The following is a 115,343-nucleotide window of genomic DNA, read 5'->3' as shown; positions in this document are numbered from 1 at the left end:
ACGCAACAGTCGACCCCAATGAGCCACTGTCAGCTGAGGGTAACGTAGGGCCCGCGACGCGATGGGGAATTTTCAACGATGCCAGCCTTCGCCTGGGCTTCCTGGGCGTACCCGACGCAATCGTGTCGGCAGAGCTCAACATCTTCGATTCCCAGATCACCAACCCCTTCCTTGGCTCCAAAGAACGTATCAACCGGCGGGGCGAAGCGGAACTGGGCTTTAGGCGCGATGTGACAGCCTGGGCATTAAGTTATGGCTTTGACTACCGATACCCTTTCCATGGGGGTGAGTACGATATTGACGTCACCACGATTACGCGCAATGATAATCAACCCTCTCTGGATATGTTTGTGTCCAGAGTGTTTTTTGATGACGTCACTGTTCGACTGGAATCGGACAATACCCTGGGGCAGTCCAGATGTCGCTCCCGCTACCGATACGAGCCGTCAACAATTGATGGTGAGTTGAGCAGAATCGAAGACTCATGCAGCAGCAGGTATCGCCGCTTGATCTTGAGTGTCAGTTCTACATTCTAGGAGCCAGATTTGAGATGATGTCCGCAGCTAACGGATTGCGGCTGTTTGTTCTGGACGATGATGAAAGCGTCAACTTCACTATATGTGCAATAGCCAGAACGGCCGGTTTTGAAACCTTATCTGCGACTGATGCCCGATCATTTTTTGCGAGGCTGGACGATTTTCAGCCAACACATCTTGTAATTGACTTGCAGATACCTGAAGTCGACGGTATCGAAACACTCAAGCAGCTTGCCGGGCTGTCCTGCGAATGTAACCTCATTATCAGCAGCGGTCTCGAAGGTCGTGTTCTGGATGCGGCCGCGCGAATAGCCCGGGAAAAAGGCTTGCGACTGTCCGGCATATTGCCAAAGCCGTTTTCTGCCAATGAACTCAAAAAAATGCTGCTGCAGTCGCGCGCGGAAACAAGTCCGGAGGCGTTACAGTCTGAACAGCAACAGCGCTCAACGGCATACACCGAATTAAGTCGCGCCATCAATCAGAATGAAATCACCCCGCATTTTCAGCCCAAAATCGCCTGCGGCAGTGGCGAACTGGTCGGTTTTGAATGTCTGGCCCGTTGGCAGCATCCCAGTCAGGGAATGATTTATCCGGACGCCTTCATACCGCTTGCCGAACGGTCTGGTTTGATTGGCCCATTGAGCCGAGTTGTATTCAGCCAGGCCATGTGCTGGCTGAGTGAAAATTTTGCCAGCCCGGATGTCAAACTTGCTCTGAATATGTCTGCTCGACTGCTGGCAGAAGCTGACACACCGTTATGGTTGGTCAGCCAATGTCACCATTACAGCATTGATCCGCGCCAGATTATCCTCGAAGTGACGGAGACCAGCAGTCTTGAGAATCCGGAGCTGGTCCTGGAATATCTGACACAGTTGCGGATAAAGGGCTTCAGCCTGTCGATTGACGACTTTGGAGTGGGTTACTCCTCTCTGACGCAATTGGCGCGACTGCCGTTTTCTGAAATGAAGGTGGATAAGTCTTTTGTAATGACTGCACCGCAGTCGCAGGAGTCACGCAAGATTGTTGAGGCTATAGTTGGTCTCGCTCACACACTGGGTCTGACCGTGACTGCGGAAGGCGTAGAAGATGCCTGGACACTGGGCATGCTGGGCGACATCGGTTGCGATGCAGCCCAGGGCTTTTACATTACCCGCCCAATGTCAGGAAGCGCGGCTCTGCAGTGGGCGCGTACACGCCCACAGCGAGGCAAGCAGTCCGGTCATTCTGCAGGGAGCGCGTAGACCACAAGCGCAGCCCCCTGACTCTGCAATTGTCCCATTGGGCCCTCAGGTCCACCAGTCATTGCCATCACGGCGCCCATGAATGTGCCCGCGTGAATGGTAGGCTGGCCAATAACCACTGCAATATGCTGGCGTCCATCAGCCATGTAAGTGACCGGGAATGAAGCAGGTATGTCGCCAGTATTGGCCTCCCACAGCAAGGAACCGTCCTGCTGACTCAGAGCCTTGAATCGGTGATCAAGTGTGCCGCTAAATATAACGCCGCCGGCGGTCGCCACTATAGCAGTGGTGGGTGGTGCCAGCTCCCTGAAGTCCCACAGCAGTTCACGTGTTTTCACATTCATGGCCTGCAGGCGGCCAAACTGACCCTCCTGGCCAGGAACTGGCGTCGGGTTCAGCGCGGCACCCGTCGACAGAATACTCTGGCCGCCAACCGGGCCGCCGTTCATACACATTTGTGTGATTGGCAAAAACAGAATGTCGGTGTCCGGGTTGATCGAGCTGACCTGCCAGTTGCGTCCGCCGGCAGCGAACGGGCATACCAGTTGTGTTGTTTCTGCATTGGGTCTGGCATTGATAGCCATGGTTTTGGCACCCGTTTCCGGGTCGATTGCCGTGATCAGATTCTGGAGACCCAGATCTACGGAATACAGATATTCTCCGGTCGCTGCGTCCAGCGCATCGTACAGAGCCATTTTGCCGGCGGTAATCACGGCCTTGCGCATCTGACCATTGACTGGCACGTTAACCACCTGACGTTCATAAACCCAGTCGAGATCCCACTGATCATTAGCGTTGTGCTGGTAATGCCAGGCCAACTCCCCAGAGCTTACATTGATGGCCAGCGTCGAGTTCGTATAAAGCGCATCTGCTGTCACTTCGCCGTCGTTTTTTGGATGCAGAAGCGGCGCTGTGTCATATGTTGGTGCGGTACCGAAGTAGACCAGATCCAGTTCCGGATCATAGGTTGGCGGCATCCACACCGAGCCGCCGCTGCGGGCGCTCAGCTCCAGTCCATTCCAGGTGTTGTCGCCGTGTTCACCGGGTCGCGGAATGGTATAGAAACGCCATGACTCTTCGCCGGTTTCCAGGTCAAGAGCAACGATGAACCCACCCTCCGGAACCATGGTGGCATTGACGCCCTGGATAATTTTGCCATTGGCTATGATCGGCGTCGCTCTTAGCGTATGGCCACGTCGGCCTACCAGAGAGTCAGCGATGCTGTGTTGCCAGATTATCTCGCCACTGCGCATATCCAGCGCGACCATCTGCATGTCGTTGGTCGGCATGATGACCTTGTTGCCGTGAAGTGCTACGCCGAACTTGGAGCTGGGGACTGCGCCCTCACGAGTAGGGTGCTGATATTGCCAGAGTGTATCGCCGGTAGCTGCATCGAGCGCGTACAGACGATCATCGCCGTTGGCCAGGAACATCACTCCATCGTGAACGATGGGCGTCGGCGTATTTGAACTGGCTGGCAGTGGCACCCGATAGGCTTCCTGCAACTGGCCAACATTGCTGGTGTTGATCTGATCGAGTGGGCTGAATCCGTATGCATCCCAGGTGCGGCGCCACATCAGCCAGTCTCCGGCTGGCGGATCTGCGAGCATGGCGTCACTCACCGGGCTGAGCTGATCAAGTAGTGGCTTCGACTCTGCGGCCGTAACGGCAGGCAGGTACCAGCATAATGTGGTAAGAGTCACGCAGGCGAGTGGTTTGACAAATCTGTGGATCATTCCGGGCACCTTATTATCAAGAGCATTATTGTTATTTTGGAACCGTTGACTGCCTGACTGGTCCAGACTCCGGTTATAACGAATAATTGCGCCCTAGAATAGTGCCATTGAGGTAAATATTAGTACCCGGTCTGATTCTCCAGAGGTTTGGTGCGGAACCAGCCAGTCACAGCGAAACGAGGTGTTTTGGCGAAGGGCGCGACAAATGTGACTGAGTGCACATGGGCAACATCGAACAGGACCAGCGAGTTAAACTGCGGCGCCCAGGCGTCACGAGGCGTGCCGTCATCCTGAAAAAACTGCAGCATGCCACCCCAGTCGGGGTGCCACTGAGGTGAAAAATTCATGACATAGGCGACCCGTCTGCCTTCGCTGGGGTGAAAGTCATTGTGTCGCGTCAGGAAATTGCCTGGCAGATAACGTGTTGCCTGAGCTGAGGCTGCCAGTATGTCAGCATGACCACTGATCTGTCTGATCTGTTCCAGAAAAGGCTCGGCATTGATGAGTTCTGCAAATTGCGTGAGCGCAGCAGGGGTGTCCACTGCGCTCCGGCCAGTAATATCGTGGCGGCCGTACAGAAAACCTGAACCCCGGCTGGCATTTTCGTGGATTTTCTGCTGCAGACTTTGTATCTGGTCATTGGAAAGCTGACGCATCTCGGTATCGCTCAATACACCGTTGTCGCCATCAATATTGAAGGCGCTGCTGAACGGTGTTTCCCGAGCCAGTGTCTGCAACAGCTGGCTTGCATCATCCGCTTTCAGGAAATTCGCGACACGGACACGTCTGTCCAAAACGTATTGCTGATGGACGAGCTCGGGGCTGAACGCAGTATTGATGTCGATGCTCACTTAACGAACGACCTCTGTTGTACAGTAGGTGCTTTCGTCAAGGCGCCGCGTGTAATTATTAAGGATGCGTGAGCCTTCGGCTGCTTTGATGATGCCAGCGTTGATCTGTTTGCGGATAAGCTCGGTCATGCGACGGTCAAGGTCATTTGGGAAATACTGCACCTGGCTGAGCATGTCCTTGATACTGATACCCTTCAGTGTTTCCTCTATCCAGAAATTGCCTGATTCGTCATCGCGGGCGTAAACATGCACTTCATCGACCCGACCCAGCAGGTTGTGGGCATCTCCCAGAATTTCCTGGTAGGCGCCGACCAGGAAGATGCCAAGGTGGTATGCTTCGCCATGCCTGTGCGTGTGCAAAGGCAGCCAGCTGGTGTTGGTGTTGCCACAGACGTACTGGTCGATTTTACCGTCCGAGTCGCAGGTCAGGTCGACAACCTGGGCGCGCCGCTCCGGCCGCTCGTTGAGTCGGTGCAGCGGCATCACCGGAAACACCTGCTGTATCGCCCAGTGGTCGATAATGGAATGAAAGACTGAAAAGTCACACAGGTACAGGTCGGTCAGCTGTTCTTCCAGTTCAAGTTGCTCAGTCGGCGGTGTGGCAAGCTCAGCTTCTGCCAGCTTGTGCAACACCTCGCGGCAGGTGCTCCAGTAAAGGCTGTCAGTGTGTGCCAGCTGGTCCAGTGTCAGGTAGCCAAGGCGCATCAACTGATCGGCCTCCTCGCGAATCTCGCGAGCATCGTGATAGCACTCCAGCAGAATGCCGGTGACATCTGTCTCGCTGGCCTCCTGAAACGCAGTCTCCATGCGGGTGACAACGGCCGGGGAATCTGCAGGCGGCTCATCGTTCATTGGCGGACTGTCCGGGCGGTGGACGCCCAGCACCGGAATGATCAGCATTGAATGATGTGCTGTCAGCGCCCGGCCGCTCTCTGAAAGCAGGGTCGGAACCGGGACCCCACGCTCGTCACAGATCTCTTTGACGGCGTAGACAATGACATTGGCATATTCCCTGAGCCCATAGTTGATCGAAGACTCTGGATTATCATAGTCGCCACCGTAGTTGACGCCCAGGCCACCACCAACATCCAGGAACTGGACTTTGACGCCGCGCAGTACCAGATCAGCATAGATCTGGGTAATTTCCTTGACGGCGCTGCGCAGTACCTGGATATCTGATATCTGGCTGCCGAGGTGAAAATGCAGAAGTTCCAGACACTGGCCCTGGTTGCGCTTTTCAAGCGTTTTGACCAGGCGCAGCAGCTCAGGCACCGTCAGGCCGAATTTCGATCGTGCGCCACCGGACTCATACCAGCGTCCCGCACCCCGGGTGTTCAGTTTGACCCGCACACCCAGCCTTGGCGACATCTGTCGCTGGTCGGCCAGAATCATCAACTGTTCAAATTCAGAATACTTCTCAATGATGGGAACCACCTGCTGCCCGAGCTGTTGAGCGTTAAGCATCAGGGTCAGCATCACATGGTCCTTCACGCCGTTGCACAGCAGCAGCGTTTCCGAGCCGATCAGCGGCAGCGCGGCCATCAATTCGGCCTTGGAGCCGCATTCGATACCATTATTGAACTCGCGCCCGGCCTCCATGACCTCGGCGACAACCTCCTGCAGCTGGTTTACCTTGATCGGAAAGATGCTGCGATAGCTGCCGTCGTACCCGGCTGCCTCGATTGCTTCGCGAAATTTGCGGTTCAGGCGCCTGACGCGGGAGCTGATGATGTCCTGAAAACGCACCAGCAGAGGCAACGTCGAGCCGCTCTCCAGTGCCTCGGCCACCACATCATTGATATCAATGCGCAGCTCAGGGTTATCCTCGATTGGGCGCACACTGACATTGCCCTGATCATTGATGCTGAAAAAGCCGTCGCCCCAGACATCGACTGAGTACAGCTCGCGGGCATCGTCCAGAGTCCACGGCGATGAAGAGGTTTCTGTCATGAATTGAGTCCTTGTCGTTATTTGTTATCTGCGGCTTTGCAGTCAGCGTAAAGTGCCAGCAGTTCGATGGCGATCTGCGCACCTGCCAGCGCAGTCATCTCCGCATGATCGTAGGCTGGGGCAACTTCAACAACATCCATCCCCACCAGGTTGATGCCCTGCAGCTGACGAATGATGCTAAGTGCCTGCAGCGACGACAGTCCACCGGGGACGGGGGTGCCGGTGCCGGGAGCAAAAGCCGGGTCAAGGCAGTCGATATCGAAGGTAATGTACGCTGGGTGATTGCCCACGCGGTCCTTGATGCGCTGCGCGATTGCAGCGGCTGTCATGTCCTGAACCTGAGGCGCGTAAACGATGTCGTAGCCCAGCGTGTCGTCGTTGGTAGTCCGGATGCCAATCTGAATGGAATGTTCCGGCAGCACGATGCCTTCTTTGGCAGCCTTGTAAAACATGGTGCCATGATTGACACCCTCGCCAGATGAGGGCCAGGTATCGGTGTGTGCGTCGAAGTGGATCAGCGCGATCGGACCGTGTTTCTTGTGGTGCGCAACAAGACTTGGATAGGAGATGAAATGATCACCACCAAGCAGCAGCGTGGCCGTCCCCTGATCCAGGATCTCACTGATGCACGACTGCATATGCTTGATGCTGGCCAGACCGCCGCCCTGACGATTTTCGCAATCACCATAATCGACAACGCGCAGTGCTGCCAGGGGATCGGTTTTCCATGGCCAGGGGCGTTCCCATGCCAGCGACAGAGAGGCGTTACGGATGGCTCGCGGGCCAAGCCTGGCGCCGGAACGATTCGTGGTTGCCACATCAAAGGGCACGCCCATGACGGCCACATCAATGCCGGTCAGATCCCGGCCAAATGGCGTACGGAAGAAACTGACGGCGCCACCAAAGCTGTGCGAATTGACGGCTCCGGTGCCCGGCTGACCCGTGATTGCGTTGTCCCAACTATTACCCATACTGATGTTTGTCCTCAGGAATCGTTTGATGTCTGTCATCGAACGTCTTTCGAATGCGTGTTAAAGGTAAACTACCTACCTGCCAAATCCAAGTGGGCGATAGGCGCAGTGAGTGACCTGCTCACCTGAAAGATGGGTATTTTGCGCGTTTTAGTTCAAAAAGAGATATGTAATCGATCTAGGCGGAAAATAGGACAAAAAACGGACTTAATGTCCTTAAGTGTCAAGAGTTGTAACACTTTTTCCACGAATTCTCCCTTTATCGCGACAGACGGCATGGGATACTCCTGTTAATTCTTTAAGATTGATCCATAACCGATCATCGTCGCGTATTCAGGACTATCATGACGCATCTAAGCACGATCCACAGACTGACCCGAACATGCCTGCTGGTATCCGGCTTGAGTCTGCTTGTAGCCTGTGGCTCGGAGCAGGAACAGGCGGCAGATAACCGGCCCGGACGTCCAGGCGGATTCGGTCCGGGTGGCGCGCAGGTCATCCCGGCGGTTGAAGTTGTTGTAGCGCGTCGCGGTGCACTGCCGCTGGAAGAGCGGTTGACGGGCAGGGTCAGTGCCCGCAGTCAGACCGAGATCTATCCCGAAGTTGCGGGCCCGATCACCGAAATCTACATCGACAATGGCGACTTCGTGAACGAAGGCGACCCACTGGTGCAGCTGCGTGACGACGAGTATGTCGAACGTTATCAGCAGGCGCAGGCAGGCCTGGACATCGCGCGAGCGCAAACCCGTCAGGCAGAAGCCAATCTGCAGGTGCTGGAAAGCCAGATGCGTCGCGTGCAGGAATTAACCACACGGCAGCTGGAGACTGCTTCAGCGTTGGAGAGCATCCAGGTTGAAGTAGAAGTGGCCAGGGCCAACGTCGACCTGAGAGAAGCCCAGGAAAGCCAGGCACAATCCATTCTTGAAGAGCGCCGGCTGCAGCTTCTGAATACCACGGTCAGAGCGCCGATCAGCGGCACCGTAGGCCAGCGTAATGCCGAGCGAGGCCAGATCGTGAATACCGGTTCACGCCTGTTTCTGATCGGTGATATGGATGAGGTCCGAATTGAGGTTCTGATCACTGAGCGGCAGCTTAATTTCATTCGTGAAGGGATGACAGTCAATCTTTATTCCGAAAACTGGCCTGATGTCGTCCTCGAATCAGAAATCTCCAGAATCTCTCCTTTCCTTGATACCAGCACGCTGCGCACTCAGGCCTATATCGACATGGCCAACCCGGATGGTCTGATGAGACCGGGCATGTTCCTTAACGTGGATGTACTCTACGGCGAATCTGCCGAAGCTGTGCTGATCCCGAACAGTGCGCTGTATAGAAATCCGCGAACCGGCGAGGAGGGCGTCTATGTCATGTCGCCGCCTGGTGAAGAGTTTCGGCCTGTGGTTGAAGTCGACGGCGCCCCTGCGGTTTCTCCTCCGGCTGCGGTGCGATTCGTGCCTGTCACCGTGATCGCCAGTGGTCGCATGGCGTCCGGCGTACGTGGCGTGCAGGAAGGTGACTGGGTTGTAACGGTTGGTCAGAACATGCTGACGGGTAATGTGCCCGAGGCGCGCGCCCGGGTCATGGAATGGAACCATATGATGTCGTTACAGCGCATGCAGAGCCGGGATATTTTCGACATCATCGATGCGGCTCGGGACGATCGTAACAACGCTGCCGAAAGCTGAGCAAGGGTAAACATCCATGGCACTTACGGCTAATTCCATCAAACGTCCCATCGCCACCACGATGGTATTCCTGATCATTATCACCCTGGGTACCCTGGGATTTCGATACCTTCCCGTTGACCTGTTACCACCCATCGAACTGCCAGAATTATCAGTTCAGGTTGGTTATCCGAATGTCGGGCCCGAAGACATCGAGTTGCTGGTCACCGAACCACTGGAAAATGCGCTGGCGGTTGTGCCAGACATCGAACAGATGACCTCAACGTCCCGTGAGGGCCAGGGCTCTGTGACTCTGCGCTTCGCGCAGGGGACCGACATCAATGTGATCACCAATGACGTCCGCGAAGCACTGGACCGGGCGCGGCGCAGTCTGCCTGAAGACGCCGATCCACCCCGCATCAATCGCTTCAACCCTGACGATTCGCCCATCATGATTCTGGGTGTGCAATCAGACATGGATCTGATGGACCTGACCACCATCATGGAGCGTGATCTCAGTCGCCGCTTTGAGCAGATTGGTGGCGTAGGTGCCGTAGATGTCTGGGGTGGTATCGATCGTGAGATCCGGGTGGAAGTACGGCGTGACAGGCTGCTTGCCAGTGGTCTGACCATGAACGACATTTCCTCTGCGATTGCCGCCGAAGGCAACAATGCCCCGGGCGGTAACGTGCAGCGCGGTTTGTCCGATCTGTACGTCCGATCCATTGGCGAGTTCACCGACGTCGAGCAGATCCGTGATGTGGTAATCCGTAATGTGGAAGGCGTCCCGGTGCGTGTCGAGGACGTAGCCGATGTTCAGTACGCACGTGCCGACATTGGCCGCTACATCGAGATCGACGACATTCCGATGATACGTATGGGCATACGCAAACAAAGCGGTGCCAACACGGTAGCTATTGCTGAGGATATTCGCCGGGAGGTAGAACGCGTCAATCTGGAACGCAATGATCTGAGCATGATTGTGGTGACCGATCAGAGTGAATTTATCCAGGAGTCAATCGACAGTGTTCGCAACTCCGCAGTCTGGGGTGGCATTCTGGCGGTTATTGTACTGATGGCGTTTTTCCGCAACGGTTCAATTACCGGCATCATTTCTGTCTCCATTCCTATCGCCATCATCGCCACATTCGCGCTGCTGTACTTTGGCGGATTGACACTGAATCAGATGAGTTTCGGGGGACTGGCGCTGGGTGTCGGTCTCATCGTCGATAACGCGATTGTTGTCATTGAGAATATTGTTCGACATCGACAAGGCGGCGCCCGGCTCAAACGCGCGGCACAGCGCGGTACGCGCCAGGTTACCGGTGCAGTGATTGCCTCTACTGTCACGACATCTGTGATCTTCCTGCCCGTGGTATTCATGCAGACACTGACCGGCACCATGTTCCAGGAAATGGCGCTGGTGGTTGTCTTTGCTCTGGTCTGTTCGTTGCTGGTCGCGCTGACGCTGGTCCCGATGCTGGCCAGCCGCTTTCTGACCATCAAACCCGACAGTGAACGAACCGAGCTCAGCAGCAATGAGCGCGTCCTGCAGTCATTGGAGAACCGTTACGAAAGTGTCATTTCCTGGGCGCTGCGTCACAAACTGATTGTTGTGGGTCTGGCAGCGGTACTTGTGGTCGGTTCAGTTTTCAGCCTGCGCTTCATATCCTATGAACTGACCCCGCAGACGGAGGCAGATACCATCAGTATCGGTATGCGCATGGACGAGGGCACCAATATCGCGATATTGCACTCCTATATGATGGAAATGGACACCATCATCCGCAATATCGTGCCCTGGGAAAATGTCGTTAACTACACGCGAGACGTGCGCAACAGTAATGCCGAGCTGGAATTGACGCTCGTTGACCTGGGTCAGCGAACGATGGACTCAGGAGATCTGGCCGACTATATCCGTGCGCGAATCGAATCGGCCATCCCGGGCATGCGCGTGTGGGTGCGCGCCCAGTCTGGCATGTGGATCATGCGTAGAATTTTTGGTTCGGGTGGCGATGACGCCATACAGATACAATTGCGCGGGTATGATCTGGACCAGGCAGAGCAGATAGCACAGGGGATTCAACGTCGTGTTGAAGTACTGCCGGGTATTGCTGACGTCAATCTCAGCCGGCTAGAAGGTCGGCCCGAGCAAAGTGTGATTTTTGACAGGGAGCGAATGGCGTCTCTCGGTATTGGCGCTGCTGATATCAGTCGTGCCATCCAGGCCAGCATAGGTGGCTCTCGAGCCGGCGTGTTCCGCGATCGGGGCGATGAGATAGATATCAATGTCCGCTTGCGGCCTGAAGACCGTCTGAACGTGCAGGACATCGATAATATCTCGGTCCGGGCGGCGGATGGCACAGTCGTGCCAGTGTCATCGCTGGTGACTACCAGCTATGGTCGGGGCCCAACGGATGTCAGGCGCATCGATGGCCAGCGCGTTACCTACATAAATGCCAACCTGGAAAATGGTGTGGCACTGGGAGACGCCGTCGCGCTGATTCGTGCTGACTTGGCCCAGATGGCGCTTCCCGAGGGTTTCTCGATTGTATACGGTGGCGAATACGAGGAGCAGATGAAGGCTCAGGCAGACTTCATGATGGCCATCGCCATGGCGCTGATCCTCATCTACATGGTAATGGCGGCCCAGTTCGAGAGGTTTATCGACCCTCTGATTGTGATGGCCTCTGTGCCGCTTGCGATCGTCGGCGTAGTACCCACCCTGATTCTCACCGGCACGACCCTGAACATGCAAAGTTTCATGGGCATGGTTATGCTCATCGGTATTGTGGTCAACAACGCCATTCTGCTGGTGGACTACATTAATATCATGAGACGTGAAGAAAAGATGGACCTGGTGCCCGCTGTCGTCAAGGCTGGCCATCTGCGTCTGCGTCCCATCCTGATGACAACCGCGACAACGGTGCTGGGGCTGATGCCGCTGGCGCTTGGTGTCGGGGCGGGAGCAGAAATGCAGGCCTCACTGGCGCGGGTTGTGGTCGGCGGCCTGCTGGCTTCGACCTTGATTACGCTGGTCTTGATTCCGGTTGTTTACGTGGCAGTGCACTCGGCCAAAGAGCGTTTGGCCAGGCGTCTGCCACGTGGTGACGCATCTTCCAGGCAGGGCTACAGCAGCGCTGGCTGAATATCCTCGGAAGCCTCAATGATGGTGCTGATAGTGTCCTGGTCATGCACTTTTTTCAGTGCACCGGAGTAAATGTCATAGTGCCAGCCAGTCAGACGCAGCTTGCCGTCCTTGACGCGGCTGGCGATCCACGGAAATGTCATCAGGTTGCACAGTGAATACCCCACCGCCGCCTGCTCACATCTTGCGTAAGTTGCGGGGTCTTCCAGTTTCTGACGATCAGCCAGTTTCGAGACCGGTCCGATGATCGACATCCAGCGCCCGATGAATGATGATTGATCCAGCTTGTCGCCCTGCTGGACCAGCGTGCGAATACCGCCGCAACGGGAGTGGCCCAGGACAATGATTTCCGGTACTTCCAGCACAGTGATGGCGAACTGCAGTGCCGCACTGGTTCCGTGGTAGGAGCCCTGTTCTTCATAGGGCGGAACCAGATTGGCGACGTTGCGGATCACAAACAGATCACCTGGTTCGGTGTCAAAAATACGTGACGGCTCCAGTCGGGCATCACAGCAGGTGATCAGAACGTAAGAGGGCGTCTGCGTTTGCGCTGCCTCCCTGATTTTGTCTTTATTTTCAGCGTAGTAACCGGCCTTGAAGCGCTTGTACCCGTCCAGTAGTTTGTCTGTCATAATCGTGCTCGCTTGTTATATTCCCTGTGTGCAGATCGCAGTATTGTATCCGACTGGGACGTTTGATTCAGTACTCGACTGCGACAAAATGCCACAGCGCCAGCGCTGTAATCCACAGGACGTTCAGGTAGAATTCAGAAACCGGCCCGTAAGATCAGAGGCCAGACCTAATGATTGATGAGGATGTATCATGAAACTGATGATGATTCGTAGCATGGCTGTCGCGTTGTTACTGTCTGGCCTGATCGGACAGGCATTCGCGCACGGGACTCTGATTGCCTCGATGCCGGGGAATGGCAGTGAGGTGAGCAGCCCGGAAGCACTGACGCTGACATTCAATGAGCCTGTCCGACTGTTGCGATTGACTCTGGTTCATGGTGCCGCTCACGAGATGGATATAGGCTTTGAAGCGGTCACGACTGCCTCAGCTGAATTCAGCTTCGAACTACCTGCTTTGATGTCAGGCGCACACACGGTCAATTGGACAATTATCGGACCGGATGGCCATACCGTCAGCGACAGCTTTGGATTTACTGTGAACCCAAATGCCAGCGGAGCACAAATGCAACAACATTCGCATGGCGCAGAGCACCACCACCACTGATTTGACCTAGTATGACAGCGTGGCTGCTGGCCAGCCTGGTGACCAAGTCTCTGGTTTATATGGCCATGCTGGCCGCCGGTGGTGGCCTGTTCATTTCCCTCCTTTATCCGCTTAAGGCGATCACCGTCCGCTACCTGCTGCCTGCTACTGTTATGGGTCTGCTGGCGGTGTGTCTGTTTTTTCTTGTTCAGATCGGGCAGGTCAATCAGCAAAGCTTTTCCGGCATGTTCGACATGCAACTGGGCGTCATCCTGGCGGAGACTACGCTAGGTGAAGGGCTGCGCTGGCGCCTGACAGGGTTTGCGCTGGTTCTGATAGCGGCGGCCACCATCTGGCTTGCTGACACCCATTCACGATTTCATGGCTGGATAGCAGCGGCTTTCATCACTGGTCTCCTTGGCTGCACCGCTCTGGCGGTGTCAGTCGCCGTGCTTGGCCATGTCAACATACTGGACATGGCAACGCGTGTTGCAGCGGTGCTGCACCTGCTGGCAGTGTCTGTCTGGATCGGCTCATTGCTGCCGCTTTTGTGGGTGTGTCAGCAGGCATTTCAAGGTGATCGTTATCCTGGCAGGTTGATATTGTTGCTGCGCCAGTTTGGTCAGTTTGGCTGGCTGTTTCTGGGCCTGATGGTCGTCAGTGGAGTCTGGATGGCCTGGCAACTGCTGGGGAGTTTCAGCGCCTTGTTGACTACAACTCATGGACGTTTCCTGTTGCTTAAGCTGACGCTGGTGGCACTCCTGATGGCGCTGGGAGCCACTAATAAGTTCTTCTGGGTTGCTCGTCTGGTTGAGCCACAGAGCAGGCATGGAGCCGTCAAGGGACTGCGTTTGACTATTATGATGGAGATTGTGCTGGCTGTTGCTGTTGTTGTGGTAACGGCACTGATGACAACGGTGGAGGGTCCGGTCCGCTAATCTGTTGTTTTTAGCGCTATTGTAAAAAAATTGTCACAAAACAAATTGTAATATCCGGCGGCTTTTACTAGACTGCGCCCCAAATGAACTACTTCGATATTACATATACCGCGCTGGGTGGACTGGCAATCTTCTTCCTCGGGTTGAAGTACCTGTCGGAGTCACTGCAATCGAGCGGGCAGGAAGCCATCAAGCGCATCCTGGCGTCGCTAACCCGTAATCGGGTGATGGCGGTGCTTGCCGGCCTGGGTATCACTGTCTTCGTTCAGTCCAGCTCGATCTCGACGGTGATGACTGTCAGTCTGGTTAACGCCGGCTTGATGGAGCTTAAGCAGGCCATTGGTGTCATCCTCGGCGCCAACATTGGTACGACCGTCACGGGCTGGATCATCTCAATCAAAGTAGGCAAGTACGGCCTGTTTCTGATAGCGCTGGGCATGTATCCCATGTTTGCGGCACAGCGGCAGTGGCTGGCGACGCTGGGCAAGACGTCTGTTGCACTCGGCCTGGTGTTTACTGGCCTGGAGTTCATGAGTGGCGCATTCGTGCCGCTGCGCACAGACGAAGCTTTCATCTCCTATCTCTACCTGTTCGATGCGGATTCACTGTTCAGTCTGCTGGCCTGCGTGGTCCTGGCGTGCCTGCTGACAGTTATCGTACAGAGCAGCTCAGCCATGCTGGGTATTACCATTACTCTGGCCACGACGGGAGTTATCGATTTCAATACGGCGGTCGCTCTGATTATTGGCGAAAATATTGGTACCACCATTACGGCCCAACTGGCCGCCATTGGTGCCAACACGTCAGCGATCCGGGCGGCGCGCGCCCACGCCATCTTTAATATCCTGGGCGCGATAGTACTGGTGGCCGTGTTCCCCTGGTACGTGCAGTTTGTTGATCTGATTGTTGGTGGCGCGGCTGATGAGCTGGATGCAGAAGGCATGCGTCCCTACATCGGTTTCCACATTGCTGTAGCTCATACCATGTTCAATGTGATCAACGTGCTGATCTGGGTACCTTTCATCGGTTTCCTGACCAAAACTGTTATCTGGCTGGTACCGCAGAAAACCGAGAAGGAAAAGCACAAACTCAAGTATCTGGGCAACCGCACTACCATGGCGCCCGAGGTTGCATTGCAGCAGGCCGACCTGGAAATGGACAACATGGTCGAGATTACGCGCGAGATGTTCACCACAACGCGTGAGTACGTGCTCGGCAATGGTCACGACAAGAAGATGTTTGAACGCATCAATCATCTGGAAGACATCACCGACAACATCGAAGAAGAGATGATCAAGTTCATCACTATTGTGATGACCGGTAATCTCAGCCAGGAGCAGTCGGCACGCTCCTATGGTCTGATGCGGATGGCGGATGAAATCGAAAGTATTGCTGATGCTCTGCAGGCCTTCAGTATCTATCGGAGCCGATTGTTCAAGCGCAATGAAGATATCGGCGAAGAGGCCTGGCAGGACATCATGGTTTTCTTCAACGATGTTGAGGCTTACTTCAAGGCAATTCTCAAGGCCCGCCACGAGGACGCTGATGTTGACTCAGTCCGAGCGCTGATCAAGGACTCACGTCCGATCAAGAAACTGGGCAAGCAGATGCGTGACCGACACCTGGATCGACTGCGCGCAGGTCAGTATCCGGCTGTTACGGCGCAGACGTTCAGTGACATGTTCATGTCTCTGCAGCACATCAAGAATCACTCGGTAAATTACATCGAAGCCTACGCCGGCCTCTGACACGTCGACTCCGGAGCATCTGGTGCCTTATCGCTTCCGGCGCCGGAACCAGGGTGGCAGTCCTCGTCAGGTTTTCCTCGCTCCTTGCCACCCTGTCCCCGACGCCTCGATTGAACCAAGGTGCCGCATCTTGCGGCAACTTTGGCCTCAGTTTGTTTAAAGGCAGCGGTCCGGAAGAAGGGTGTCACATCTCGCCCGGATCGCATCCTTTCACCTGGCGCCCGGCGGTGCGGGCCTCGACCTCGCACGCTACGCGGGCTCGGGACTCGAACAGTCCTACCCGCTGATCGGTCGCCAGGCAAAAGGATAAAGCGCGCCCTGATTGGGCGAGCTGCTGACACCCTCCTTCCTCCCCTTGTGCCATCGTCAATCGCAACAAAGCTGCAACAGGCGCCGACTCTGTCTGGACACGGCGCAGAAGCCCGAACGAAGAGGTCTGTGGCCGAATTGCCATCCCAACTACAGAGTACATTGTGTATCCCTTTTGGCTCGCGCTTACCAATCGTGAATTCTGATTGAGCCTTTGATGATAGACAGTGTCGAAACTGGCACAAGGGCAGGGTAGTGGGTGGCAGAATCATGCCCAATCAGGCAGGTTTTTGCTCCTGCAAAACCTGCATTCCCGCCATCCATGGCGGTTGGCGCGTCTATCATTGTGCCGGACACCCGATCAGCGGGCGGGACTGTCTGAGTCCTGAGCGACGCAGTCGCGAAGTCGAGTTCCCCCCCGCCGGGTGTCCGGTGCAAGGATGCGATCCGGGCATGATCTGCCACCCGCTACCCGGACCGCTCTCAAATTGTGCGCAAATTACGGACTGCAAGCGATCAGCGAGAGGTGTGCCGTTGAGCGATGTAGAAGCTGACCAGCGACAGGGTTGCCGCGGTGAGCATCAGCAGCAGCATCGGATAGACCGTGCCGTTGAACATCAGCGCAACCAGCTGCGCCGCCACCGCGGAGAAACCCATCTGCAGAAAACCCGTCAGCCCCGACGCACTGCCAGCCATATCCGGGAACTCATTGATCGCCGCCGCCTGCGCATTGGGTAGCGATATCCCATTCCCGAACGTGGTCAGCGCAATCGGCATGAACAGTGCGAGCGGGTGCAGCAGACCGCTTAGATGCAGGATCAGTGCGACTGAAATGCCTGTGATACTGAGCCACGATCCGCTAGTGATCATGCGTTTGACACCAAATCTGGTTGAGAGCCAGCGGGCCACGTAGTTTCCGGCCATAAAGGCAGAAGGGATCAGCACGAAGTAGTAGCCGTATTCGTTGGGTGGCCGGTTCAGCACCGATACCATGACTTCTGGTGCGGCGGCGATGAAACTGAAGAACATCACAGAGACGAAGGCGACATTCATGGCGTAGGCGCTGAAGATGCGCGAGCGCAGCAAAGTCACGAAACCCTTCAGCATGCTGCCGACACCCGTAAATGGTGTCTGTTTTTTGAGTGTTTCCGGCAAGGCCCGCTGCATGGCAAACAGCATCGTTAGGCTGATGGCAGCAACCAGGTAAAAAATGCTGTGCCAGTCAAACCGGATCATCAGTTCACCACCCACCAGGGGGGACAGCATCGGCATGACCACCATCACCATGACGAGGGTCGCAATGACACTTGCCGCGCGATCGGCGGGGTAGGTGTCGCGCACAATGGCGCGAGCCAGAACCAGCCCCACGGCGCCGCCGGCTGCCTGCACAATGCGCCCAAAAATCAGCCAGCCGATGCTGTCAGCAGCCATACAGAGAATGGAGCCGATGACGGTGATTGATATGCCAGCCAGCATCACTGGACGTCGCCCGTAGCGATCCGACAATGGTCCATAGATCAGTGTTGCTATGGCGATGGATAGCATCGACAGGCTAAGGGTGAGCTGCGCGGTGCCCGTTGATACTTCAAATGTCTCGCGCACGATCGGAATGGCAGGCAGCATGATCTGCATGGCAACAGGGCCAAGTGCTGATGCTGCCGCCAAAAGCACGATCATGCCGCGTGAGAATTCTCGCGGGGAGTCAGACATGTAAGATTATTTCCGTAAGGTCAGGGCCCCAGCACTGCTTCGCGTTGTTGTTGCAGGTTGGAGTTATCCCGGGAACTGATGATGACGCTGGTCCCAAGCAGGGCCAGACGCTGAGAGCGGCTGATATTATAACCCAGCGCGAAGGTCTGGTGTTGGAACTGGCGCATCAGCACTGCGATCTCATCCAACTCCTCATCGTCTTCCTGAAGGGCTGGTCTGTCTTCAGGCCAGTCTCCGGCCTGCACACAGGATAATGAATCGCCCTGCCGGTCGCGCAGACAGAGCGTGGGCTCAGCGTCACCGTCCTGCTGAATGGACACAGCTAAGCCCTGATTGTGCAGCATGAAACGGGGTGAGCGCTGCAGATAGTCACTGAGGTCTGAGCTGAAAGGCGTGTTGCCTGTTGTCAGCGTGACGGGCAGGGCAATATCCAGGCGCCGGAACAGACTGGGATCATGACGCAACGCGTAGGTAAAGTGACCGATGGCCTCTTCATGGCGGTCGTCGCGCCATAGCGCATTGGCCAGGCGGGCACTGACGCGGGCGCGCAACATGACTTCCTGCCCTGGCAGTAAGCGCAGCGCCTGCTCGGCGGATGTCAGCAGACTCTGACGTCGACCCTGACGGGCATGAATCTCACTCTGGTAGGCGAAGTAGTAACCTTCATTCAATGTAAAGGCTCCCTCAGCGGCTGCGGCATCCAGCAGCTCTGCCATGACGCCGGCACCGATCAGGTCAATTAACTCATGTTCCATCCACTCCGGGATATGCACATCCAGTGGGGCGTAAGGCCGCAGTCGACTGACAAGCGTCTGCTCATCGGCGAACAGTGAGGCGGCGAGCCGCCCTGTGCGCCAGGCCTGGAAACGGGCTGCCTGAGCTTCAATCCACAGACGCGCGTTACTGAACCAGGGTCGGGTTGCCATGCGCTCCCTTATCTGTTGATAGCGCATCTGGTGAGCCATGCTGTTAACCAGAGCAGAATAGGAATCTTTCTGGGCCTCATCCGCTGTGTAAGACCCGGTGCGATCCGGCTGGTTCAATGCCGCCTGTGTCAACCGGGCAGCATCGTCGGCATAGCCTGACAGCAGCAGAAATGCGGCACTGACCATAAAATGATCAGCGCGATTCATCACACCAACCAGCGGCGTCTGGTTTTCGCGCCAGACCAGCATGCGATCCAGCGCCTGACGCGCCTCGTCAAACCGGGACTGGTTCATGTACAGGTAAAGTTTGTAGACCCAGGGGTTGCCAACGCTGTCCGGGTCCATACGACGTGAGGCACGATCAAGAAAGTCCTCTGCCTCAGCAAACTGCAGCAGATTTAGAGAGACTTCCGCAGAGTTGAGCAGATGCACAGTATCCAGGTCTTCAAAGCCCTGCGCTGCGGCAATCCCGGTGTCTTCGTTCATGGCGTTCTGACAGGCGGCCAGCGATTCATTGGGTCGCAGGTCTGCCAGTTCCACAGCGCACAGGGTATTCCAGGCGCGACTTCGCTCGCCGGGGCTGTTGCTGGTGCTGAGAACTTTCTCGGCACTTTCACGAGCCTCGTCGTAGCGTTTCATCTTGATCAGTGGCCAGCCACGAAACGACTCGGTGTCCTGCCCGTAAATCTGGCTGATCTTGTCCAGATAAACCAGCGACTCCTCCTGATTGCCGATCAGCTGATGAGCATAGGAGAGCTGGCTGAGCGTCAGGTAGTGCCAGACCAGGTTGCCAGACTCCAGCGCACGTCCCAGTGATGTGTAATTTGTCAGCGATTCGGCAATATTAAGGTGATAAAGCGCTCTGGGCAGGTTGCCTTCAACCCGGAACAGAACTTCGGCAAGTGCGTACTGTGCGCCTGGAGAATCGGGCGCCTCGGCTACCCATTGCTGTGCCAGTTCCCGGGCGCGAACATTCTGGTCGAGTGCCAGCGCATCACATACGGCCAGAGCCTGAGGCTCGGTGATATCGGTCATGCCAAAACACAGACGCGAGGCGCTACGGATTGGGAAGTTGCTCAGATCCTGACCCTGTTCACTGTCCTGTGCCGAAACAAAGGATGGCATGACAAATACTGCGCTTGCCGCAACAGCGCAAAAAAGCTGTCTGCCTGCTTTGCCAAAGCCTGTTGGGGTCAAGTGTCTCATGCAGTGGTCACGCTTGCCTTCTTTAATGTGCTGCGGGCCAGTTGTTCCATCGGCTCGCGCATACAGTCTCGGAGCACTTTGTTGAAATCGGCAATGCCGGGCGCCAGTTCGACACGATGGGCCAGTACATGCGGCAGCAGTGTTTCAAGATCTTCGGCACTGACGTAAGCGCGCCCGCGCAGTGTGGCCAGTACCTGTAGAGCGGGCAGGATCAGCACCAGGCTGCGCGTAGAGTTGCCCTGCAGCACGCGTTCGTCGTCCCGAAGTCTGCGCGATATATCGACCAGGGCAGTTTTTATGGCCTGGGCAATATGTACCTGTTCATCGATGGTGCGTCGCGCGGCAAGAATATCACTGCGGCTGACTTTGACAGCTTCCTGGCTGTGATCGCGCCGTTGCTGCCAGGTGTCCAGAACCTGCAGTTCGGCATCGCGATCGATATGTGCCATGGTGATCTTGAACAGAAAACGGTCAAGCTGTGGCGTCGGCAGAGGGTAAGTGCCCACCAGATCCAGCGGGTTCTGGGTGGCGATGACAAAGAACAGCGAATCGAGTTTATAGGTGACGTTGTCAACGGTTACCTGCTTTTCACCCATGGCCTCAAGCATCGCCGACTGTACTTTGGGCGAGGTGCGATTGATTTCATCAGCCAGGACAACATGCGCAAACAGCGGGCCATAACGAAAGTGGAAGGTGTTGGCGTCAGCATCAAACACGGAGCTGCCTGTGACATCAGAAGGCAGCAGGTCTGGAGTAAACTGGATTCGTCTGAAGGGCACTATTGGTGGTTGTTCCGCAAGTGCTGCCGGCCCTTTGCCATCATCAATGATGGCTTCACCAAGTGCCTTGGCCAGCGTTGTTTTGCCAGATCCGGGGAAATCTTCCAGCAGCACGTGACCATCTGCCATAAGGGCAATCAGCGTCAGGTCTATCACCTCGTCACGTCCAATCACCTGAGCTTTGACAGCCTGCTTCAATTGCTGAAGAACAGTCTGTGCGGCTGACAGCGGCGCAGAAGTTTCCAGTTCAGATCCCTGTGTGTCCATGCCCATCCTCGCTATATGCAAATTGCCATTATCTGTATTTGTAGTTTGCCCGACGGGGTCAGGCTTTAGTGTGTGTAGTACCAGGGTGCCGGGTGCATAGTTCCCAGCAGTCGACGCCAGCGGGGTACTGACTGCGATATTTCAGCAGCGAGTTGTTTACGCAGCCCGTTCCAGTCAGCATTTGCCATGGCATGTCCCGAAACAGATTTCCCTGCCAACGCCAGCGAACCCTGCGGTGACCAGGCGTAGCCTGGTGCCTGCTGAAGATGCCATTGTGTCAGCTGATGCAGCGTCGGGAACTGGGCAGCGTAGCGTCGCGCAAATGCTTCGCGGCTCTCACCGCGACGCCGTCTGACACCGACACTCGCCAGTGTGTCCAGAGCAGCGCGGAACTGGACTCGATAGTGGTCGGAGGTCGGGGTCCAGGCAGGACATTGAGCACGCCATAGACGTACCAGCCATGCCAGGATGATCAGTGTTGCGGCGGCAATGAGAAGGGCTGTCAGCAGTTGTCTGAATGATGGCAGTTCGCTGGTCTGGGACTGTTGCTCCAGGAATCCCTGGAAACTGGCGTCATCACGCAGCATGTCAGCCAGCATCTGCTGCAGCGAATCCTGCGGCTCTGAGGACATATCTACCAGCGTTCGCGACGGGGTTGGGTCGACGATTACCCAGCCCAGGCCATCCAGGTAAATTTCCGGCCATGCGTGACCATGAATAGCCTGGATAAGCAGTGCAGAGCCACCAGCACGGTTGTCCGCCGGTACCGAATAGCCGATGCCCACCCGCGCAGGAATACCCAGGCTGCGATACATGTAGGTCGCTGCGTAGGCAAAGTGGACGCAGTAACCGGTCACATCGCCAAACAGGAAGGAAGCTGCCGGGTCGGTCGCGTAGGCGTGCTGGTTCTCCAGGCTGTAAATACCGTTGTCATCCAGCCAGGCCTTGACGGCGAGCGCCTTGGCATAGGGGTCATCCTCAAAACCCTCGCGCATATTGCTGACCAGATGCTCAGCAAACTCACCGTAGCGGGGGTCGTCCGGCATTGCCAGATACTGTTCCCACTGGGCGACTGTCCAATCGGGTGACCCGGCACGTCTGCCAATGAGGTCCGGGAACTCAAACTGCGGCACCAGTGATTCAACGGTATAGGTCTGGGTAAAGCGCAGACTGTTGGGGTTGGGCGCTGGTTCAAAGCGCACGGGTGCCTCCAGCCCAAACGGGCTGCGGTGTGGTGTCAGCAGGCCGATAGTTGTTGTGACACTGCGGCGCATGTCCTGCGCGGGAATGTGTTCGGATACTGATACTTCACTGGCGGGAAACTGTTCAACCAGGTCCAAGTCCAGGTCGTCCCGCTCTGCTGTCCACAGCAGCGTGCCATTAAACTCTGAGTAGGCAGACTCTCGGAAATAGTAGGCGCCGTTTTCCGGCTCATAATCATCGCGGAACAGCACGATGGCGACGGGCGCTTCCCGGTCATTGGCGTCGTTGTCACCATCCCGGAATGGGTTTTCGGACTGTGAGCCACCGCCAGCGCCCTGACCCGTCAGCCCGAGGTCATCTGTCATCTGTGGAGTGGGCATACCAAAAGTCTGTACATACAGCAGCAGGGAAAGGCAGACCAGGGCGAGTACCGAGAAATGATAGGGCAGCCTGCGTTGGTTACCTTCGAGCATCAACAGGACTGTCAGCGTCAGCACTGCGGCGACACCAACTCCCATCAGAATGTTGGATGGATCCATGCCTCGAATCAGTGCAAAGTCACCGATGAAGTAAGGGCGGTCGATCATGCCGCGCTGGTGCGCGGCGAGCGTGATGACAAATGCACAGGTCACAAACAGCAATTCTGGCACGCTGCCCCAGCTATGGCGTCGTGCGTATAACCGCAGCAGCAGGCCGACACTTGCGGCCAGCACCAGCCAGAAAAGCAGCTGGCCCAGCTGAAAGGCGGGCATGGCACCCAGCCACTGTGCAAGAAATGACTGTCGGGTCAGCAGGTTGGCAACAGCGGTAACCAGCGCCGTGAGAACCATGAGTCCGGCCAGTAGCGCCAGTGACCTGATTTTGAGTACGGCTGTGCCTGATCGGCTGTCGATCCACAGACAGGCCAGCAGGCAGCCCAGAAAGGCCGCTGCAGAGCCGGCCACCGTCGTCAGAGGTGTGCTTAACACCCAGCAGGCGCCTGCCAGCACAAAAGCACGCAGCAACCGGTGAGCGTTGGATACGCGCCTGGCTGAATTATTGCCTGTCGGGGATGCAGCGGAGTGAGACATCATAAGTCCTCGACATTAAACCCTTTTCAGACCCTGGTCAAAAGTCTGACCAGATTGACGATCCACTATCAGTACCCGGGCACCAGCTCCCGTCAACTTCGCCGCCAGAGACTGCAGTTCAGTGAGGCCACTGCCATATTGCTGATAATCGGGCTCATACAGCAGGCGCTGCCACCAGGGAGCTGAGGTCTGTTGGCTGAGGTCGTCTGTCGCCAGCACAACCGTGAAAGGACCACTGAATTTTCGCATCGTTGTTGTTAAAGACTGGACCCAGGCACCCGTCAATGCGGGCGCGAAGACGATACAGGCCGCCTGATTGCCCGCCTGACTGAGTAGAAAGTGGTCGAGTGATCCATTGTTTCCTGACTTGTCATCGCGCTCTGCTGTCTGCCATGAGCCGCATATAAGCGGCAGCGCTGCATTGGCTGTCCTGGCGACCTCGAGGCTGCCGTCAGCTCCGAAAATCCAGGTGTCACCCAGTGCGCCATTGGTCACAGCAAAACGCGCCACGCCAGCAGCAGCTTCATCGCTTTCACCAGACAACAGGTAAGCCAGCGTTCGGTCGGCCTGAAACATGCTTTTTTCCGGAAGGCGAACATTCAGGTGCCTGTTGCGTGCGTAGACGCGCCACATGATGTCGCGGACAGAGTCACCAGGCGCGTAACGTCGAATATCCATACGGTCACCCTCCGGCTTACCACGCATGTCCGGTATACCGTCCTCAGAATCCATCGAGCGCAGCAATGGCAAGTGGCGCAGATTGCCGGTGCGGGGCAGCACCATCAGCGACATCGGCTGTGTCATCCGCCACGAAAAGCGGCACAGACCAAGGACATCGCGTATCGTAAACAGGCGTGTGACCTGCGTGCCCAGACAGCGATGCCCCGGCACGATGATCTCTTCCAGTTGTCCAGAATCGGGGTCGAACTCGACGCGTGTTGTCATGCGACTGGGAGCAACAACCTGCCATTCAAGCGACATCATGGGCAACCAGCTGTGACCGGATAGCTGCAAAGCGGTTTCGTTGGCATAACCGGCCTCCGCCTGCAGCGCCGGCAATGGCGTATTCATGGTGGCTGCCAGCCGCCTGCGCAGCAACAGGCCAGTAACGGTCACCATCACCGCGCTGACCAGCACAATGCTGAGGGCGCATACGGTCAGTGCAAACACAACCAGGTCCATGCGCTGATAGCCAAAGCCGCGCAACGCGGCCAGTGATGCGATCAGAATCAGAACACCGGTGGTGGTAATCGGTATGTGTGGCTGCAGGCGTCGGGTTCGCTGCTGCAACCGGCGCCAGTTGCTGAAAATGCCAGGATAGCGCGATGCGAGGTCGATATGGCTCATGGCGCAGGCTCCTGTTGAGGTGCCTGGTGTGCGCGCTGCACCTGCTCGAGACATTGCGCCATGATGCGATTATTGCAGCTGTGCACGAGATGTCTGGCGTTAAGTAACTGCGGTATTTCAATGACGACCACTACCATCAGCACCATCAGGCCAAAGGCTGATGTCTGCGAGGCATAGACCAGATACAGCCCCCCCAGCGTCAGGCTCAGTGTGATAAGCCCCCGCAGCCAGCGGCGCAGGTAGAAATGATGGATGCCAGTGGGAAATACCCAGTTCAGTGCCCGGTAGGTAGACGGACGCTTGAGGTGCCGCTGTTCCAGCAACTGGTATTGGTGTTTTAGAGGCGGTGGAAGGGCGCGCGCCGTCTCACGCAGCTCATGCTCTTCCAGGTTCAATGCTTTTTCCGAAAACATGCATCGCCTCTTGCCTTGGCATGGCTACTACGTCTGCAGCGGGATCACTGCTGCGCGACAGAACTGAGTTTATCCTGATTTCGCTGCCAGATTACCACGGCTGCCAGAAGTGCCGCTCCAATAATATGATGATAAACGGTAAGTGGAGCCCACAACAGCAGCACAGCCGCCACAGCCAGCATCAGAGCCGTTAACGCATTTAGAGGCCGGTCCAGACGCCACTGAAGTAAACCGGCGGCAGCATACAGCCCTAAACACGACCAGAAGAAAGTATAAAAACGTTCAGGCCAGGTGCCGGAAATCAACGGCGAGTAGGCAAACAGCAGCGGCACCAGGTAGAGTCCCTTGGCGACTTTCCAGGAGGTAATGCCGGTGGCCATGGGTTTGGTACCGGCAATACCTGCTGCGGCAAATGCTGCCAGACAGACAGGCGGTGTGACGTTGCTGTCCTGGGACAGCCAGAAAATGATCAGGTGAGCGCTGAGCAGCATACCGGTCAGCAGCTCGGGGCTGAGTAGTTCCGCGCGTAGCAACTGACGCATCTCCAGTGGCATTTCCCGCAGAGCCACCATGGCATCGCCACCAAACAGGTTTAGCGTCGCAACCACATTGGAGGGCAGGTCGGGGGCACTGAGTGCTTCCATCATCGCATCGCGGGCAATCAGGTCAAACAGGATGGGGGCTGACAGCGTTGCCAGAACGATATACGACGCGGTCACCGGCAGGCCCATGCCCAGTACCAGTGAGGCTATGGCGACCAGCACCAGGCTGATCAGCAGGCTGCCATCTGCCCATTCCACGATCATCAAAGAAAATGCATTGCCGACACCGGTGGTGGTAACCACATTGATGATCAGCCCAACGGCCACCAGCAGCAGGGCGGTGGAGACCATGGTACGGACACCATCGACGGTCGCATCGAAAATGCCCTGCCATTTCATTGGGGTTGGTGACAGCCAGGATGCCACGATCACGGCCAGGATGGCCACGGCAGCTGCCCTGATCGGTGTATATCCTGCAATCAGCAGCCCCACCAGGACGCCAAGCGGAATGATGAAGTGCCAGCCGGTACGCAGGACCGTCCATACGCTGTCGTGGTCACCGATCTTGTCGGCAAACAGACCCAGGCGCTTGGCCTCAATACGCACAAAAAACATGACAGTCAGGTAGTACAGCATGGCTGGCAGCACTGACATGGCGATGATGTGCAGGTAGGGAATCTGTGTGTAACTGGCCATCACAAATGCGCCTGCGCCCATGATGGGGGGCATCAGTGCGCCACCTGTGGAAGAGGCTGCCACCACGCCTGCCGAGAACTGTGGATCGAAACCCGATCGCTTCATCATCGGAATGGTAATGACCCCTGTGGACACAGTATTGGCGACCGCTGATCCGGAAACTGAACCCATCAGACCCGAGCCGATGACGGCGACAAAACCGGCGCCACCGGTAAACCGGCCGGCCAGACAGCGCGCGAAGCTGACAATGAAGTCTCCGGCGCCGGATTTGAGCAGGAAAGAGCCAAACAGGATAAACATGAAGACATAGGTCGCAGAGATGTTGGCCGTTGTGCCAAACATGCCTTCTTCGCTGAAATAACTGCGGTACAGAACGGTTTCCAGGCTGAGTCCTGGAAAGGCGAATACGCCAGTGATATAGCGGCCCATGAACAGGATGTAGCTCAAAGAGATCATGATCAGCACCGGCATGAACCAGCCGGTGGTGCGCCGCGTGAACTCGATGGCAAGCAGCACGGCAGTGGCGGTCACCACGTAGTCGCTCAGTATGAACTCGGCTTCGCGGGCATACAGCGCATCTTCAAAGAAAATCATGTAGCAGGTGACCAGCACTGCCAGAGCAGCCAACACGACATTGACGGCTCTCAGCCAGAGTGGAGGGGCAGCGTGATCGACCGTTGCTTCATTGCCAGACAGGGCGCAAAGAGCGACGAATCCACCAAAGTGAATGGCCGAGAACCACAGTTCCGGGATGGTGGCAAAAACGTTAACGTAGACATGGAACAGGGCAAACAGGAAAGCCGCCCATTGCAGCAAGGGTGATTTCATAGGTCATCGATGCCCGCGGGGCGATCTTCTCCTGGCATGATCAGGCGCTCTGGAATTTCCAGCCCCCGCTCACGATAGTAGCGAATGGCACCGGGATGCAGCGGAGCACCCAGTCCGCGAACGGCGCGCTGCAACTGCATATCCTTGGTGGCGGCGTGTATCTCCTGCAGGGCGCTGAGGTTCTCCCAGATGGTCTTGGTGATCTGGTAAACCACCTCTTCAGGCACATCGGAGCGCGCGGCAAGCACATTGGGGCTGGCGATGGAACGAACCGGCTCGCTCTGATTAGGATAGGTATCTGCGGGAAACTCGTACCAGTCCCACAGGTCATAACGCCGATTGATATCGATAAGGTCCTGCTCAGTGAAATTGAGAAGTGTCAGCTCATCGCCCATCTGCGCGAACGCCTGGGTGATAGCGCTGACAGGCGCACCCGCCGGGACATTCATACCGACCACATTGCCATCCTGGATGGCATTGGCTGCACCACCGTAACCCATCCAGGCCAGTGACATTTTCTCTTCGTAATTGATGCCCAGCGACTCAAGAATGTAACGACCTGTCTGCTCGGCACCGGAATTGCGCGCACCCAGCACAAAGCGTTGACCTGACAGGTTGTCCAGGTCGCGGATAGTGCCGGTTTCGACCAGATCGTTGGTGATGACAAAATGTTCGACGTTTAGCCAGACGGCAGCCACTGATCGCAGGCCTGTCTGTGGACGGCTGATGGGGCCTTCGCCATTCCAGCCCCAAGCTGCGAAAGGACCCTGCAACAGGGCAAACTGGGCCTGGTTGTCACGCAGGAGTTTGATATTTTCCAGAGACCCTGCTGAGCTGATCGCGGACAGTGCGATACCTTCCGGTCCCAGCTGGGATTTGGTGATGGTGGCGATAGCAACTCCAATGGGGTAGTAGGCCCCGCCGGTGGTTGCCGTCGTCAGGATGTATGGACGATTGCCCGCCAGTTCGTCAGAACACGAAGCCAGCGTGAGCAGCCCTGTCAGTATGATTATCAGCCGCATCTTCATGGGCGCTGATATAAGCATATTTCCTGAAAAAGCTCAATCAGCGCCGCAATACAAGGAGCAGATCAGCGTCTGGGTCGCAGCAGATTCCGCATGTCACGGGTATAGGGGACGGCGTAATCGTAGGAGGCGACGATGACATTGTCAGTGGTACGAATCAGCTTGGCGGTGACGAATACGTTTTCATCGGCCGGTGCATAAGTGCCAACCAGCACAATTGGTGCGTTGTGCTGATCGCTGATGTCGTTGACTGTCCGTGATAACAGAAACTCACCTTCATTGCTGTCGATGTAGATATTGTCACGCATCAGGATTTCAACGAAGGAAAAGCCCTCAATAACAAACTGGGAAACCAGTTGCTGCGAGGCCATCCTGCCGAAAGTCGATGAGGTGCTCAACTCATTCACATCGGCAAAGCTGGCGGCAATCATGCGACCATTGGCAGGAAGCTGATCACCCGCCATCATGATCAGATAGCGCGCTGCATCATGGTGAGACGAAATAACACGGTTGTTTGAAGTCTTGATGCCACCGCAGGCAGTGAGTGCCAGCAGCGCGCCAACCAGAATCAGGCTTGAAAAGCGACGAGTCATTGCTTATTCACCTCCCTGATTGCTGACGACCTGAAACTGACGACCCTGACCCTGGTAGTTGTGCTGGTCCTGCGCGCTGAAGTAGTAGATGCGTGAATCAGCGGCCACAATCCGACTGCCGTCATGCAGGCGTGAGTTGACGATGACCTCGGTGATCGCGCCTTCAGTGTCGCGCCACAGGGCATTGAGGATGTCCAGCCCCAGACCAACGGGAATCAGTGCAAGCTCCTGTTCAGTCCAATTGCGGATGTTGGCTGCGAACACTCCAATAGCGAACGTGGCGGATGCTGTGCCGGGTCGGGGTCGCAGTGAGCGTCGATCTTCATGCGTCACGACCTGAATATCATAGTCCACATGGTGTGAAGCTGATTCGCTGGTCAGTGCAACCTGGACATCATTGGAGACCAGCTGGGAAATCAGCAGATTGCGATAGGCTTGCTCGAAAGGACTGCTGGCCGGGCCGGTGTCACGAATGGCGACCAGATGGTTGCTGTCCAGCGCCTGACCAATCATTGTGGCCTCATTGGCCGCCAGCATGTCCCAGTGTGCCGCTGAACGCATGTAGTTCTGGTCAGTGGCAGGGAAAAGTGTTGCACGTGGCTGCGGCGTGTAGCCACTTTGGCAGGCAGTCAGCGCTACCAGCAGTGTAGCCAGTGCTATCAGTCGAGATGATCCCATGACAGTATCCTTGATGTTAGAAATGGCGTCTATGCAGTCAACTACTGCAGATTATAGCGATATCGCCGTCATCCGCGAGCATTCTGTGACTATTTGTACCCTGTATGTACCCTTGTCCATTATCGGCCAAAGCGAGAAATCCCTGAGGGTCGGCATATATGGATATGCTGCGGCGCCTACATTCTGCGATTCTGCTATGATGCTTGCTTGAATGTCAGGCCTGTAAGTTGAACCATTGAGGGTCCAGTTTTGACGTTAGACATTGCTCTCGTCCTGGGAATACTGCTGGTTGCGGTGCTGTTGTTCGCGACGGAAAAGCTGCGCATGGATGTCGTGGCTCTGGCAGTTTTATGCGCGCTAGCGGTACTTGGGCTGGTGTCACCCGAACAGGCAATAGCCGGTTTCAGCCATCCAGCCGTAGTAACCATCTGGGCGATGTTCATCCTGAGTGATGGTCTGACGCGCACCGGTATCGCCGAAGCTCTTGGTCAACGTGTTATTCGCGTTGCGGGAGACAGCGAAATGAAGCTGGTCGCCACCTTCATGTTGCTGGCCGGATTGCTGTCCGGCTTCATGAATAACATAGGTGTGACCGCGCTATTGCTCCCGGTTGTGGTAAGTGTTGCCAGACAGGTTGGAGCTACCCCCTCACGTCTGTTGATGCCGATGGCTTTCGGCTGTCTGCTGGGCGGTGCATTGACACTGATAGGCACGCCCCCGAATCTTCTGGTAAGTACCGCGCTGGAAGATGCCGGTTTTGAAGGTTTCCACTTTTTCGATTTCACCCCCATTGCCGTCCCCATGCTGCTGATCGCAACTGCCTTCGTCGCCCTCGTTGGGCGTCACTGGTTGCCATCAAGAGACCCGGTTGCAGAGACTGGAAGCAGCCGAGACCTGCGCGAGCTGTACAGCCTTCAGGAACGGATTTTTGCTGTTCAGGTTGCCGAGGACTCATTACTGGTGGGCAAACGTCTAGGTGAAACCGGGATGACAGCAGCGGCTGGTTTGATGGTGATTGCACTCAGCCGTGGTGGTCAGACCCAGGCCTTACCGTCGTCAGTCACGCGGCTACAGGCCGGCGATATCCTGCTTGCGCAGGGCCGTCTGGACCGCTTCAAGCTGCTGCGCCAATGGAGTGAGTTGTCTATCGAACGAGAAGCCCCGGTGCTGCATGACCGGCTTCTCGAAGATGCTGCGCTGTATGAGACGACAATTTCTGAGGAACATGGGCTGGTGGGCAGGTCGATCAGGCCCGCTGAGTTTCACGAGCAGACTGGCGGCTGGTTACTTGCTGTGCTGCGTGGCGAAACAGTCCGGCGCACGCATCTGGGTGATTATCAGTTAAAAGCCGGCGACAAAGTGCTGTTTCAGGCACCGGAAAAAGCCCGCAAGTCGATTGAGTCGCGTTATGAGTTTGCTGAGTTGAAGTCTGTCGACAAGGAACAGGTGCAGCATCACTACCAGTTGGATGAGCGCCTTTTGGTGTTGCGCGTACCTCGTGACGGTGCCCTGACGGGTAAGAGCATTGAGGAGATGCGTCTGGGCAAGGCCTTCGACCTGCGCTTGATGGCATTGTTTCGCGCCGGTGACTTCATCCGTCCTATCCCCGCTGAAGCTGAACTGATGGGCGGTGATTTGCTGCTGGTGCAGGGTCGTATTGAAGATTTTGATTTGCTGCGAGGCTTGCAGCAGCTAAAGGTTCTGGATGACGCCACACCCTATCTGAAAGTTTTTGAGCAGGGCAAGCTCGCCATGGTGGAGGCCATCATTCACCCTCACAAGTGGCTCAACAACAAAAAAGTTGCCGACCTGAAGCTGCGAGAGGCCTGGCAGGTCGAAGTCGCAGCGCTATGGCGGGGCGGGCGACCGTATCGTTCCGGCCTCAAGGATATGGAACTGCAACGCGGTGATGCCCTGTTGCTGGTCGCACCACTAAAGCAACTGGCGGCCTTGAATAAAAACAAGGACCTGATCATCCTGGACCCGGTATCCGCGCCAGAGGTCGACAAGTCCCGCGCACCCATAGCGCTAGGCAGTATGCTCGCTGTAGTCGCGATCGCATTGAGCGGGTGGCTGCCGATCTATATTGCTGCTTTGTTGGGTGCTACTGCAATGGTTCTGGGGCGCTGCCTGAGCATGGAACAGGCCTACAAGGCTATCCACTGGCGTTCCATTGTTGTGCTGGTGGGCATGATGCCGTTGGGAGCCGCCATGCAGGGCAGCGGTGCCGCCAACTTCCTGTCCGATCAGCTATTGATGTGGACGGGCAGCCATAATCCCTGGTGGACTATAGCGGGACTGTATTTCCTTTCGGTGATTGGGACATTGATCATCCCGGTGGTGGTCCTTGTCGTGCTGATGGCACCGATAGCGCTGTCCGTCAGTGTTGGACTGGATATCCAGCCGCATGCTGCGATGATGGCCGTCGCACTGGCAGCATCGGCAAGCGTGGCCAGCCCGGTGTCCCATCCTACCAATGTGCTTGTGATGGGCCCGGGCGGCTATCGATTCGTTGATTTCCTGAAGCTCGGCCTGCCACTGACTCTGCTTGTATTCCTGGTAGGCGCGGTGCTTATGCCGATCGTTTGGCCGCTGTAGGCCTCACTTCATCTGTGAGAAATCCGTCGCGGTCATGTATTCACGCTGTACGTTGTCGAGGATGGCACCATCGCGATTGGAGGCCTCATTGACTGCTGCCCACTCCGGGTCTGAGGCGAATGCACGCCAGGAGGCAGATGCGGCTTCCATACTGTCGTGCTTTAGCAGATAAATAAGCGTATTGCCCGACCTGGCTTCGTCAAGGGGAATCCAGTAGCCAATATTGGTCATGCCGTGCTTTTCAAACAGGCCCATGGTGTGGTCGCGAAACCGGGCCAGCAGTTTGTCCAGATTGCCTGGCGTCGACGTGTAGGTTCGCAATTCGAACACCGGCCCTTCCTGGGCGGCAGCGCCGACAGCTGACAGCAGGCTGCCAACGAGCAGAGTTGCGGCGACAAGCGTTTTTATTGATATTTTCACAATCACTTCCTCGCAGTTGAATGGTCCGCGAGAGCGTATCAGATAGATTGCGTTTTCTCTATGGCAATCCGATACCCTGCATGAGTATTGAGGCCATGTGTTGCCGCGACCCTAAGCTTCGTGTCACATTAGCTGTAACTAAAATACCGGAGTCGCCTGCGACATGACACAGGATCAAATCGCCATCCTTGCCATACTGGTCCTGAGCATGGCCATGTTCATCTGGGGACGATGGCGCCATGACATGGTTGCCGGTGCTGCGTTGCTGGCCTGTATTTTGGTGGGTCTGGTTTCTGCGGAGGATGCCTTTGTTGGATTTGGCCATCCGGCAGTAATCACCGTTGCCTGTGTGCTGGTTCTCAGCCATGGGCTGCAGGTGACGGGTGTGGTGGACGCTCTGACGCAACGAGTTCTGCCGTCAAGTGCAGGTCCAACAATCAGCATTTTTGCGTTGACGGCACTGGCTGCTGCACTGTCAGGATTTATGAACAATGTGGGCGCGCTGGCGCTGTTGATGCCTGTCGCGATTCAGGTCGCATCCCGACAACAGATCCCCACCGGTCGTGTTTTGATGCCACTTGCATTTGGCTCCATTCTCGGCGGCACCATGACGCTGATAGGAACGCCGCCTAACCTGATCGTATCCGGTTATCGAGCGGAGGCAGGCCTGGGGTCCTACAGCATGTTCGATTTTTCACCGGTTGGTGTATCGATCACGCTGGTGGGTATTTTATTTGTGGGCCTGCTGGGGTGGCGTATTGTTCCTGCCCGCAAACGCGCTGACACAGCAAGTTTCGAAACTGGCACGTATCTGACAGAAGTGCGGATTGTTGCCGACAGCAAAGCGATAGGCAAAACCATCCGAGAGGTGGAAGTCGCCCTCGAAAAAGAAGACGCCCAGATAGTGGGTATGGTGCGCGGAGATTTCCGGGTCATTGCGCCTTATTCGCGTCGGATTCTTCGTGAACACGATATTCTGGTAATTGAGGCTGAGCCTGAGTCACTCGGTGCGGCACTGGCCAGCCTTGGCCTTAAACTAGAAGAAGAAGTGATCAGCAGCAAGGACAGCGAGGAGGACGACGCCGCCGAATCCGAAAAATCTGTCGGCAAAGGCGAGAATACCAAAAAGGCTGACACTGGCAAGTCTGATAAGCGCGATGCCAAACGAAGCACTTCAGAATCTGAAGATAAGAGTGAAGTAAAAGCCCCCAAGAAGTCAGATGAGCTGATTATTCAGGAGCTGGTAGTCATGCCTGGCTCGCCGATCTCTGGCCGCTCAGCCTCGGATATCGAACTTCGCACGCGTTACGGAATCAATTTGCTGGCCGTGTCGCGCCAGGGGCGTCGATCGATAAAACGGCTGCGATCCACCAGTATTCGTGCCGGCGATGTGCTGTTGATGCAGGGTGTGCCAGAGTCTGTGTCTGGCTTCGCCTCCGACTTTAGCTGTGTGCCACTGGCTGAGCGGGATATTCGCGTGCCAGTCAAAGGACAGGGACTGCTGGCTGGTGGTATTTTTGTTGCCGCCATTATTGTGACGGCCCTGGGCATATTGCCGGTGGCAATCGCATTCGCTGCTGCCGTGCTTGCGTATATGGCATTGCGTATTGTGCCACCCCGCGCGGTGTACAGTTCAATCGACTGGCCAGTGATAGTGCTGCTCGGCGCCTTATTGCCAGTGGCAACCGCCATGGCCTCAACGGGAACTGCCGACCTGCTGGCGCAGCTGTTGCTGGATTCGCTGGCGCAGGGACACCCAGTTATTGCTCTGGCGCTGGTGCTGATAGTAACAATGACATTGTCTGATTTTATGAACAATGCAGCGACGGCTGCCGTGATGTGTCCATTGGCCATCAGTATTGCTGATCAGTTAGGCGTTAACCCGGACTCGTTTTTGATGGCAGTTGCTGTCGGTGCATCCTGCGCATTTTTGACGCCAATCGGACATCAGAACAACACGCTGATTCTGGGCCCGGGTGGTTTCAAGTTTGGTGACTACTGGCGCCTTGGCCTGCCTGTGGAGATTGTCGTCGTGGCTGTCAGTCTGCCGGTGCTGCTTTGGGCGTGGCCGTTGTAAACCGTCGGCGAGTTAGCGCTGTCTGTCATCGCTGGATGGCCCTGGCTGTCCTGATTGCGTTGTTCCAGGGTGTGGTTGCTCCTGCTCTGCAGTGCGCATCAACACCCAGGCGCCGCCGAAGATGGTGCCTATCAGTGTGATTGCCAGGATCATGACCAGTCGGTATGGGATGGCGATATAGACACCACCGAAATAGTCTGCCGCCATGGCCAGAAGATTGACGATAATGATTGCGCTGAAGAAGGTTATCCAGATCAGTTTTTTCATCGGCTTGCGCCTCCGCAGGGCGTCACGATTATTGTCCAGCGGGTCTACCGCTAGCCCGCCAGCCTTCCTCAGTCTGACAGAAACAGGATGCCAGTGACAGCAGTGTCATCACGCTCCAGCAGCACAAAGATGTCATCAAGACCATCATTGTTCAGATCCTGCATGGCAACATCACTTCTAGGAGTTGCCATCGGCAGGGGCAGGGCGGCATCAGGCTGCCGGTCGCTGACAGCGCGCACGTCGCTGTTGATTTCGACATCAAACTCATCAATCACCCGGCGGATATCGATCTCGTAGTTGTCTACCTGACGGCGGTAATTCAATGAGGCGAGGAAGCGATCTTCATCTGGAGCGGGCTCAGTAACGACTGCGCGATAGAAGAGTTGAAGCTGGCCGTCGATAAGTGCCAACAGATCCCTGACGCCGGCCTCAGCAGAACTGCCCTGCAGTGTTTCTGCGCTGACGATTGCCCGCGAACTGGGGATGACTGCTTCCGATGAGCGAGCCCGCTCACGGACCTCATTAACAGACCCTATCATCCGGACAACAGAGGGGAAACGCAAAGCCACCGTAATACGTCGGGATGGGCGGCGGGCAAAGTTATCGCCCTCATTGGGGTATATGTAGGCTTCGAGGTTAATGGTTCCGGAGATGGCCAGCCACAGGAAAACATCTCCGAGTGACACCTGGTCGACCCGCCATAACCACAGGTCAGGGCGATCATCTTCGTTTTCATCGTGCATGAATACGGACAGCACATTACCGCTCGAGCGCAGAATCTGATCAGCTTGAGAAAGGTCCACTCCCTGGCGACTTCCCAGATGCAGTGCTACACGTCCACCTTCACGCAGAATCAGATCATCAATCCCGTCGCCATTCATGTCCTGGAGTATTTCTTCATGAGTCAGTGCCAGTACACCGGTCAGATTGGCAAAATCCAGTTGATCGATATCAAACTCGCCAAGCCGCTCCCGAATGGCCACGCGGTCGATACTGATGTCGGGTTCCTGGGGGAAATAAGCACTGGCCTGTGGCGCGGCCAGAAAAACATCCAGCCGTTCGCTGGTGTCAGAAATCAGATCTGGCTGATCATCACCGTTCACGTCCCGCAGGCTCATCAGAGGAATGCTTAGTGCCTGGCCCACATCACGATCCAGTGTTGAGTCTGATTGCAACACGGAACGCAGCCGGATGTCAGAGCTGACCAGAAGCGGGGGTTGAAAGCTGCCGTCGGTCGACCGAATGTACAGGCCGAGCTCGCCAGCAGCCGGAATAATCAGATCTTCACTGCCATCGTTATTAATGTCGCGCGCAAACGTCAGCCTGTGCATGCCTGGGGGTAGAAATCCACTGACGCCATCGAGCACGGTTTCGGCGTCCGTGAACTGACGGTCCTGAAGCTGCCAGCGCATCACGCGGTTGCCATCTATCAGGGCAATCAATGAAAACTTGCCGCTGACATCCCAGCCGACCGACTGACCCGGCATTTCGAGGCTGGCCTGAGGCTCACTGAAGTCGAAGCGAGTCTGTTCAACGCCTGCAGACTGAAAATACAGGTGAACACTGTTTTCTGCGATTGCCAGAATGTCTCTCAGGCCATCGTTGTCCGCGTCCACCAGGATCAGGCTGCTGGTGTCACCAGTCAGCGAGAAATCCATGCGCTGATAACCATCAATAGTGTCAGCGTACAGTGAACTGCCTGCCCAGAGCAAAGCGGCTGCGCCAAGGCTCAGACCGCAGACAGATTGTCTGGAAATTTTCAGTTCAAATATATTCATGGCGCTGACACCAGCATGGTGATGGTATTGGAGTGATACAACAGTATATCTGGTACCGAATCCTCATTCAGGTCGCGCAGCTCAAAGTCGAGAATGGTGCGTGAAGGCACATACTGCCAGAATGGCTGCGGTTCAAAGTTCAGCCGGCCATCAATACGTCTGGCGGTCAGTACACCGGCATCTGTCAGATAGAGTGCGTCCAGGCGGCCATCGCCATCCAGATCACTTTGCAGGTGGATGGGGCTCGTCAGACCACGAATGGTCTGTGCAGAGAAGCTGTCATCCTGCCGGAAGTCGGGACGGCTGTTAAAGACCTGTGCCCCTGTCGCGCTGCCATAGAGAAGTTGACTACGCACGATGCTGGCATTGCGGATCGCATTGACGACCGGAATTGTGTAGTAGGTGATGCTGAGTTGTCGCTGACCATCCCCAGCCACATCAAGCGTTTCCAGCCGCAGATCATAACCACTGAAGCGCATGACCTGATCAGGCTGCCGCAGATCAAAGCGCCCGCCCTGGTTGCGATACAGGTGCACGTCCCAGTCTTCGCCACTTTCCAGAACACGCGCCAGGTCTACCAGCTCGTCTCCATTCAGGTGCAATAAATGAAAATCGCCTTCCATCTCGACCGGCCCCTGCCATACCGGTGTCGTGTTACCGTTAGCGAGCTCGTCTCTCGAAAGGATATTGACCTGTCCATAAAGGTCATTGCCAATGTTCAGGAAGACGACGTCAGCCGACCCTTCGGATCGCATATCAGCCAGCACTGCGGATGGCATCCACTGTTCAGTCTCCAGTAGCGTGTCTGCGGCACTATCATTAAGGTCCATGACAAAGCCTTCGAAATCTGAAGCACTGCGCGGAATGACCCTGACCACCAGGCCATCCTGCTCGTTAAATGTGACCTCTGTCGAAAATCGACCCGCTGGAGGTGGCAGCAATGACCGGTCCAGTTCGAGGTTCTCGGTCGTGAACTGCTGTCGTAGTGTGAATGACTCCTGGCCCTGGCCTTCGAAATAGCCGTAACCGTCTGTTCCGGGCAACAACAGGTCAACATAGCCATTGCCGGTCAGATCAGTGGGTGCCTGCAGAAAATAGGTGGTGCGCCGCTGAGGCACGGCTGTGAGCAGGGGCCAGTCAAACAGGTGGCGAATATTGCCGGCATAGGTGGCCTGCGCCGTGCTGAGGCTGAACACAGAAGTGCCGGTAAACAATAGCAATTCATCACCCGGTTCTTCGCGTACGTCAGCGAAGGCCACCGCGACTATTTCAGGGCGAATATCAACGGTGCGCGTGGGTCGAGCCGGGAAACGGTGGTCGGCCTGCTGTTGATGAATCAGCAATTGCCGTCCGATACCTGGCGTCCATTGCGGTATGACGAGGTCGAACAAACCGTCGCCGTCCACATCGGCCAGCTGGATGTCATTAGGCCACTCGGCTGACGGCGTTTCTGAGGCAATGTAGTTGGTTTGTGCCCAGGACTGAGATCCCGTCAACAATAGCGCAATAAATATCAGGGGCGGGCGCAGCGTTCCCATCATTCCTCCACCAGTTCTCCAAATCCGCTGGCCGCGCGGAAAATGCCAAGCACGCTGTATTCGCGTTCCGGGCCGGTTCGCTGGTACTGAAACAGCGAAAACAGAATCAGGTCGCCCACTCGAAGGCGGGTCTGGTCGGGACTCAGCGATGACTCGTAACTGAACAGCGGCCAGATGCTTAGTTCGCTCAGGCGCGTGCCAGGATGCCAGAGCCGCAGATCTTCATTCATCAGTTCACCGCGGCGCAGGAATTGCAGGTTTACACGATCGCCTGCCTGATAGTTGCTGCTGATCATCGTGACCAGCCCCTGTGCAGACCCTATGCTTAGTTCGTCTACGGCCACAACCACGTCGTCTTCCAGCAGGCCTGCCATCAGCAGGGGGCTTTGATCAAATATGCGGACTATCCTTGCGCCCGTGAGCGGCTCTCCACTTCGGCCAGATAAATGTTCTGTTGTGAATCCGGCCCGTAGCAAAACCGGGTCTGTACGATACAGTTCCACTGGTGGCAATGTCTCATTGCGGATGGGCTGGACCGCAACCGTGGCCTGAAAAACAGTGGTATTGCGGCGGACTTCGAACTCGAATCTTCGATTGTCAGTGGTCTCAAGCACCAACAAGTCCAGAATGTCTGGCTGGTTGCTCGGTAGCCCGTCGATACTGAGGATGACATCGCCAGCCCGGATACCCGCCCGGTCTGCCGGACCGCCGTTGCTGACGCTGCGCACCCTGATGCCCGGCAGAACACTGATATTGGTCAGTGAGTCACTTTCGTTGACCGTCGCGGTCAGACCGAAATCTACTTCGGGCTCGCTGGCGCCACCATCGCCCGCAAGCACAATCTGTTCAGGCGACTGGGAAATAGTGGGCACCAATTCGCGGGGTTCGGTGCTGACGCAGGCGCTTAAAAGCAGTAGCGACATCCAGCCTGACAGAAAAGCTGATTTGCCTTGGTTGAATCTCATACCGGTTTCCTGTTGATTGCGTACCAGGCCAGTAGCAGCAGGAATATCGCCTGTGGCCAGGGTACCCATTGATTCATCTGCAAGGTAGTTGGATTAATCATTACATCAGAGAAGCCGCGAACCAGGCGGCTGACGTCACGCAGGTAAGAGCTGTCCAGCAGCGATACCAGGTAGCTGGCGTAGATATAGTCAGAGGCTGCACCAATGATCCCTTTAAGAATATCCAGAGCCAGGGTGATGCCCAGCGCTGCAACCAGCGCCTGAGTGCTGTTGCCCGCCAGCACGGACACCAGCAGTCCCATGGCAATAGCAGCTGGCAGCGGGATGATAGCGAGAAGGAGACCAAGGCGCAGCTCCGAGAGAATTTCAGCCGTGCCAATCAGTTCGTAGCCATCTTCCACTACCGGACCAAAGTCCCAGATCAGCCACGCACAAAGTGTGCAACTGAGCAAAAGCGCCAGAATGGAGGCAATGCCGAGCAGATGGGCGTGCGTCAGTTTGACCATCAGCATGGTGCGACGGCTGGCATGGCGGATCAGTAAGTGACGGAGTACGCCGCTATCTTTGTCATTGGCAAGGCTCCAGGCTGCATAACCTGTCAGTAGCAGCCCGATCAGTGTCAAGCCGGTTGCGTAGGCATCCACCAGAGTACCCCAGGCATCGGCGCCTTCTACCTGACCGACGCTCATCCCACCAAACATTGTTTCGCTGGCTTCGCGGCTTGCCGCCAGCATGCTGGTCAATACCAGCTGCGCGCAGGCAATCAGCGCAGGCAACACAACTACCAGGCGTGAAGCATGGCTGCGTAGACCGACATAGATTTCCGCCCTTAGCGCTACCCAGAACGAGCTGATCATGACGCCTCCTGAAGCGAGGTGTCACTGGGAGCATTAACGATGTCCTGAAAAACCTGATGCAGGCCGCGACGTATCGGTTGTAACTCTGATACTGAGATGCCGGCCATTACCAGTCGTCTGTTAATCTCGGCGGCATCAATACCAACGGTCTGAACGTTAAGCAGGTTCTGTTCATGCGATGAAACCTGGATGGCAGGGTCTGTCTGCAGTAGTTCGATTGCAGCCCCAGCGCTGTCGCAGACAATGCGTAAATGTGTGTCTGTGCTGTCTGTCAGGTTCTGCAGTGTTTCGGTGAGGGCAATACGGCCGTTATGCAGGATCGAAATGTGCGTACAGATACTTTCCAGGTAGGCCAGCTGGTGGCTGGATAACAGGAAACTGGCCCCGGTCCGGCTGTTCAGGTCCTTGATCAAATTCAATACATCGTCAACACCGCCCGCGTCCAGACCATTAAACGGTTCGTCCATAATAATAAATCGCGGCTGGCCAAGCAGGGCATGGGCGATAGACACCCGACGGCGATTGCCCAGTGACAGCTGACGGATCCGGTAATGGCTGTAACGCCCCAGGCCAAGCATGTCTTCGACCTCTGCCGGGCTGTGAACGGGCTGCGGGCACAGCATTCTGGCGTGTGTCAGTACCTGCCTGACGGTCAGCCCGCTGTGTATACCCGGCGTGTCGAATATGCCAACGACTGCCCCCTGACATCGCCAGATGTCGGCCGGTTGCCTGCCGAGAATCTGTATGTTTCCAGACTGAAATGACTGCATGCCCAGGACACATTCCATTGTTGTGGTTTTGCCTGATCCATTGAGTCCAACCAGACCGTGGATAGCGCCGGGTGTCACTGTCAGATCTATGCCCTTGAGAACTTCGACGGCAGCGAAACGTTTGCGCAGGCTCGTCACTGACAGGATTGCATCCGTTGCCTTCATGCCGGTTGCTCCGAAACCTGTTTTATTCCACAAAAACGTCGTCGACACTCAGCGTCTGCACGGTCCCCAGACGCGAAAGCGCTTCAAGGTCGATCCGATCAGTATCGCCTACAATCGAAATGAATTTGGGACGCCCTGCGACATGATTTTGCTGGAACTGAAGCATGTCTTCGAAGCCAGCGCTCTGCAATTGTGCGAACTGCTCGGGGCGCGGATCGCTGTTGTAGCCGAGTCTCTGCCACGCACGAACCATTCCCGGGACCTGCCGGGCGCTGGTGGTCGCCGTGCGATAGTCGTTTATCTGGGAACCGTATGCATCGGCGAAGCGCTCGAATGACTGGGGCATGTTGTCGATCAGGTCCACAAACGCATCAAGCGCATCAATGGCTTTGTCGTTCTGGGTGCCAATGACACCAAGCATCAGGTTTTCTGCGTCCTGGTGTCCGCCCTGAGCGTACCGGGCAGCTGCCGAGTATGCCAGAGCCCGGGCTTCGCGTAACTCCTGGAACACGACACTCGACATTCCAGAGCCGAAGTAGTTGTTGTACAGAGATGAGGGAACTGTCAGTGTCGGGTCATAGGTCGTGTCCGGGAACTCGATACGGATCTGGGCCTGGGCAGTGTCGCGATCAATGACGTAGATCTGATTGTCCTGAATCTCGCGCGCAAACATAAGCTTCTCGGCCGGCGGCGCCATCAGTTCGCTGCCAATCTGGTGGTGCCCGGAGACAATCTCTGAGACTGTCTGCAATGGCATTGAACCCGTGTAGGAAATACTGTGTTCGTACTTCAGCAGTTGCGGAATCAAAGCCAGCAGGGTTGGCGCGTCGACGCTGCGAATCTGTTCGCTGGTCAGTGACTGCAGCATAGGCGACTCGTCTCCATAACGGTTATAGAGATAAAGTGCCTGACTGATGACCGCGGGGTTCTCTTTCTGGTCAGCACGCGCCTGCAACACGGTGCGTTTCAGATCTTCGAGTGTCTGTGCGTCGCTCTGCGGATCGCTGATCAGCGAGAGCATAAGTGTCAGCGACTCTTCGAACTGTGGGTCCATGCCAGCAATCGAGATCTGGGTTTCGTTACTGCCAACGCTGAAGCTGAAATCGCTGCCCAGCCGATACCACTGCTTTTGCAATTCTTCCGCCGGGTAGTCGACAGTGCCAGACTTGTCCAGCAGCGCAGAGGCCATACTGAGCAGCTCATTCTGCTCGGTGCCAACCTCAATGTTGATCGAGAAAGTGAACAGGTCGTTTAGTTCATTGTGTGCATAATAAATGGGCACATTGGGCGCGAATTCAGCGACCTGATAGTCTACGCCGGCTTCCAGAAATCGTGGTTCGATTTCATCATAGGGCATGGCCAGAATGTTGGCTGCATACTCGGACTGGCGGGAGGGGTCGATATTGACCGGGTCGATTTGTGGTTTCTCTACCTCAGGAATATCCGCCGGGCCATCCAGGCGGTGCACGGCCACATAATTCTGGTCACTGAAGTAGCGATTGGCTACATCAATTACATCCTGCTTGGTGACGCGTTCCAGTCTGCGGATTTCGCCGATATGTGTGTTCCAGTCAGCATGAGACAGGAAGGCTTCACGCATTTCAGTGACGCGGGCGACATTGGATTCCAGCGATCGTTTTTCCATGCGTTTAAAGTCATTGACGATGGCGGGCAGAATCCAGTCTTCGAATTCACCCTGTTTGATCATCTCGATCTGCTCCAGCAGCAGTTGCTCTACCTCTTCCAGCGTCTGGCCCTCGCGAGGCACGCCCCACAGAGTCTGGGCGCCATAGTCATTATGAAATTCCGGCGAGCTGCCGGCCGCCTGGACGCGCTGGCGCTGATTAAGATTCAGGTTGATCAGACCGGCAGTGCGATTGTCGAGAATCATGTCGACAAGCATCAGGGCTTCTTTGTCAGGGTGGCCATTCGGGACCGTGCGAAACGCCATGGTGACCTGTTCCTGGCCCGGGTAATAAACGGTAGCGCGCTCAACCTCGGTAATGGGTTCTTCCTGCCAGCTCTGGGCTGGAGGCAAAGGCTTGGACTCCCACTTTGAAAAGTGTTGTGCAACTGTGTTGATGGTCTGCTCAATATCAATATCGCCACTGATAAAGATGGCCATATTATTGGGAACATAATAAGTGTCGAAGTAATCCTGGATGTAGACCAGCGACGGATTCTTCAGATGCTCGGCATCACCAATGGTGCTTTGCTGACCGTAGGGGTGGTTCTTGTAAAGCAGGTCCGCCAGGGCGTAGTAAGAAATGCGGTCGCGGTTATCCAGTGTGCGGTTCTTTTCTTCGTAAACAACTTCGAGCTCCGTGTGGAAAAGACGGAACACGGGGTTGATGAAACGGTCCGATTCAATGGTCGCCCACTGTTCCAGGCGGTTGGCAGGCAGACCTACTTTGTAAACTGTCTCTTCGTGCCAGGTGTGCGCATTCAGGCCACTGGCCCCCATAATGCTGTAAAGCTTGTCAAATTCATTGGGGATGGCGTATTCGGCAGCCTGCTGTGATGCCTGGTTGATCTGGCTGTAAATGGCAGCGCGTTCGACCGGGTCAGCGGTATTGAAGTGTATCTCGTAAAGCTCGCGAATCTCGTCGAGATAAGGCTTTTCAGCCTCATAATCGAGAGTGCCCAGCTGCTGATTACCTTTAAACAGAAGGTGTTCCAGATAGTGAGCCAGGCCGGTTGCATCCGCAGGGTCATGCTTGCTGCCGGCTCGAACCGCTATTTCGGCGTAAAATCGCGGCTCTTCAGTATTTCGGCTGAGGTAAACGCGCAATCCATTGTTCAATTCGTAAATATGGGCATTCAGCGGGTCAGTTGCATTCGGTGGATAGATGCGGGTGTACTGGGCTGTTGCCGGCTCGCTCTGGGCGGCGCCAGTGTCAGCCGGCGTCGTGGATTGCTCGGGACTGCAGGCGGTTGCCAAAAGGGCCAGTACAAATGTCACTGCCATTGCGCTGTGACCCAGGATGCCACGATTGGAGCCTGTGCCTTGAGCTGTACCGTACATCTTCATGTTGTTCTCCGCGTTCTACTTTACACTGTTAACACCATCTGAATGTCTTGTGTTCTGTCTTCGACTGCGCGCCGTCAGCTTGCTCTTCAATGTAGCGGAATTTCTGGATAAAGCTACTGTTACCAGTAGCTTTCATAGCTCAACTGGCCGCGTTTAGTGGGCGTATTGACCGCAAATCCTCTTCCTTCAAGTACGCTGGCTGCATCTTTAACCATACCGGGGTTGCCACACAACATGACGTGGCTGTTGTCAGGGTCAAGAACCAGGCCAATGTGCCGTTCCAGTTCACCACTGCGCAGGCTGTCAGGAATGTGACCGGGCAACGCGCCCAAAACCTTCTCGCGGCTGATAAATGGAACCAGTGCAAAGCGTCCCGGATACTTGGCTTTCAGGCGGTCAAACAGGGCCTGGTACTGGAAATCAGCCTGCACGCGAGCGGCATAGACAAGAATCACTGTTTTGAAGCGAGTCCATATCTCGTCGGTCTGCAACATTGAGACAAATGGCGCCACTCCTGTGCCGGTCGCCATAAGGCACAGTGTTGCGGTATCCGCGACGTTGGATAGTGTCAGAGAACCGGCGGGTTGACGATCGACCCAGACAGTGTCTCCAGGCTGCAGCTGCGACAATCGTCGCGACAGGTCACCTTCGAGCTGTGTATAAAAGAAAAACTCCAGTGGTTGTTCACCCGGGGCACTCAGGATGGAATAGGGCTGGCCGTGTCGCTCGCCATCAATCTCCAGTGCCAGGTTGGTGTACTGGCCTGCCACAAATGGTTCGATATCAGCGTTGATGGTGAGTGAAAACAAGTTATTGGTCCAGTGTGTGACGTTTGCCACTGTGCCGGGAACCCAGTCAGTCATTACGGTGAGCCTGCAAGAGTTGATATGTCGAGTGATACGATGAAGATCGAACATTGTCTCATAGTTGGAAATATATTGGCACTTGACTGCAGAATTCTATAGTCTGTTGCGATCGACGTGATGCTTGCGCCGGCGCGCTGGGGGCCGCGGTATCAGTGGCACACAGACAGTGATCCGGACAGACTCAGCCCAGACAGAGCAGGCGCAGTCCCAAATAACAAGAGGTGAATAACTTGACTGGCACAACATCAAAACTGCAATTCTGGTTCGACATCCCCCTCTGGAAACGCATCATTCTGGCCTTGGTCCTGGGTGTGGTGGTTGGTGCCATCTGGGGCGAGGGTGCTCAATCCATCCGCTGGATAGGCGATGTGTTCATTCGCCTGATTCAGATGGTTGTTGTGCCGCTGGTATTCATCACCATTGTCGCGGGCATCGTGTCGATGGGAGACCCGCAAAAGCTCGGGTCGCTCGGGGTCAAGACCCTGGCGGTATACATGTTGACCACACTGTTTGCCATCTCGATTGGTCTGGTATTGGCCGCCATTGTTCAGCCAGGGGTTGGTGTTGATCTTTCTGGTGCAGAGCCCGGGGCCCTGCAGGACCCGATTCCGTTGGGGGAGCGACTGATGACCATCATCCCCAGCAACCCGATTGCGGCGCTGGCCGAGGGTAATATCCTGGCGGTGATCTTTTTCGCCCTGCTGTTTGGTATTGGTATCCTGACGGTTGGTAAACCCGCTGAGACGCTGGCGCATGTGATGGATGCCGGCTCTGCTGTGATGTTGAAACTGACGCACTGGGTCATGGAAGTAGCGCCTTTTGGTGTATTTGCATTGATTGCGTGGGTGGCGGGAACACAGGGGGTTGCGGCACTGCTTCAGGTTGTAGGGCTTGCACTGACAGTGACAGTAGCCTGCGTCCTGCAACTGGTGGTTGTGCATGGCGGCCTGATGAAATTTGTGCTGAAGCTGAATCCGCTGGATTTCTTCCGCGGTGCAAAAAACGCAATGCTGGTTGCCTTTTCGACCTCGTCCAGCTCGGCAACGCTGCCGGTGACCATGTCGGTCGCTGAAACCAATCTGGGCATCAGACCCGTGGTGGCATCTACTACATTGCCAATCGGCGCTACCATCAATATGGACGGTTCAGCGCTGTATGTTGGCATCGTGTCGGTATTTGCCGCACAGGCGTTTGGCGTCAGCCTGGATCTCATGGACTACATGCTGATTGCTGCCACGACCACCCTGGTCTCAATTGGCACGGCCGCAGTGCCAGGTGCCTCCATATTCCTGATGGCGGCCGTGATGGAGACCATCGGGCTGTCACCTGCGCAGATCGCCCTTGTAGTAGGTTTTGTATTGCCCTTTGACAGGCCGCTGGACATGATGCGCACAGCGGTTAACGTGACTGGCGATTTGTCAGTGGCGACGGCAGTTGCGCGCTGGTCAAATGAATTCGATGAGGACATCTTCACGCGCAAGAATCCGGTCTCGCCCGAGAAGATAAAGAAATAGCAGGGCAGGTCTGGACTGTGCTGCTCAGAATGACCAGCTAAGCGTAAGCCCGGCTCTGACATCCTCATCCAGGAAGGCCAGCTCGTTATCTTCCTCGGCATGGGTCAGGATCAGCTGGGCGCGCAGCTCCCAGTCGTCATTAAGGCGATAATCGGCAGCAAGGTTGAGCAGTCCGGCATCGCCGTCAAGCTGGCTCTGCAGGGTAGCTGACAGCGTCAGCTCTTCATTCATTAAGCGATTGCTGTAGCGGACCAGCAGGTCACTGCGGGCCGAATGGCGTGAATCTGTCACCGACTGTCCTGCGCTCGTATCAACTTGATTCAGTTGCTCGATCCTGAGTCCGGCACTTATCTGCTGGGTGGCACTGATGCCATACTCCAGCCCGGTTGAGACGCCCCACAAATCACCAGTGGACAATGCTGGTTGTCCGTCAGCTTCTGCAACGCTTGCCAGAACGCCTTGTGAGTAGGCGACATCAAGCGTCAGCAACAGCATGCCGATCGCCCGGTTGGCGCTGAGTCCCAGCAGATTGTAATCATTGATGTGAACCTGGGCCCGGCCATCGCCGCCAGTGGGCGGTGTATACTGCAAAGGGTTTTCATACAACCGGGCAGCCATGATGGCAACATCACTGCCGGTGAATGATCGGTTCCAGCGGGTGCCCGCTTCGAACAGTGGTTTGTCTCGATGGTAGTGGCCCAATCGAAAAGGTGCTCCTGGAAACAGTGGGCTGTCCTGTACGGGTACCGGATTGAATTCAGGGTAGAGATTGACAAAGCTGGACCAGTTGCCGGCTTGGGAGAAGTGATCCCAGATTCCCAGCCATTGATTGAGCCGGGCGTCTTCAATATCAATGATAGTAAGGTCGCGATACTCGGTGGTATTGATCACATCCAACACCGAATTACCGATAGTCTCACCCCAGACGATAGTCTGCCTGCCAAAAGAGAAACTGTTGCGCTCACCACTACGCTGCACAAAGAGTTCGTTCAGGCGCCACTCCCAGTCGTCGCGGGTCGGGTTGTTGTACTCATAGTCCCCCGGCAGATAGGCGCGAAGCTGCGCGCTGCCCTGCAGTAACCAGCCGGCACGAAACGGATTCTGGTATCGGATATTCAGTGCTGTGCGGTTGTTCTCCAGTCCTCGCGCACGAGTGTCAGTGGTTCCGTCAGGCAGTTGGCGTTGATGGCGGTTGATATGCGCAACGACCTGATGGCTGAGACGGAAGCGAAAATTATCATTGGCATCATCTACAGAGCTGAACAGGTCGTCGTCCTGAAACGCACTGTCGTCAAACACCAGTTCCCCGTCAAACTGTGCAAAAGCAGCTGAGGGCAGATACAGGCAGATAGCCATCGCTGAGCATAACAACTTGCCGGGCATTGTCAGTCTACTTGCTCACGCAGACGGCTCAGTTCAGCTTCGCGGAATGCCACGTCGGTCAGGGTACGTGGGGTAAGAAACTGCTCGGGGATATCGAGCCCGGTGTTGATTTCCAGGATCGCCATATTGGACAGGCGATTGGCCACCAGGTTCATCATGGTTAGAGAACGCGCCACCCAGGTACCGTTTATCTGTTCGACACGCGATGCCATCAGTCGCTTGATTTCCCGTCCCTGGTCGTCATACATGTCGGCACGCAGCACCACAAAGCGTTCTTTGTCGACGTACTGAACAGTGCGGGCATAACGTGTCTTGCGGGCTCGCTCGGCATTGGGAATGGTTTCAATCTTCCAGACATCGCGCCCGGATTCGCTTGTCTCCTCGAGGATCGAAATCTCGTAGTCTTCCAGTTTGCCGGTATCCTGATCCTCAGTAGTAAATTCCGAACCGAAGATGGAGGCGGCCTCGGAATCATCGTCGGAATTGCCACTGGCAATACGTTTTACCTGACCAAGCGCTGAGAGATACAGCCAGGTCTCATTGTCCTGCTCAGGGTCGTCATAGGTGTAACTGAGCATACCCACGCCACGCTCGGCAGGTGGCTCCAGCACGATAGATATGGTCTGCGTGTCACGGTCGTTGGATCCAGTGTTGATGCCGACTGATTCAATGGCCTTGATACGGGGGCGTTCCGCGCAGGTAATCTGGTTGTTCTGGAGCCCAAAACGACAGCTGGAAAGCTGGATCCGATTGAATGCGGCATCGGTTGTGGCGCGCTGGTTCTCCTCAACACGTTCCAGTATCTCTCGCCCCGTCAGTTGTGCCTGGGCGCTGCTCATGGTCACCAGTAATATGGAGAAGACGGCGAACCAGTATCCCCTGTGAATCTGCCGTGTACCAATCATGCCGTGCTTTCCTCCGCGGGTCTCAATGGAGAATTGAATCCGGCGATGTCGCCCTTCAGGCCGAACCGGGGTTTAAATATCATCAATAGTGCCGGCAACAGCAGCAGGTCGCATAACAATGCCACCAGGATGGCCAGCGAACCAAACATGCCGATCTTTGCCATGCCAAGGTATTCCGAGAATGACAGAATGGCAAAGCCCAGACCCAGCACCATGGTGGTGAACAGGACCGCACGGCCAACATCATGCACCGTACTCGCCAGTGCTGCCGACATGTCGCGCGTCTTGATAAGTTCGACGCGGTAATGTGTCATGAAGTGGATGGTATCGTCTACCGCAATACCAATGATGACAGGCGCGATCAGGAGAGTGTCGGTATCTAGCGGTATGTCCAGCAGCCCCATCAGGCCGAAGGTCAGCAGTGCAGGGATCAGGTTGGGAATGATGGCAATCAGTCCTGCCTGAACCGAGCCCAGTGTGACAATCATGATGACGCTGATGACAGCCAGCGCAAATAGAAAGCTGCTGTACTGGGACTGCGCAATCTCATCCATGGCCCGCATCATCAGGGGCACAGAGCCAGTGACTGTGACCTGCAGTTCCGGATACTCATCCATCAAGGGCGCAAATACCCGATCGATGTCAGCACTCAGTTCCTCGAAAAACACCTGGTACTGGTAGGAACCCGCATTATAGGCGTTCAGGGTAATGTGGCTACGGCTGTAGTCGTCGGAAACCAGGCTGCGACGCTCTTCCGGATTGGAGCTGTTAAACAGGTACAGCAACTGGGAAATGGTGGTCGCGGAATCCGGGATGGTATGGAAGCCAGGATCATCCTGGTTCATTACCTGATGAGTGTCTTTAACGATATTGGCCAGTGAGTAGGTCCTGGAAATCTGATCCTCGTACTCGGTTTCGACCTGACTCTGAAGCGTGTCGACTGCACCCAGTACTGCCGGTTCCAGCATGCCATCGCTGATCCCGGTATCAATCATGATGGAGATGGTCTGAGCGCCAGCCATGTGCTCGTCAACTATGTTGTAGGCGATGCGTGGTTCTGAGTCGGCACGGGTCAATTCGGCGACATTGCTGTCAATCTGGACCTGACTGGTGCCGTACATGGATGCCAGAAATACCACCAGAAACGCCGACAAAACGGTCCATGGGCGACGACGCACAATGATCGGGCAGGTGGCTAACAGCTTGTCCTGCCAGCGAATGGCACAGTAGGTCAGCAGCACGATCAGCAGGATATAGAAGGCCATGGCGGGGCTGGCCAGTAGGGCCAGTACCAGCGTGGCGACCGTCAGTATGCCAATTTGCAGGGGCGCTGGCAGATGCTGCCACCGTGCCGACAGTTTTGCGCCGAGGCTGGTTGTTGCCTGGTCCTGTTGAGGCTGCCCCGGGTGCCAGAGGCTCAGCAGAATGGGCAGCAGGACAATCGTAAAGAAAAACGCCATGAAGACACCAAGCGCAGACATTGCGCCAAACACCCGGATGGGCACCAGGTCGGAAGTCGTCAGTGCCAGGACGCCTGCCATTGTGGTTAGGGTGGTGACCAGAATCGCCAGTCCGGTTTTCCCATAGGCGCGTGACAAGGCTGCCTCGTGATCCTGCCCCGACTGCCGGTTGGTGAAGTAGGCACTCATGACGTGGACGCAGTCAGCGATGCCAACCGCGAAAACCAGCAGTACAGTTAGTGTCAGCATGGTCGACAGGGTGATGTTGAACCAGACTGTGAACCCCCAGGTCCAGACTAGGCTAAGAGCGATAGTAATCAGCGACCAGGCCACTGCACTGAATGACCGGAAAAGCGATCGCAACAGGAAAATGAATATGCCAATCATGCCTGCTGCCAGCCACAACATCTGCTGAAGGACCTGGTTGACCCAGGCCATCAACGGTGGATTGCCGGCCGGATAGAAATCCAGCTGCGAATCAAACTCCGCGTAAACTTCCCGTACTGCGGAGAAAAATTGGTCATAAGCCAGCATGTCGACGGTTTGAAACGGAATTTCATCAACGCTGGCATTCTCGTCAAATTCCAGCTCGAAGCTGTCGGCTCCGGCATCAAAATCACTGAAGACGTCGCCGAGCTCCACGTCTGCGGCGTTTACTGCCGGCACGTAGTCTTCGGTTGGTTCGGAGCCCAATGTGGTCTGAATCAACAACGCTCCAAAGCGTGCGTCAGCCGAGTAGAAAGCCAGACGGTAGTCTTCTTCCTGCAACGCGTTCTCGCGAATCGCAGCCAGCGCCTCCGGGTCCTGTGGTATCTGATCGGGGACCAGCCGGTCCGACCGCAGAGTATCGCCTTCCACGCTTTGCACGCGTAAGGTGGTAATAGACTGGATACGACGGATACGGCCGAGTTCATTGAGATCACTGGAATAGTTGTCAGCGTCCAACGATTGCCAGTTGCGCAGTTTCTCGGTCAGCGCCTGTACGGCGCGCAGCGATTCGTATGAGAAGACATCGCCATCGCGCGCTTCGTATACCAGGAAAACTGAATCATCACTGCCAAATTGCGTGCGAAACGAGTTGAGGGCCGATATTGCCGGATCGCTCTGATCCAGAAAACTGTCCACGCTCATATCGATGCTGGTTCGCGTCGCCATGCTGTAGGCGGCGAACCCCGTAGTCAGCAGCAGGATCACAAGAATGGCCGCACGATAGCGAACGGCGATTAGAGGTGCATTGGCAAAACTACGGCTGAGCACCAGAAGCTTACTTTCCATATTGGAAGCCCCAGTACGCGCTGCTACCGCAAAAAACAGACACGATTCAGTTTAATTTCAGATTCAGCAGCGGAACACACCGAATGTTTGGCGACCTTCCTCGATGGTCGATTCAGGTGTCACCCGGTTACCTCCCATGGCGCCTGCCTCATTGCGTGCCAATACGGTTAACTCTTCCTGGAGTGTATTGGCGCCGCGCTGAACGAAAGCAATATTGTCGGCTGCGTTGACATTGGCGGTACCCAATCGATTGCAATTGCGCACTTCTGATGCTGGCACGACGCTGACACTCTGACCGGCCGCACTGAGTTGGACCCAGTTGCTGCTGCAGGCTGTCATAGCAGCAATAATTGTGACAATTGTCATATGACGAGTGGTTCTGAGGGACATAAAAAGACTCCGCTGGCAAAGGCTGTATTATGACGGGAATTGATGCCTTATCAACTGCTACCCATCGCGAAAGCTGTGCGACAGATCACGTTCTGGCATGCTGCTTATGATACTATCGCGATCAACCAGAAAGAGGGAGAGTTTTAATAATGTCAACTGATCAACAGCAACAGAATCTGACCGGCAAGCAAGTTGTGGTCATCGGTGGAACCTCGGGAATCGGCCTGGCTACGGTGATTGCCGCTGCCGCGCAGGGCGCGAATGTGTGGGCCTGTGGTCGCTCAGCTGAGCACCTGGACAAAGCCAGAGCCGTCGTTGGAGATCGCGTCGAACTGGTACAACTGGATACCCACGACGATGACGGGCTGCGGGCGCTGTTTGAAAAAGTAGGGCAGATAGACCATCTGGTATCAGCTGCCACTGGCGGTACCCGAACGCTTAAACCCTTTGTCGAACAGACTGAAGAGCAGTTTCAGGCTGCATTCGGCAAACTCTGGGGTTATGCAAAAGTCGCCCGTATTGGTGCGTCGTATGTCGCCAAAGATGGCTCCATTACATTTGTCAGTGGTGCGCCTGCGCGACGCTTCAAGCCCAATATGTCGGCGCTGAGTTGTGTCGGCGGTGCGGTAGAGAACATGGTTCGCTGTCTTGCCGTTGAGCTCAGCCCGGTGCGCGTCAATGTTGTCTCGCCTGGCATCATTGATACTGCGCTGTTTGACTGGATGGGTAACGAGAAAAACGAGCGTGTTGCCGCGATGACTCAGGGGCAGCTGGTCAAACGCATTGGTCGACCGGAAGAAGTTGCCAGCGCGCTTGTATACCTGATGAACAATCCATATGCCACCGGCACGACGGTTGATGTCGACGGCGGGCAGTTGTTGAGTTAATTGATATGAGTGATAGCTCCCATAAGTCGGGCGGTCCTCAGAAGCCGTCCGAAATGTCCCTGGCTGACGCCATCCGTTCGCGGCGCTCGGTGCGAGGCTATCTGCCCGATCTGGTGCCAGATGATGAACTGCAACAGATATTCGAACTGGCACAGTGGGCGCCCTCAAACTGCAATGTGCAGCCCTGGAAGGTATATGTGGCATCTGGCGCATTGCGCGACCGCTTGAGTGCAGAGATGCAGCGGCGAGTCCGTGAGGGTGTGGCGCCTGATCCGGATTACGAGTATCGCGGTGATTTTGAAGGTGAATATCGCACCCGGCAGGTGGAGTGTGCCGTCGCCCTCTACAGCGAGATGGGCATAGCCCGCAATGACCGTGAAGGTCGTCAACGCGCCGTGATGAGAAACTTTGAGTTCTTTGATGCGCCTTATATGGCGTTTATTGGTATGGACAAGGCGTTTGGCACCACGGTTGCAATCGACGTGGGCATGTATGCACAGAACCTGATGTTGACGCTGGTGGCGCACGGTCTGCACAGTTGTCCGATGGGCACGATGCGCAATTACCCTGATCTGGTCCGCGAGGCTTTTGGTCTCAGTGAGGACAATCGCATTCTGTTCGGGCTGGCGTTTGGCTACGAGGACACTCAGGTTGCTGCCAATCGCACACGCACCACTCGCGACCCGGTTGCCAGCAGTGTCATAATGCGGTCAGAATAGACGTCGTCTACTGGCGATAATTATAATAACAACAGAGATTCGCTTCGAGGAACCCATGCAAACCAAACCCGTCATCCTGGTCTATGACATCAACAATAAACTGGTTGATGAAGTGGCAGGCGAAATCGGCATCACTGGCAAATTCACCAGTATCAATACCTACAACGAAGCCAACGCCATGGATGCTGTGCGTCAGTACAACCGCGGATTTGGCCTGCTGACCAATAAACTGGCCTGCATCGTGACGGGCTGGAATCGCCACAAGAAGCCTCGTGACCAGTTTTTGTATCGGTTACGCGAACAGGAGCGTAAAAGCCCTTTCAGGCAGCCAACCCCAGTGGTAATGATCACCGAAGACCACCGTGAGGATCTCAAGCGACGTGCGCTCGACCCGGCCGATGGTAATGTCTGTGCCTATCTGCATGCCGACGACTTCAGGTCCACATTGGCTGGAATCCTGCAGCAGATCATCAACGAAGAGAACACCAAAGAGCTGAACAGGCTATCGCGCGAGGCGTTTGAGGCAGAGCTGGCCGAGGAGTAATCCCGGGTGTCCAAGTTTGAATTCATCATGATGTTTGTGTCGGTCGTCGTTGCCTTTGCGATGGCCGAACTGCTGATGGGGTGGGGGAAGCTGATCAGAGCCCGCCGGCGGGTCACACGGCCTGGACTTCTGGCGGGGTGGTCGGTCTGGCTGTTATTTATCATGACCTACCACTACATGGGTTTTTGGGAGTATCAGGCCTACAACTTTACCAAAGTGACACCGATGCTGCTGTTTCTGACGGCTCCTATCATGATGGTGCTGCTGACCTTCGTGCTGACGCCGGAAATCCGCTTTAACCAGTCAATTGATCTGGAGAAACACTATTTCGAGACCAAGAACTGGTTTTTCGTCATGGTCATCATTTTTCTGATTCTCGCACGGGCCTCAGACCCACTCCTTCCGGACTACGCCGATACCTGGCTGCGACGCATGACGGGCACTATTCTGGTCAGCGCCTCGGTCATACTGCTGCTGTTCACCGATAGTCGGCAGATTCACTACATTCTGATGTGGATTAACCTGGTTTATCTGACACTGGTGTCGAGTATCATTCCAGTGAGTGGGCTGACTGCATTCTAGGCTGCGGCGGGGAGCCTGATGACCAACGAAAAAAAAGCGGGTAGCGACTTGAAGTGCGCTACCCGCTTTTTTATTCGACGAGGTCGCTGACGTATTCAGTCTGCAGCCGGATAGGATCCGTCGGCATCGTGCACTTCGCGGCCGGTCACCGGTGGGTTGAACACGCAGGCCAGTACCATGTCTTCTGTGCCGCCCGACAGAATGTGCTTGTCATTCTGGTCCAGTATGTACAAGGTGCCAGGTTTGATCTGATGCACATCGTTTGTGGCTAGATCCTTGATCGAGCCATTACCGGAAATGCAGTACACAGACTCCAGGTGGTTTTTGTAATGGATAGGTGTTGTGGTCCCTGCAAAGATCGTCGTGATGTGAAACGAAAAACCCATGTTGTCGTCGGCCAGCAACATCCGCACACTCTGCCAGGTCTCTGACTTGACCAGTCTTTCGCTTTGTTCACAATCTTTCAGTTGTCGTACGATCATCTATAGTTCCTCATGCAATACGTCGCTGTATCCGCCGCTGTGACATCAGATGCTACATGGCAGTGTCCGGAGCCCCTTTTCAGAGGCTCCAGACGATCAGTCGACTTCCATTTCAGGTTTCGATTTTCGGCGGGTAGTTCGCGCGGCGAACTGTTACGATGCAGCGCTATGCTCTTTAGCGAGTGTGCTGTGCACTGCTTCTTCAACGATATCGAGACCTTTGTTCAGGTCATCCATAGATATGGTCAAAGGACACAGGCATTTCACAACCTGGCTGTCGGCGCCACTGGTCTCAATAACCAGACCTCTATCGAAGGCATATCGACAGATCTTGCCGGCCAGTTCGCCATCACGACATTCAAGACCCTGCATGAAGCCGCGTCCCTTGGCTTTGATCAGCGACTTCTCATAACCATTGGCAATCTTGCGAAGACGCATGGTCATGTGCTCGATCTTGGTTTTCAGTTCCTTCTCGAACTTGTCGTCAGACCAGTAGCGCTCAAGCGCAGCGGCTGCTGTCACAAATGCGTGGTTGTTACCACGGAATGTGCCGTTGTGCTCGCCTGGCTTCCAGGTGTCGTACTCCGGTTTGATCAAGGTTACTGCGAATGGCAGACCATAACCGCTCAATGACTTGGACATGGTCACCAGGTCGGGCTTGATGCCGGATTCCTCAAAGCTGAAGAATTTGCCCGAACGTCCACAGCCTGACTGAATGTCATCAACAATCAGGATGATGTCGTGCTTGCGACAGATTTTCTCAATTGCCTGCAACCACTCGCTGCTGGCAGTGTTCAGACCGCCCTCGCCCTGAATGGTTTCCAGCATGATAGCTGCCGGTTTGTCCAGGCCGCTGGATGAGTCTTCCAGCATATTCTCCAGCAGTTTGATAGTGTCCAGGTCTTCACCCATGTAACCGGCGTAAGGCACGTGGGAAACTCCACCCAGCGGTATGCCGGCAGCGTCTCGGTGATGCGAATTACCAGTCGCAGCCATTGAGCCCAGCGACACACCATGGAAACCGTTGGTGAACGCCACAATGTTATGACGACCAGTCACGTTACGGGCGATTTTCATCGCCGCCTCTACGGCGTTGGTGCCGGTCGGTCCTGTAAACTGAACCATATACTCCAGGCCGCGTGGCTTGAAAATATAGTTGTTCAGGTTCTCCAGAAACTGTTTCTTGGCGCTGGTGTGCATGTCCAGACCATGCGTAATGCCATCCTTCTCGATGTACTCCAGCAGTTTGGCCTTCAAGGTGTCGTTGTTGTGACCGTAGTTAAGCGTGCCGGCGCCGGCAAGAAAGTCCAGATAGGCCTTGCCGTCTGTATCGTAAAGATAAGAACCTTTCGCGCGCTCAAATATAACCGGGAAGGCGCGCGCGTAACTTTGAACTTCTGACTCAATGTCATTAAAAATGTTGGTCATGATGTTTCTCCCTGGTTGTTGGCCGCTGCGAACGGGCCAATTCTAAGTTTGAATTCGGTGTCGTGAAGGTTAAGAAAGTGCTCCTCACGATCGAACATTACGGATTCATTGATTTCGCATTCACGCCGTCTCGCCAGCGAGGCGAACATGGCGCGTGAAGCTGCGTTGTCTTCGGTTACGGTGGTCTCCACATATTGGACCGCTTTACAGTTGTCGCGTTCCAGGATGTGATTAAGCATTTTGCTGGCCAGACCCCGTTTTTGTGCAACCGTGTCGACAGCTACCTGCCACACAAACAGTGTGTCCGGCTGCTCTGGTGGAATGTAGGCAGTTACTACGCCTACGACGTCCTCGCCCATGGTGGCTACCACGCTGGTTTGCGCAAAATGTGTGCAAATGGCCAGATAACAGTACAGTGAGTTATCGTCCAGGAACGCGCTTTTGCGAATCAGATTGTGAACCGGCGCACCGTCGGTGGCCTTTGGAGGGCGAAGCTGAATATCTTGATTTGTGTCGGGTCTTTCTTGAAGCGCTGGCGCTTCTTGAAAAGTATTCATAACAAGTTTTGTGTCTCGTTTTTGAATCTCGAATTTAAGCACATGGCTTTGGTGAATGCTTCATAATTTTTTGTTATTGATTTTGAAGGCGTGATAATTATAACAAAACGATCAGGTGAGGCCAACCCGCAATCCAAAGTGCTGTCTCGACGAGGTTTTTGTCAGGAAATCATTGCGATGCTGCTTGGAATCGCAGCCCCAAAAAAAAGCGACCCACCGGGATGGTGGATCGCTTTTTTGGTTGAGGTTATGAACATGCGCCTCAATCAGCGCCGATTAAACCTCAGGGCAGCGCCAGAGCCACCAGTTCGGCAGGACCGTTACCGCTGACTGCCATGACGATGTACTGCTTGCCGTTCTGGACATAGGTCATTGGCAAGCCAGTCTGAGATGCTGGCAGGTCGATCTCCGCGAGGATTGCGCCGGTTGTTTTGTCATGTGCACGGAATACCGGGTTGCCACCCTGGCCTTCACCGGCGAACAGCAGGCTCTTGGTCACCAGCAGCCCGGCGCGGGTCGGGATGCCAGTCCGCTCCAGTTCAACCCCTTCGAGCAGCGGGTGATTCTTGATGCGCTCCGGTGTGTCGGCGTTGGCCATGGTCCATTCAATATCGCCCTCATTCAGATCGATGGCGGTGATTCGACCCCATGGTGGCTGCACGATCGGCAGGCCGTCCACGTTTGGTGAGCGGGCCGGACCCTGGATCCAGTCTGTGGTAGAGAATTCCGCACCAGGGACCAGGGACAGCACAGCTACCGCTGTATGAGAGGCGACGTACAACATGCCGGTTTCCGGATCGTAAACTCCACCTTCCCAGTTGGTGCCACCCAGCGTACCGGGCAGGCTCAGGGTACCAATGGTGCCGTCATCAGCATTAGCCAGTGATGGCGGCTGGTACAGCGGACCCATGCGGTAAGGTTTGACCGCTTCTTTAGCGCGGGCGAAGATTTCAGGGGTGAAGTCCACCAGATCTTCTTCTGAAATACCCTGACGATCGTAAGCCGGCGGCTTGGTCGGGAAGGGCTGGGTCGGAGATGTCCACTCACCCGGCACGTCAGTCTGCGGTACTGGCCGCTCTTCCATTTCCCAGATCGGCTCGCCGGTTTCACGATTCAACACGTAGGCAAACGATTGTTTGGTGAGCTGTACCAGTGCCTTGGTACCATCCGGCAGATCGGCAAGGATAGGTGCCGTGGGTGTGTCATAGTCCCAGATGTCATGACGCAGGTGCTGGAAGTACCACTTGCGCTCACCAGTGCGGTAGTCAACAGCAACCACGGAGCCAGTGAACAGATTGGTACCCGGACGGTCGCCACCAAAACGGTCGCCGGTGCCAGACTCTACCGGCAGGTAGACCAGGCCAAGCTCGGTATCCGCTGACATGGAGGTCCAGACGCCACCATTACCGGTCATCAGTGCTGAATCGTTCAGCCAGGTTTCGTAGCCTTCCTCACCGGGCATGGGGATGTTGCGATGTGTCCACAACAACTCGCCAGTGTGGATGTCAAAAGCGCGTACATCACCTTTCACGTTGTCTGCGTGAGGCGGGCGCATGCTCACCTGGTGAGCTGCGCCAACAACCAGTACATCGTCGATGACCAGCGGAGGGAAGGTCAGAGTAATGTCTCGATCGTCGCGCACATCACTGAAGCGCATGCCATCCATCAGGTCCAGGATGCCACCATCGGCGAAGGACTCCAGCGGCAAGCCAGTGCTGGCGTCCAGTGCGGCCAGGTAGTAGCCAGGTGTGACTACAAAAATCACTTCCTGTTCACCATCTGTCCAGTAGGCGACACCTTTACCGGAGTTCTTGCGAGGAGAGTCCTCAAAGCGCTGACCTTCCTGCGGACGCCACATCCACAGCGTCTGGCCGGATTCTGCGTCAATGGCCACAACGTTTCGGGTTGTACCGGCTGTTGCATACAGCACGCCATTGGCCATGATGGGGGTTGTTACACTGAGTCCTTCCGGGCGGGGGCCGAAGTTGTCGGCTTTCCAGCGCCAGGCGATTTCCAGCTCGTCGACGTTGTCGGCGTTGATCTGTTCGAGCGGCGCGTAGCGGTTGGCGTTCAGACCGCCAAACATGCTGGTCCAGGCGTAATAATCCGGGCCGGTATTCTCGCTGCCCTGCTCGATATTGACAGAAGCCAGTTCAGTCACCGTCAGGCCAGCGATCGGCGCGTTCACGCGTCCCATCTGCATGACGTGGGCTGTGAGGTCCAGGTACTGTTCCGGGCTCAGTGAGCCGGGTGTCTCGGCAGGCATGGTTGCCATTATCGCTGCATACAGCTCACTGGCAGGGCGGTCCAACCAGCGATTGGCAATACGCATCTCAATGTCAGCCTGCACATGGCAACGGGCGCATTCCGACTGGAAAAGTTCCGAGCCGCGCTCCACCGATGCGGTCTGCGCCTGCGCATTAATCGCAGCAATAAGTGGCAAAAACATGATTAGGAATACTCTAACCACAGGTATTCTCCTCTGTGAGTATGGGTCTGAACAGTTGGATTATTTTTATTAGAAGGGAATCTAGGGGAACCGATAGTAGCGCGTTTGCCAAACCCAAGGAAGCTCCGGCCTGCAACAGAACGTGACAGTGAACGGGTTCATGATTTGACGCGTATCTACGGCAAATTCCTAAAGTCAGGCGAAAACTGAATAGAACTACGTCCGGCTTCGTTAACATGAGACAGGACTTACACAAGTTTTATTCCAAGACCGTGACAGGCCTGATAATCTGACAGTAATAGAGCCTGCGAGTGGCGGGTGCGATCGGCCAGAGAGTGAGTACGATCAGACACAGAAAAAGAAGACGGATGATGGGAGGCACAAAAATGAACATGAATCAGGGGCGATTATCCAAGACAGCGCTGGTTGCGGCTTTACCAGCCGGGTTCTCGGGCATGTTCAGCCGTCTGGCGGTTATGGCGGCGTGTGTGGGCGTGCTGCAGGCCTGCGCCGTCAATCCGGTAACCGGGGATCGCGAGCTCACGCTGGTATCCGAACGGGAAGAAGTGGCGATAGGGCAGGAGAATTATGGTCCTACCCAGCAAAGCCAGGGCGGAGAGTTCAAGATTGACCCCGAGTTGACCGCATACGTCAGTGAGGTGGGACAGCGCGTTGCCAGACACAGTCCACGCCAGCTGCCCTATGAATTTGTGGTACTCAATAACTCTGTCCCCAATGCCTGGGCGCTGCCCGGTGGCAAGATTGCCGTCAATCGCGGCCTGCTGTATGAAATGGATAGCGAGGCCGAACTGGCAGCAGTGCTGGGGCATGAAGTGGTGCATGCTGCAGCCAGGCATGGCGCGCAGTCCATGGAAAGAGGTGTTCTTTTGCAGGGCGCATTGGCTGTTACTGCCATCGCCGCCAGCGATAACGCTTATGCTGGTGCCATTGTAGGCGGTGCCTCGTTAGGTGCCCAATTGATCAGCCAGAGTTATGGTCGTGAGGCGGAGCGGGAAGCGGACCTGTACGGCACACGCTATCTGGCCCAGGCCGGTTATGACCCTGAGGCCGCAGTTCGCCTGCAGGAAACCTTTGTCCGCCTCTCCGAGGGGCGCACAGAGCAGGGTTGGTTGCAGGGCCTGTTTGCCAGTCACCCACCGTCTCAGGAACGGGTGCAGAACAACCGCCAGTTGGTCGCGCAATTGCGCGCTGAAGGTTATACCGGCGGTGAGCAGGGCGAACAGCGTTACCAGCAGCAAATGGCCTTCCTGCGGGAAACAAAGCCCGCTTACGACGCATTTGACGAGGCCATGACGCTGGTCCGCGACGATCGTGTTGAAGACGCTCAGCAAAAACTGGATGACGCCATCGCGATGCTACCGCAGGAGGCACGGTTTCATGGTTTGAATGGTGATATCGCCCTGATGCAGCGTCGCTACAGTGCAGCCATTGATCATTACAACAGCGCGCTGGCTCGGGACGATGCCTATTTCGACTATTACCTTGGCCGGGGCCTGGCTTTCGCCCGGCAGGGTAATCGCAGCCGAGCCCAGGCTGATTTGCAGGCCAGCGTTGAGCTGCTGCCAACGGCGCTGGCCATGAATGAGCTTGGTACCATGGCGCTGGCTGATAACAACCGTAATGCCGCCAAGCAGTATTTTCAGCAGGCGGCCTCAGCACCCGGCAGCATCGGTGAATCTGCCCGTTCGGCCTTCCTGCGGCTGGATGTGGCTGACAACCCGGCCAACTATCTGCAGACATCTGCCTACGTCAGCAATGACGGTCGTGTGATGGTGCGAGTGGGTAATGCTGCACCGATGACTATCACACAGGCCTCAGTGGAGCTGCAGGCCAGTGTGGGACGTGAGCGAGTGCGGCGAGTCGTGGACGTTCGCAACCTGTCCGCTGGTGATGCACGAGACTATGATTCCGGGCTGGTGTTGCCGGCCGACGTTCCGCCTCAGGCGGTGCAGGCCCAGGTGCTGGTGCGCAGCGCCGCTGTAAATTGAGAAAGAAGATGCTGAGTCGGACGAAAATGTTCTCTGAGTCGTGGTTCCGCTCCACACGAGTTATCGCGTTGACATTGGCTGTGTTAATAGTCGGTGCATTGCTGACAATTCTGTCATGGCAAGGAGCCATACGTGCCGTTAACCTGGAAGACCAGGATCGCTTCGAAGAGGAAACCGGCGAGAGCCTGGAGCTAATCCAGGAGCGCATGGAGACCTATGGTCAGGTGATCCGTGGACTGAAAGGTCTATTTGTTGCTTCCAATCGTGTCGATCGCGAGGAGTTCAGCAATTACGCCAACGAGCTGGCTCTAGATGAAAACTACCCAGGCATTCTGGGTATCGCATTCGCGCTGGACCTAGAGCCAGAGAGACTCGATGCGCATATCGAGCAAGTCCAGGAGAGCGGTTTCCCATTTTATTCGGTTCACCCGGCGGGTGACCGTGATCGATATACATCGATAGTTTTTATCGAGCCGTTTAGCGGCAACAACCTGAATGCCTTTGGCTATGACATGTACTCTGAACAGGTCAGGCGCGAGGCGATGGATCAGTCACAAGTCAGTGGTGAATTGACGCTTTCGGGCAAAGTCAGCCTGGTTCAGGACGCAGATCGTGGTCCCATTGCTGGCGTGCTGTTGTATTTGCCGGTCTACGAACGGGAAGTCGGCCTGGCCGCGGCGAGCCCCAGCAATATCTATGGTTGGGTGTATGCACCGTTTAGCATGGATATCCTGATGGAGGGTATACGCCTGAATGAATCCCCAATTGCTTTCAGTGTTTACGATGGCCCTGACATGAATGAAGGGGCCTTGCTCTATTCGACCATTGACGATAGTGATTTTGTGCCGGAGTGGACTTTTTCGCGCACTGAGCAATTGAGAATCTCACAGCGGATCTGGACGGTGAGGTTTCTGGCAGACGACAGTTTTATTCAAGACCATCAGAGCGCTGAGCCTGAGGTTGTTATGTTCGTTGGTGGGTTGTTGACAGCGCTGCTGACAATACTGGTCTGGTCTCTGGCATCTGGCAGAGAAAGGGCTGAAGCCCGGGCGGCAGTCATCAATCGCGAGCTTTCTGAAACAGAGTTTCGCTGGAAGTCTGCACTATCTGGCGCTGGTCACGGGGTCTGGGACTGGAACAACCTGACCAATGAGGTCAACTATAATAAAGAATGGAAATCCATGCTTGGCTACACCGAGGACGAAGTAAAAAACGAGTTTTCGGAATGGCGGCGCCTGGTCCACCCAGAGGACCTGGAAAATGTAGAGGCCGCAGTTGCAGATTTTATTGACGGCAAGACATCGACTTACAGTGTGCAACATCGAATGCTTGCACGAGATGGCAGTTGGCGCTGGATTCTGACCAAGGGTGCAATCGTTGCCAGAGACAATGAGGGTAACGCAGCGCGGACTATTGGCACCCATACTGACATTGACCGGCAGAAAAAGCTTGAGCTGGCGCTCAGTGAGAGTGATCAGCGCTTCCGTGGTGCATTTGGAACTGCAGCGATCGGCATGGCGCTGGTGGGCCTGCAGGGTGAGTGGCTGGAAGTAAACCAGGCATTGCTGGACATGCTGGGATACGAAGAAGGTGAATTATTAAAGCTGACGTTTCAGGATATCACCCATCCTGAAGATCTCGACCGGGACATGGAGTTGCTAAATGCGTTGGTCGCGGGAAAGATACCCAGTTACCAGATGGAAAAACGCTATTTCTGCAAGGATGGCTCCCAGATATGGATCGTACTGAGTGTGTCGTTGGTCAGGGACGCGAACGGCAATCCATTGCACTTCGTCTCCCAGATAGAAAATATTACCGATCGCAAAGAACTGGCAAAAAAAGTGGCCTATCAGGCAAGTCACGACGATCTCACCGACTTGCCTAACCGTAGACTTCTTCAGCAGAGACTGGCTCAAACTATCGCTCTATGCCGGCGCCACAAACGTAAGTTTGCGCTTATGTTTATCGATGTTGACCACTTTAAGCAGGTTAATGATCAGTACGGGCATGATGTAGGAGATGAGCTGCTAAAGTGGATCGCAAAACAATTAGGCGACAGCGTTCGTGCCAGTGACACATTGGCGAGACAGGGTGGCGACGAGTTTGTTCTGCTGCTGGCTGAAATCAGCTCTGCTGAGGATGCCGAGCTGGTCGCACGAAAGGTGTTTTATGCCATTCGAGAGCCCTTCGATACAGGGTTACAGCAATTCAAGGTCTCGTTAAGCGTTGGTGTCGTTATCTTCGATCCGAATGATCCAGACTCGGCCGAGGAATTACTGCGAAAAGCGGATATTGCGCTATACCAGGTAAAACGCGGCGGTCGCAACCATTACCGAGTGTATAAGCCCGAAGACGAACAATCTGCATAATGACAGGTGACCTTCGCATTTGATCACTATATAATGCCGCCCCACGTAACCACTGCAGGTGACAGTGATTAAAATAAAACACCAAAAGTTATGCACCCGTAGCTCAGCTGGATAGAGTAGGTGGCTTCGAACCACTTGGTCGGGAGTTCGAATCTCTCCGGGTGCGCCATATTTCCTTTTATAACAATGGTTTGAAATCCTTTAGGTAGACTGTCCTCGGGTTTGAAACCGTTAGAATGCGGGAGTTTGCGGGAATTCCCATGACCACAATAACAGTCCTATGTTCACGATTAATTATGGCGTTCGGAAACACTCCGATGGTGAGGCAGCCCCCACCTGATGATGCTGAAGGGGCCTTGCCTTGCGTGCGGCTACTTCAGGAGTTCAGAGTGCAGTTGCCACCTTTGCCATAAAAAATACACTGCAGGCAACACCAGCAGGGTCAGCACCAGGGTGCTGATCATGCCGCCCACCATCGGTGTTGCTATGCGCTGCATGATTTCACCGCCGGTGCCGTGCCCCTGCATGATGGGCAGCAGGCCCACTGTGATGGCCGCGACGGTCATTACCACAGGGCGCAGGCGTTGCAGTGCGCCTTTGGCAATCGCATCTCGTAAGCCCTCCACAGTCGGGCCGCCTTGTTCATGCGCCTCAGCCAGGTAGCGTGTGCGGTGCTGGTTCAGATAAATCAGCATGATGACACCGATTTCCACCGCCACACCGGCCAGGGCGATAAACCCCACTGCGACAGCAACCGACAGGTCAAAGGCAAGCCACCACAGTAACCAGGAGCTACCGGCAATCGCCATGGGCAGCGTGGCCATGATGATCAAGACTTCCGCCAGCCCGCGGAACGCCATGTAGAGCAGGAATGCAATAATCAGCAGGGTCAGCGGTACCACCAGCGTCAAGCGCTCTTTTGCCCGCTCCATGTATTCGTACTGCCCGGACCAAGTCAGTGAATAACCAGCGGGCAGAGTCAGATTGTCCGCCAGGTGTTGCTGTGCGGCCTGGACATAAGAGCCAATATCACGCTCGGCGATGTCCACATAAACCCAGCCGGTAGGGCGCGAATTCTCGCTCTTTATCATCGGTGGTCCGTCTTCTATTTCTATATGTGCCACGTCACCGAGACGAATGCGTGCCCTTTGCGATGTTAGTACGGGCAGATCCCTGATGGCATCAATGGAGTTGCGGATTTCCTGCGGGTAGCGCACATTGATCGGGAAGCGCTCTAGGCCCTCAATGGTTTCGGAAACGTTCATGCCGCCGATCGCCGAAGAAACAACCGACTGCACCTCGTCGATATTCAGGCCATGGCGGGCCGCTGCCGCCCGGTCAATATCCACGGTAACATAACGCCCGCCGGCCACCCGTTCGGCAAACACGCTGGCGGTTCCCTGCACCTGCGGTAGCAATGCCTCGATATCCGCACCAATGTTCTGTATGACCGGCAATTCGGGACCGCCGATCTTGATACCCACCGGTGTCTTGATGCCGGTGGCCAACATATCGATACGGGTCTTGATCGGCATAACCCAGGCATTGGTGACACCTGGCAAATCCACCGTGCGCCGGATCTCCTCACGGATGCTCTCGATGGTCATGCCCTCACGCCATTCCGACTCAGGTTTGAAGCGGATGATGGTCTCTATCATGCTCAGGGGCGCCGGATCAGTGGCCGTATCGGCGCGCCCGATCTTGCCGAACACCTGTGCCACCTCCGGCACCGATTTGATCAGGCGATCGGTCTGCTGCAGCAACTGGGTAGCCTCACCGATGGACAGTCCAGGTCGGGTGGTGGGCATGTACATCCAGTCACCCTCATCCAGTGGTGGCATGAACTCCGAACCGAGTCGGGACAGCGGCCAGATCGCTGAAGTCATCACCAGGATACCGGCGGCGACCATCACCCAGGGCGCACGCATGACCAGACCGATCACGGGCCGGTAAATCCAGCTCAGCAGTCGATTTACCGGGTTTTTGTTCTCCGGTAGTATCTTGCCTCGAATCAGGTAACCCATCAGTACCGGCACCACAGTGATTGACAGAATAGAGGCGGCAGCCATCGCGTAGGTCTTGGTGAACGCCAGCGGGGCAAACAGGCGGCCCTCCTGGGCCTCCAGGGTGAACACCGGCAGAAAGCTGAAGGTGATAATCAGCAGTGAGAAAAACAGGGCCGGACCCACTTCGGCAGAGGCCTTCGCAATGACACCCCAGCGATCGGTTTTTGCCTTTTCGGGATGATGTTCCAGATGTTTGTGCACGTTCTCGATCATGACAATGGCGCCATCGACCATCGCCCCAATGGCAATGGCAATGCCGCCAAGGGACATGATGTTGGCATTCAGGTCCTGGCCGCGCATTATCAGCAGTGCCGCCAGGATCCCCAACGGCAGTGTGGCAATGGCCACCAGCGAAGAGCGTAGATGGAACAAAAATAGGGCGCAGATAAAAGCGACCACCGCAAACTCTTCCAGAAGCTTGCTGTACAGGTTATCGACTGATCGATCAATCAATTCCGAGCGGTCATAGGTGGGAACTATTTCTACCCCGTCAGGTAGGCTTGCCTGCAGCTCGGCCAGGCGCTGTTTCACGGCAGCGATGGTGGCCTGGGCATTTTCACCGGAGCGCATGACCACGATTCCTCCAGCCACTTCGCCTTCACCGTTCAGGTCGGCAACACCCCGGCGCAGCTGCGGACCGGTCTGCACCCGGGCAACATCGCCCAACAACACCGCAGTGCCGTCTTGTGTAACTTTTAACGGAATGGCCCGCAGATCATCCAGCCCCTGAATGTAACCGGTGGCCCGCACCATAAACTCGGTTTCCGCCATCTCGATGACTGAGCCGCCCACTTCCTGGTTGCCGGCCCGAATCGCCTGGTTCACCGCAGACAGCGTCAGGCCATAGGCACTCAGCCGATCCGGATCAACAATGACCTGGTACTGTTTGACCATGCCACCGACTGACGCAACTTCTGACACACCTGCCACGGTCTGCAGTTCGTATTTCAGAAACCAGTCCTGAATGGCGCGCAATTGCGACAGATCATGTTGATTGCTTCTGTCCACCAGGGCGTATTCGTAGACCCAGCCGACACCGGTAGCGTCGGGGCCCAGCGCCGGTGTCACGCCGTCAGGCAGACGCGAGCTGACCTGACTCAGGTATTCCAGCACCCGGCTGCGTGCCCAATAAGGGTCGGTATCGTCGCTGAAAATGATATAGACGTAGGAATCACCAAAGAACGAGAATCCGCGCACTGTCTCCGCGCCGGGCACCGACAGCATAGCGGTAGTCAGCGGATAGGTGACCTGGTCCTCGACCACCTGCGGGGCCTGGCCAGCGAAAGGCGTACGGATGATGACCTGAACATCGGACAGATCGGGCAGGGCATCGACCGGCATGGTGCGCAGGTTCAGCAACCCGGCCATGGTCAACAGCAGGGCGGCAACCAATACCAGCCCGCGATTGCGCAGGGAGGCGCGAATGACAGCTTCAATCATGGCGTGTCTCCCGGGCCTGACGTTGTCGCCGGGCGCAACGCCGTGATGCTGTAGCCGCCGGCAGGCATCGGCATAAAGTCGAATTCGATCTCATCGCCTTCGGCGACATCAGACAGATCAACGCTGGACATGATCTGGAATCCCATGACCATTGAAGGCCAATTCAGAGCAGGTATGGGACCGTGGTCCAGCGTCACGCGGTTGTCGCTTATACTTTGGATAGTCCCGGTGCCGGTCAGCGTGGCCGGGGCGGTGCCTGTGTCTTCTTGCTGGTCATTGACCTGTTCCGGGTCGAGGTCAGAATCAGAGCCAGCGGCGTTAAGTCTTGCCATTGCCTGCTCTCCATTAGCTTCGGAGTCCAGCAGAAACTGACCCGATGTAACGACCTGCATGCCATCGCTCAGCCCGTCCAGGACTTCAATCCGGTCACCGCGGGTCACACCGGTGCGAACCGGCTGTACCGTGAAACGACCATCGCCTGCGGCGAGCAACACCCGGGCACCCTGACCTGAGCGGATCACCGCTTCTGTTGGCACACTGACGACGTTGTGTCGAGTAGGGCCTTTCACCTGGACGCTGGCAAACATATTGGGTTTCAGCCTGTGGTCTGGATTGTCGATTTCCAGCCGCAACCGCAAACTTCGGGTGACAGGATCAAGTTCCGGATAGACAAGTGCGACTTGACCCTGCCATTGTTCGGCGGAGTATGCTGGGAATTCGGCAGTGACCGGCAAGCCCACCTCCATCCAGGACATGGCGGTGGACGGTACTTCGACATCCAGCCATATCCGGTCGAGTGAGGCCAGCGTCAGAATGGTATCTGCCGGTGTCACATAGCTGCCCTCGCGGGCACCAATGGCCGATACCACCGCATCTGATTCGGCGCGATAGGCTAGTTGGGCACTGACTTCATTGCTGCTGGCAAGTTCCGTTACCTGCGCCGGTGTCACACCCAGCGCAAGCAGTCGATCTTCAGCCGCCTTGCGAAGAACGGCATTTCCGGCGGCGTTGAGGTATTCGCGCTGAGCACTGACCAGTCGCGGTGAAAAAAGCTGATACAGGATCTGGCCAGCGCTGACACGATCACCGACGCTGGCCACATTGAACTGTTCCAGCCAGCCCTCGGCGCGCGGGTGCAGCATCTGAATAGTTGACTGATCCCACGCGGTATAACCCACAGCATCAGCCTGCTGCCGGAACTCGCCCATGGTAACCATGCCCAGGCGTACACCCAGATTCTGCTGAACAGTGGCTGAGATGGTGACGCTTGCATCTTCATCATTGTCTTCATAAACCGGCACCAGTTCCATCCCCATAGGGGAGAGCCCCGGTTCGTCGCGTCGATAATCCGGGTCCATCGGGGCGACCCAATACAGGGGCTGCCTTGTTGTCGATGATGCATGCTCAGCAGAGATATTGGCTTGCTGGGGCATTAAAATGAAATAGGCAGCTACCAAAATCAGTGCAGCGACTACGATTCCGGCAAGTAACATGTTTCGTGTGTTCATGATTCTTCTCTCTTCAGCAGATGCCGCAGTTTTAGTGACCAGAGAACTCAAAGGGCCAAAGCCGCCCGCCTACCAGTCGATCTATTTCTGCATGGGCCTGATACTGGTCGGCCATGGAGCGGGATAACAGTAGTCGGGCCTCAAGCAGGGCCTGCTCAGCCTGAATAACATTGGAGAAATCCGCGATGCCCTCCTGATAGTCAGACTGTGACGCTGTCAGTGATTGCTGTGCGATAGGTATCAACTGCTCACGGCACAACTCGATGGCGTGTTGGGCTTCCTCGGCGCGTGATAGTGCTTGTTCAAGCTCGGCAAGCAGCTGATTGTGAAGATACTGGATGTCGGTTCGGGCACTGTTAAGTTGGTAGTCTGACGCGGCTTTGCGTGCAGAGCGCTTGCCAAAATCCAGGGGTATGTTGACTGATACGCCCACCTGCAGGCGCAGGTCGCTGGCATTCCACAGTTCGTTGTAACCCACATTGACCTGTACGTCGGGGAAGTCGTTTTTATAGGTCAGGTCCCGGTCTGCGCGCGCAGCATCGGCCTCAGCCCGAGCCCCCCGCAGTGCGGGATTGGCTTCTTCCAGCCAGCTGTGCAGCACTGTGTCGGCTGGCAACGTTGGCGGTTGCGGTTGCTCCTCGGTGGCGGCGAGCTCAGCCGCTGCCGGGCGATTGCGCAAGGCATTGATGCGGGCCCGGATGCGCCTGGCCTGCTGTTCAAGGACTATGTCGCGATGATCCGCCTGAATCCTGGCCGTTTGCACCTGAAGTAGATCCTGTTGCAGGCCGCTGCCGCTGGCGTACTGGGTTTCGATCACTTTCTCCAGTTCGGTAAGCAACTGTTGCTGTTCACGGTTGATGGTTAATGCCTGGTGAACATCCCACCAGCTTGCCCAGTGACGCCGGCCGGCGGCGATCAGTTGCAATTGCAGATCCTGGGTCATCAGATGAGCGGCTGTGCTTTGCGCTTGCGCGACCTCCGTGCGCAATTGCCGTTTGCCCGCCCACGGGAAATTTTGACTGAGTTGAATAACCTGACGTACGCCCAGGGTATCTCCCAGCGCACTGGGGATGTTGTCGCCGATGCTCGCCGGGGCAATGGCATAGTTTACCCGGGGGTCGTCAAGTGCGCCGGCGCTGACAATTTGTTCCTCGCGGGCCAGTGTCTCAAGTCGCTGAGCAGCCAGACCGGGATTCAGTTGGAGAATCTCCCGAATCAGACCTTCGGGGGTAAACCCTTCGGTCTGCTGCGCACTTGCGGGCAGGGAAACGAGCGTGATTGCCAGCCCAAGTGGAATCAGGGCGGCTGTTAATCGGGAAACAAAATACGAACCGATTTGTGTGTTTGTATGGTGCATGGGCAGAACTCCGTCATCGAACAAAAACCAGGAACGGCAGGCGTGTGCTGCCGCTCTGAAGTAGTTGTAACTAAGGAGTTCTGTTAAATACGGTAGCGCTGGGTTGCCTGGTAGACTGGCAGGGGAGTGCTGTGATCTCGGTCGTTGGACGGCACAGCATAGCCGCCAGTTTGCGCTGTCTGCAGCAAAGTGAAGACCAGCAAGGCCATGACTGGCGCCAGATTTTGTGTTCCCGGTTTGTCCTTGAGCAGGGCGTGGTCGTTGCCGGGGTCCGCATCAGCCTCGGGCGAAGCTTTGAGCTGTAATGATACCTTCAGTGTAAAACAAGTATCACTGGACGAGGCGGGAGTATCCGGTTTTTCAGTTACCTTGTTTTTGTGCATAGCAAGGCAGCACTCGTGCGCAGGCTGCGGTAGATCAGGCATATCCGGCATCATCGTGCAGGCGAAAGTCGACTGAACATTCAGAAGCAGGCTGGCTACAAAAAACCATGTGAGTAACTGGCGATATTTTGTATTTCTATGCATGACTATAACGACAAAGGTACAGAAAGTGCCACATCTGGCTGAGTTTAGTGAAGCAACGATATCCACTCCAATTAATAGCTTACCAAGCTTTACCGGCGAAGTATATTCATTGCATTGATCTGGATAGTATCGGCGAGATGTTAAAAAATTGTGCTCGCCTAACGGCAGGAACAATTTTAGGATTTTACCGGTAAAAAGAGTGTGAAAGACGTCTTATCCCGGACAGAAGAAGCCTCCACATGCCCACCATGTGCTTCAACGATGGATCTGACAATAGCTAGCCCCAGACCTGCGCCTTCACCCTGTCTTACACGAGAGGGTTCAACTCGATAAAAGCGGTCAAACAAATGGGACAAGTATTCGGCGGGAATCATGGGGCCAGGATTCTGTACACTAAGCGACATTTCGTGGTGAGAGGCGTTGTCGAGCAAAACCTTCACCTCTTTCCCCGGTGGAGTATACCGGATGGCATTCGACAACAAGTTGGAAATAGCTCGTCTCAGCATGGCGCGGTCACCCATGGTCATAGGTGCGCAACCCTCCAGCGTCAGGCGGATATTTCTCTCTTCTGCCAGTGCTTCGAAAAAATCAAAAAGTTCATTAACTTCATTGGTCAGGTTGAGGGGTACTTGCTCGGGTTTGAGCAGGCCATGATCACTTTTCGCAAGCCAAAGCATATCATTGACCATTTTGGCTAGCCGCTCCTGCTCTTCTAGATTGGAGTATAGTAGTTCGCGATATTTCTCGAGCGTCCTGGCCTTGCCTAGTCCAACCTGGGTCTGAGTAATAAGATTGGTAAGGGGGGTTCTTAGCTCGTGAGCAATGTCAGCGGAAAAATGCGATAGACGAGTAAAACTGTCCTCCAAACGACCGATCATATGGTTAAAAGATGTCACCAGATCTTTCAGCTCCGACGGAATTGCGGATGGATCGAGTCGCACGTGTAGTTTGTCTGCTTGAATGTCGCCCATTTTTGCAGACAGACCACGTAGTGGGGCATGGGCCTGATGTACACCATAGCCTGCAGCCAATAAAGTTATAACGCCAGCCAGACTCATGATGATCAATAAGCTTTGCCGAAAGTCTCGCAGAAACTGTAGGTGAAAGCTCATGTCAATGGCGCTAATGATGGTGTAGTTCTGTCCAGAGACTTCTAGCTGGCTGAGCACCCCTCTGTACGTCTTGGTGCCTTCGCGCCAGGTTTGTAAATTGCCAGGTTGTATCACATCGGTTGGTGTCAGGATACGTCCCGCTTGCGCCAAACCCGACCCTGCTCCGACAGTTTGGTACAGGATCTCTTCGTTGTTATTTCTTACTTGAAAATACACACCATGATGACCGGAGATGGCATTGGATAGGGCCGCGCGCAGGCGATCGGGCTGATTTCCTGCATTTTCCAGTGCATTCGTCACGGCGCTGGACATTACTACAAGTTCACTAGCATCTTGCTCGGAGAAATGATGCTCCACAGCATTCAGCACCAGAGTGCCAATCAGCATAAAACTCAGACCAATGGTCAGGCCAACGAACAGCATGACTCGCGCAGCAAGGGGGAGTGGGTATCGACTAATGGGTTTCATCGTTGGATTCCAGGTCCATTTTGTATCCCATCCCACGAACGGTATGAATCAATTTAGGCTGAAAATTGTCGTCGATCTTGGCGCGCAGGCGGCGAATCGCTACATCGATAACATTAGTGTCTGAATCAAAGTTCATGTCCCACACTTGGGAGGCTATGAGTGAGCGCGGTAGCACTTCACCTGGGCGACGCGCCAGGAGTTCCAATAGCGAAAATTCCTTCTGGGTCAGGAGTATTCTCTTGCCTGCGCGTGATACACGATGTTTGAGCGGATCAAGTGTCAGGTCCGCCACCTGAATCTGCTCTGCTGGTGAAGCCATGGATCGTCGGCGGAGTAAAGTTCGTATCCTGGCCAGTAACTCGGTAAATGCAAAGGGTTTTACAAGGTAGTCGTCGGCGCCCAATTCCAGGCCTTTGACGCGATCATCGACAGAGTCCCGAGCAGTAAGGAACAACACAGGGGTCTGATGCCCAGCATCTCGGTAAGATTGCATGATGCGCCACCCGTCTACATCCGGGAGCATTACATCGAGGATAATCAGGTCAAAAGACTCTGTCATGGCCAAGTGGTATCCGTCCAGGCCGTTGCGAACTAGCTCAACGACAAAGCCAGCCTCAGATAGGCCCTGGCGAATGTAGTTGCCAGTCTTTGTTTCGTCTTCCACTACGAGCAATCGCATAGCGTGCCTCTCCTGATTAGTGCCTTGCCACTATAGATTACTGCATCCGACAGTCAGATTACACGACGATTACAACAATGTAATGTAGACGTCATCCTCTGGACAGGTCGATTTCGCTACCCTTGTCAACTCTCAACTGGATTGTATCGGCACTATAAACGTATTGACGATAAAGGCATCGGCGAAAGGAGCTGCTCCTATGAAAAAGTCTGAACAACCATTTCCATTCCCAATCAATGTAAACCGGCGAAGGTTCGTACAGGGCTTGGCTGCTGGTGGCGTGCTGGCGGCCTTTCCCGCAGTGTTGCAGGCTGCCAGCCGGGCAGGCGCGACGTTGACTCACACGGGTACGGCGCCCGTGCTCAGCGGCAATCAAATTGAGCTTGTGATAGCTGAGTCGCCGGTGAACTTTACCGGTGAAGTCCGTATGGCAACGACTATCAACGGCTCTATACCGGCGCCGACATTGCGTCTGCGCGAAGGTGAGGAAGTCACCATTCGTGTGACCAATCATCTGGCAGTAGCGACTTCCATTCATTGGCACGGCATCATCTTACCCTACCAGATGGATGGAGTGCCGGGCATAAGTTTTGACGGCATAGCGCCTGGAGAAACCTTTGAGTACCGGTTCACGCTTCAGCAAAGCGGTACATATTGGTATCACTCTCATAGCGGTTTTCAGGAAATTACGGGAATGTACGGTGCTTTGATTGTAGAGCCTCGTGACGGCGAAACTATACGAGCAGACCGAGACTATGTGGTGCAGTTGTCCGATTGGACTGACGAAGACCCAATGCGGGTGTTTAGCAAACTGAAAGTCCAAAGCGATGTCTACAACTTCAATCAGCCTACTGTGCCTGGTTTTATGCGCGACGTATCGACGCTAGGCTTGGCGGGTGCTCTCAACAAGCGTCGCATGTGGAATCAGATGCGCATGAATCCTACTGATCTGGGCGATCTATCTGCCTCAACCTTAACCTACCTGATGAATGGTCAAACACCAGCAGGCAACTGGACGGGCCTGTTCTCACCCGGCGAACGAGTTCGATTGCGATTTATCAATGCTGCTGGCAATAGCTTTTATGATATTCGAATTCCTGGCTTGAAAATGACCGTAGTCCAGGCCGACGGTCAAAATGTCGAACCAGTTTCTGTTGATGAGTTTCGGTTTGGGCCCGGGGAAACCTATGATGTGGTGGTAGAGCCCGAAAATGACGCCTATACGATCTTTTCGCAAAGCATGGAGCGTACCGGCTACGCCAGAGGCACACTCGCAGTTCGGCATGGACTTACGGCACCGACACCGGCGCTTGATGCCGTAGAATGGCTGGCAATGCGCGATATGATGGGTTCGATGGATCACGCCGGCATGAATCACAATGACATGGGTATGGACATGGACCACGGTGAAATGGCGATGGACCACAGTCAGCATGTCATGCATTCCAATCCTTTAGCCATACCCTCGTCCAGCGTCAACCACGCGCGTTCCGAATACGGGCCATCTGTAGATATGCTTGTCCATACGCCCCGTACCAATTTAGACGACCCGGGCGTTGGTCTTCGACAAAATGGTCGACGTGTGTTAACCCTTGCCGATTTGAAGACTATCGGCGGACCAGTTGATCAGAGACTGCCGACTCGGGAGATCGAGTTGCATTTGACGGGCAACATGGAACGGTATAGTTGGTCTTTTGATGGACTAGAGTTCGGCCAGAGTACCCCGATATCAATGAAACATGGAGAGAGGATTCGGGTGATTCTGCAAAACGACACCATGATGACCCATCCCATGCACCTGCATGGGATGTGGAGCGACCTGGAGAACGACCAGGGTGACTTCCTTGTGCGGCGTCATACGATTCCGGTGCAGCCGGCACAACGAATAAGCTTTCTCACCACCCCTCATGACCTTGGGCGTTGGGCCTGGCACTGCCATTTATTGTTTCACATGGACGCAGGCATGTTCCGGGAGGTGGTTGTATCGTGATGTATAAAATTAACATTTGCAGCTCTAGTAGAGTCTTGATGGTTTTTGGTTCGTTGATCATGCCAGTTGCGCTTTGGGCGCAGCCGAATGACCCACATGCCGGGCATAACCTGAACCCGATGGTAGACGCCCATGCAGGGCATGCGGACTCAGAGATGGCAACGGCTTCTTCGGAAAGTCCTGCGACTAATAATGGCGTTATGAACCACGGTCAGATGCAGATGCAAGGAGCGGAAGCACCTGCGGACGCGCGAGACCCCCATGCGTACTCCGATGGTTATTCGCTAACTGAGGGGCCCTACGCCCGACCAGGTCCACGGCAACTGAAACTGGCCGATGAGCATCAGTTCTGGTCAGTGTTGGGCGACCGGTTGGAATATGATCCAGACAACAAGACCGCTGTGTTTGATCTTCAAGGCTGGTATGGGTCCACCTACAACAAAGCTGTTGTCAAACTAGAAGGCGAAGTCGAGGAGGGCACATTAAAGGAAAGTGAGACAGACCTGCTTTGGGCGCGTGCCCTGAATGCCTATTTCGACACACAACTGGGTGTGCGTTTCGATAACAATGATGAGGGTGAGGATCGCCAATGGCTGGCAGTTGGTATCCAAGGACTCGCACCATACTGGTTCGAACTTGATGCAACGGCATATATTGCGGAAGGTGGGCGCTCAGCGCTGACCTTCGAGGCTGAATACGAACTATTGTTTACGCAGCGGTTAATTTTGCAGTCACGAGCCGAATTGACGTTTTATGGTAACGACGATTTATCGAATGGGGTGGGAAGCGGTCTTTCAACTTCTGCTTTAGGAATGCGGCTACGTTATGAGTTTTCACGTCAATTCGCGCCCTATTTCGGATTCGAGTGGACAGGGAGTTATGGTAAAACTGCTGACTACCAAAGAGCAGAGGGGGCGCCGGTGCGTGACACTCGCCTGGTGGCGGGTGTTCGGTTCTGGTTTTAACAATCAATACATTATCGGGAAATGAATATGAGAAAAGTAAACCGGTTGACAATTTTACTGTCGAGCTTGATTTTGTTGCAAACGGGTGCGTTGCGGGCCCATACAGAGCTCTCCGAAATCGTTCCAGCGGAGGGTGCCGTGATCAATATGCCGCTATCTGCATTGGAACTAAACTTTAATGCAGATGTTCGACTTTTGCGTCTGGCCCTTTTGCATGCAGGACAACACTCAATAGATATTGGATTTAATCCCACCGCCGACACGAAGCGTCAATTTGTTGTGCCACTGACAAACCTTCAACAAGGACAATACGAGGTGGAATGGACAATTATGGGGGCTGACGGCCACACGATGGACGGCAGCTCTGATTTCACCCTGACGTCGGACGCGATGTCTGCGCACGGCAATCATATGCAAAATATGCAGAGCGAGGACACATCCGATATGGGGCACTCCGAACACGGGCACGCTCACTGATATGAGCCCCTGGGATATCTGGTACTTGGTCAGTAAATTGCTTGTCCTGGTTGGCGCAAGCACTGTTTCTGGTGGTACATTCAGTCTTTATCTGAGCCGGGATTTCGGAGACGACATCAGCGGGCGAATGCGTCGCTATATCATCCTTGGGGCAATGCTTGGAGCTGTGGCGACAATGGTGACATTTCTAACGCAGCTCGGCGCAATCAATCAAAACGGGTTGCGTGGCATGTTTGATCCTCAAATGGCTTTGATCATCGGTCAGTCACCACTCGGCTATGCCACAGGGACAAGGTTCGCCGGTTTTACGATCGCGATTGCCGCGATGCTAATGTGGCAATATCGTGAACGATCTCGGCTCTACTACCTGTACGTTGTGTTTGGCCTTAGCGCTCTGGCATCACTGTTTTTTTCGTTTACTATGATGGGGCATATCGCCGAACTTGGCATTCTTCCCCGTCTGAGCATTGTGATTCATGTTGCAGCCGCTCTTCTGTGGATAGGGTCTTTGTATCCCTTGTGGCTTTTGTGCAACGCAGATGTTTCGAGTGCAAAGTTAAAGACTGTTATGGAAAAATTTGGTCGGTTTGCCATCTATTTAGTGGCTTTGTTGCTCACTGCGGGCGTGTATTTGCTGACTCAGCTACTGTCCTCAATCGACCAATTGTTCAGTACCCCGTATGGTCAAGCCATGCTTATTAAACTACTTGCTGTGGTTGCTCTGTTGACGCTGGGCGCTTTAAATAAATTTTTTCTTGTCTCTCGTCTGTACGTAGACACTGGCAGACAAAGTCTGGCTCGCTCTATTGGGTTGGAAATGGTAATGGCGCTGGGGATACTGGCCATGACGGTCCATTTGACTACGAATGTTGGACCTTAATGCCGTCCACCGTGCGCAAGGGGAGGAGGCATAAATTAAATCTCGAATCCGGCCCGACAGGCTAATCCGCTAATACAGGAGAGCGTTGACCATGGTATTCGACGACAAAAATGATCGCAAATCAAGCTACGCCAAAGACAGTTTAACGTTGGGCGGCATCGTGATGCTGGGCACTGGTGTCATGATAGGTGCAGGTATCTTCGCGTTGACAGGGCAGATGGCACAAATGACGGGCGTATTGTTTCCGTTGGCATTTCTGGCTGCCGCGGTAATCGTGAGCTTCAGTTCGTATTCTTACATCAAGATATCCAATGCCTATCCGTCTGCCGGTGGCATTGGTATGTACCTGCACAAGGCATACGGGAACCGACTACCTACCGCGTTCAATGCTTTGTTAATGTACTTTTCAATGGTAATTGCGCAAAGTTTCCTGGCACGTACATTTGGCGCGTATACCATACAACTCTTTGGCGGTGATGATACTGGTCTGATGATTCCTGTGTTGGGCGTGTCTCTAATAGTTGCAGCCTTTTTGGTCAACTTGTCCGGGAATCGATGGATTCAGGGTGTCGCCTCTTTTATCGGGATCCTGAAGATAGGCGGTATACTGATTTTCGGATTAGTGGGGGTATGGATAGCAGACAGCCTCGCTGTTGATTTCTCGAACTCAAGAGAAACAGGCACAGTCGGCAACTTTCTGGGCGCTACCGCTCTGGGTATTTTGGCTTTCAAAGGCTTCACCACGATTACCAATAGTGGCTCGGAGGTTAAGGACCCAACACGGAACGTCGGACGCGCCATAGTGATTTCCATTGCAGCCTGTGTGGTGATCTACACCCTGGTAGGCTTTGCGGTTGCGAGCAACCTCTCGCTTGCCGAAATCATCGAGACACGAGACTATTCGCTTGCCGCCGCCGCACGGCCAGCGCTGGGTGAGTATGGTGTGTGGTTCACGGTAGCCATTGCCATGATGGCCACTGCCGGCGGAATCCTTGCCAGCGTATTTGCAGTGTCACGTATGTTAGCCATGCTGACAGAAATGAAGCTTGTTCCGCATCGCCACTTTGGTATGCCCGGCAGTATACAGAAACACACACTGGTCTACACCGTAGTTTTGGGGCTGGTTTTAACTGCATTTTTCGATCTGTCCCGAATAGCTGCGCTGGGTATTGTGTTTTACCTGATCATGGACATTGCCATCCATTGGGGAGTGCTGCGTTATTTACGCGAGGATATAAATGCCAATGCTTGGGTGCCTGTTGTGGCGATTCTGCTTGATTTGCTCGCGCTTGGTGGTTTCGTCTGGGTTAAGCTGAACACGGACCCCTTCGTAATCGGGGTTGCAGTTGTTGCAATGATCGTGATTGCAGTTGCCGAGCAAATCTTTCTCAAGAGAACTTCGGAGGCACGAGATGCCGGGGGTGACGAATCTCATGAAGGTCATCACTAAAAACGAAAAATGAAATGGAGGATAGCACCATGATGGGGAATGAAATGGCGGGAAATACAATGTGGGCAGAACACTGGCTGTGGATGCTGGTAATCGCAATTGTGGCTGTGATCCCGGCGTGGCGTATATGTCAACGTACAGGGTATCCAGGTTTTTTAGGATTTTTGATACTGATACCCTTGGTGAATCTGGTTCTGTTGTACTTTCTTGCTTTTGCTCAATGGCCGGCGGAGAAAGCCCGGCGACATGATGAGTGAATAACCTGGTATCTAATCGCTGAATTAATAATGATCAGCGAACGTAACGTAATATTTATCAAGGAAACATCTGGCATGGAAATCAAAACGTTTTTCGATCTGATCGAATGGTCCCGCTCATTGCATGCGCAACTGGCGCAATGCCTGTCACACTGTGCGAAATTGCACCATGAAGAGCGCACGGCCATGCTGCTGGAGTATCTTGCGTCCTGTGAAACTGCCATGGAAAAAATGGTGGCTGGCTTTGAACATCAGGCTGATCCCAAGGCGGCAAAGACGTATGTCTACGATTACATTCCTCATAATCCGATTAAGACACATCTCGATTGTGATGATCACTACGCGAAAATGGATGCTGATGCGATCAGCGCTGAAGTCATCGATTTTCATGAGCAAGTCATTGAGTTGTACCGCACTCTGCTGCGCAAGGCAGAGATCCCAGAAGCTGCAGAGCTGATGCAACTGCTGCTCGACATGGAGGAGAATGAAACAAAGCTGCTGGTTCGGCAACTCGGACGGATGGATGATTTGTAAGCGTGATTACTGATTCTGGCAACACGACCCCCAATTAATCACGGTTTTCGGAACTTAGCAGAGCCAAGGCCTATTCAGCTGAATTTAACAGCAGCAGCGGGGCGAAACCACCCCCCGGTGTGCGGAAATTGGTTGTTTGCCCCTGATAGAGCCGCGCTGCAGCCAATAGAACGGCGCCCTTGTAGGTGTAAAGACGCACATCAACCTTGAGCATCTGCTGTTCTCCATCAACCAAAACCACTCGTTCCGAAGGAGGTACATAAGCCTGAGCGATATAATCGCTGTCAAGAATACGGGCAAATGTACCTTTGGTCAGCTTGCTGCCGCGGTAGACACCTTTGCTGCCATGACCTGCCACCGGTTTAAAAAACAATTGCTTTCGCTGCTGCCAAAGCTCATCGGCGTTGGTTGCATTCACTTGCACGGTGCGCGGTACGCCATGCTGTAGGAATTCAGAATGTTCGCGGCTTAGCCCCCAGTCGAGCAAGGTATCACGATCAGATAACAGTGCCAGGTTACGCTTGTCTGCGCGAAGCGCATGAACAAAAGGATTGGGCGTGATGACAGCGCTGCCGTCCAGCCATGCCGAGCGCAGGGCCGCCTGCTCAGGAGCTTGCAGTCCGAAATCCACAAGGCGGTTATATACCATATCGATCCGTTTGTCGCCGCTATACAGTGCGCCATCCTTATACCGGAGATCTGAGGGAGACAGTATTAATGCATCGAACCCATTGTTCCGCAACAACTGTTGTGCCAGTCTGAATTCGGGATACAGGTACTGTTCGGCTGGTTGCTCGTCCACTATGGCTATTGTTTTGGGTCGGCCGATGCCGCGCTGTGCGCGCCATTCACTGTCGAATTGCGCAACCACGGCAGAGTCAAAGCTCTCCGCGCCTGATATGCGTGTTGATGCACCACAACATTGAATCTGGGCATGTCCCATTACGGCGTTGAGGAATGCGCCACCGGCATTGGTATTTACTTCAATAAGGCGAGGACCATCCGCTCCCAAGTGGAAATCGTAGCCCATAAATGCGCCTGATGGTCCCGAGTCGACCTGCGCGCTCTGTGGTGCCCACGATAATACACGACGACGATAGTCGGGGAGTGTGGCCACAGCTTCCAGAGCATGGACAATGCCTTTCATTTGTTCCAGTATCTGCTCACGGATAAACACTGCGGTGCTCGAGAAAAATTGCTGCCAAGCAGCGCTGGAGAGGATTTCGTCGGCGTTGTCACCCAGTTGATCGGCAATATTGTGAACGATTGCTGACTGGTCAAGTGTGACGCAAATGCAGTGCTGGTTCAACCTTTCCGCTTCTGCTCGGTCTGAAGAATTATCGATAGAGTACAAAGCCTGCTTCTCCTGGAAACTGATGCAGAGAGGTATTGTACAGCTTTTGTCGTAATCACCCCATTGTTGCGCACAAAAGTCGGTGGCTCAACTCCCTCAGCATTCAGAGTTTCAGTTTATTGCATAGTCACAATTCCAGCGGTATGCACGAGAGTGAGTTCAGTAACACTTACTTATATGGAGACCGCAAAATAGAAATTTTACTGCAAGCACTGTTGGCTAATTCAATAATGCCCCTGACGCCGATGCTGGCCGAGACCTTGCCAGGCGGACAGCGGCAAACGGGGGAATCAGGGGCAAAGCCAAGACCATCGCATGCATGATGACAGCGTAAAGGCGAGCGCATAGGTATGGAGAATGAGGAAAGACGGGATCATATTGAGTTAATGCAGGGCATGACGGAGCAGAAGATGGAAAACGCAGAGCAGGAGAGCTGCGAACACTGATCACCGCCTCTATCAGACCATGAAAGGAGCGCTAAAAAGACGAACTCGGTCATCTCATATCATAGCTGCGTTCGTTCTCCCCCTGTCTTGCGGTCAATAATCCCGCGCGATTAGCTTGGTTTGCACGGTAAGAGGGCGGTGTAACCAAGCATGTGTCGGCGCGCCAGCCACATTATCACCGGTGACAACAACAGCCACTGAAACACAGGGGTCAAACCCACGTCAAGCATCGGGATAATTGGCATAGAGTCGGCATACGTCCATCGTTCCAGTGGACCAATCGCTAGCCATTCTAGGACGACAGTGACGACGAGAGCCGTGATAATCAGGACGACCGCAGGTTTTCGATCGCCTCTGAGCAGCCATTGTCGGTTACTGCAGGTTACCGATGCCAGCCAGAAGCTGATTAAAAGAATCACGACATCACCGCCTGTGGCGCGTGTACATAACCAAACCACCGAAGCGTGGGATGCCTCTGCCATTCCGCTATACCAAGGCACCTGAAGCATTTCCCATAAGAAATGCGTCAGAAACCCGAACCCCGCTAGAGGAAGCTCTGGAAAACGGGGGATGTATCTGTGTTCCGGACCGTCGATTGCGTCCCCGAATACTCTTTTGATCATACCTTTCTCTGTTTGGTGATTCCCTTCCGGTTTACTCATTGAAGGCTTTTTTCGAAATGATCAAGTAGCTACACTTTTAACAGCAATGCGCCCGGTCTTGAAGCTCACGTGTTGCTGCCACGCGCCAGATTTAGTTGGCCAGAACAAATGCCGTTGGAACCACGACAAGGAAAAAGCATTATGGGCGTCAAAAAATTTCAATGTCTGTCTTTTGAGGACCAGAGGTACAAAGGGACAAACAAGACGGCAATATACCAACCGTACAGATAGACTTCTATCAATCCAATTAAAAATCCCGTCCACGTAAGCCATTCAAAACCAGGTAGCAACGGTGCCCACGCCTCATACATGCGCATCTGTCCCGGGGCGACTAGGCCAAAGCCAACGCACAGCAGGTAGCTGATTACCAGCAGAAGTGACAGGGTGTTGCCTAACGGGATGATACGCAAATGGATCCCAGGTGCGTTCGAACTGTTCATAGCTAGTTTCCTCTTTTCATTGTGGTGAAAAAGTGTACTCATTATTGGGTAAATGTTGTTTCAGTCATTGTTTCTTTGTCGATTCATTCACGAGCCTAGTGGTTTAATTGGCGAAGAAAGCCCTGCTTTATGGGTAGGATCTAGGACAGCGTCGCTAGTGTGCATTAAGGCAATACCAAAAATGATCACAATGATTCCCAAGATCTGGACGAGTTGCAGCCGTTCATCAAAGAACAAATAGCCAATAAGCAGGCCAAGCGCCGGGGTCAGGAAGCTGAAAACGTTCAGTTGATTCAAAGGCGCACGAGCCAGTAGCCCGAACCACAAGAATACCATGGCGGCTGTCGCCAAAGCAGATAGAATGAGCAAGGAACCGGTGAATCGAAATGTCCACCGAATATCCCATTGTTCACCGCTGATCGCAGATGCAAGCAAAAGTATTCCGCCGCCTATTAACAATTGGACAGCCATGGGTGCGGCAATTGATCCCCCGCCACGCTTTTTTAACAGGATGTTGCCAATGGCCACTCCAAAAGCGCCCATAAGAACCCAGATGATTCCCCACAAAAAACCGGCATTGTTATTGCCAAATCCGGACCAAGAAAGCAAGGCGACGCCCAAAAAACCGACGAACAGCCCGGCTATGCCCTTGGTCTTCAAAGTTTCCCCCAGCCAAGCGGCGGCGATTGCCGCAGCAATCAATGGCTGCGTACTTGCCAGAACAGTTGCCAGCCCTGGAGACAGATGACCGGCCCCTAAAAACATGCCGCCAAAGCCCATCGCCGTGTACGACAACCCGATGAGGCCCAACTGGCCAGTGTCCTGGAGGTTAAAAAGATATGGCTCGCGCACGCGCTTTACCATGTACACCGCAAAAAGTATTCCACTGGCCAGAAAAGCACGCAAAGCAGCAAACAGCAAGGGTGGGGCATCCGGTAGCCCGGTCACGATGAACGGAAAGCAGATGGCCCAAAGCAGAGTAACCACTAGCATCCAGGCAACATTGGTAAATTTTGGATAGGTATTCATAATGAGTCGACCGAATTTACGGATAGCCGGAAGCAGAACAAGTAATCGTCAATCTTGACTTGTGCCCACCAGACCCGCGTCAGTTGAATAACGTGATTGTCCAAACTTTCTTACACCCTTTGCACGTGCAGCTGAAATGTGTCGTATGTAGAATTAGACTTGGCATATTTTTGATCGAAATCGACCTCATCCAGACCATATAATTGGCCAGTCTCTGCAATCGCTGCGCTCAAATTTACGGCATTAGCCGGTTCAAAAAGGCCTAGGTGACTATTAATGAGTTTAACTGCCGAAACACTCAGTCGATACTCATTGTTGCTCATTGTCAGGCTCCTGGCAGCTAGCTTGATCGATATCCGGAACACAAAACGGTAACCCAGATAGGGAAGCCATGATTTTTCAGGTATCACGATCACAGTTTTAGATCCACTTGCCTGCGTTTTTCTTCCATGCGGCGGCAAGAAGCCTCTTCTTCATTTTGGTGATTATGCCCAACGTTGGCATGATCATGATCGTGCGCATCGCAGTGTGCCTTGTGCATGCAGATGTGCATCAGTGGGCAATGCGGCATAATCATCAAAGGCAGATACTGAAGGACTTGGCGCCATGTTCAGCGAAGATAAAGCATAGCACTGCACCTACGAGAATGCTCGTTGTAATGCCGTGTAGACTGTGATCATCACCCTATATTTGGTCTTTTTTTCATAGAATATTTTCTATATGGTCCATTAGACGGGGTTTTCACTTTGGTATCAAATCCGTCATATAGACTATATCCAGCCTCACCCGCTTTGGACGCAAAAATTACCGATCACCGACAGGGAGTTGGTGGTCATGGCAATCGTCCCCCCCCGATCATGGAATGTATCAGCCCTTGGTATGTTTCATTTTGTGAACTACAAAGCTTTGTCTAAGGCGTCAGTCAAGGTCCATTAAGCCTTAACTACAATTTAGAAATCGGACGCTGTAGAAAGGTCTGCCATACCTGCCCTTCGTGTAGGCTTAGAGACTGCGATTCCCCAATGTGCCGAAGATTTTGTTGTGTGAAGGAGGAAGTCGCCAATTCGGCATCTCGAAAGCACATTACGTTGAGAACCTGTTGGTCGCTTCTATCCTAGAGTGCTATGCTTGACAAGCATCCATACCCCCATGCCGAGCATCATGAGGTTTTCCGTGAGTGATATAAAACCCAATGGCACATTGCTTTCGCCTCCGACGCAAGCACATTTGAGTTCTCGTTTCTCAATATAGACGGCTTTAAAAACCGAGATGGCACCTACTGTGCCTATGACCAAGGCGATGGGGATCGAAACAAAGTTTAGCACCCCGGCAATCATAAGCACGCCGGCAATACCCTCTCCGTAGGGGTATACGTACCCGTACGGTACCCATTTTTGGGCTAGAAGATCATAGTTAAGGAACATGGTCGAAAAACTTTCCACATCCCGAATCTTTAGATACGCAAGAGCACACATTGAAAACGCGATGAACCATTCAAAAGTGCGTAGGGACAGCCATTGTCCTTCAGCGATCGAAGCTGCTCCCAATGCCATCAGGAAAGTAGTGGTAAAAAGGCTGATAACAGGCCAATAAGTTGTTTCGTCCTCATCTGTGGGTTCTTTACCAAAATAAGTCTGTAGTTCATCATAACCACCAATCCGGGCGCCATCGATAAATGTCTGTGGGGTGGTATCTACATCGTGTTCGGCCTTGAATGCCTCGATTTCTTCCCGGTCTTTTAAGTGGTGGTCTTCCACCTGAAGTCCTTGAGTTTTCAGTAGGTGTTTCGATTTTAAGCCGTAAGGACACACATGGTCCTCCGTTACCATTCGGTACAGTTCAGCTGTCTTGGAGTCTGACATTTGTGATTCCTCCTTGTTCGACTGACTTAGCAGAATAAATAGTGTTAAGACGGCTTAAACAGCCTGATTATAACGATTTTATTCTGTCTTAAACATGATCTGGAGATTACAAAAATGTAATTTTGAGGTAATTCTTTTTTCATAAATTAATATGGTATTTGAAAGTGGACCGGCAATTGGCCAAAGTAGGAGCGCTGAGAGGATGCATAAAATGCTTCTCGAAAGGGTGAGAAGGTCCATTCACCTTCGCGCATGGGCAAACGCGCTCAATCATGGCTCGTTCGTCTCGATAGCGGATCTGGATCATACGATTCCAGTTCCTGCAGTCACTTCCCACCCTATCAACCCGAATGGCCGTGGTGATTAGGCGGCCGGACTTAGCCTCACAGTTTCGACAATGCACTGTCACCAAAATGCCGACAGTAGTGATTTACTTCAAAGCCTGTGATAAGTGCCCAACTGGTCATTGCGACTAAGGCTCTTTTTCGACAAATCACTGTGCGTCGGCCTGTTCAATCTAGGGAATAGTTGGGGCCACCAGGTCATATTATATAAATACTATGAGTCACAACGCTTGCGATATGTTCTATACCGTGCCGGGACCACTGCTAGCGCGGCTCTCATATGCATTTTTCGGCGTCCCCGAAAAGGCCTGATAAGACTGGTAATTCCGCTGGTATAGCAACCCCTATACCTGTGTCGTGAGTGGTTTCGCCTTTGTGGATTCTGGTTTTTGAACCTTTGAAATTTTTGCTGACGGTTCTGCCGCTTTGCGCTGGGAGCAACGTGCGTTCCGACGAGTCAGAAAACAGGATTACACGTTCATTACAGCAATGTAATACACGGGTCATCCTAAGGTCAGAAACTTCGTTCTGCGATGACAATGTACAAGTCTAAGTGCCGCTTGGGAGTTGGGTATGGGTCGATTCAATGCGGAAGCGACGTGACAGGATATCTGGCCAATATTGACGGTTGACGGCGTAAAGGCTACAGATCGAGGGGCGTGTAGTGTTGAGTACAGAAACTTGATGCCTGTTAATGAAAATTTCTTGACCTGTGTCTTGGACACAGGTGTAAGGTTGCAAAAAGCCGGATAAAGTCTTTGGATTTTCTCTCGGGTTTGGAACTGATGATTGACTCATATCAAGGCAAGGAACAGAGCTTCGGGGTTAATCTGAATCTTGCGATAGTCAGACTGAGCTGCGAGGAGGGCTGTGTGAAAGTTATCGAAATGGCCAGGCGTTTAGGAGTTACGGCCGATACCGTGCGGTTTTATACCCGGATCAAGATTCTGAAACCGGGTAAGAACAAAACCAATGGATATCGGGAATACAGCGAAAGTGATTACAACCGCTTGCGATTCGCGCTAAGTGCACGGCAACTGGGCTTTTCCGTTGAGGATATTCAGGAAATCTTGAACCACGCGGATAAGAAAAAGTCTCCTTGCCCAACCGTGCGCCGCTTGATTGAACACCGCCTGAATGAAACTGAGCAACGGTTCGCGGAGACTCAGCAACTTCGGGAACGCATGCAACAGGCCGCGATCGAGTGGAGCCAAAAGCCGGATAAGGTGCCGACCGGCGATATGATCTGTCACCTAATTGAAGAGTTTGCTCAGTAAATTAACATAAGGTTTTGTCATGAATACACAGAATTTCGAGAGTCCTACCCATCACCGGGACGGCTGTTGCTGCGCCAGCAAGTCATCCACTGTAGATACTACTGGTAGCAGTGTTGGCTCACATAGCGATATCCCCCTACAGCGATTACAGGTGCAAGGCGCCACATGCGGTGGTTGTGTAAAAAGCATTGAGCAAACGCTACGCACTGTTTCCGGCGTAAACGATGCGTGTATGGACCTGGCGACGGGTGTCGCTTCGGTCGTTGGCATGGTCGAGTCTAGCGCTCTGATAGAGGCGTTGGATCGAGCGGGTTTTCCTTCGACCCAAATCAATTAGTTTATGGCTGATGGTTGGAGTAACTAGCAGTTGGTAAGCCTATGCATGCTACAGGCGTGAAATCTGGTTTGTTAGCTGCTTAATAAATTGAAAAGAGATTGCCTCTTCCGTAAAAAATGGTCTGAAAATTGGAGAGATACATGGATCACCCCACAGCATTTCCCTCGTCGAAATCAGTCAACAGCCCGAAAAGTAAGTTCGTTCAACTGATAGTGCCAGGCATGGGGAGTAACCACTGCGCTGGTCTGATCACCACTTCGGTTGAGCGGCTGCCGGGTATCATCAGCCTCACCACCAATATTGCCAATCACCGTGTCCAGGTTGAATTCGACGCCAAGCTGACCAGCGACAACCAGATCCGCAGCGCCATTGAAAAAGCTGGCTACGACGTGGATAGTATAACATCCATACCCTCCAGAAAAATCGGCGAAGCCGTATTCATGGTACCAGGCATGGGTAGCGATCACTGTGCTGGGCTTGTTTCCAGCTCCGTCAAGCGCCTTGCTGGCATTACTGATACTTCCACCAATATTGCCAATCACAAGGTGACGGTTCGTTTTGATGTGGCAACGGTGGATGCGGAAAGGATCAAAGTTGCCATTGAGAAGGCGGGATACGAAGTGGCAGGCGTTAGTGAAAGCCGGGCCCAAGCGGACACAGCAGTGGACGAAGCTGTAGAGGAGCGCTACCTCGACCAGGCATGGAAGCGCCTGTGGTTCGCCGCCATACCCACCACCCTGATCATGGTGCTGATGATGGTACACATGCTCTGGGTGCCGGTGTCAGGCTATCTGGCCTGGGTGGCCCTGCTCGGCTTTCCCGTGGTGTTCCTCCGGGGTGGTTGGGCCACTCACCGCTCATCTTGGCGCTCCCTCACCAACCGCACCGCCAATATGGACGTGCTCATCTCCATGGGCAGCCTGCCACCCTATCTGATTGGACTGGTGGGATTTGTTTATCCCATGACCTCCTTTATTGAGATGGCCACCACCATCATGACATTCCACATGCTCGGCCGCTACCTTGAAACCCGGGCCAAGGGTAGAGCGTCGCAGGCGATCAAAAAGCTGCTGAAGCTCGGCGCCAAGACCGCCTCTGTGTTGCGGGACGGGCAGGAAGTTGAAGTCCCGGTGGCAGAATTACAAGTGGGAGACATCATGGTGGTCCGGCCCGGCGCCAAGGTACCGACCGACGGCGAAATCGTCGAGGGTAGCAGCCATTTGGATGAATCTATTGCCACCGGGGAGTCAGTGCCGGTGGAAAAAGGGCCCGGCGACGGGGTGATTGGTGCGACCATCAACAAGGAGGGCATGCTTCAGGTGCGGGCCACCCGGGTGGGTGCCGATACCTTCCTGTCACAGGTCGTCGGGTTGGTGGAGCAGGCACAGGGTTCAAAGGTGCCCATACAGGAATTTGCCGACAAACTGACCGCAAAATTTGTCCCGGGAGTTATTGTCATCAGTTTGACGAGCCTTGTGGTGTGGGTGCTGTTCGCTGAGCCGCTGCGACCAATTCTCTACTGGGGTGCCGAGTTCCTGCCTTGGGTCAACCCAGAGCTTTCGCCCCTAATGTTGGGGGTTTTGGCGGCAATTTCCGTCTTAGTAATCGCCTGTCCTTGTGCCCTGGGGCTGGCCACTCCCACAGCCATCATGGTCGGCTCGGGACTCGGCGCAGAATCCGGTGTTCTGATTCGCTCCGGCGAAGCCATCCAGTCGCTGAAAGATATAAAGGCCGTGGTCCTCGACAAAACAGGCACCATCACCAAAGGCGAACCGGCACTTACCGATGTCATCGCCACCGCCGATTTTAATGAGGCCGATGTACTTAGGTTCGCCGCATCAGTGGAAGCTGGCTCCGAACACCCTTTGGGACAATCGATCGTGGAGGGCGCCAGGGAAAAGAACCTGGAAGTTCCCACCGTGAGGGATTTTCGAGCCATCACTGCCCGTGGTGTGGAAGGCCGGGTCGACGACCAGCTCATTCGCGTCGGCAGCCGCCGGCTTCTCAATGAAGCGGATATCGAGCTGAGCGACCTGGAAGAGGCCCTGGTTCGGTTGGAAAAAGAGGGCAAGACCGCCATGCTGGTGGCCGTCGGACACCGCGCGGCCGGCATTGTCGCCGTGGCCGATACCATAAAGGAAGACTCGAAAGCTGCCATTGCCGCTCTTCACCAGTTGGGCATTCATACCGTCATGATCACCGGGGACAACGAACGCACCGCACGACACGTCGCCGATCAGGTGGGTATCGACGAGGTGCTGGCGGGTGTCTTGCCGGAAGGCAAGGTAGACGCCATCAAAAAGCTGCAGGACAAATATGGCCAGCTGGTGGCCATGGTGGGCGACGGCATCAACGACGCGCCGGCACTCAAACAGGCCAATGTGGGCATCGCCATCGGTGCCGGCGCCGACGTCGCCATCGAAGCGGCGGATGTCACCCTGGTGAAAGGCGAACTGTCCAAGGTGGTGGAAGCCATTCGCCTGTCACGGGCGACCTTCCGCAAGATAGTGGAAAACCTGTTCTGGGCCTGGTTCTACAACCTGGCGGCCATCCCCATTGCCGCCGTGGGCCTGCTCCATCCCATGATCGGGGTGATCGCTATGACCATCAGCTCCCTGTCGGTGATCGGCAATTCTTTGCGCCTCAAGCGGGTAAAACTGAATGTGGATAAATAATCTGACAACCGGTAAACAGTGCCGACCAATAGGCGGAACATTTCAATTTCATTAATGAGGTGTGACATGGCAACCCAAAAACCATCGTTCTGGTTGACCCCCAAAGGTCTGGCCGCCTTGGGTTTAATTGCAGCGGCAAGCTATTTCCTATTGATTGAGCACCGGCAGCACGTCTGGCAGTTTTTGCCTTTCTTGATTCTCTTAGCCTGTCCGTTTATGCATTTATTTATGCACGGAGGACATGGGGGGCATGGCGGTCATGGTGACCATGGCCAGCACGAGGATGAATCCGAGCACGATGCCTATCAACGTGGTTTGGAAGAAGGCCGCCGAGAAAACGAAAATCGTCACCACCATTAACCCAATACATTACAGGAGGAGAAGCATGCACGGTGAATCTGCTTACGGCCTTTGGACGCTGGTGATACTCAATTCGGCGATATTTATCTTCTTTGCCTTCAGCTTTACCAAGCCGCAAACCAAAACCGACTGGCGAAGCTTTGGCGCTTTCTCGGCGTTTGTTATTGCCCTATTTACTGAGATGTATGGCTTTCCATTAACCATTTATTTTCTCTCCGGCTGGTTGGCGGAAAAATATCCTGGCATTGATTTTCTGTCCCACGAAAACGGCCACCTGTTGCACACGTTGCTTGGTTTTGAAGGCAGCCCACATTGGGATCCGCTGCATATCGCCAGTAATGTTCTGATCATTTTGGGTTTCTTTTTGCTGGCCTCGGCGTGGGGTGTACTGCACAAGGCGCAGCAGACTCGGTCGCTAGCGACTACCGGCTGGTATGCCCGTTTCCGCCACCCGCAGTACACCGCATTTATCCTGATCATGTTTGGATTTCTGTTGCAGTGGCCGACGATCCTTACCGTGATTATGTTTCCGGTTCTGGTAGTGGTTTACGTGCGACTCGCTAAGCGTGAGGAGCGCATAGCATTGAAGGAATTCGGTGATGACTATCGCCGCTATATGGAAGTCACGCCGGCATGGATTCCGAAATTAAACGTCGATAGAACTGTTTCTAACTAATGAGGGTACTCCGATGAAAAAACTAATCCCCCCCTATTGGTGTAACGATGATGGAGCATGAATCCGAGCCTGAAAAACAAACCCGCCTCTAAACAAAAAATAGATGGATTGTTTGCCCACTTTGTCTGTCCGAGGAAACTATAAATGAGAGATAGAAAACATAGATTGGGTGTCTCCGAAGTCAATCTGGTGAGGCGCCATTTAAAATTAGAACCTGTCGGCCAGAGAAAGCTACAAGCGGCTATTGCCGAGGTAGATCAGCTTTATGGTCTTGATGCGGTTACCTTTGACGGAAAAAATCATGTGCTGAATCTCGCTTATGACGCCTCCAGGATTTGTCTGGATGATATAGAAGAGACTTTGAAAAACTACGGCGTTGACGTGAGTCATGACTGGTGGACGCACTATAAAGAAGATTATTACAAATTTGTTGATGGCAACATAAAGGAAAATGCTAGCCATGAACCTTGGAGCTGCCATAAGTCACCACCTAGTGCGCGTGGGAAACGCTAATGAATGCCATAAACGAGCTTAAAGCAGCAGACATGGGCATAAACACTCACCAGGAACCGGTGGTATATATGCGTAGCGATTGCCATATCTGCCGCTCCGAAGGGTTCATTGCGAACAGCCGTGTCATGCTGCGGTACGGGGAAAACAGTGTTATCGCCACGTTGAATGTGGTGGACGAACAGGTATTGGTTTCGGGGAGTGCAGGGTTATCCAAAATTGCCATGCGCCGCCTGGGTGCCATCGATGGCGCTGCGATTATTGTCGGTCATGCACCGGTGGTGACATCGCTCGCTGCGGTTCGCAAAAAAATATTTGGGCACAAACTCAGTGATCAAGAGATTACCGCTATCGTCGAGGACATCAGCGACCACCGCTATTCGGATATCGAAATCGCCAGTTTCCTCAGTGTGTGCGCGGGTAGCCATTTAGACGTGGAAGAAATCATCAGTCTCACCCAGGCCATGGTGGCCTGTGGTAAGCGGTTGCGATGGCCTGGCGAAACCATGATTCTCGATAAGCACTGCATCGGTGGGCTGCCGGGCAACCGCACCACACCTCTAGTGGTGTCCATTGTTAGCGCTGTTGGACTCACCATCCCTAAAACCTCGTCGCGTGCGATCACCTCTCCTGCCGGTACTGCGGATACCATGGAGGTCTTGACTTCCGTCAATCTGGAGCTCGATGAGATTCAACGTGTAGTAGCTGAAACCCATGCCTGTCTTGTTTGGGGTGGCGCTGTCAACCTGAGCCCCGCCGACGACTTGTTAATTCGCATTGAACGGGCGCTGGACTTGGATGGTGAAGGGCAGTTGATCGCCTCGGTTTTATCCAAAAAAATCGCTGCCGGTTCCACGCATACGGTGATAGACATTCCCGTTGGCCCTACCGCTAAGGTGCGTTCGCAAAAAGACGCCGAGCGCCTTTCCTCACTTTTTACCCAGGTGGGAGCTGCCTGTGGTATTCAAATTCGCTGCCTTATTACGGATGGTAGTCAGCCGGTTGGGCGTGGTATCGGCCCGGTAGAAGAAGCGCGGGATGTGCTGGCAGTATTGCAGCGCGAGCACAGTGCACCACAGGATCTTCGGGAGCGTGCCTTGTTTCTGGCTGCACATCTGTTTTCACTTGCTTATCAAGAGCGTTATGAACAAGGGCTGGAAAGAGCGATCGCGATTTTGGATGAAGGTAAAGCCTGGCAGCAGTTCCAGCGCATTTTGGCCGCGCAGGGTGGGATGAAAGCCCTGCCTGACGCCAGCTACCAACATACCGAAGCGGCCACAGCAGCGGGCACACTTACCGCTATCGACAATCGTCAACTCGCGCGTCTGGCGAAGCTGGCAGGCGCTCCGTCTACAGCCGCCGCGGGGTTGCGTCTACATGCTCGCGTCGGTGACAAGATCACCGTCGGACAACCTTTATTTACGCTCTGTTCCGATACGATCGGAGAGCAACAGTATGCGATGGCGTTTTATCGCCAATCGGCAATTTTTACGATCGAGAAGGAACGATGAGCGAGGCGATGACCGTGAAAGATAAATCTCCAGTGGTGTTTTCCCTGAATAATCATCCGTTAGCTGAGTCACTCAGTAAAGCGATTGGTGGTCAACCTGGCGAGTTTAACGCTCGGCAGTTTCCGGATGGGGAGTCCTATCTGCGTATTCAATCTGATGTAGAAAATCGCGCCTGTATTGTGGTGGCTGATCTGTCACACCCAAACATCAAATATCTGCCGTTGTTGTTTTTATTGGAAACACTGCGGGAGCTGGGAGCGTCGCAAGTGGGGTTAGTGGCGCCTTACCTCAGTTATATGCGTCAGGATCGCCGTTTTGTCGATGGGGAAGCGGTTACTTCACGTATTTTTGCCAAGTGCCTTTCTCAACATGCTGATTGGCTGGTTACGGTCGATCCACATTTGCATCGCTATCATTCTCTGGATGAAATCTATTCCATACCCAGTCGTGTTGTGCAAGGGGCTCCGGCATTGGCGCACTGGCTCAAAACGCAAAGCAACCTACTGTTGGTAGGGCCGGACAGCGAAAGCGAGCAATGGGTTGATGAGATTGCTGCCTTTAGTCAACATCCTTTTGTGATTGGAGAAAAACAGCGCTTCGGGGATCGCCAAGTCGAAGTGATGCTGCCCGACATCAACGAATTCAGGGATAGAACGGCAGTGATTATCGACGACGTTATTTCCAGCGGGCAAACAATCCTGGAATGCGTTAAAACACTTCGGTCCAAAGGCATCGACAACATTCAGTGCGTGGCGGTGCACGGCATATTTGCCGATCACTCCGATAAAACCTTACTGGCCTCAGGCCTGAGCCAACTGGTCACATCCAATACCATCCCCCATCCTTCCAACGCTATTGATATTACGTCGCAACTGATTGCGCCCGTTATCAGCATGCTTAAATTGCCAGGAAAATCATTATGAAAATTACCTTTGTCGGCGGCACCGAGACCGTTACCGGCTCAAAATTTCTGCTGGAAACTGAAACGACAACCGTATTAGTCGATTGCGGTTTGTTCCAGGGCTACAAGTGGCTGCGGGAACGCAACTGGCAAACCTTGCCCCTGGACATCGACAAACTGGATGCGGTGCTGCTCACTCACGCACATCTGGATCACTCCGGTTATATCCCGGTGCTATACAAGCGCGGCTTTCGCGGCCCGGTGTTTACCCATCACGCCACTAAGGCCCTGTGTCAGATTTTATTGGCCGACAGCGGCCATATCCAGGAGGAAGACGCCAAGTATTACAGCAAACATAAATTGGGCAAGCACGCGCACCCTGAGCCGCTTTACGACCGTCAAACGGCGGAAGCCAGCATGAGGCTATTTCAGTCTGTGGAGTTCGATGAACAGATCGAGGTCGGGGATATCCGTTTTTATTTACAGCCTGCCGGTCATATTCTCGGCGCCGCCAGCATTATCGTTGAAGCGGAAGGGAAACGAATCGGCTTTTCTGGTGATGTCGGTCGTTTCGATGATGTGCTGATGAAACCTCCTCGGCCATTGCCGGAGCTGGATCTGCTGTTGATGGAGTCCACTTACGGCAACCGCCGGCACGACACCCAAGATCCGTTTCAGCAGTTGGCGGAAATTGTTAACCGTGTCGCCAAAAGTGGTGGCGTGTTGCTGGTTCCGGCCTTTGCGGTTGGGCGTGCGCAGGCCTTGCAGCATCTGTTGGCGACCCTGATGGATCAGGGCGATATCCCTAAAATGCCGATCTATCTCGACAGCCCCATGGCGATCAAAGTATCGGATATTTTCTGCCAGTTCAGTGATCAGCATCGGTTGAGTCACGAGCAATGCTACCGTCTATGCGAGGGCGTGACCTATACCCGCACGGTGGACGAATCGAAGGCGATTGCCGGACAGGCTTTCCCCCATATTGTTATCGCTGGCAGTGGGATGGCAACAGGAGGTCGTATTCTCCACCACTTTAAACGCCTGTTAGGAAATTCTAAAACCACGGTACTGTTTACCGGTTATCAGGCGGGCGGCACTCGGGGCGCAAAAATGCTGGAGGGTGTTGATGGGGTTAAAATCCACGGAGGCTGGGTACCGTTAAGAGCCACTGTCAAAGTCATTTCCGGTTTATCGGGGCACGCCGACCATCTCGAACTGACCCAGTGGTTACAGCAGTCCGCACTGACCGATTCCACTCGAATTCAATTAATTCACGGTGACCCGGAAGCCCTTGAAGGTATGCGGGTGCACTTGCAGGAGCACACCGCGTTTGCGGTGAATGTCGCGGGCTATCGTGACATTTTGCGCCTGTAATCGAAGAGATAATCCGCAAATCATGGAGGTGATAGTCGATCAACACCAGCAGGTGATTGAACTGTATCGCTATCTCGCCTCCAGGGCGGATATCCCCTCTGCCAAAGAGTTGATGGAATCACTCCGGTCGCTGGAAGAGCACGAAATGATGCGTATGGCGCAGTCTGCCAACCGGTTCGGGGATTTGTAGAGACACTAATTTCTCACAGATACACCACCATAAACGGAGGAATAATCATGACACTTAATGCGTTCAAATTCGGGATGGCCAGCGCGATTACCGCGGCGATACTGTGGCTGGCTTGCAGTCTGCTGGTGATGTTAATGCCTTCCATGATGTTGTCCATGTCCGGAGAAATGGTGCATATGCAACTGAATGAGATGGGTTGGCACTTGACTCTCACTGGTGTCGTTATCGGGCTGTTGGCTTGGTTCGTGGTAGCGGGTATCGCCGGGTGGTTGCTGGCGGCCATTTATAACCGCTTGCAGTCATCCGACTGATTATCCAGCTGATGAGCAGTTTGCCGCGCTATGACAAACCGGTTCTGTTGGTGTTGAATCCGGGTAGTTCATCCATCAAGTGGAGCACGCATAACGTCTCGGCGCTTGAATATGCGGGTGCAACGGTGCCTGTTGCTATTGGGCAAGCAGGTGTCGGCCAATCAGCTGCGCAGACTTATCCTGGCGCGCCCCCTTGGCTGACCGATGTGCTGACAAATCATGATGTTCGCGCGGTGATTATCAGAGTCGTACACGGGGGCTCTGAATATCTTAAACCTCTCCCCATCAACGACGATAACTTTCGGCAACTGCAAACCCTGATACCACTGGCGCCACTGCACAATAAGGCGGCCATTGAACTGATTGAGCAGCTTCGGAATACCCGATTTTCCATTCCCGTTTTTGCGGTTTTCGATAGTGAGTTTTTCAGCGACCTGCCGGTGCTGTCACAGATTTATGGACTATCCGTCGCACTCACTGAGAAATATCGATTACGCCGTTACGGGTTTCACGGTTTTGCTCATGAGTCCATGGTCAAACACTGGGAGGCAGTGAAGCCCAAGGCCGAACACTACACCCTGGTGACTGCGCAACTGGGAAGCGGCTGTTCCATGGCCGCCATCCGCGACGGCAAACCAGTCGATACCACCATGGGCTTTACGCCCAATGAAGGGTTGTTGATGCGCACGCGCAGCGGAGATATCGATCCCGGATTGCTGACTTGGTTGCAGCGGCAGGAGGGTTGGACGCCCGAGGATACCGACAGGGTTCTCAATTGCGAATCCGGCTGGCGGGGTTTGTCCGGCGGAATCGATAACATGGCGGATTTGTTTGCGAGCGAACAGTTTCAACACCAGCTGGCGTTTGATTTTTTCCGTTATCGATTCCAGAAAACACTGGGCGCGTATTTCGCCATTCTGGGCGGGCTGGACGGTATCGTGCTTAGCGGCGGTATTGCGGAAAACAACGTCGATATTTGCTGCCGCTTGTTGTCCGGTCTTTCCCACTTGGGTATTGCATTAAAAGAGCCTCTGGTTCAGTCTGCTTTACCACTGATTTTATCGCAACCAGCATCACCAGTGCAGTGTTGGGTGGTGGCCGCCGATGAGGCGGATTCTATGTTGCGCTCCATACAACACCACTTTTCTTTTTAGAATGAATTTCAGTCGTTGACTGATTGAGGAAATTCCATGTATGCCATAGATCAACAAAACGATCATCGGACACAACAGCGGGCAAAGTTATATCGAGATACCTATCCCTCCTTTGCGCGCTGGGCGGAAGGTTATGGTGTGATCCAACACCGGGACGAAACGCAGGTGAGAGTGTTCGATCTTTGCCAGCAACTGCTGTGTACAGGACGGTTTAAACAGATCGATGAAGTGCTGGATATATTGTCTGCCGCAGATCGCCTTGCCAGCGCGTCCATGTGGTTGGTGGTGCATATGACCTATAGCAACAGAGTGGATTTCAGCGGCAGCGCACTCGGGCCATCAGATTTTAAAACTAACCCTCAGGGGCATACCGGCGGCTCCCTGAATATGGTGCCTGCCTATGTGGGCTATATGGCTGCCAATCGCCTGGCCGGTATCACCCGCAGTTGGTTGATGGGACAAGGGCACTGTGTGGCCGCCATCGATTCGGTCAACGTGCTGTTGCAAAACCTCTATCCGGAGCAGTCTGAACGCTATCCGTTGAGTGAACAGGGGCTGACACAGCTAGCGCAGGATTTTTACAGCTACGCCATAACGGATGATGGTCGCCCCGGCGTTCCTCTGGGTAGCCATGTGAGTCCTCACACCGCCGGTGGCCTGATTGAGGGCGGCTATTTGGGCTTCGCTGAACTGCAATACGTGCATATGCCCTTATCCGGCGAAAGGCTAGTGGCGTTTTTAAGTGACGGTGCCTTTGAAGAACAGCGCGGTAGCGACTGGGCCAGCCGCTGGTGGCGCGCCGAGGATTGCGGGCTGGTGACACCGGTGATGATTGCCAATGGCAGGCGCATTGACCAGCGTTCCACAATGTATCAGCAAGGTGGTTTGTCCTGGTTTTACGAACATCTGGAACACAATGATTTTCACCCCATCGCCATCGACGGGCGTGATCCGGCGGCGTTTGTCTGGGGTATTTTTGAATCCGAAGCGCGGCTGGAAGCCTGCAGCGCGCACATCCGTGAAGGCCATATGCACTATCCGGTGAAGCTGCCTTACCTAATAGCGGAAACAGAAAAAGGCTACGGCTTTTACGGTGCCGGTACCAATGCCGCCCACGGCACGCCCCTACCGGGTAACCCCGGTATTGATGAACACTCCCGCAACTTGTTTAACGAACATGCGGCCAAATTATTTCTTCCGCGAAGTGAGCTGGAACTGGCTATCTCACAAATTGCGCAGCATGAGGCCGATAATCGCGTATCAGAAAAACATCATGCCCTGTGTATGCGCAACGTCATGCTTCAATCTCCCACAGAACCACAATGGCAAACCGAGGGCGACCCGATATCGCCGATGGCAGCAGTGGACGCGCGATTCTGCGAATGGCACCTTGGTAATCCCGATAGGCGGGTCCGTATCGGCAACCCGGATGAGCTGAGTAGCAACCGGATGGGCAAGACACTGGATTTGCTCAAGCACCGGGTGCTGAAGCCAGAACAGGGTGTGGCCGAATCCATTCACGGCTCGGTGATTACCGCACTCAATGAAGAGGCGGTCGTAAACGCGGCGCTGGGAAACAAAGGCGGTCTGAACCTGGTGGTGAGCTATGAAGCCTTCGCCATGAAAATGATCGGTGCACTGCGCCAGGAAATCATTTTTGCGCGCCATCAAAAAGCGCTGGGGCGACCGCCGGGCTGGCTGTCGGTGCCGGTGATTGCCACCTCGCATCTATGGGAGAACGGAAAGAATGAACAATCCCATCAGGATTCCGCCTTTGGCGAGGTACTGCTGGGGGAAATGAGCGATATGGCGAGAGTTGTGTATCCCGCCGATGCCAATAGTGCTGTCGCCTGCCTCGATGCCTGTTACCAGACCCAGGGTCAAATCTGGGGGATGACGATTCCCAAAAATGACGTTGTTACAGTATTCACACCCAAGCAGGCAGCCCAGTTGGCAGAGCAGGGCGCATTGACGTTGGATAAGACTGACGGTGCACCGGTACAACTGGTCGCGGTAGGCGCCTATCAATTAGGCGTTTGTCAGGAGGTAAAACGCACTTTGTCTAAACAAGGTATTCAATGCCGCATAACGTACCTGTTGGAACCGGGTCGCTTTCGCCAACCGCGAGACCTTTATGAGCAGACTTATGTCAGCGATGTGGCTGCCCACACGAGCCTGTTTCCCGATGACATTCGTTTGCGAATTTTTGTATCACACCTGCGACCGGAAATATTGCTCGGTGTCTGCCGCCCTCTGGATCTTGGCGTTGATCGATGTATCGCTTTTGGATACTGCAATCAAGGCGGCACTTTGGATACGTCAGGTTTATTACGAGCGAATCAGTCTGATGCGCAGTCCATTGCCACAGTGGTAAGGCAGCAAATAAACAGAGGATAGGCATGAAATGACTGAAGAGAATGAGCCTCGGCGCCGGTTCCTGATAGGAGCCACCTCCGTTGTTGCAGGTGCGGGTGTGGTCGAAATCGCCGAACCCTTTTCTCTATCTAGGCTCTAGCTGTCAAACACGATTCGACACGATCTACACAGGCAGCCTATCGAGTCCTCAATTAAGGGATATTTACGCCCCGCTTGATGGTTCTATTGTAAACGGGGGAATTAACGTGTTGTTCAAGGTAGTGCTCATCATAGAAGCACGTAAAAATGTCCAACGTGATAATTTTTAAGCTGAAGAATGCGTCAGGCACCGTTTAATACGATGAAACCAATAATAAAACCAATCACCATGTCTGGATAACTTGATACTGGCCAGACCAACACACCGGCGAGAATGGCGCCATAGTTGGCGATAAAGTCATTGGGCGAGAAAATCCAGTTGGCATTCATATGTGAGCCGCTGATTTTTTCGCGATGGATTATTGTGAGACAAGCGATGTTGGCTGTTAACGCTTGCACCCGAAAGCCTGTCATCAATCCGGAAACATCCTCACTACACAAAAAGAAACGTCGCACGACCTCACTAAGTACGCTCAACGCGAGCAGCATCTGTAAAAGGCCCGGCAGATGGGCTGCACGTAACTTCAAGCTGCTGGCGCGCCCCACTGCATATAGTGCCAGCCCGTAAACTGCGGCATCTGCGAACATATCTAACGAATCTACGATCAAGCCAGTAGGCTACGCTATCCAGACGACTGCTAACTCTAGAGCAAACTTAGCCGCGTTGATACCTAACAACCATTTGAGTGCTCGCGATTCTCGTGCATGATCTACATGAGTTCAACCCTTATTCATTATAAACAGAAATGTGTCGTCGTCGACGACCTTATTACCAGCACTCAAGGCTGGGTCAAAACCCGCCTGCAGGAATCGTGTAGAATTTGGAGGTCTTTCTTTAGTATTGTGGTTCTGGTAAACTTATTGACGAACTCTAGGTAGATTTTATGATCAAACGCTGTTTCATTTTAGCGGTAGCGCTCATGATTGCTTTGCAGTCAGTGACTTCTATTGCCTATGAAGAGCAGCTTCACCACGCGTCAGCACCGCACCATGAACATTCATTGGCGTCGGCTGACATCGAAAGAGAAGTGCATAAAAGCAATCCCTCTCAAAATGAGTCTCATCACTCCAGCGCTGATTGTCATCACAACCATAACTGTTTTCATATGGGTTTGGTGATACCACAGACATCTCTTCCTGCTACTGCCGAAACTTCAGTTGTACTGGTTTATCGAGCCAGCTTGCTGAAAGGTATCCACCCCCCACTGCTGCGTCCTCCGATCGCCTGATACTGCTTATATCTTCCCTAGTCAGGGATTAGCTGTTTTTCAGACTTTCGTAGGAGCATTCTCATGCCTGCCAAATTGCCCGTGTATGCGGGGAGATGCGCATTGTCGTATCGTATTTTTTACCTATTGTTGTGGGCGGTTATTATATCTCCGCTCAATGTCACCGCCGTCCAGGCGGCAGATAGCACGCTCACCCTGAGCGATGCCATGTCCCGCGCCATGGCGCAAAACCCGCAGCTACAGGTCTTTGACCTGCGTCTTGATGGGCTTCAGGGACGCCGAATCACGGCCGATCTGAGTCCGGCACTGGAAGTCGGTGCTGAGGTCGAGAATTTCCTTGGTACCGCAGATGCGCGCGGCCTTGTGGGCGCGGAGCTTACCTTGACCCTGTCGTCAACTCTCGAACTCGGCGGACAGCGGCAGGCACGAGTCAGTGCAATCGATTCACGGCTAGAACTTGCAGAGGCGGAACGTCGGGCGGAAACCCTTGATCTGCTGGGGCGAGTCACTCAGCGTTTTGTTGCTACCCTGGCATTGCAGGAGAAACTTCAACTTTCCGCTGATGCAGTGTCACTGGCCCAATCGACACTTGATATCGTTACCCGGCGCGCCAATCAGGGTGCTACATCCCAGGCTGAGGTATTGCGGGCCAGGGCTGCGCTGACGCAAAGCCAGATTGAACAGTCACGCCTGCAATCGGAGCTGGTTAGCCGAAAGATGGCACTGGCTCTATTATGGGGGGACACCTCGGTAGAGTTCGGCCAGTTGCAGGGTGATCTGTTTCAATTCGGGTCCTCCGACAGTTTTGAATCCTTGTTCCAGCGCGTCAGCGACAGCCCTGCCATTCAGGTCTATGCCAGTGAACAGCGAGTGCGCGAAGCAGAGATTCAATTGGCCCGTAGCCAGTCTGAAAGCGACATTGGCTGGCAAGTGGGTGTCCGACGCAGGGAAGATACGGATGACTTCGCATTTACAGCTGGATTTTCCGTGCCACTGTTCCCAGTCCAACGTAACCGTGGCGAAGTTCGCGCGGCACGAGCGGCCCGCGACGAAGTCAGGTATCGACGCGAGACCACGCTGCTGAACCTGCATTCGTATCTGTTTGATGCCTATCAACAAAGGCAGCAAAGCATAGCCGCCGTGGAGCGGATCCGCAACGAGATGCTACCCGATCTGAGCGAGGCGCTAACTCAAACCCGCGAAGCATATGAAAGCGGGCGCTACAGCTATGTGGAATGGATGGCCGCACAACGTGAATTACTCGCCGCACAGCGTGCTCTGGTCGACACCGCAGCAACAGCACTGCTGAACCAGGCCTTGATCGAACAACTTACAGCCCAGCCGCTGGCTGATCGCTGAAAAAGGACAATGACTATGAGAAACGTTAATTTATTACTTATTCTTGCCAGTCTATGTGCAATGACATCAGCTCCGATGCTTGCCGCACAAGATACTCATGAACATGAAGAAAATGCTGAACACCAGGATCATGAAGAAGCCGGTGAACACGAAGAGTCGGAAAGCGCCCACGTGGAAATCTCAGCCAGCATGGCAGAGCAGGTCGGTATCCGTAGCAGAGAAGCCGGTAGCGGCACCCTGGTACGTACATTGGCCAGCTATGGGAGGCTAACGCTGGACCCAGACACCATCGTTCACATTCGGGCCCGGTTTCCGGGGCAGATCGTTAATGTAAACGCAGGCCTGGGCGATAGCGTCGAGGCTGGTGATCGGCTTATTACTATCGAGTCTAATGACAGCCTTCAAACCTATACGGTGACAGCGCCCATGAGTGGCACCGTACTGGAGCGCAACGCCAATCTGGGCGGAGTGGCCATGGAGCAGGCTCTGTTCACCATCGCCCCGCTTGATATCTTGTTGGCAGAGCTGAAAATCTTTCCGGGCCAGCGCCAACAGGTGGCTCCCGGACAGATGGTCCGTATCGATACCGGCGATACTCAAATCGAGGCCAGCATTCGCGACATCCTGCCGCAAGGCGATGACTCTCCCTATGTCATTGCCCGAGTGCAAATTGACAATTCTGATGGCTTGTTAGCCCCGGGGCGTCTGGTTACCGGACACATCGTGGTGGAGCGTATGGAGGCACCGCTGGTTATTGAGAGACGTGCATTGCAATCCTTGGACAACTCGCAGGTTGTATTCATACACGAAGGTAACGCATTTGAAGCACGTCCTGTGGAGCTCGGTCTCACCGATGGCGAGTTTGTCGAAGTCCTGTCCGGATTGAGGACAGGTGAGCGCTATGTGGTCGACAACAGCTACCTCATCAAAGCCGATATTGAAAAATCCGGCGCAGAACACGCCCACTAAGCCAGGAGGCCACCATGATTGATGCAATCGTCCGCTTCTCGGTTGAGAGGCGGTATCTTATGTTATCCCTGATTCTGGTGCTGATTGGTGCGGGGGTCTGGAGTTTCCAGCGCCTGCCTATTGATGCGGTGCCGGATATTACCAATGTTCAGGTACAGATCAACACAGAAGCCCCCGGCTATTCGCCTCTGGAAGCCGAACAACGTATCACCTTCCCGGTCGAAACCGCGTTGTACGGGCTGCCGAATCTGTCCTACACCCGTTCGCTGTCACGCTACGGCTTGTCCCAGGTCACTGTTGTGTTTGAAGAGGGCACGGATCTCTATTTCGCGCGTAACCTGATCAATGAGCGACTTGGTTCCATCAAGAGTGTCCTGCCGCCGGGCATGGAGCCAGAAATGGGACCTATCTCTACCGGTCTGGGCGAGATTTTTATGTACACCGTGGATGCTATTCCCGGCACCACACAAGCCAACGGTGAACCTTGGACACCGACAGCCTTGCGGGAAGTGCAGGACTGGATCATCAAGCCGCAACTTGCACAGGTACCAGGTGTCATTGAAATCAATTCTATTGGCGGATACGACAAGCAGTATCATGTGACCCCTTATCCAGCAAGGTTGCTCGAGTTGGGTGTCACTATGGAAAACCTGGTCACAGCATTACAGAGCAACAATGCCAACCGCGGGGCCGGTTATATTGAAAATAATGGCCAGCAGTTGCTGGTACGCTCGCCCGGTCAATTGCAGACCATCAGTGACATTGAGCAGGTGGTGATAGCCAATCGCAATGGCGCCCCTGTCAGGGTCGCGGATGTTGCTTCGGTGGCCATCGGCAAGGAGCTACGCACGGGTGCGGCCACCCGCGATGGCGTGGAAACGGTGTTGGGTACCGCCATGATGTTGGTGGGCGAAAACTCTCGCAGCGTTGCTCGCGCCATCGCCGCACGGCTGGAGGAGATCCGTCCGTCCTTGCCGCAAGGTGTGCGCCTGGAAACCGTCTATGACCGTACTACATTAGTTGACAAAGCCATCGCTACAGTGGAGAAGAATCTGCTGGAAGGCGCGCTACTGGTGATTGTCGTGCTATTTCTGCTGCTAGGCAATCTGCGCGCGGCGCTGATCACCGCAGCAGTGATTCCGTTGGCGATGCTCGCCACCATTACCGGCATGGTGCGCACCGGCGTTTCCGCTAACCTGATGAGTCTGGGGGCGTTGGATTTTGGTCTCATTGTCGATGGCGCGGTCATCATCGTGGAGAATTGCACACGACGCCTGGCCGAAGCACAGCACGCCAGTGGCGGACGACAACCGTTGAAGGAGCGGCTGCAGTTAGTGTACGAAGCGACCTCCGAGGTTATCCGGCCCAGCCTGTTCGGTGTGGCCATTATTACCGTGGTGTACATACCCATCTTCTCCCTCACCGGTGTCGAGGGCAAGATGTTCCATCCCATGGCCGCTACGGTTGTCATGGCGCTGCTTTCCGCGATGCTGCTCTCGCTGACCATTGTGCCCGCCGCAGTTGCTGTGTTCATGACCGGCAAGGTCCGGGAAAAGGAAAGTGCTGTCATCAACGTCTCCAAAAAGCTTTACCGTCCGGCTTTGGAGCTCGCGCTAAGGTTCCGTTTGATGGTACTCACCGGTGCCGGTGTGTTGCTGGCCGCCAGTCTGTGGTTGGCGACAACGCTCGGTTCTGAGTTCATCCCGCAACTTAACGAAGGGGATATCGCCTTACATGCACTTCGCATTCCGGGCACGGGTCTGGAGCAGTCGATTGCCATGCAGGAACAGCTTGAGCAGCGTATCAAGGAATTTCCGGAGGTAGACAAGGTCTTTGCGCGAATCGGCACGCCAGAGGTCGCCACCGACCCCATGCCGCCCAACGTGGCCGACAACTTTGTGATCCTTAAGCCCAAAGAGGAATGGCCCGATCCGGGTAAACCAAGGGATACGCTGATCGCAGAAATCCAGGCGGCGGTGGAAGAATTGCCCGGCAACAACTATGAGTTCACCCAGCCCATCGAGATGCGTTTTAATGAGCTGATCTCAGGGGTGCGGGCAGATCTGGGCATCAAGGTATTCGGTGATGACCTGGATCAGTTGCTTGCCTCGGCCACTGAGGTGCTGGAGGTGGTTGAGTCGGTCACCGGCGCTGCTGATGCCCGACTGGAACAGGTCACGGGGTTGCCCATGCTTTCGATTCACCCCAAACGCATGGCACTGTCGCGCTACGGCCTGACTGTTGATGACATGCAAGACCTAGTGGCAGCAGGCGTCGGCGGCGAGAATGCAGGCCTGATTTACGAAGGTGATCGCCGCTTCCAGTTGGTGGTCCGGCTACCCGAAGATATCCGCCGGGATGTGGATAGCCTGGCGGATCTACCCGTGCCGCTTCCTGACGGGGGCTATGTACCGTTATCGGAAGTGGCAGAACTGGAACTGGCACCCGCACCCAACCAGATTAGCCGCGAGAATGGCAAAAGACGGGTTGTGGTTACCGCCAACGTTCGTGATCGCGACCTGGGTGGCTTTGTGGAGGAAATCCGCGAGCGTATGGAGCAGGAGGTCGATCTGCCCGCAGGCTATTGGCTCGACTATGGTGGCACATTCGAGCAACTGGAGTCCGCCAGTCAGCGTCTTGCCATTGTGGTTCCCGTCACCCTGGCGATCATTGTAGCTTTGTTGGTGATGGCATTTGGCTCGCTCAAGGATGCCTTGATTATCTTCAGTGGCGTACCGCTTGCTCTGACAGGCGGGGTATTCTCTTTGTGGTTGCGAGACATGCCCTTGTCAATCTCTGCCGGGGTGGGTTTTATTGCCTTGTCAGGTGTTGCCGTGCTCAATGGACTGGTGATGGTGGCTTTCATCCGCGACCTGTGGCACGCGAATGGTGACCTGATCAAGTCAGTAACTGAAGGCGCATTGATACGTCTGCGGCCGGTGCTGATGACAGCGCTTGTCGCGGCATTGGGTTTTGTGCCCATGGCGCTAAACACCGGAACAGGTGCTGAGGTTCAAAGGCCATTGGCTACAGTCGTGATTGGCGGCATTATTTCGTCGACATTACTGACGTTGTTTGTGTTGCCGGTGCTTTATACCCTGCTGCACAGGAAAGACAAAAAACTTAAGGAAAGGTGATTGCTTTGCCCCTAGCGACCTTGCCGGGGGCAATTTTCCAGCGACTAGGACGAGGGTGATCCAATGAGTCACGAACACAACCATATGTCCCCGGAATCGAAGGATAAGCGCGTTGCCATCGCCATCTGGGCCAATGCTATTCTGACGTTTGCGCAAATCGGGGGCGGTATTTTTGCCGGCAGCCTGGCGCTTATTGCCGATGCCTTGCATAACTTTTCGGACATGGCAGCGCTGGTCATTGCGTTTGCCGCCCGGAAAATTTCGCGCCGTCCGGCTGACGCCAGAATGACCTTTGGCTATGGGCGAATTGAAGTGGTTGCGGCCCTGATAAACTACACCACCTTGATTATCATTGGGATATATCTGATCTACGAAGGTGGGATGCGGATACTGGATCCCCCGGAAGTCAAAGGATGGTGGGTTATCTGGCTTGGCGGTATTGCACTGGCCGTGGATGCGCTGACAGCCTTGCTCACCTATTCAATGCAGAAAGACAGCGTCAACATCCGTGCGCTGTTTCTGCATAATCTGTCCGATGCGCTCGCATCAGTTGCCGTGATCATTGGCGGTGTTTTCATCCTGCTCTACGACCTGCGTTGGGTTGACCCTGTCATCACCATCGTCATCGCAAGCTATATTCTTTATCTTGGCCTGACAGAAATCGGTGGAAGTATCAGAACATTGATGTTGGGGAGCCCTTTGAATATTGATACGGACGCTGTCATTCAGGTACTCACCAGGATCGAAGGCGTGGTTGATGTTCATCATGTGCATTGCTGGCAAATGGGTGAGCATGAAGCCTCGCTAGACGCTCATGTAGTCATTGATGCCGGCGCCTGGGATCAGTTTGAGCAGACCAAACATCGGCTAAAAAAGGCGCTGGAGGCGGAGTTCAACATACGGCATTCCACGCTGGAGTTTGAACACCCTGATCACTGTCACCAGGATACCAAGATATATGGGCACGGATAGAATGACACCATAGACTGTGATTGGCTGTGAGGTTGATCAGTTGCTAATCAATGTGAAGGGAACCGTTTGATTGCCATTTTGCCACGGGCTGAGGTTGTCAATTCATTGAGAATACCGCAATCAGGCGTTCTCTTTCCTTTTGAACAGCGTTTACGCAACTCAATGAGCTGGCTCTCTAGCGCACGCATGCTGACAATTTGAGTACGAATCTGAGCCAGATGTTCATCGACCAGCTGATTGATCGCGTCGCAATCTGTTGGACTACCATGTCGAAAATCGAGCAAACGCGCTATATCAGCGATTGATATATCCAGAGAGCGGCATTGGCGAATGAATGCCAATCTGTCCAGGTGCCCAGGGCCATAATCGCGATAACCATTCGGCAATCGTGCAGGGTCGGGCAGCAACCCAACTTTCTCATAGTAGCGAATTGTTTCAATCCCTATGCCAGTTGCTTGGCTTAGCTGTCCTATCCGCATGCTCACCTCTATAATTTTTCCAGATAATACCCTATTGACCCTGGAGTAGCTACAGGGTTTTAAATGTCGGCCATTGCCACCAAAGCGGCGTTCTACAAAGCTGACTCCTCCATCATTGATTCAGATGTCAGCCAAAATAGCAGTTCATAAAGGAGCTCTTATCATGCAGTCTTTTTGGTCCCCGTTAGTGTGTGGAGTATTAGTATTTTGTATCGTTCAACCTGATGCGTATGGCCAATCTGATGATGATGAAGATACCCAGGAAGAGGCAGTCGAAGAAATCCTGGTGACCTCTACCCGAAGCCGTCGTTCATTGGAAGATTTGCCAACACGAGTGGAATTAATCTCGGGTGAAGAGCTTGGTGAAAAGGTGAACATGAAACCTGGTGACATCAGGATGTTGTTGAATGAAAGCACCGGCATTCAGGTTCAACAGACTTCGGCGACCACATTTAACTCGAGTATCCGTATCCAGGGGCTGGACGGCCGCTACACACAAATGTTGCGCGACGGCTTGCCATTGTATTCGGGCTTTGCCGGTGGACTTGGGTTGCTCCAGATCGCGCCTCTGGATCTGCAGGCAGTTGAGGTCATCAAGGGCTCGTCTTCTACCTTGTATGGAGGCGGCGCAATAGCGGGTTTAGTGAATCTGATCACCAAAGTGCCTGATTACGAGCCAGAGACCAGCATGTTACTAAATCGAACTTCGGCGGGTGGGCTCGATGCCAGTGCTTTTCACGCTTCGCGCAGCGACAACGTAGGTACCACGCTTTTCGCCTCATGGAACGAAAACGCTGCCTATGATCCGTCGGACGTCGGCTTGTCAGCTATTCCTGAATTTGAGCGATGGACGCTGAATCCGCGCGCATTTTTCTATCTGGATGATTCAAGCGAGCTGAGCATCGGCATTACCGCCGTTGTGGAAGACCGCCTCGGCGGCAATATGGATTACATCAAAGACAGGCCGGTCGCCGAGCCTTATTACGAAGACAATCGTACCAAGCGGTTGTCAAGTCAGCTCGAATATAGTCGGCCGCTGGGAGAGGGGACTTTAAATTTCAGAAACAGTCTGGGACACTTTGATCGAGAGCTTGAAATGGCCGACTTTGGATTTGCGGGGGTACAAAAATCAAGCTTCAGCGAGTTGCACTACGCGCTACCGACGGGAGCTGCGGAGTGGATAACGGGCTTGAGCCTGATCACTGAAGAATTTGAACAACAGGACGCCGTACCAGGCTTTAATCAGGATTTCTCTCAGTATACGCTGGGTGCATTCATTCAAAACTCCCGACCGCTGACCGACACCGTCAGTATTGAAGCAGGCGTTCGCGTAGACCACAACGATGATCACGGTACCATTACTCTGCCGCGTGTCGCGTTTTTGTACGAGCCGACGCCTGACATTACTGTTCGCGCTGGTGGTGGCCTGGGTTATCGTTTGCCTTCATTATTCATTGAAGAAGCAGAGAGTGTGCAGTTCCGCAATGTATTACCGTTGGACCGCAGCTCAATGAATGAGGAGCAGTCCAAAGGTGTCAACATGGATGTGACCTATAGGATACCCCAGGGTAACGGTAACCTTATTACGCTAAATTCGCTTCTGTTTTATACACGCGTGGACGATCCACTGGAGTTGCAGGAGCAGGGAGATAACCTTGAATTTACGCAACCAGATGGATATGTCGATACACGGGGCGTAGAGATCACTGTTACAGCCACATACGGCGACTTCAAGCTGTTTCTGGGTTATACGCATGCGAATGTGCGGGAGCACTATGCGGGTACTGTATCCAGAGCGCCGCTGGTGTCAGAACACCGGCTCAACAATGTTCTAATCTATGAGCGCGAAGATGATTTCAGGATAGGACTTGAAGCTTATTACTATGGACCGCAGCGTCTGAGCGACGGTGCCAGAGGTAAAAGCTATTGGGTCACAGGTGTGATGACAGAGAAGACTTTGGCGGAAAACGTAAAGCTATTCCTTAATTTCGAAAACTTTGGTGATACCCGTCAAACACGGTTCGATACTATCTACACCGGCAGCCTATCGAATCCTCAGTTCAGGGATATTTATGCCCCGCTTGATGGTTTTATTGTAAATGGGGGAATTAAAGTGTCGTTCTAGGTTGCGCTCATCATAGTGGCACGCACAAATGTCCAATGTGCTAATTTTTAAGCTGAAGAATGCGCCAGGCACCGTTTAATACAATGGCACCAATAATGAAACCAATCACCAGGTCTGGATAACTTGATCCTGTCCAGGTCACCAACACACCGGCGAGAATGACGCCAACGTTGGCGATAACGTCATTGGCCGAGAAAATCCAGCTGGCCTTCATATGTGCGCCGCTGTCTTTCTCGCGATGAATTATTATCAGGCAAGCGATGTTGGCTGCCAACGCTAGCATCCCAAAGCTTATCATCAATCCGGAAACAGGCTCACTACCCAAAAAGAAACGTCGCACGACCTCACCAAGTACGCTCAACGCGAGCAGCATCTGTAAAAGCCCCGCCAGATGGGCTGCACGTAACTTCAAGCTGCTAGCGCGCCCTACCGCATACAGTGCCAGCCCATAAACTGCGGCATCTGCGAACATATCTAAGGAATCGGCGATCAAGCCGGTAGATTGCGCTATCCAGCCGACTATCAACTCAAGAGAAAACATAGTCCCGTTGATAGCTAACAACCACTTGAGTGCGTACGATTCGCGCGCATGATCTACATCTGACTGCTTCATGGTCTGAGTCAGTTCATCTTCACTAAGTTCACGCACTGATTGCAATTTTGCACCCAGGCGCAATGCTTCAAGTCGTGACTGAATGTCAGATAGTTTGCCACTGTGGACTATTCTAAGGCTGCGATTTTTTAGATCAAAAATAAGAGTCGGAGGTGGTTCAATATGCGCAAATGCCATTCGAACCATCTGCTCTTCAGCGGCACAGTCCATTTTTGGAAGATTGAACTCGCAGACAAATTTGTTTTCTGCCACTTGAAATAAACCCTGTTTTTGCCACTAATTTCTATTCTACCTCACAAGCGAGACATTGATCAGATTGATTCCTAATGCACTAGGTGTCAACTAGGCTTCCTAAATCTAGTGTTATGCCTCACTTTGGCCACAGACAAGGTTTTCAGTATATTTTCGGGCTAGTGCCTCTTCCCCGTATTCTGCGCTAAGTCCTTGTGGGACTTTTGCGGGTTTGGTTGTGCATTGTTGTGCTTTATAGTGCAAAATCACGCAACGGACGCACTATTAAAGTTAATAAAAACAATCATATAGCGCTTGCAATAGGGGCTTCGAACCACTTGGTCGGGAGTTCGAATCTCTCCGGGTGCGCCAATATTTCTCATTAAAACAATGGGTTGAAGTCCTTTGGGTAGGTTATCCCCAGGCTGAAAACCGTTTAAATGCGGGAGTTTGCGGGACTTTCCTGAGTTTACTAGGTTCGTCAGAACCAACCGACGATAGAGAAGTGGGATCCGTGCGACCACTTCCAGCGAATACAGTTTTTGCTGAGTTTTACCCCGCAGGACGCCCCTATTTGCCGTCAACATCGAAAGCCTACGCCGTCTCCGGCATCAGCGGAGAGCTGATCGTTTTTGTTGGGGCGGCGGACTCATTACAGAAACCAGGCTATCGCCGTCGAAAAAGCAATACCTGACGCCATGCCTGTAATCATTGAGAATTTTGATCATCAGTGAATCTGCAGTGATTCATTCACGTGTTCTTTGTTGGCACGCTCAAAACTTTGGCTGTCACGCTTTCGTGATTCCTTCATGCAAAGACTCAATCAAGGGGCAAAAGACATTGCCCTGCTGCGCGTGACATCGACCGACCATTTCACGCAACACCTTCTCTATGCGCTTCAGTCTGACGATCTTCTTTCGTACGTGCTCCAGCTTATGCTCGGCGAGAGCACTGGCTTCCAGGCAATTAGCGCCATCTTCCAGCCGAAGCAGGTCGCTAATTTCATTAAGACTGAAGCCGAGCTCTTTCGCCGTTTTCACGAACATCAATCGGTCTATATCGGTAGATCCATACCGTCTAATGCCGCCCAACGGACGATCAGGCTCCTTTAACAGGCCTCGCCGCTGATAGTAACGGATCGTCTCAATATGCACGTCGGCAGCCTTGGCCAGCCCGCCGATGGTCATTGTATTGGATTTGTTCTGCATGCTATTGACTCCGTATCCAGCTACGGATGTAACTTTAATCCATTGGAGAGGATCAGGAAAGGAGTAAGCATTATGTCAATGTCGAATTCAGGGCGCTTTCCCCTGGCTGCCGGCGGGGTTGCGGCGCTTTTGGCCTCGGCCTGCTGTCTCGGGCCTCTGGTGCTGGTCTCGCTGGGAATATCCGGCGCCTGGATTGGTAACCTAGTGGCGCTGGAACCCTATCGTCCGCTTTTCATCGGCATAGCGGCGGTGGCCCTGTTCTTCGCCTGGCGCCGAATCTACCGCCCATCGGAGAAATGCCAGCTGGGAGAGGTATGCGCCGTCCCCCGCGTTCGCTCTGCCTACAAGGTCGCATTCTGGATGGTATTGGTACTGGTATTGATTGGCGTGGTGTTCCCTTACGCTCTTCCCCTGTTCTATTAAAAGGAGATTTCCCATGAAAATGCGATTCATTATGCCCTTGTTTATCGCCCTGCTAAGCATGCCCGCATGGGCCGCAATGCAGACCGTCACACTTTCAGTGCCGGGCATGACCTGCCCTACTTGTCCGATCACCATCAAGATGGCTCTAGGCCAAGTGGAAGGCGTCTCGCAGATCGACGTGGACTATCGAGAACGTGAAGCCGTGGTCACCTTCGACGACGCCCAGACGTCCGTGGCGGCGTTGACCGAAGCCACCACCAACGCCGGCTTTCCATCGATCCTCAAATTCACGAGCGCGAATGACAACGACTCATCTCAGTAAGGAAAACCCCTTATGAGCGATAACAAAACCCCGCATATTGCGGTGATCGGCAGCGGCGGGGCGGCCATGGCGGCCGCCCTGAAGGCGGCCGAACGTGGAGCACGCATTACCCTGATCGAGCGAGGTACCATCGGCGGCACCTGCGTGAATGTCGGCTGCGTACCCTCGAAGATCATGATTCGCGCCGCGCATATTGCGCATCAGCGAAAGGAAAGCCCCTTTGACGAGGGATTGAGCGCCCACGCACCGGTGGTGGATCGGGCGAAACTGCTCCAGCTACAGCAAGAACGTGTCGACGAGCTGCGTGATGCCAAGTACCAGCGGATTTTGCGCGACCACCCAGGCATCACGGTCCTGAACGGCGAGGCCCGCTTTCTTGATGCCCATCACCTGGCGGTCAGACTGAATGAAGGTGACGAGCAGAGCGTCCGCTTCGATTGTGCTTTCATCGGCACTGGCGCCCGCCCGGCGGTGCCGCCGCTACCAGGGCTGGCTGAAACGCCCTACCTGACTTCCACCAGCGCAATGACACTGGAGGCTTTGCCAGATCGATTGATTGTAATCGGCGCCGGATTTGTCGCTTTGGAGCTGGCTCAGGCTTTTGCCCGACTGGGTAGCCAGGTCACTGTCCTGGCCCGCAGCACTCTGCTATCCAGTGAAGACCCTGCAATCGGCGAGGCCATTGAGGCAGCGTTCAAGCGCGAAGGCATCGAGGTGCTCAAGCAGACGCAGGCCAGCCGTACGGAATATACCGACAATGAATTTATTCTCCACACCAACGCTGGTACCCTGCGGGCAAGTCAACTGTTGATAGCCACCGGACGGACCCCCAATACCGAGGCCCTGAACCTGGAGGGTATCGGCGTGGAAACCTCCCGTGGTGCGATCCAGGTGGACGAACAACTTCAAACCACGGTCCCCGGTATCTTTGCCGCCGGTGACTGCACCGGTCAGCCGCAATTTGTTTACGTCGCCGCTGCCGGAGGCAGTCGGGCTGCTGTCAACATGACGGGAGGCAAGACAATCCTGGACCTCAGCGCCATGCCAGCCGTGATGTTTACCGACCCTCAGGTGGCCACCGTTGGCCTGACAGAAGCCGAGGCAATCAAGCGAGGCTTTACCGTGGATACCCGCGTGCTGGATCTGGAGAATGTACCGCGCGCGCTGGTCAATTTCGACACCAATGGGTTTATAAAGATGGTGGCCGATCGCGACTCAGGAAAGTTGCTGGGTGTGCAGGCTGTAGCGGGAGACGCCGGTGAACTGATTCAGACGGCGGTAATGGCGCTGCGCGCAGGCATGACGGTGAAGGCTATCGGTGATGAGATGTTTCCTTATTTGACCATGGTGGAAGGTCTCAAGCTTTGCGCTCAGACGTTCACTAAGGATGTTAAACAGTTATCTTGTTGCGCTGCGTAGCAGAGTGCACGAGGTTGCCTGGAATCATCCTTGAAATCGGCAATAAAGGGAGACAGTATGTTCAATAATTTGTTTAACATGATAGTCCGCATTGGTGACAAAGCTGGCTTTAGCGGAGCCTTGGTTGCAGGAATAGGATGTTCCGCGTGTTTCCCCGCACTGGGCGCTATAGGCGCGGCTTTGGGCTTAGGTTTTCTCAGTCAGTGGGAATCGGTACTCGTGAGTTGGGTCATTCCGCTCATAGCCGTTCTGGTGATAGTCGTCAATGTGTTGGGTTACTTCAGTCACGGGCAATGGCATCGGACAGCGCTGGGGTTGATTGGCCCGATATTAGTATTGATCGGGGCCATAACGATGAGTGAATGGTATTTTTATCCGGGGCTTGGATTCATGCTAGGTGTCTCGGTCTGGGATATGGTTTCAGCCCGACACAAACGATGCGAACCAGAAAGTGCGATAAAGGATCAGGAAAGCAGTAGCGCGGACAAGTGATATTGAAACTTTTCCCGTATCTCAACTGGACCGCAGTCCAAGCTTTTGGGTTGGATTTGTATGCGGGACTTTTGCGGGTTTGGTTGGGCATTGTTGTGCTTTGTAGTGCAAAATCACGCAACGGACGCACTATTAAAGTTAATAAAAACAATCACATGGCGTTCCAGGTAGTGGCTTCGAACCACTTGGTCGGGAGTTCGAATCTCTCCGGGTGCGCCAAACAACAAAGGGTCCAGACCGGGGACATAGGTTACATTTCATACCGAAGACATAGGTTACACTTTTGGTATAAATGGATTGTCCCCGGGCTCGACTCGCCCCTCGTCTTCATCGAAGTATCCCAGATCATACTCCATAAAGCTGACGACCCAAATTTTGTCGCTCACCTCGCGTACTCCGACTAATTGCCCTGCAAATACGGTACTTAGATTTATTTTTCTGCGCCCGATACACAATCGTCCGCACTGGGTCACCTGAATCACCCTATCATGATAGGGGTAATCGGGATCCTCTGGACGCGTGTAAGCACGCGTTGATGGTGTATATACTTCGCCTGGATATCTCATGCCCAGAGCCTCGTGTGGCCGTTCGTTATTGTACTCATCGATAAATCTGTCGAATCGCTCTTGCTGTTGAAGGAAATTAAATTGCGCAGGTTTGGTGGTGGCTTTCTTCAATGTCAGATGCATGCGTTCATGGCGTCCATTTTGCTGAGGCTTGCCAGGCTCGATGCGTTCGATCGTAATGCCCAGTCGCAGCCACCACACCGATAAGCGGCTTAGCCCGAATAGCGCGTTGGCAGAGGCGAATGGCAGACCGTTATCACTGCGAAGCGCAAACGGCACACCAAACT

Annotated in this window: 95 protein-coding genes and 1 tRNA gene (1 of these 96 running past the window's edge); 48 read left to right on the top strand and 48 right to left on the bottom strand. The window is 54.3% G+C overall.

All coding sequences use genetic code 11. From position 1 onward, the window contains the following. Positions 1-536: the final stretch of a TonB-dependent receptor gene (locus tag QGM61_RS00480; RefSeq protein WP_281131485.1), read on the top strand. The gene continues 892 nt to the left of window position 1, outside the view; the window shows 536 of its 1,428 coding nt (coding positions 893-1,428); its start codon lies beyond the left edge, outside the window; its stop codon occupies positions 534-536. Beyond that, a complete protein-coding gene (locus tag QGM61_RS00475; RefSeq protein WP_281131484.1) occupies positions 485-1,777 on the top strand; it encodes an EAL domain-containing protein in 1,293 nt (430 codons plus the stop codon). Before QGM61_RS00480 ends, QGM61_RS00475 begins: the two co-directional genes overlap by 52 nt. Here QGM61_RS00475 and QGM61_RS00470 read toward each other — a convergent pair. The 4 genes from QGM61_RS00470 to speB all read right to left on the bottom strand — a co-directional run bounded on the left by QGM61_RS00470 (position 1,756) and on the right by speB (position 7,291). Continuing rightward, positions 1,756-3,513, bottom strand: a complete 1,758-nt coding sequence (locus tag QGM61_RS00470; RefSeq protein WP_281131483.1) for a pyrroloquinoline quinone-dependent dehydrogenase — start codon at positions 3,511-3,513, stop codon at positions 1,756-1,758. The two genes, QGM61_RS00475 and QGM61_RS00470, sit on opposite strands and share 22 nt — an antisense overlap. A gap of 119 nt (positions 3,514-3,632) precedes the next feature. Beyond that, a complete protein-coding gene (locus QGM61_RS00465; protein ID WP_281131482.1) occupies positions 3,633-4,364 on the bottom strand; it encodes a 2OG-Fe(II) oxygenase in 732 nt (243 codons plus the stop codon). After that, positions 4,365-6,314, bottom strand: coding sequence for a biosynthetic arginine decarboxylase (gene speA / locus QGM61_RS00460; RefSeq protein ID WP_281131481.1), 1,950 nt, complete (start codon positions 6,312-6,314; stop codon positions 4,365-4,367). Positions 6,315-6,331: 17 nt separating this feature from the next. Then, a complete protein-coding gene (speB, locus tag QGM61_RS00455; protein ID WP_411268751.1) occupies positions 6,332-7,291 on the bottom strand; it encodes an agmatinase in 960 nt (319 codons plus the stop codon). A gap of 338 nt (positions 7,292-7,629) precedes the next feature. Between speB and QGM61_RS00450 the strand changes: the two genes are divergently transcribed. Continuing rightward, positions 7,630-8,970: an efflux RND transporter periplasmic adaptor subunit gene (locus QGM61_RS00450; RefSeq protein WP_237133351.1), complete on the top strand. Its 1,341-nt coding sequence runs from the start codon at positions 7,630-7,632 to the stop codon at positions 8,968-8,970. 16 nt (positions 8,971-8,986) lie between these two features. Beyond that, a complete protein-coding gene (locus QGM61_RS00445; protein ID WP_281131479.1) occupies positions 8,987-12,097 on the top strand; it encodes an efflux RND transporter permease subunit in 3,111 nt (1,036 codons plus the stop codon). On the opposite strand, the gene QGM61_RS00440 is transcribed toward QGM61_RS00445, so the two are convergent. Then, positions 12,079-12,729 carry a carbonic anhydrase gene (locus QGM61_RS00440; RefSeq protein WP_237133353.1) on the bottom strand — a complete coding sequence of 217 codons (651 nt, stop codon included), beginning with the start codon at positions 12,727-12,729 and terminating at the stop codon, positions 12,079-12,081. The two genes, QGM61_RS00445 and QGM61_RS00440, sit on opposite strands and share 19 nt — an antisense overlap. Before the next feature lie 190 nt (positions 12,730-12,919). On the opposite strand from QGM61_RS00440, the gene QGM61_RS00435 reads away from it, so the two are divergent. The 3 genes from QGM61_RS00435 (at position 12,920) to QGM61_RS00425 (ending at position 15,998) form a co-directional block, all read left to right on the top strand. Next, a complete protein-coding gene (locus tag QGM61_RS00435; RefSeq protein WP_237133354.1) occupies positions 12,920-13,333 on the top strand; it encodes a copper resistance protein CopC in 414 nt (137 codons plus the stop codon). Positions 13,334-13,344: 11 nt separating this feature from the next. Continuing rightward, on the top strand, positions 13,345-14,250 hold the full coding sequence (locus tag QGM61_RS00430) for a CopD family protein (protein ID WP_237133355.1): 906 nt from the start codon (positions 13,345-13,347) through the stop codon (positions 14,248-14,250). An 83-nt stretch (positions 14,251-14,333) separates the two neighbouring features. Then, positions 14,334-15,998 (top strand): Na/Pi cotransporter family protein, encoded by a 1,665-nt coding sequence (locus QGM61_RS00425; RefSeq protein WP_237133356.1) that lies wholly within the window; start codon positions 14,334-14,336, stop codon positions 15,996-15,998. A gap of 825 nt (positions 15,999-16,823) precedes the next feature. Here the strand turns inward: QGM61_RS00425 and QGM61_RS00420 are convergent. The 10 genes from QGM61_RS00420 to QGM61_RS00375 all read right to left on the bottom strand — a co-directional run bounded on the left by QGM61_RS00420 (position 16,824) and on the right by QGM61_RS00375 (position 29,590). After that, the gene (locus QGM61_RS00420) at positions 16,824-18,017 is read right to left on the bottom strand and encodes a multidrug effflux MFS transporter (protein WP_237133357.1); all 1,194 of its coding nucleotides are present in this window, start codon (positions 18,015-18,017) and stop codon (positions 16,824-16,826) included. A 20-nt stretch (positions 18,018-18,037) separates the two neighbouring features. Then, positions 18,038-20,068, bottom strand: a complete 2,031-nt coding sequence (locus QGM61_RS00415) for a tetratricopeptide repeat protein (RefSeq protein ID WP_281131478.1) — start codon at positions 20,066-20,068, stop codon at positions 18,038-18,040. A 77-nt stretch (positions 20,069-20,145) separates the two neighbouring features. Next, positions 20,146-21,195 (bottom strand): AAA family ATPase, encoded by a 1,050-nt coding sequence (locus QGM61_RS00410; RefSeq protein WP_281131477.1) that lies wholly within the window; start codon positions 21,193-21,195, stop codon positions 20,146-20,148. 65 nt (positions 21,196-21,260) lie between these two features. Next, positions 21,261-23,366: a transglutaminase-like domain-containing protein gene (locus QGM61_RS00405; RefSeq protein ID WP_281131476.1), complete on the bottom strand. Its 2,106-nt coding sequence runs from the start codon at positions 23,364-23,366 to the stop codon at positions 21,261-21,263. Positions 23,367-23,483: 117 nt separating this feature from the next. Then, entirely contained in the window at positions 23,484-24,815 is a 1,332-nt protein-coding gene (locus QGM61_RS00400; RefSeq protein WP_281131475.1) for a DUF58 domain-containing protein, read from the bottom strand. Continuing rightward, complete coding sequence (locus tag QGM61_RS00395; protein WP_237133362.1) at positions 24,812-25,228, bottom strand: TM2 domain-containing protein; 417 nt, start codon at positions 25,226-25,228, stop codon at positions 24,812-24,814. Before QGM61_RS00395 ends, QGM61_RS00400 begins: the two co-directional genes overlap by 4 nt. Positions 25,229-25,272: 44 nt before the next feature. Next, positions 25,273-27,294 carry a TRAP transporter permease gene (locus QGM61_RS00390; protein WP_281131474.1) on the bottom strand — a complete coding sequence of 674 codons (2,022 nt, stop codon included), beginning with the start codon at positions 27,292-27,294 and terminating at the stop codon, positions 25,273-25,275. Continuing rightward, positions 27,291-28,340, bottom strand: coding sequence for a TAXI family TRAP transporter solute-binding subunit (locus QGM61_RS00385; protein WP_237133364.1), 1,050 nt, complete (start codon positions 28,338-28,340; stop codon positions 27,291-27,293). Before QGM61_RS00385 ends, QGM61_RS00390 begins: the two co-directional genes overlap by 4 nt. Before the next feature lie 44 nt (positions 28,341-28,384). Further along, entirely contained in the window at positions 28,385-28,912 is a 528-nt protein-coding gene (locus tag QGM61_RS00380) for a FlgO family outer membrane protein (RefSeq protein ID WP_237133365.1), read from the bottom strand. 3 nt (positions 28,913-28,915) lie between these two features. Then, positions 28,916-29,590: a hypothetical protein gene (locus tag QGM61_RS00375; protein ID WP_281131473.1), complete on the bottom strand. Its 675-nt coding sequence runs from the start codon at positions 29,588-29,590 to the stop codon at positions 28,916-28,918. Between the two features lie 249 nt (positions 29,591-29,839). On the opposite strand from QGM61_RS00375, the gene QGM61_RS00370 reads away from it, so the two are divergent. Then, positions 29,840-32,188, top strand: a complete 2,349-nt coding sequence (locus tag QGM61_RS00370; protein WP_237133367.1) for an SLC13 family permease — start codon at positions 29,840-29,842, stop codon at positions 32,186-32,188. Positions 32,189-32,191: 3 nt separating this feature from the next. On the opposite strand, the gene QGM61_RS00365 is transcribed toward QGM61_RS00370, so the two are convergent. Further along, the gene (locus QGM61_RS00365; RefSeq protein ID WP_281131472.1) at positions 32,192-32,608 is read right to left on the bottom strand and encodes an NIPSNAP family protein; all 417 of its coding nucleotides are present in this window, start codon (positions 32,606-32,608) and stop codon (positions 32,192-32,194) included. 163 nt (positions 32,609-32,771) lie between these two features. Here QGM61_RS00365 and QGM61_RS00360 point away from each other — a divergent pair, with 163 nt between their 5' ends. Further along, positions 32,772-34,685: an SLC13 family permease gene (locus tag QGM61_RS00360; RefSeq protein WP_281131471.1), complete on the top strand. Its 1,914-nt coding sequence runs from the start codon at positions 32,772-32,774 to the stop codon at positions 34,683-34,685. A 12-nt stretch (positions 34,686-34,697) separates the two neighbouring features. Here the strand turns inward: QGM61_RS00360 and QGM61_RS00355 are convergent, their stop codons facing one another. The 8 genes from QGM61_RS00355 to QGM61_RS00320 all read right to left on the bottom strand — a co-directional run bounded on the left by QGM61_RS00355 (position 34,698) and on the right by QGM61_RS00320 (position 44,919). After that, the gene (locus tag QGM61_RS00355) at positions 34,698-34,952 is read right to left on the bottom strand and encodes a hypothetical protein (RefSeq protein ID WP_281131470.1); all 255 of its coding nucleotides are present in this window, start codon (positions 34,950-34,952) and stop codon (positions 34,698-34,700) included. Between the two features lie 68 nt (positions 34,953-35,020). Beyond that, positions 35,021-36,730 (bottom strand): FG-GAP repeat domain-containing protein, encoded by a 1,710-nt coding sequence (locus QGM61_RS00350; RefSeq protein ID WP_281131469.1) that lies wholly within the window; start codon positions 36,728-36,730, stop codon positions 35,021-35,023. Next, a complete protein-coding gene (locus tag QGM61_RS00345; RefSeq protein ID WP_281131468.1) occupies positions 36,727-38,271 on the bottom strand; it encodes an FG-GAP repeat domain-containing protein in 1,545 nt (514 codons plus the stop codon). The genes QGM61_RS00350 and QGM61_RS00345 overlap by 4 nt, the downstream gene beginning before the upstream one ends. Then, positions 38,268-39,233: a PDZ domain-containing protein gene (locus QGM61_RS00340; protein WP_281131467.1), complete on the bottom strand. Its 966-nt coding sequence runs from the start codon at positions 39,231-39,233 to the stop codon at positions 38,268-38,270. Before QGM61_RS00340 ends, QGM61_RS00345 begins: the two co-directional genes overlap by 4 nt. After that, positions 39,230-40,090, bottom strand: a complete 861-nt coding sequence (locus tag QGM61_RS00335; RefSeq protein WP_281131466.1) for an ABC transporter permease subunit — start codon at positions 40,088-40,090, stop codon at positions 39,230-39,232. The genes QGM61_RS00340 and QGM61_RS00335 overlap by 4 nt, the downstream gene beginning before the upstream one ends. Beyond that, positions 40,087-41,025: an ABC transporter ATP-binding protein gene (locus QGM61_RS00330; RefSeq protein WP_281131465.1), complete on the bottom strand. Its 939-nt coding sequence runs from the start codon at positions 41,023-41,025 to the stop codon at positions 40,087-40,089. The genes QGM61_RS00335 and QGM61_RS00330 overlap by 4 nt, the downstream gene beginning before the upstream one ends. Before the next feature lie 22 nt (positions 41,026-41,047). After that, complete coding sequence (locus tag QGM61_RS00325) at positions 41,048-44,056, bottom strand: M16 family metallopeptidase (RefSeq protein WP_281131464.1); 3,009 nt, start codon at positions 44,054-44,056, stop codon at positions 41,048-41,050. 119 nt (positions 44,057-44,175) lie between these two features. Beyond that, entirely contained in the window at positions 44,176-44,919 is a 744-nt protein-coding gene (locus tag QGM61_RS00320; RefSeq protein ID WP_237133453.1) for a ferredoxin--NADP reductase, read from the bottom strand. Positions 44,920-45,152: 233 nt separating this feature from the next. On the opposite strand from QGM61_RS00320, the gene QGM61_RS00315 reads away from it, so the two are divergent. After that, on the top strand, positions 45,153-46,436 hold the full coding sequence (locus tag QGM61_RS00315) for a dicarboxylate/amino acid:cation symporter (protein ID WP_237133454.1): 1,284 nt from the start codon (positions 45,153-45,155) through the stop codon (positions 46,434-46,436). A 24-nt stretch (positions 46,437-46,460) separates the two neighbouring features. Here the strand turns inward: QGM61_RS00315 and QGM61_RS00310 are convergent, their stop codons facing one another. The 4 genes from QGM61_RS00310 to QGM61_RS00295 form a co-directional block, all read right to left on the bottom strand. Further along, positions 46,461-47,819 (bottom strand): hypothetical protein, encoded by a 1,359-nt coding sequence (locus QGM61_RS00310; RefSeq protein ID WP_237133455.1) that lies wholly within the window; start codon positions 47,817-47,819, stop codon positions 46,461-46,463. Between the two features lie 2 nt (positions 47,820-47,821). Continuing rightward, positions 47,822-48,724, bottom strand: a complete 903-nt coding sequence (locus tag QGM61_RS00305) for an outer membrane lipoprotein-sorting protein (protein WP_281131463.1) — start codon at positions 48,722-48,724, stop codon at positions 47,822-47,824. Next, a complete protein-coding gene (locus tag QGM61_RS00300) occupies positions 48,721-51,459 on the bottom strand; it encodes an efflux RND transporter permease subunit (protein ID WP_281131462.1) in 2,739 nt (912 codons plus the stop codon). Before QGM61_RS00300 ends, QGM61_RS00305 begins: the two co-directional genes overlap by 4 nt. A 63-nt stretch (positions 51,460-51,522) precedes the next feature. Next, positions 51,523-51,849 carry a DUF4156 domain-containing protein gene (locus QGM61_RS00295; RefSeq protein ID WP_281131461.1) on the bottom strand — a complete coding sequence of 109 codons (327 nt, stop codon included), beginning with the start codon at positions 51,847-51,849 and terminating at the stop codon, positions 51,523-51,525. 149 nt (positions 51,850-51,998) lie between these two features. On the opposite strand from QGM61_RS00295, the gene QGM61_RS00290 reads away from it, so the two are divergent. From QGM61_RS00290 to QGM61_RS00275, 4 genes are read left to right on the top strand one after another with little or no spacing between them, the layout of a single operon-like run. Next, positions 51,999-52,736 (top strand): SDR family oxidoreductase, encoded by a 738-nt coding sequence (locus QGM61_RS00290; protein WP_281131460.1) that lies wholly within the window; start codon positions 51,999-52,001, stop codon positions 52,734-52,736. Positions 52,737-52,789: 53 nt separating this feature from the next. Further along, a complete protein-coding gene (locus QGM61_RS00285; protein WP_281131459.1) occupies positions 52,790-53,455 on the top strand; it encodes a nitroreductase in 666 nt (221 codons plus the stop codon). Positions 53,456-53,510: 55 nt separating this feature from the next. Then, on the top strand, positions 53,511-53,999 hold the full coding sequence (locus QGM61_RS00280) for a hypothetical protein (RefSeq protein ID WP_237133461.1): 489 nt from the start codon (positions 53,511-53,513) through the stop codon (positions 53,997-53,999). Positions 54,000-54,005: 6 nt separating this feature from the next. Continuing rightward, positions 54,006-54,581: a hypothetical protein gene (locus QGM61_RS00275; RefSeq protein ID WP_281131458.1), complete on the top strand. Its 576-nt coding sequence runs from the start codon at positions 54,006-54,008 to the stop codon at positions 54,579-54,581. Positions 54,582-54,676: 95 nt separating this feature from the next. Here the strand turns inward: QGM61_RS00275 and QGM61_RS00270 are convergent, their stop codons facing one another. The 4 genes from QGM61_RS00270 to QGM61_RS00255 all read right to left on the bottom strand — a co-directional run bounded on the left by QGM61_RS00270 (position 54,677) and on the right by QGM61_RS00255 (position 59,497). Beyond that, positions 54,677-55,063: an ectoine synthase gene (locus QGM61_RS00270; protein WP_281131457.1), complete on the bottom strand. Its 387-nt coding sequence runs from the start codon at positions 55,061-55,063 to the stop codon at positions 54,677-54,679. Between the two features lie 153 nt (positions 55,064-55,216). After that, positions 55,217-56,491 (bottom strand): diaminobutyrate--2-oxoglutarate transaminase, encoded by a 1,275-nt coding sequence (ectB, locus tag QGM61_RS00265; RefSeq protein WP_281131456.1) that lies wholly within the window; start codon positions 56,489-56,491, stop codon positions 55,217-55,219. Next, positions 56,488-57,048 (bottom strand): diaminobutyrate acetyltransferase, encoded by a 561-nt coding sequence (gene ectA / locus QGM61_RS00260; protein WP_281131455.1) that lies wholly within the window; start codon positions 57,046-57,048, stop codon positions 56,488-56,490. Before ectA ends, ectB begins: the two co-directional genes overlap by 4 nt. Positions 57,049-57,331: 283 nt before the next feature. Further along, positions 57,332-59,497, bottom strand: coding sequence for a PQQ-binding-like beta-propeller repeat protein (locus QGM61_RS00255; protein WP_281131454.1), 2,166 nt, complete (start codon positions 59,495-59,497; stop codon positions 57,332-57,334). Between the two features lie 386 nt (positions 59,498-59,883). Between QGM61_RS00255 and QGM61_RS00250 the strand changes: the two genes are divergently transcribed. The 3 genes from QGM61_RS00250 to QGM61_RS00240 all read left to right on the top strand — a co-directional run bounded on the left by QGM61_RS00250 (position 59,884) and on the right by QGM61_RS00240 (position 64,044). Further along, the gene (locus QGM61_RS00250; protein WP_237133468.1) at positions 59,884-61,506 is read left to right on the top strand and encodes a M48 family metalloprotease; all 1,623 of its coding nucleotides are present in this window, start codon (positions 59,884-59,886) and stop codon (positions 61,504-61,506) included. A 26-nt stretch (positions 61,507-61,532) separates the two neighbouring features. Further along, complete coding sequence (locus tag QGM61_RS00245; RefSeq protein WP_281131453.1) at positions 61,533-63,875, top strand: CHASE domain-containing protein; 2,343 nt, start codon at positions 61,533-61,535, stop codon at positions 63,873-63,875. A gap of 92 nt (positions 63,876-63,967) precedes the next feature. Continuing rightward, positions 63,968-64,044: transfer RNA gene (locus QGM61_RS00240), tRNA-Arg, on the top strand. 202 nt (positions 64,045-64,246) lie between these two features. Here QGM61_RS00240 and QGM61_RS00235 read toward each other — a convergent pair. The 6 genes from QGM61_RS00235 to QGM61_RS00210 form a co-directional block, all read right to left on the bottom strand. Beyond that, positions 64,247-67,381, bottom strand: a complete 3,135-nt coding sequence (locus tag QGM61_RS00235) for an efflux RND transporter permease subunit (RefSeq protein ID WP_281131452.1) — start codon at positions 67,379-67,381, stop codon at positions 64,247-64,249. After that, positions 67,378-68,889 (bottom strand): efflux RND transporter periplasmic adaptor subunit, encoded by a 1,512-nt coding sequence (locus tag QGM61_RS00230; protein WP_281131451.1) that lies wholly within the window; start codon positions 68,887-68,889, stop codon positions 67,378-67,380. The genes QGM61_RS00235 and QGM61_RS00230 overlap by 4 nt, the downstream gene beginning before the upstream one ends. A gap of 31 nt (positions 68,890-68,920) precedes the next feature. After that, entirely contained in the window at positions 68,921-70,246 is a 1,326-nt protein-coding gene (locus QGM61_RS00225) for a TolC family protein (protein ID WP_237133472.1), read from the bottom strand. A gap of 83 nt (positions 70,247-70,329) precedes the next feature. After that, complete coding sequence (locus tag QGM61_RS00220; protein ID WP_237133473.1) at positions 70,330-70,947, bottom strand: hypothetical protein; 618 nt, start codon at positions 70,945-70,947, stop codon at positions 70,330-70,332. A gap of 2 nt (positions 70,948-70,949) precedes the next feature. Next, a complete protein-coding gene (locus QGM61_RS00215) occupies positions 70,950-72,353 on the bottom strand; it encodes a heavy metal sensor histidine kinase (protein WP_281131450.1) in 1,404 nt (467 codons plus the stop codon). Next, on the bottom strand, positions 72,340-73,032 hold the full coding sequence (locus QGM61_RS00210) for a heavy metal response regulator transcription factor (protein WP_281131449.1): 693 nt from the start codon (positions 73,030-73,032) through the stop codon (positions 72,340-72,342). The genes QGM61_RS00215 and QGM61_RS00210 overlap by 14 nt, the downstream gene beginning before the upstream one ends. 199 nt (positions 73,033-73,231) lie before the next feature. Here QGM61_RS00210 and QGM61_RS00205 point away from each other — a divergent pair, with 199 nt between their 5' ends. The 7 genes from QGM61_RS00205 (at position 73,232) to QGM61_RS00175 (ending at position 79,585) form a co-directional block, all read left to right on the top strand. Next, entirely contained in the window at positions 73,232-75,022 is a 1,791-nt protein-coding gene (locus QGM61_RS00205; protein ID WP_237133476.1) for a copper resistance system multicopper oxidase, read from the top strand. Continuing rightward, positions 75,022-75,987 carry a copper resistance protein B gene (locus QGM61_RS00200; RefSeq protein ID WP_281131448.1) on the top strand — a complete coding sequence of 322 codons (966 nt, stop codon included), beginning with the start codon at positions 75,022-75,024 and terminating at the stop codon, positions 75,985-75,987. The genes QGM61_RS00205 and QGM61_RS00200 overlap by 1 nt, the downstream gene beginning before the upstream one ends. Positions 75,988-76,014: 27 nt before the next feature. Then, positions 76,015-76,464 carry a copper resistance protein CopC gene (locus QGM61_RS00195; protein ID WP_070116100.1) on the top strand — a complete coding sequence of 150 codons (450 nt, stop codon included), beginning with the start codon at positions 76,015-76,017 and terminating at the stop codon, positions 76,462-76,464. A 1-nt stretch (position 76,465) separates the two neighbouring features. Next, the gene (locus QGM61_RS00190) at positions 76,466-77,344 is read left to right on the top strand and encodes a copper resistance D family protein (RefSeq protein ID WP_237133478.1); all 879 of its coding nucleotides are present in this window, start codon (positions 76,466-76,468) and stop codon (positions 77,342-77,344) included. A gap of 163 nt (positions 77,345-77,507) precedes the next feature. Then, positions 77,508-78,794 carry an APC family permease gene (locus tag QGM61_RS00185; RefSeq protein ID WP_237134623.1) on the top strand — a complete coding sequence of 429 codons (1,287 nt, stop codon included), beginning with the start codon at positions 77,508-77,510 and terminating at the stop codon, positions 78,792-78,794. Positions 78,795-78,823: 29 nt separating this feature from the next. Further along, on the top strand, positions 78,824-79,051 hold the full coding sequence (locus tag QGM61_RS00180; protein ID WP_068812465.1) for a hypothetical protein: 228 nt from the start codon (positions 78,824-78,826) through the stop codon (positions 79,049-79,051). A gap of 75 nt (positions 79,052-79,126) precedes the next feature. Beyond that, entirely contained in the window at positions 79,127-79,585 is a 459-nt protein-coding gene (locus QGM61_RS00175) for an ATPase (protein ID WP_068812731.1), read from the top strand. A gap of 70 nt (positions 79,586-79,655) precedes the next feature. Here QGM61_RS00175 and QGM61_RS00170 read toward each other — a convergent pair whose 3' ends face one another. The 5 genes from QGM61_RS00170 to QGM61_RS00150 all read right to left on the bottom strand — a co-directional run bounded on the left by QGM61_RS00170 (position 79,656) and on the right by QGM61_RS00150 (position 85,378). Beyond that, a complete protein-coding gene (locus tag QGM61_RS00170) occupies positions 79,656-80,939 on the bottom strand; it encodes a hypothetical protein (protein ID WP_281131447.1) in 1,284 nt (427 codons plus the stop codon). A gap of 1,266 nt (positions 80,940-82,205) precedes the next feature. Then, positions 82,206-82,487, bottom strand: coding sequence for a DUF5676 family membrane protein (locus tag QGM61_RS00165; protein ID WP_068812467.1), 282 nt, complete (start codon positions 82,485-82,487; stop codon positions 82,206-82,208). 87 nt (positions 82,488-82,574) lie between these two features. Further along, entirely contained in the window at positions 82,575-83,516 is a 942-nt protein-coding gene (locus tag QGM61_RS00160) for a DMT family transporter (protein ID WP_068812481.1), read from the bottom strand. 110 nt (positions 83,517-83,626) lie between these two features. After that, positions 83,627-83,839, bottom strand: a complete 213-nt coding sequence (locus QGM61_RS00155) for a hypothetical protein (protein ID WP_070116098.1) — start codon at positions 83,837-83,839, stop codon at positions 83,627-83,629. Between the two features lie 786 nt (positions 83,840-84,625). Further along, positions 84,626-85,378, bottom strand: coding sequence for a MauE/DoxX family redox-associated membrane protein (locus QGM61_RS00150; protein ID WP_070116097.1), 753 nt, complete (start codon positions 85,376-85,378; stop codon positions 84,626-84,628). 1,216 nt (positions 85,379-86,594) lie between these two features. Between QGM61_RS00150 and QGM61_RS00145 the strand changes: the two genes are divergently transcribed. The 14 genes from QGM61_RS00145 (at position 86,595) to QGM61_RS15295 (ending at position 99,513) form a co-directional block, all read left to right on the top strand. Then, entirely contained in the window at positions 86,595-86,999 is a 405-nt protein-coding gene (locus QGM61_RS00145) for a MerR family transcriptional regulator (protein WP_068812738.1), read from the top strand. 19 nt (positions 87,000-87,018) lie between these two features. Beyond that, positions 87,019-87,336: a heavy-metal-associated domain-containing protein gene (locus QGM61_RS15300; RefSeq protein WP_083264341.1), complete on the top strand. Its 318-nt coding sequence runs from the start codon at positions 87,019-87,021 to the stop codon at positions 87,334-87,336. Positions 87,337-87,476: 140 nt separating this feature from the next. Then, positions 87,477-90,011 (top strand): heavy metal translocating P-type ATPase, encoded by a 2,535-nt coding sequence (locus QGM61_RS00135; RefSeq protein ID WP_281131446.1) that lies wholly within the window; start codon positions 87,477-87,479, stop codon positions 90,009-90,011. Positions 90,012-90,077: 66 nt separating this feature from the next. Continuing rightward, entirely contained in the window at positions 90,078-90,371 is a 294-nt protein-coding gene (locus tag QGM61_RS00130; RefSeq protein ID WP_070116095.1) for a DUF2933 domain-containing protein, read from the top strand. A gap of 25 nt (positions 90,372-90,396) precedes the next feature. Next, positions 90,397-91,047: a methyltransferase family protein gene (locus QGM61_RS00125; protein WP_281131445.1), complete on the top strand. Its 651-nt coding sequence runs from the start codon at positions 90,397-90,399 to the stop codon at positions 91,045-91,047. 144 nt (positions 91,048-91,191) lie between these two features. After that, a complete protein-coding gene (locus QGM61_RS00120; protein ID WP_281131444.1) occupies positions 91,192-91,560 on the top strand; it encodes a cation transporter in 369 nt (122 codons plus the stop codon). Further along, positions 91,560-93,068, top strand: coding sequence for a thymidine phosphorylase family protein (locus tag QGM61_RS00115; RefSeq protein ID WP_281131443.1), 1,509 nt, complete (start codon positions 91,560-91,562; stop codon positions 93,066-93,068). The genes QGM61_RS00120 and QGM61_RS00115 overlap by 1 nt, the downstream gene beginning before the upstream one ends. Next, entirely contained in the window at positions 93,065-93,991 is a 927-nt protein-coding gene (locus QGM61_RS00110; protein ID WP_281131442.1) for a ribose-phosphate diphosphokinase, read from the top strand. Before QGM61_RS00115 ends, QGM61_RS00110 begins: the two co-directional genes overlap by 4 nt. Next, the gene (locus QGM61_RS00105; RefSeq protein ID WP_281131441.1) at positions 93,988-95,343 is read left to right on the top strand and encodes an MBL fold metallo-hydrolase; all 1,356 of its coding nucleotides are present in this window, start codon (positions 93,988-93,990) and stop codon (positions 95,341-95,343) included. Before QGM61_RS00110 ends, QGM61_RS00105 begins: the two co-directional genes overlap by 4 nt. 22 nt (positions 95,344-95,365) lie before the next feature. After that, the gene (locus tag QGM61_RS00100) at positions 95,366-95,533 is read left to right on the top strand and encodes a hypothetical protein (RefSeq protein WP_293613820.1); all 168 of its coding nucleotides are present in this window, start codon (positions 95,366-95,368) and stop codon (positions 95,531-95,533) included. Positions 95,534-95,580: 47 nt separating this feature from the next. Further along, complete coding sequence (locus QGM61_RS00095) at positions 95,581-95,844, top strand: DUF5676 family membrane protein (protein WP_281131440.1); 264 nt, start codon at positions 95,581-95,583, stop codon at positions 95,842-95,844. Positions 95,845-95,864: 20 nt separating this feature from the next. Continuing rightward, a complete protein-coding gene (locus tag QGM61_RS00090; RefSeq protein WP_281131439.1) occupies positions 95,865-96,998 on the top strand; it encodes a hypothetical protein in 1,134 nt (377 codons plus the stop codon). A 36-nt stretch (positions 96,999-97,034) separates the two neighbouring features. Then, positions 97,035-99,395 (top strand): xylulose 5-phosphate 3-epimerase, encoded by a 2,361-nt coding sequence (locus QGM61_RS00085; protein WP_281131438.1) that lies wholly within the window; start codon positions 97,035-97,037, stop codon positions 99,393-99,395. Positions 99,396-99,402: 7 nt separating this feature from the next. Continuing rightward, complete coding sequence (locus tag QGM61_RS15295) at positions 99,403-99,513, top strand: ubiquinol-cytochrome c reductase iron-sulfur subunit N-terminal domain-containing protein (protein WP_082866605.1); 111 nt, start codon at positions 99,403-99,405, stop codon at positions 99,511-99,513. Between the two features lie 182 nt (positions 99,514-99,695). Here the strand turns inward: QGM61_RS15295 and QGM61_RS00075 are convergent, their stop codons facing one another. Then, entirely contained in the window at positions 99,696-100,121 is a 426-nt protein-coding gene (locus QGM61_RS00075; RefSeq protein ID WP_411268742.1) for a cation transporter, read from the bottom strand. Positions 100,122-100,396: 275 nt separating this feature from the next. Here QGM61_RS00075 and QGM61_RS00070 point away from each other — a divergent pair, with 275 nt between their 5' ends. The 5 genes from QGM61_RS00070 (at position 100,397) to QGM61_RS00050 (ending at position 107,178) form a co-directional block, all read left to right on the top strand. Further along, positions 100,397-100,741: a hypothetical protein gene (locus QGM61_RS00070; RefSeq protein WP_281131437.1), complete on the top strand. Its 345-nt coding sequence runs from the start codon at positions 100,397-100,399 to the stop codon at positions 100,739-100,741. A gap of 63 nt (positions 100,742-100,804) precedes the next feature. After that, complete coding sequence (locus QGM61_RS00065) at positions 100,805-102,100, top strand: TolC family protein (protein WP_281131436.1); 1,296 nt, start codon at positions 100,805-100,807, stop codon at positions 102,098-102,100. Between the two features lie 15 nt (positions 102,101-102,115). After that, positions 102,116-103,069 carry an efflux RND transporter periplasmic adaptor subunit gene (locus tag QGM61_RS00060; RefSeq protein WP_281131435.1) on the top strand — a complete coding sequence of 318 codons (954 nt, stop codon included), beginning with the start codon at positions 102,116-102,118 and terminating at the stop codon, positions 103,067-103,069. A 14-nt stretch (positions 103,070-103,083) separates the two neighbouring features. Then, positions 103,084-106,206 (top strand): efflux RND transporter permease subunit, encoded by a 3,123-nt coding sequence (locus QGM61_RS00055; protein WP_237133490.1) that lies wholly within the window; start codon positions 103,084-103,086, stop codon positions 106,204-106,206. Positions 106,207-106,269: 63 nt separating this feature from the next. Continuing rightward, positions 106,270-107,178, top strand: a complete 909-nt coding sequence (locus tag QGM61_RS00050) for a cation diffusion facilitator family transporter (protein ID WP_237133491.1) — start codon at positions 106,270-106,272, stop codon at positions 107,176-107,178. Positions 107,179-107,225: 47 nt separating this feature from the next. On the opposite strand, the gene QGM61_RS00045 is transcribed toward QGM61_RS00050, so the two are convergent. Then, on the bottom strand, positions 107,226-107,657 hold the full coding sequence (locus QGM61_RS00045) for a Cd(II)/Pb(II)-responsive transcriptional regulator (RefSeq protein WP_070116083.1): 432 nt from the start codon (positions 107,655-107,657) through the stop codon (positions 107,226-107,228). A gap of 163 nt (positions 107,658-107,820) precedes the next feature. Here QGM61_RS00045 and QGM61_RS00040 point away from each other — a divergent pair, with 163 nt between their 5' ends. Further along, a complete protein-coding gene (locus tag QGM61_RS00040; RefSeq protein ID WP_281131434.1) occupies positions 107,821-109,782 on the top strand; it encodes a TonB-dependent receptor plug domain-containing protein in 1,962 nt (653 codons plus the stop codon). A gap of 40 nt (positions 109,783-109,822) precedes the next feature. Here QGM61_RS00040 and QGM61_RS00035 read toward each other — a convergent pair whose 3' ends face one another. Then, positions 109,823-110,647 carry a cation transporter gene (locus QGM61_RS00035; protein WP_237133493.1) on the bottom strand — a complete coding sequence of 275 codons (825 nt, stop codon included), beginning with the start codon at positions 110,645-110,647 and terminating at the stop codon, positions 109,823-109,825. A gap of 767 nt (positions 110,648-111,414) precedes the next feature. After that, a complete protein-coding gene (gene merR / locus QGM61_RS00030; protein ID WP_237133494.1) occupies positions 111,415-111,834 on the bottom strand; it encodes an Hg(II)-responsive transcriptional regulator in 420 nt (139 codons plus the stop codon). A 72-nt stretch (positions 111,835-111,906) separates the two neighbouring features. Here merR and merT point away from each other — a divergent pair, with 72 nt between their 5' ends. From merT to merC, 4 genes are read left to right on the top strand one after another with little or no spacing between them, the layout of a single operon-like run. Next, positions 111,907-112,257 (top strand): mercuric ion transporter MerT, encoded by a 351-nt coding sequence (merT, locus tag QGM61_RS00025; protein ID WP_237133495.1) that lies wholly within the window; start codon positions 111,907-111,909, stop codon positions 112,255-112,257. A gap of 13 nt (positions 112,258-112,270) precedes the next feature. Continuing rightward, positions 112,271-112,579 (top strand): mercury resistance system periplasmic binding protein MerP, encoded by a 309-nt coding sequence (gene merP, locus QGM61_RS00020; RefSeq protein ID WP_281131433.1) that lies wholly within the window; start codon positions 112,271-112,273, stop codon positions 112,577-112,579. A 12-nt stretch (positions 112,580-112,591) separates the two neighbouring features. Further along, the gene (gene merA, locus QGM61_RS00015) at positions 112,592-113,998 is read left to right on the top strand and encodes a mercury(II) reductase (protein WP_237133497.1); all 1,407 of its coding nucleotides are present in this window, start codon (positions 112,592-112,594) and stop codon (positions 113,996-113,998) included. Between the two features lie 57 nt (positions 113,999-114,055). Continuing rightward, a complete protein-coding gene (merC, locus tag QGM61_RS00010) occupies positions 114,056-114,490 on the top strand; it encodes an organomercurial transporter MerC (protein WP_237133498.1) in 435 nt (144 codons plus the stop codon). A gap of 275 nt (positions 114,491-114,765) precedes the next feature. On the opposite strand, the gene QGM61_RS00005 is transcribed toward merC, so the two are convergent. Then, on the bottom strand, positions 114,766-115,343 hold a 578-nt coding region (locus QGM61_RS00005), incomplete at its 5' end, for an integrase core domain-containing protein (RefSeq protein WP_281131432.1).

It is taken from the genome of Pseudohongiella sp. SYSU M77423 (assembly GCF_029911965.1).
Lineage (GTDB): Bacteria > Pseudomonadota > Gammaproteobacteria > Pseudomonadales > Pseudohongiellaceae > Pseudohongiella.
Note: the sequence above shows the minus strand (reverse complement) of the source record. Positions and strands in the feature narration are given on the sequence as shown.

Excerpts from the sequence above, each read along its gene's own strand:
- QGM61_RS00335 (WP_281131466.1), bottom strand. The coding sequence starts at position 40,090 with ATGATCAGCTCGTTCTGGGTAGCGCTAAGGGCGGAAATCTATGTCGGT.
- QGM61_RS00340 (WP_281131467.1), bottom strand. The coding sequence starts at position 39,233 with ATGAGATTCAACCAAGGCAAATCAGCTTTTCTGTCAGGCTGGATGTCG.
- QGM61_RS00110 (WP_281131442.1), top strand. The coding sequence starts at position 93,065 with ATGAGCGAGGCGATGACCGTGAAAGATAAATCTCCAGTGGTGTTTTCC.
- QGM61_RS00355 (WP_281131470.1), bottom strand. The coding sequence starts at position 34,952 with ATGAAAAAACTGATCTGGATAACCTTCTTCAGCGCAATCATTATCGTC.
- QGM61_RS00410 (WP_281131477.1), bottom strand. The coding sequence starts at position 21,195 with ATGGACACACAGGGATCTGAACTGGAAACTTCTGCGCCGCTGTCAGCC.
- QGM61_RS00345 (WP_281131468.1), bottom strand. The coding sequence starts at position 38,271 with ATGATGGGAACGCTGCGCCCGCCCCTGATATTTATTGCGCTATTGTTG.
- QGM61_RS00165 (WP_068812467.1), bottom strand. The coding sequence starts at position 82,487 with ATGAACAGTTCGAACGCACCTGGGATCCATTTGCGTATCATCCCGTTA.
- QGM61_RS00225 (WP_237133472.1), bottom strand. The coding sequence starts at position 70,246 with ATGCACCATACAAACACACAAATCGGTTCGTATTTTGTTTCCCGATTA.
- QGM61_RS00100 (WP_293613820.1), top strand. The coding sequence starts at position 95,366 with ATGGAGGTGATAGTCGATCAACACCAGCAGGTGATTGAACTGTATCGC.
- QGM61_RS00065 (WP_281131436.1), top strand. The coding sequence starts at position 100,805 with ATGCCTGCCAAATTGCCCGTGTATGCGGGGAGATGCGCATTGTCGTAT.
- merR (WP_237133494.1), bottom strand. The coding sequence starts at position 111,834 with ATGCAGAACAAATCCAATACAATGACCATCGGCGGGCTGGCCAAGGCT.
- QGM61_RS00250 (WP_237133468.1), top strand. The coding sequence starts at position 59,884 with ATGAACATGAATCAGGGGCGATTATCCAAGACAGCGCTGGTTGCGGCT.
- QGM61_RS00210 (WP_281131449.1), bottom strand. The coding sequence starts at position 73,032 with ATGCGATTGCTCGTAGTGGAAGACGAAACAAAGACTGGCAACTACATT.
- QGM61_RS00430 (WP_237133355.1), top strand. The coding sequence starts at position 13,345 with ATGACAGCGTGGCTGCTGGCCAGCCTGGTGACCAAGTCTCTGGTTTAT.
- QGM61_RS00135 (WP_281131446.1), top strand. The coding sequence starts at position 87,477 with ATGGATCACCCCACAGCATTTCCCTCGTCGAAATCAGTCAACAGCCCG.
- QGM61_RS00200 (WP_281131448.1), top strand. The coding sequence starts at position 75,022 with ATGTATAAAATTAACATTTGCAGCTCTAGTAGAGTCTTGATGGTTTTT.
- QGM61_RS00055 (WP_237133490.1), top strand. The coding sequence starts at position 103,084 with ATGATTGATGCAATCGTCCGCTTCTCGGTTGAGAGGCGGTATCTTATG.
- QGM61_RS00390 (WP_281131474.1), bottom strand. The coding sequence starts at position 27,294 with ATGAAATCACCCTTGCTGCAATGGGCGGCTTTCCTGTTTGCCCTGTTC.
- QGM61_RS00325 (WP_281131464.1), bottom strand. The coding sequence starts at position 44,056 with ATGAAGATGTACGGTACAGCTCAAGGCACAGGCTCCAATCGTGGCATC.
- QGM61_RS00085 (WP_281131438.1), top strand. The coding sequence starts at position 97,035 with ATGTATGCCATAGATCAACAAAACGATCATCGGACACAACAGCGGGCA.
- QGM61_RS00330 (WP_281131465.1), bottom strand. The coding sequence starts at position 41,025 with ATGAAGGCAACGGATGCAATCCTGTCAGTGACGAGCCTGCGCAAACGT.
- QGM61_RS00305 (WP_281131463.1), bottom strand. The coding sequence starts at position 48,724 with ATGATTGGTACACGGCAGATTCACAGGGGATACTGGTTCGCCGTCTTC.
- QGM61_RS00470 (WP_281131483.1), bottom strand. The coding sequence starts at position 3,513 with ATGATCCACAGATTTGTCAAACCACTCGCCTGCGTGACTCTTACCACA.
- QGM61_RS00195 (WP_070116100.1), top strand. The coding sequence starts at position 76,015 with ATGAGAAAAGTAAACCGGTTGACAATTTTACTGTCGAGCTTGATTTTG.
- QGM61_RS00285 (WP_281131459.1), top strand. The coding sequence starts at position 52,790 with ATGTCCCTGGCTGACGCCATCCGTTCGCGGCGCTCGGTGCGAGGCTAT.
- speA (WP_281131481.1), bottom strand. The coding sequence starts at position 6,314 with ATGACAGAAACCTCTTCATCGCCGTGGACTCTGGACGATGCCCGCGAG.
- QGM61_RS00450 (WP_237133351.1), top strand. The coding sequence starts at position 7,630 with ATGACGCATCTAAGCACGATCCACAGACTGACCCGAACATGCCTGCTG.
- QGM61_RS00160 (WP_068812481.1), bottom strand. The coding sequence starts at position 83,516 with ATGAATACCTATCCAAAATTTACCAATGTTGCCTGGATGCTAGTGGTT.
- QGM61_RS00300 (WP_281131462.1), bottom strand. The coding sequence starts at position 51,459 with ATGGAAAGTAAGCTTCTGGTGCTCAGCCGTAGTTTTGCCAATGCACCT.
- QGM61_RS00415 (WP_281131478.1), bottom strand. The coding sequence starts at position 20,068 with ATGCCATCCTTTGTTTCGGCACAGGACAGTGAACAGGGTCAGGATCTG.
- QGM61_RS00045 (WP_070116083.1), bottom strand. The coding sequence starts at position 107,657 with ATGCGGATAGGACAGCTAAGCCAAGCAACTGGCATAGGGATTGAAACA.
- QGM61_RS00295 (WP_281131461.1), bottom strand. The coding sequence starts at position 51,849 with ATGTCCCTCAGAACCACTCGTCATATGACAATTGTCACAATTATTGCT.
- QGM61_RS00180 (WP_068812465.1), top strand. The coding sequence starts at position 78,824 with ATGATGGGGAATGAAATGGCGGGAAATACAATGTGGGCAGAACACTGG.
- QGM61_RS15295 (WP_082866605.1), top strand. The coding sequence starts at position 99,403 with ATGACTGAAGAGAATGAGCCTCGGCGCCGGTTCCTGATAGGAGCCACC.
- merT (WP_237133495.1), top strand. The coding sequence starts at position 111,907 with ATGTCAATGTCGAATTCAGGGCGCTTTCCCCTGGCTGCCGGCGGGGTT.
- QGM61_RS00205 (WP_237133476.1), top strand. The coding sequence starts at position 73,232 with ATGAAAAAGTCTGAACAACCATTTCCATTCCCAATCAATGTAAACCGG.
- QGM61_RS00175 (WP_068812731.1), top strand. The coding sequence starts at position 79,127 with ATGGAAATCAAAACGTTTTTCGATCTGATCGAATGGTCCCGCTCATTG.
- QGM61_RS00185 (WP_237134623.1), top strand. The coding sequence starts at position 77,508 with ATGCTGGGCACTGGTGTCATGATAGGTGCAGGTATCTTCGCGTTGACA.
- QGM61_RS00245 (WP_281131453.1), top strand. The coding sequence starts at position 61,533 with ATGTTCTCTGAGTCGTGGTTCCGCTCCACACGAGTTATCGCGTTGACA.
- QGM61_RS00215 (WP_281131450.1), bottom strand. The coding sequence starts at position 72,353 with ATGAAACCCATTAGTCGATACCCACTCCCCCTTGCTGCGCGAGTCATG.
- QGM61_RS00360 (WP_281131471.1), top strand. The coding sequence starts at position 32,772 with ATGACACAGGATCAAATCGCCATCCTTGCCATACTGGTCCTGAGCATG.
- QGM61_RS00420 (WP_237133357.1), bottom strand. The coding sequence starts at position 18,017 with ATGTCTGACTCCCCGCGAGAATTCTCACGCGGCATGATCGTGCTTTTG.
- QGM61_RS00440 (WP_237133353.1), bottom strand. The coding sequence starts at position 12,729 with ATGACAGACAAACTACTGGACGGGTACAAGCGCTTCAAGGCCGGTTAC.
- ectA (WP_281131455.1), bottom strand. The coding sequence starts at position 57,048 with ATGAATACTTTTCAAGAAGCGCCAGCGCTTCAAGAAAGACCCGACACA.
- merA (WP_237133497.1), top strand. The coding sequence starts at position 112,592 with ATGAGCGATAACAAAACCCCGCATATTGCGGTGATCGGCAGCGGCGGG.
- merC (WP_237133498.1), top strand. The coding sequence starts at position 114,056 with ATGTTCAATAATTTGTTTAACATGATAGTCCGCATTGGTGACAAAGCT.
- QGM61_RS00150 (WP_070116097.1), bottom strand. The coding sequence starts at position 85,378 with ATGTCAGACTCCAAGACAGCTGAACTGTACCGAATGGTAACGGAGGAC.
- QGM61_RS00475 (WP_281131484.1), top strand. The coding sequence starts at position 485 with ATGCAGCAGCAGGTATCGCCGCTTGATCTTGAGTGTCAGTTCTACATT.
- QGM61_RS00380 (WP_237133365.1), bottom strand. The coding sequence starts at position 28,912 with ATGACTCGTCGCTTTTCAAGCCTGATTCTGGTTGGCGCGCTGCTGGCA.
- QGM61_RS00385 (WP_237133364.1), bottom strand. The coding sequence starts at position 28,340 with ATGCTTATATCAGCGCCCATGAAGATGCGGCTGATAATCATACTGACA.
- QGM61_RS00115 (WP_281131443.1), top strand. The coding sequence starts at position 91,560 with ATGAATGCCATAAACGAGCTTAAAGCAGCAGACATGGGCATAAACACT.
- QGM61_RS00125 (WP_281131445.1), top strand. The coding sequence starts at position 90,397 with ATGCACGGTGAATCTGCTTACGGCCTTTGGACGCTGGTGATACTCAAT.
- QGM61_RS00155 (WP_070116098.1), bottom strand. The coding sequence starts at position 83,839 with ATGAGCAACAATGAGTATCGACTGAGTGTTTCGGCAGTTAAACTCATT.
- QGM61_RS00120 (WP_281131444.1), top strand. The coding sequence starts at position 91,192 with ATGAGAGATAGAAAACATAGATTGGGTGTCTCCGAAGTCAATCTGGTG.
- QGM61_RS00445 (WP_281131479.1), top strand. The coding sequence starts at position 8,987 with ATGGCACTTACGGCTAATTCCATCAAACGTCCCATCGCCACCACGATG.
- ectB (WP_281131456.1), bottom strand. The coding sequence starts at position 56,491 with ATGACCAACATTTTTAATGACATTGAGTCAGAAGTTCAAAGTTACGCG.
- QGM61_RS00375 (WP_281131473.1), bottom strand. The coding sequence starts at position 29,590 with ATGGGATCATCTCGACTGATAGCACTGGCTACACTGCTGGTAGCGCTG.
- merP (WP_281131433.1), top strand. The coding sequence starts at position 112,271 with ATGAAAATGCGATTCATTATGCCCTTGTTTATCGCCCTGCTAAGCATG.
- QGM61_RS00310 (WP_237133455.1), bottom strand. The coding sequence starts at position 47,819 with ATGCCCGGCAAGTTGTTATGCTCAGCGATGGCTATCTGCCTGTATCTG.
- QGM61_RS00425 (WP_237133356.1), top strand. The coding sequence starts at position 14,334 with ATGAACTACTTCGATATTACATATACCGCGCTGGGTGGACTGGCAATC.
- QGM61_RS00050 (WP_237133491.1), top strand. The coding sequence starts at position 106,270 with ATGAGTCACGAACACAACCATATGTCCCCGGAATCGAAGGATAAGCGC.
- QGM61_RS00190 (WP_237133478.1), top strand. The coding sequence starts at position 76,466 with ATGAGCCCCTGGGATATCTGGTACTTGGTCAGTAAATTGCTTGTCCTG.
- QGM61_RS00095 (WP_281131440.1), top strand. The coding sequence starts at position 95,581 with ATGACACTTAATGCGTTCAAATTCGGGATGGCCAGCGCGATTACCGCG.
- QGM61_RS00280 (WP_237133461.1), top strand. The coding sequence starts at position 53,511 with ATGCAAACCAAACCCGTCATCCTGGTCTATGACATCAACAATAAACTG.
- QGM61_RS00320 (WP_237133453.1), bottom strand. The coding sequence starts at position 44,919 with ATGACTGACTGGGTTCCCGGCACAGTGGCAAACGTCACACACTGGACC.
- QGM61_RS00105 (WP_281131441.1), top strand. The coding sequence starts at position 93,988 with ATGAAAATTACCTTTGTCGGCGGCACCGAGACCGTTACCGGCTCAAAA.
- QGM61_RS00395 (WP_237133362.1), bottom strand. The coding sequence starts at position 25,228 with ATGTTTTCGGAAAAAGCATTGAACCTGGAAGAGCATGAGCTGCGTGAG.
- QGM61_RS00060 (WP_281131435.1), top strand. The coding sequence starts at position 102,116 with ATGAGAAACGTTAATTTATTACTTATTCTTGCCAGTCTATGTGCAATG.
- QGM61_RS00130 (WP_070116095.1), top strand. The coding sequence starts at position 90,078 with ATGGCAACCCAAAAACCATCGTTCTGGTTGACCCCCAAAGGTCTGGCC.
- QGM61_RS00270 (WP_281131457.1), bottom strand. The coding sequence starts at position 55,063 with ATGATCGTACGACAACTGAAAGATTGTGAACAAAGCGAAAGACTGGTC.
- QGM61_RS00070 (WP_281131437.1), top strand. The coding sequence starts at position 100,397 with ATGATCAAACGCTGTTTCATTTTAGCGGTAGCGCTCATGATTGCTTTG.
- QGM61_RS15300 (WP_083264341.1), top strand. The coding sequence starts at position 87,019 with ATGAATACACAGAATTTCGAGAGTCCTACCCATCACCGGGACGGCTGT.
- QGM61_RS00290 (WP_281131460.1), top strand. The coding sequence starts at position 51,999 with ATGTCAACTGATCAACAGCAACAGAATCTGACCGGCAAGCAAGTTGTG.
- QGM61_RS00235 (WP_281131452.1), bottom strand. The coding sequence starts at position 67,381 with ATGATTGAAGCTGTCATTCGCGCCTCCCTGCGCAATCGCGGGCTGGTA.
- QGM61_RS00350 (WP_281131469.1), bottom strand. The coding sequence starts at position 36,730 with ATGAATATATTTGAACTGAAAATTTCCAGACAATCTGTCTGCGGTCTG.
- QGM61_RS00040 (WP_281131434.1), top strand. The coding sequence starts at position 107,821 with ATGCAGTCTTTTTGGTCCCCGTTAGTGTGTGGAGTATTAGTATTTTGT.
- QGM61_RS00255 (WP_281131454.1), bottom strand. The coding sequence starts at position 59,497 with ATGTTTTTGCCACTTATTGCTGCGATTAATGCGCAGGCGCAGACCGCA.
- QGM61_RS00230 (WP_281131451.1), bottom strand. The coding sequence starts at position 68,889 with ATGAACACACGAAACATGTTACTTGCCGGAATCGTAGTCGCTGCACTG.
- QGM61_RS00435 (WP_237133354.1), top strand. The coding sequence starts at position 12,920 with ATGAAACTGATGATGATTCGTAGCATGGCTGTCGCGTTGTTACTGTCT.
- QGM61_RS00400 (WP_281131475.1), bottom strand. The coding sequence starts at position 24,815 with ATGAGCCATATCGACCTCGCATCGCGCTATCCTGGCATTTTCAGCAAC.